The organism is Mesonia ostreae (assembly GCF_031845265.1).
GTDB classification, from domain to species: Bacteria; Bacteroidota; Bacteroidia; order Flavobacteriales; family Flavobacteriaceae; genus Mesonia; species Mesonia ostreae.
Window position 1 is genome coordinate 57,320 of sequence record NZ_JAVRBG010000001.1, and the last position, 115,343, is coordinate 172,662.

102 protein-coding genes, 3 tRNA genes and 2 pseudogenes (2 of these 107 running past the window's edge) are annotated in these 115,343 nt (G+C 34.6%); 57 read left to right on the plus strand and 50 right to left on the minus strand.

All coding sequences use genetic code 11. The features are described 5' to 3' along the window. The 4 genes from RLT85_RS00315 to msrA form a co-directional block, all read right to left on the minus strand. On the minus strand, window positions 1-221 hold the beginning of the coding sequence (locus tag RLT85_RS00315; RefSeq protein ID WP_311400379.1) for a sterol desaturase family protein. Its footprint begins 664 nt before the window's first position; the window shows 221 of its 885 coding nt (coding positions 1-221); the start codon lies at window positions 219-221; its stop codon lies off the left edge, out of view. 128 nt (window positions 222-349) lie between these two features. Further along, window positions 350-1,483 carry a PQQ-dependent sugar dehydrogenase gene (locus tag RLT85_RS00320; protein WP_311400050.1) on the minus strand — a complete coding sequence of 378 codons (1,134 nt, stop codon included), beginning with the start codon at window positions 1,481-1,483 and terminating at the stop codon, window positions 350-352. A gap of 208 nt (window positions 1,484-1,691) precedes the next feature. After that, the gene (locus RLT85_RS00325) at window positions 1,692-2,006 is read right to left on the minus strand and encodes a hypothetical protein (RefSeq protein WP_311400051.1); all 315 of its coding nucleotides are present in this window, start codon (window positions 2,004-2,006) and stop codon (window positions 1,692-1,694) included. A 43-nt stretch (window positions 2,007-2,049) separates the two neighbouring features. Continuing rightward, window positions 2,050-2,577: a peptide-methionine (S)-S-oxide reductase MsrA gene (gene msrA, locus RLT85_RS00330; RefSeq protein WP_311400052.1), complete on the minus strand. Its 528-nt coding sequence runs from the start codon at window positions 2,575-2,577 to the stop codon at window positions 2,050-2,052. Between the two features lie 152 nt (window positions 2,578-2,729). On the opposite strand from msrA, the gene RLT85_RS00335 reads away from it, so the two are divergent. From RLT85_RS00335 to RLT85_RS00370, 8 genes are all read left to right on the plus strand, one after another. After that, complete coding sequence (locus RLT85_RS00335) at window positions 2,730-3,398, plus strand: ABC transporter ATP-binding protein (protein WP_311400053.1); 669 nt, start codon at window positions 2,730-2,732, stop codon at window positions 3,396-3,398. Beyond that, window positions 3,398-5,107, plus strand: coding sequence for an LIC_10190 family membrane protein (locus tag RLT85_RS00340; RefSeq protein ID WP_311400054.1), 1,710 nt, complete (start codon window positions 3,398-3,400; stop codon window positions 5,105-5,107). Before RLT85_RS00335 ends, RLT85_RS00340 begins: the two co-directional genes overlap by 1 nt. Continuing rightward, a complete protein-coding gene (locus tag RLT85_RS00345; protein WP_311400055.1) occupies window positions 5,104-5,868 on the plus strand; it encodes a TIGR02757 family protein in 765 nt (254 codons plus the stop codon). Before RLT85_RS00340 ends, RLT85_RS00345 begins: the two co-directional genes overlap by 4 nt. 73 nt (window positions 5,869-5,941) lie before the next feature. Continuing rightward, window positions 5,942-7,150 (plus strand): sensor histidine kinase, encoded by a 1,209-nt coding sequence (locus tag RLT85_RS00350; protein WP_311400056.1) that lies wholly within the window; start codon window positions 5,942-5,944, stop codon window positions 7,148-7,150. Between the two features lie 10 nt (window positions 7,151-7,160). Then, window positions 7,161-9,095: a BatA domain-containing protein gene (locus tag RLT85_RS00355; RefSeq protein ID WP_311400057.1), complete on the plus strand. Its 1,935-nt coding sequence runs from the start codon at window positions 7,161-7,163 to the stop codon at window positions 9,093-9,095. Between the two features lie 99 nt (window positions 9,096-9,194). Further along, window positions 9,195-10,457, plus strand: coding sequence for a dihydroorotase (locus RLT85_RS00360; protein ID WP_311400058.1), 1,263 nt, complete (start codon window positions 9,195-9,197; stop codon window positions 10,455-10,457). Continuing rightward, entirely contained in the window at window positions 10,441-10,785 is a 345-nt protein-coding gene (locus RLT85_RS00365; RefSeq protein ID WP_311400059.1) for a DUF4870 domain-containing protein, read from the plus strand. The genes RLT85_RS00360 and RLT85_RS00365 overlap by 17 nt, the downstream gene beginning before the upstream one ends. After that, window positions 10,782-11,435, plus strand: coding sequence for an alpha/beta hydrolase (locus tag RLT85_RS00370; protein ID WP_311400060.1), 654 nt, complete (start codon window positions 10,782-10,784; stop codon window positions 11,433-11,435). Before RLT85_RS00365 ends, RLT85_RS00370 begins: the two co-directional genes overlap by 4 nt. Here the strand turns inward: RLT85_RS00370 and RLT85_RS00375 are convergent. Continuing rightward, window positions 11,432-11,926 carry a hydrolase gene (locus RLT85_RS00375; RefSeq protein ID WP_311400061.1) on the minus strand — a complete coding sequence of 165 codons (495 nt, stop codon included), beginning with the start codon at window positions 11,924-11,926 and terminating at the stop codon, window positions 11,432-11,434. The two genes, RLT85_RS00370 and RLT85_RS00375, sit on opposite strands and share 4 nt — an antisense overlap. Next, window positions 11,926-12,687, minus strand: a complete 762-nt coding sequence (locus tag RLT85_RS00380; RefSeq protein WP_311400062.1) for an MBL fold metallo-hydrolase — start codon at window positions 12,685-12,687, stop codon at window positions 11,926-11,928. The genes RLT85_RS00375 and RLT85_RS00380 overlap by 1 nt, the downstream gene beginning before the upstream one ends. A gap of 96 nt (window positions 12,688-12,783) precedes the next feature. Between RLT85_RS00380 and RLT85_RS00385 the strand changes: the two genes are divergently transcribed. After that, the gene (locus RLT85_RS00385) at window positions 12,784-14,238 is read left to right on the plus strand and encodes a TonB-dependent receptor (protein ID WP_311400063.1); all 1,455 of its coding nucleotides are present in this window, start codon (window positions 12,784-12,786) and stop codon (window positions 14,236-14,238) included. Between the two features lie 85 nt (window positions 14,239-14,323). Here the strand turns inward: RLT85_RS00385 and murA are convergent, their stop codons facing one another. The 3 genes from murA to RLT85_RS00400 all read right to left on the minus strand — a co-directional run bounded on the left by murA (window position 14,324) and on the right by RLT85_RS00400 (window position 16,737). Continuing rightward, the gene (gene murA / locus RLT85_RS00390) at window positions 14,324-15,634 is read right to left on the minus strand and encodes a UDP-N-acetylglucosamine 1-carboxyvinyltransferase (protein ID WP_311400064.1); all 1,311 of its coding nucleotides are present in this window, start codon (window positions 15,632-15,634) and stop codon (window positions 14,324-14,326) included. 14 nt (window positions 15,635-15,648) lie between these two features. Next, window positions 15,649-16,308 (minus strand): DUF4290 domain-containing protein, encoded by a 660-nt coding sequence (locus RLT85_RS00395; RefSeq protein WP_311400065.1) that lies wholly within the window; start codon window positions 16,306-16,308, stop codon window positions 15,649-15,651. 135 nt (window positions 16,309-16,443) lie between these two features. After that, window positions 16,444-16,737 (minus strand): DUF493 family protein, encoded by a 294-nt coding sequence (locus RLT85_RS00400; RefSeq protein ID WP_311400066.1) that lies wholly within the window; start codon window positions 16,735-16,737, stop codon window positions 16,444-16,446. A 67-nt stretch (window positions 16,738-16,804) separates the two neighbouring features. Here RLT85_RS00400 and RLT85_RS00405 point away from each other — a divergent pair, with 67 nt between their 5' ends. From RLT85_RS00405 to RLT85_RS00425, 5 genes are all read left to right on the plus strand, one after another. After that, window positions 16,805-17,350 (plus strand): AAA family ATPase, encoded by a 546-nt coding sequence (locus RLT85_RS00405; protein WP_311400067.1) that lies wholly within the window; start codon window positions 16,805-16,807, stop codon window positions 17,348-17,350. 3 nt (window positions 17,351-17,353) lie between these two features. Next, window positions 17,354-19,255 (plus strand): RecQ family ATP-dependent DNA helicase, encoded by a 1,902-nt coding sequence (locus tag RLT85_RS00410; protein WP_311400068.1) that lies wholly within the window; start codon window positions 17,354-17,356, stop codon window positions 19,253-19,255. Next, window positions 19,252-20,199, plus strand: a complete 948-nt coding sequence (gene fmt / locus RLT85_RS00415; RefSeq protein ID WP_311400069.1) for a methionyl-tRNA formyltransferase — start codon at window positions 19,252-19,254, stop codon at window positions 20,197-20,199. Before RLT85_RS00410 ends, fmt begins: the two co-directional genes overlap by 4 nt. Window positions 20,200-20,385: 186 nt before the next feature. Then, window positions 20,386-20,658 (plus strand): HU family DNA-binding protein, encoded by a 273-nt coding sequence (locus tag RLT85_RS00420; RefSeq protein ID WP_311400070.1) that lies wholly within the window; start codon window positions 20,386-20,388, stop codon window positions 20,656-20,658. Between the two features lie 108 nt (window positions 20,659-20,766). Beyond that, window positions 20,767-21,327 carry a YqgE/AlgH family protein gene (locus tag RLT85_RS00425; RefSeq protein ID WP_311400071.1) on the plus strand — a complete coding sequence of 187 codons (561 nt, stop codon included), beginning with the start codon at window positions 20,767-20,769 and terminating at the stop codon, window positions 21,325-21,327. Here RLT85_RS00425 and RLT85_RS00430 read toward each other — a convergent pair. Further along, the gene (locus RLT85_RS00430; RefSeq protein ID WP_311400072.1) at window positions 21,324-22,169 is read right to left on the minus strand and encodes an aminotransferase class IV; all 846 of its coding nucleotides are present in this window, start codon (window positions 22,167-22,169) and stop codon (window positions 21,324-21,326) included. The genes RLT85_RS00425 and RLT85_RS00430 overlap by 4 nt on opposite strands. A 58-nt stretch (window positions 22,170-22,227) precedes the next feature. Next, window positions 22,228-22,626 (minus strand): START-like domain-containing protein, encoded by a 399-nt coding sequence (locus RLT85_RS00435; RefSeq protein WP_311400073.1) that lies wholly within the window; start codon window positions 22,624-22,626, stop codon window positions 22,228-22,230. Window positions 22,627-22,752: 126 nt separating this feature from the next. Here RLT85_RS00435 and RLT85_RS00440 point away from each other — a divergent pair. From RLT85_RS00440 to RLT85_RS15045, 3 genes are all read left to right on the plus strand, one after another. Continuing rightward, window positions 22,753-22,826: transfer RNA gene (locus RLT85_RS00440), tRNA-Met, on the plus strand. A gap of 22 nt (window positions 22,827-22,848) precedes the next feature. Continuing rightward, on the plus strand, window positions 22,849-23,595 hold the full coding sequence (locus RLT85_RS00445; protein WP_311400074.1) for a hypothetical protein: 747 nt from the start codon (window positions 22,849-22,851) through the stop codon (window positions 23,593-23,595). A 781-nt stretch (window positions 23,596-24,376) separates the two neighbouring features. After that, a complete protein-coding gene (locus RLT85_RS15045; protein WP_375712325.1) occupies window positions 24,377-24,586 on the plus strand; it encodes a T9SS type A sorting domain-containing protein in 210 nt (69 codons plus the stop codon). 96 nt (window positions 24,587-24,682) lie between these two features. Here RLT85_RS15045 and hisS read toward each other — a convergent pair whose 3' ends face one another. Continuing rightward, complete coding sequence (gene hisS / locus RLT85_RS00450; RefSeq protein ID WP_311400075.1) at window positions 24,683-26,053, minus strand: histidine--tRNA ligase; 1,371 nt, start codon at window positions 26,051-26,053, stop codon at window positions 24,683-24,685. A gap of 99 nt (window positions 26,054-26,152) precedes the next feature. Here hisS and RLT85_RS00455 point away from each other — a divergent pair, with 99 nt between their 5' ends. After that, window positions 26,153-27,394, plus strand: coding sequence for an ABC transporter permease (locus RLT85_RS00455; RefSeq protein WP_311400076.1), 1,242 nt, complete (start codon window positions 26,153-26,155; stop codon window positions 27,392-27,394). A 199-nt stretch (window positions 27,395-27,593) separates the two neighbouring features. Here RLT85_RS00455 and RLT85_RS00460 read toward each other — a convergent pair whose 3' ends face one another. Both RLT85_RS00460 and RLT85_RS00465 read right to left on the minus strand, forming a co-directional pair. After that, window positions 27,594-28,070, minus strand: coding sequence for a DUF6495 family protein (locus RLT85_RS00460; protein ID WP_311400077.1), 477 nt, complete (start codon window positions 28,068-28,070; stop codon window positions 27,594-27,596). An 85-nt stretch (window positions 28,071-28,155) separates the two neighbouring features. Then, on the minus strand, window positions 28,156-29,556 hold the full coding sequence (locus tag RLT85_RS00465) for a dipeptidase (protein WP_311400078.1): 1,401 nt from the start codon (window positions 29,554-29,556) through the stop codon (window positions 28,156-28,158). A 149-nt stretch (window positions 29,557-29,705) separates the two neighbouring features. On the opposite strand from RLT85_RS00465, the gene RLT85_RS00470 reads away from it, so the two are divergent. The 5 genes from RLT85_RS00470 (at window position 29,706) to RLT85_RS00485 (ending at window position 33,482) form a co-directional block, all read left to right on the plus strand. Then, window positions 29,706-29,787: transfer RNA gene (locus tag RLT85_RS00470), tRNA-Leu, on the plus strand. 415 nt (window positions 29,788-30,202) lie between these two features. Then, window positions 30,203-30,934 carry an SDR family oxidoreductase gene (locus RLT85_RS00475; protein ID WP_311400079.1) on the plus strand — a complete coding sequence of 244 codons (732 nt, stop codon included), beginning with the start codon at window positions 30,203-30,205 and terminating at the stop codon, window positions 30,932-30,934. Window positions 30,935-31,389: 455 nt separating this feature from the next. Next, window positions 31,390-31,554: a transposase gene (locus RLT85_RS15050; protein WP_375712317.1), complete on the plus strand. Its 165-nt coding sequence runs from the start codon at window positions 31,390-31,392 to the stop codon at window positions 31,552-31,554. A 162-nt stretch (window positions 31,555-31,716) separates the two neighbouring features. Then, window positions 31,717-32,529 carry an IS3 family transposase gene (locus RLT85_RS00480; protein ID WP_311400080.1) on the plus strand — a complete coding sequence of 271 codons (813 nt, stop codon included), beginning with the start codon at window positions 31,717-31,719 and terminating at the stop codon, window positions 32,527-32,529. A gap of 329 nt (window positions 32,530-32,858) precedes the next feature. Further along, a complete protein-coding gene (locus RLT85_RS00485; RefSeq protein WP_311400081.1) occupies window positions 32,859-33,482 on the plus strand; it encodes a porin family protein in 624 nt (207 codons plus the stop codon). 112 nt (window positions 33,483-33,594) lie between these two features. Here RLT85_RS00485 and RLT85_RS00490 read toward each other — a convergent pair whose 3' ends face one another. The 3 genes from RLT85_RS00490 to RLT85_RS00500 form a co-directional block, all read right to left on the minus strand. Continuing rightward, window positions 33,595-34,524 carry a leucine-rich repeat domain-containing protein gene (locus tag RLT85_RS00490; RefSeq protein ID WP_311400082.1) on the minus strand — a complete coding sequence of 310 codons (930 nt, stop codon included), beginning with the start codon at window positions 34,522-34,524 and terminating at the stop codon, window positions 33,595-33,597. A gap of 82 nt (window positions 34,525-34,606) precedes the next feature. Then, window positions 34,607-37,084, minus strand: coding sequence for an alkaline phosphatase PhoX (locus tag RLT85_RS00495; RefSeq protein WP_311400083.1), 2,478 nt, complete (start codon window positions 37,082-37,084; stop codon window positions 34,607-34,609). A gap of 193 nt (window positions 37,085-37,277) precedes the next feature. Continuing rightward, the gene (locus tag RLT85_RS00500; RefSeq protein ID WP_311400084.1) at window positions 37,278-39,086 is read right to left on the minus strand and encodes a cytochrome-c peroxidase; all 1,809 of its coding nucleotides are present in this window, start codon (window positions 39,084-39,086) and stop codon (window positions 37,278-37,280) included. Window positions 39,087-39,324: 238 nt separating this feature from the next. Between RLT85_RS00500 and RLT85_RS00505 the strand changes: the two genes are divergently transcribed. The 3 genes from RLT85_RS00505 (at window position 39,325) to RLT85_RS00515 (ending at window position 43,037) form a co-directional block, all read left to right on the plus strand. Continuing rightward, window positions 39,325-40,794, plus strand: coding sequence for a T9SS type A sorting domain-containing protein (locus tag RLT85_RS00505; protein ID WP_311400085.1), 1,470 nt, complete (start codon window positions 39,325-39,327; stop codon window positions 40,792-40,794). A gap of 79 nt (window positions 40,795-40,873) precedes the next feature. Beyond that, complete coding sequence (locus RLT85_RS00510) at window positions 40,874-42,082, plus strand: BaiN/RdsA family NAD(P)/FAD-dependent oxidoreductase (RefSeq protein WP_311400086.1); 1,209 nt, start codon at window positions 40,874-40,876, stop codon at window positions 42,080-42,082. A gap of 4 nt (window positions 42,083-42,086) precedes the next feature. Continuing rightward, a complete protein-coding gene (locus RLT85_RS00515; RefSeq protein ID WP_311400087.1) occupies window positions 42,087-43,037 on the plus strand; it encodes a bile acid:sodium symporter family protein in 951 nt (316 codons plus the stop codon). A 29-nt stretch (window positions 43,038-43,066) separates the two neighbouring features. Here RLT85_RS00515 and RLT85_RS00520 read toward each other — a convergent pair whose 3' ends face one another. Beyond that, the gene (locus tag RLT85_RS00520) at window positions 43,067-43,540 is read right to left on the minus strand and encodes a TspO/MBR family protein (protein WP_311400088.1); all 474 of its coding nucleotides are present in this window, start codon (window positions 43,538-43,540) and stop codon (window positions 43,067-43,069) included. Window positions 43,541-43,636: 96 nt separating this feature from the next. Between RLT85_RS00520 and mvaD the strand changes: the two genes are divergently transcribed. From mvaD to RLT85_RS00565, 9 genes are all read left to right on the plus strand, one after another. Continuing rightward, window positions 43,637-44,713 carry a diphosphomevalonate decarboxylase gene (gene mvaD / locus RLT85_RS00525; protein ID WP_311400089.1) on the plus strand — a complete coding sequence of 359 codons (1,077 nt, stop codon included), beginning with the start codon at window positions 43,637-43,639 and terminating at the stop codon, window positions 44,711-44,713. Window positions 44,714-44,741: 28 nt separating this feature from the next. After that, window positions 44,742-45,680 carry a mevalonate kinase family protein gene (locus RLT85_RS00530; RefSeq protein WP_311400090.1) on the plus strand — a complete coding sequence of 313 codons (939 nt, stop codon included), beginning with the start codon at window positions 44,742-44,744 and terminating at the stop codon, window positions 45,678-45,680. Window positions 45,681-45,689: 9 nt separating this feature from the next. Next, complete coding sequence (locus tag RLT85_RS00535) at window positions 45,690-46,598, plus strand: geranylgeranylglycerol-phosphate geranylgeranyltransferase (protein ID WP_311400091.1); 909 nt, start codon at window positions 45,690-45,692, stop codon at window positions 46,596-46,598. 68 nt (window positions 46,599-46,666) lie between these two features. Beyond that, entirely contained in the window at window positions 46,667-47,500 is an 834-nt protein-coding gene (locus RLT85_RS00540; RefSeq protein ID WP_375712318.1) for a pseudouridine synthase, read from the plus strand. Window positions 47,501-47,730: 230 nt separating this feature from the next. Beyond that, window positions 47,731-49,131, plus strand: a complete 1,401-nt coding sequence (locus tag RLT85_RS00545; RefSeq protein WP_311400092.1) for an arginine decarboxylase — start codon at window positions 47,731-47,733, stop codon at window positions 49,129-49,131. Continuing rightward, window positions 49,121-49,996, plus strand: coding sequence for an agmatinase (gene speB / locus RLT85_RS00550; protein WP_311400093.1), 876 nt, complete (start codon window positions 49,121-49,123; stop codon window positions 49,994-49,996). The genes RLT85_RS00545 and speB overlap by 11 nt, the downstream gene beginning before the upstream one ends. A gap of 170 nt (window positions 49,997-50,166) precedes the next feature. Beyond that, the gene (locus tag RLT85_RS00555) at window positions 50,167-51,138 is read left to right on the plus strand and encodes a deoxyhypusine synthase family protein (RefSeq protein WP_311400094.1); all 972 of its coding nucleotides are present in this window, start codon (window positions 50,167-50,169) and stop codon (window positions 51,136-51,138) included. A gap of 280 nt (window positions 51,139-51,418) precedes the next feature. After that, window positions 51,419-52,951: a bifunctional GNAT family N-acetyltransferase/carbon-nitrogen hydrolase family protein gene (locus RLT85_RS00560; protein WP_311400095.1), complete on the plus strand. Its 1,533-nt coding sequence runs from the start codon at window positions 51,419-51,421 to the stop codon at window positions 52,949-52,951. A gap of 66 nt (window positions 52,952-53,017) precedes the next feature. After that, the gene (locus RLT85_RS00565) at window positions 53,018-53,656 is read left to right on the plus strand and encodes a lipid-A-disaccharide synthase N-terminal domain-containing protein (RefSeq protein ID WP_311400096.1); all 639 of its coding nucleotides are present in this window, start codon (window positions 53,018-53,020) and stop codon (window positions 53,654-53,656) included. Here the strand turns inward: RLT85_RS00565 and RLT85_RS00570 are convergent. The 13 genes from RLT85_RS00570 to purH all read right to left on the minus strand — a co-directional run bounded on the left by RLT85_RS00570 (window position 53,604) and on the right by purH (window position 68,864). Next, a complete protein-coding gene (locus tag RLT85_RS00570) occupies window positions 53,604-54,995 on the minus strand; it encodes an MptA/MptB family glycosyltransferase (protein ID WP_311400097.1) in 1,392 nt (463 codons plus the stop codon). The genes RLT85_RS00565 and RLT85_RS00570 overlap by 53 nt on opposite strands. Before the next feature lie 161 nt (window positions 54,996-55,156). Beyond that, window positions 55,157-56,635, minus strand: coding sequence for a cellulose synthase family protein (locus RLT85_RS00575; RefSeq protein ID WP_311400098.1), 1,479 nt, complete (start codon window positions 56,633-56,635; stop codon window positions 55,157-55,159). Further along, window positions 56,632-57,327 (minus strand): glycosyltransferase family 2 protein, encoded by a 696-nt coding sequence (locus tag RLT85_RS00580; RefSeq protein WP_311400099.1) that lies wholly within the window; start codon window positions 57,325-57,327, stop codon window positions 56,632-56,634. Before RLT85_RS00580 ends, RLT85_RS00575 begins: the two co-directional genes overlap by 4 nt. Then, window positions 57,328-58,917 carry a 4Fe-4S binding protein gene (locus RLT85_RS00585; protein ID WP_311400100.1) on the minus strand — a complete coding sequence of 530 codons (1,590 nt, stop codon included), beginning with the start codon at window positions 58,915-58,917 and terminating at the stop codon, window positions 57,328-57,330. A gap of 6 nt (window positions 58,918-58,923) precedes the next feature. Further along, entirely contained in the window at window positions 58,924-60,222 is a 1,299-nt protein-coding gene (locus RLT85_RS00590; protein ID WP_311400101.1) for an NAD(P)/FAD-dependent oxidoreductase, read from the minus strand. A 34-nt stretch (window positions 60,223-60,256) separates the two neighbouring features. Further along, the gene (gene arsS / locus RLT85_RS00595; RefSeq protein ID WP_311400102.1) at window positions 60,257-61,312 is read right to left on the minus strand and encodes an arsenosugar biosynthesis radical SAM (seleno)protein ArsS; all 1,056 of its coding nucleotides are present in this window, start codon (window positions 61,310-61,312) and stop codon (window positions 60,257-60,259) included. Window positions 61,313-61,356: 44 nt separating this feature from the next. Then, the gene (locus RLT85_RS00600) at window positions 61,357-61,692 is read right to left on the minus strand and encodes an arsenosugar biosynthesis-associated peroxidase-like protein (RefSeq protein WP_311400103.1); all 336 of its coding nucleotides are present in this window, start codon (window positions 61,690-61,692) and stop codon (window positions 61,357-61,359) included. A 117-nt stretch (window positions 61,693-61,809) separates the two neighbouring features. Then, window positions 61,810-63,063, minus strand: coding sequence for a rod shape-determining protein RodA (rodA, locus tag RLT85_RS00605; protein WP_311400104.1), 1,254 nt, complete (start codon window positions 63,061-63,063; stop codon window positions 61,810-61,812). Further along, window positions 63,064-64,926 (minus strand): penicillin-binding protein 2, encoded by a 1,863-nt coding sequence (gene mrdA, locus RLT85_RS00610; RefSeq protein WP_311400105.1) that lies wholly within the window; start codon window positions 64,924-64,926, stop codon window positions 63,064-63,066. It abuts the gene before it with no gap. Further along, complete coding sequence (locus RLT85_RS00615; protein WP_311400106.1) at window positions 64,923-65,429, minus strand: rod shape-determining protein MreD; 507 nt, start codon at window positions 65,427-65,429, stop codon at window positions 64,923-64,925. The genes mrdA and RLT85_RS00615 overlap by 4 nt, the downstream gene beginning before the upstream one ends. Beyond that, window positions 65,422-66,240, minus strand: a complete 819-nt coding sequence (gene mreC / locus RLT85_RS00620) for a rod shape-determining protein MreC (RefSeq protein ID WP_311400107.1) — start codon at window positions 66,238-66,240, stop codon at window positions 65,422-65,424. Before mreC ends, RLT85_RS00615 begins: the two co-directional genes overlap by 8 nt. A gap of 15 nt (window positions 66,241-66,255) precedes the next feature. Then, window positions 66,256-67,284, minus strand: coding sequence for a rod shape-determining protein (locus RLT85_RS00625; RefSeq protein WP_308864807.1), 1,029 nt, complete (start codon window positions 67,282-67,284; stop codon window positions 66,256-66,258). Between the two features lie 47 nt (window positions 67,285-67,331). Continuing rightward, window positions 67,332-68,864, minus strand: coding sequence for a bifunctional phosphoribosylaminoimidazolecarboxamide formyltransferase/IMP cyclohydrolase (gene purH, locus RLT85_RS00630; RefSeq protein WP_311400108.1), 1,533 nt, complete (start codon window positions 68,862-68,864; stop codon window positions 67,332-67,334). Window positions 68,865-69,013: 149 nt separating this feature from the next. On the opposite strand from purH, the gene RLT85_RS00635 reads away from it, so the two are divergent. Both RLT85_RS00635 and RLT85_RS00640 read left to right on the plus strand, forming a co-directional pair. Beyond that, window positions 69,014-70,270: an ABC transporter permease gene (locus RLT85_RS00635; RefSeq protein ID WP_311400109.1), complete on the plus strand. Its 1,257-nt coding sequence runs from the start codon at window positions 69,014-69,016 to the stop codon at window positions 70,268-70,270. 12 nt (window positions 70,271-70,282) lie between these two features. Further along, on the plus strand, window positions 70,283-71,599 hold the full coding sequence (locus RLT85_RS00640; protein ID WP_311400110.1) for a serine hydrolase domain-containing protein: 1,317 nt from the start codon (window positions 70,283-70,285) through the stop codon (window positions 71,597-71,599). Between the two features lie 266 nt (window positions 71,600-71,865). Here RLT85_RS00640 and RLT85_RS00645 read toward each other — a convergent pair whose 3' ends face one another. Then, window positions 71,866-73,911, minus strand: coding sequence for a dipeptidyl-peptidase 3 family protein (locus RLT85_RS00645; RefSeq protein ID WP_311400111.1), 2,046 nt, complete (start codon window positions 73,909-73,911; stop codon window positions 71,866-71,868). 85 nt (window positions 73,912-73,996) lie between these two features. Between RLT85_RS00645 and RLT85_RS00650 the strand changes: the two genes are divergently transcribed. Together RLT85_RS00650 and crcB are read left to right on the plus strand one after the other, a co-directional pair. After that, window positions 73,997-75,097: an SRPBCC family protein gene (locus RLT85_RS00650; protein WP_311400112.1), complete on the plus strand. Its 1,101-nt coding sequence runs from the start codon at window positions 73,997-73,999 to the stop codon at window positions 75,095-75,097. Window positions 75,098-75,104: 7 nt separating this feature from the next. After that, window positions 75,105-75,476, plus strand: coding sequence for a fluoride efflux transporter CrcB (gene crcB / locus RLT85_RS00655; RefSeq protein WP_311400113.1), 372 nt, complete (start codon window positions 75,105-75,107; stop codon window positions 75,474-75,476). Here the strand turns inward: crcB and RLT85_RS00660 are convergent. Both RLT85_RS00660 and RLT85_RS00665 read right to left on the minus strand, forming a co-directional pair. After that, window positions 75,469-76,080 carry a DUF1684 domain-containing protein gene (locus RLT85_RS00660; protein WP_311400114.1) on the minus strand — a complete coding sequence of 204 codons (612 nt, stop codon included), beginning with the start codon at window positions 76,078-76,080 and terminating at the stop codon, window positions 75,469-75,471. The genes crcB and RLT85_RS00660 overlap by 8 nt on opposite strands. 273 nt (window positions 76,081-76,353) lie before the next feature. Continuing rightward, window positions 76,354-79,806, minus strand: a complete 3,453-nt coding sequence (locus tag RLT85_RS00665) for a methylmalonyl-CoA mutase family protein (RefSeq protein ID WP_311400115.1) — start codon at window positions 79,804-79,806, stop codon at window positions 76,354-76,356. Between the two features lie 553 nt (window positions 79,807-80,359). Here RLT85_RS00665 and RLT85_RS00670 point away from each other — a divergent pair. The 3 genes from RLT85_RS00670 to RLT85_RS00680 all read left to right on the plus strand — a co-directional run bounded on the left by RLT85_RS00670 (window position 80,360) and on the right by RLT85_RS00680 (window position 82,365). After that, on the plus strand, window positions 80,360-81,070 hold the full coding sequence (locus RLT85_RS00670) for a DUF4197 domain-containing protein (RefSeq protein ID WP_311400116.1): 711 nt from the start codon (window positions 80,360-80,362) through the stop codon (window positions 81,068-81,070). 168 nt (window positions 81,071-81,238) lie between these two features. Continuing rightward, the gene (locus RLT85_RS00675; protein WP_311400117.1) at window positions 81,239-81,415 is read left to right on the plus strand and encodes a Lacal_2735 family protein; all 177 of its coding nucleotides are present in this window, start codon (window positions 81,239-81,241) and stop codon (window positions 81,413-81,415) included. A gap of 23 nt (window positions 81,416-81,438) precedes the next feature. Further along, the gene (locus RLT85_RS00680; protein ID WP_311400118.1) at window positions 81,439-82,365 is read left to right on the plus strand and encodes a mechanosensitive ion channel family protein; all 927 of its coding nucleotides are present in this window, start codon (window positions 81,439-81,441) and stop codon (window positions 82,363-82,365) included. Here the strand turns inward: RLT85_RS00680 and RLT85_RS00685 are convergent. The 3 genes from RLT85_RS00685 to prfA are packed head-to-tail and all read right to left on the minus strand — an operon-like array spanning window position 82,362 to window position 85,108. Next, the gene (locus RLT85_RS00685; RefSeq protein WP_311400119.1) at window positions 82,362-83,150 is read right to left on the minus strand and encodes an ABC transporter substrate-binding protein; all 789 of its coding nucleotides are present in this window, start codon (window positions 83,148-83,150) and stop codon (window positions 82,362-82,364) included. The two genes, RLT85_RS00680 and RLT85_RS00685, sit on opposite strands and share 4 nt — an antisense overlap. An 11-nt stretch (window positions 83,151-83,161) precedes the next feature. Further along, window positions 83,162-83,989, minus strand: coding sequence for an orotidine-5'-phosphate decarboxylase (gene pyrF / locus RLT85_RS00690; protein ID WP_311400120.1), 828 nt, complete (start codon window positions 83,987-83,989; stop codon window positions 83,162-83,164). Window positions 83,990-84,031: 42 nt separating this feature from the next. Beyond that, window positions 84,032-85,108: a peptide chain release factor 1 gene (gene prfA / locus RLT85_RS00695; protein WP_311400121.1), complete on the minus strand. Its 1,077-nt coding sequence runs from the start codon at window positions 85,106-85,108 to the stop codon at window positions 84,032-84,034. A gap of 376 nt (window positions 85,109-85,484) precedes the next feature. Here prfA and RLT85_RS00700 point away from each other — a divergent pair, with 376 nt between their 5' ends. After that, a complete protein-coding gene (locus RLT85_RS00700) occupies window positions 85,485-86,153 on the plus strand; it encodes an ATP-binding cassette domain-containing protein (RefSeq protein ID WP_311400122.1) in 669 nt (222 codons plus the stop codon). On the opposite strand, the gene RLT85_RS00705 is transcribed toward RLT85_RS00700, so the two are convergent. From RLT85_RS00705 to RLT85_RS00750, 10 genes are all read right to left on the minus strand, one after another. Continuing rightward, entirely contained in the window at window positions 86,137-87,174 is a 1,038-nt protein-coding gene (locus RLT85_RS00705) for a DUF3078 domain-containing protein (protein ID WP_311400123.1), read from the minus strand. The two genes, RLT85_RS00700 and RLT85_RS00705, sit on opposite strands and share 17 nt — an antisense overlap. Before the next feature lie 33 nt (window positions 87,175-87,207). Beyond that, the gene (locus RLT85_RS00710; protein WP_311400124.1) at window positions 87,208-88,386 is read right to left on the minus strand and encodes an AIR synthase related protein; all 1,179 of its coding nucleotides are present in this window, start codon (window positions 88,384-88,386) and stop codon (window positions 87,208-87,210) included. A 176-nt stretch (window positions 88,387-88,562) separates the two neighbouring features. Continuing rightward, window positions 88,563-90,080, minus strand: a complete 1,518-nt coding sequence (locus tag RLT85_RS00715; protein ID WP_311400125.1) for a carboxypeptidase-like regulatory domain-containing protein — start codon at window positions 90,078-90,080, stop codon at window positions 88,563-88,565. A gap of 29 nt (window positions 90,081-90,109) precedes the next feature. After that, complete coding sequence (locus RLT85_RS00720; RefSeq protein ID WP_311400126.1) at window positions 90,110-91,465, minus strand: CsgG/HfaB family protein; 1,356 nt, start codon at window positions 91,463-91,465, stop codon at window positions 90,110-90,112. Between the two features lie 34 nt (window positions 91,466-91,499). After that, complete coding sequence (locus RLT85_RS00725; RefSeq protein WP_311400127.1) at window positions 91,500-91,904, minus strand: curli production assembly/transport component CsgF; 405 nt, start codon at window positions 91,902-91,904, stop codon at window positions 91,500-91,502. 11 nt (window positions 91,905-91,915) lie between these two features. After that, entirely contained in the window at window positions 91,916-92,689 is a 774-nt protein-coding gene (locus RLT85_RS00730) for a CsgE family curli-type amyloid fiber assembly protein (RefSeq protein ID WP_311400128.1), read from the minus strand. Window positions 92,690-92,702: 13 nt separating this feature from the next. Next, window positions 92,703-93,224 (minus strand): hypothetical protein, encoded by a 522-nt coding sequence (locus RLT85_RS00735; protein ID WP_311400129.1) that lies wholly within the window; start codon window positions 93,222-93,224, stop codon window positions 92,703-92,705. Window positions 93,225-93,367: 143 nt separating this feature from the next. Then, entirely contained in the window at window positions 93,368-94,834 is a 1,467-nt protein-coding gene (locus RLT85_RS00740) for a curlin (protein ID WP_311400130.1), read from the minus strand. 516 nt (window positions 94,835-95,350) lie between these two features. Next, entirely contained in the window at window positions 95,351-97,537 is a 2,187-nt protein-coding gene (locus tag RLT85_RS00745) for a glutamine synthetase III family protein (RefSeq protein WP_311400131.1), read from the minus strand. Between the two features lie 116 nt (window positions 97,538-97,653). Continuing rightward, complete coding sequence (locus RLT85_RS00750; RefSeq protein WP_311400132.1) at window positions 97,654-98,601, minus strand: calcium/sodium antiporter; 948 nt, start codon at window positions 98,599-98,601, stop codon at window positions 97,654-97,656. A gap of 364 nt (window positions 98,602-98,965) precedes the next feature. On the opposite strand from RLT85_RS00750, the gene RLT85_RS00755 reads away from it, so the two are divergent. From RLT85_RS00755 to RLT85_RS00765, 3 genes are all read left to right on the plus strand, one after another. Continuing rightward, on the plus strand, window positions 98,966-99,151 hold the full coding sequence (locus RLT85_RS00755) for an SsrA-binding protein (protein ID WP_308865296.1): 186 nt from the start codon (window positions 98,966-98,968) through the stop codon (window positions 99,149-99,151). Window positions 99,152-99,291: 140 nt separating this feature from the next. Further along, a tRNA-Arg gene (locus RLT85_RS00760) sits at window positions 99,292-99,368 on the plus strand. 89 nt (window positions 99,369-99,457) lie between these two features. Then, window positions 99,458-99,925 (plus strand): GNAT family N-acetyltransferase, encoded by a 468-nt coding sequence (locus RLT85_RS00765; protein WP_311400133.1) that lies wholly within the window; start codon window positions 99,458-99,460, stop codon window positions 99,923-99,925. A 265-nt stretch (window positions 99,926-100,190) separates the two neighbouring features. On the opposite strand, the gene RLT85_RS00770 is transcribed toward RLT85_RS00765, so the two are convergent. The 3 genes from RLT85_RS00770 to RLT85_RS00780 are packed head-to-tail and all read right to left on the minus strand — an operon-like array spanning window position 100,191 to window position 102,096. Further along, complete coding sequence (locus RLT85_RS00770; protein ID WP_311400134.1) at window positions 100,191-100,838, minus strand: hypothetical protein; 648 nt, start codon at window positions 100,836-100,838, stop codon at window positions 100,191-100,193. An 11-nt stretch (window positions 100,839-100,849) separates the two neighbouring features. Then, a complete protein-coding gene (locus RLT85_RS00775; RefSeq protein WP_311400135.1) occupies window positions 100,850-101,473 on the minus strand; it encodes a hypothetical protein in 624 nt (207 codons plus the stop codon). A gap of 2 nt (window positions 101,474-101,475) precedes the next feature. Next, window positions 101,476-102,096, minus strand: coding sequence for a hypothetical protein (locus RLT85_RS00780; RefSeq protein ID WP_311400136.1), 621 nt, complete (start codon window positions 102,094-102,096; stop codon window positions 101,476-101,478). 388 nt (window positions 102,097-102,484) lie between these two features. On the opposite strand from RLT85_RS00780, the gene RLT85_RS00785 reads away from it, so the two are divergent. The 11 genes and pseudogenes from RLT85_RS00785 to RLT85_RS00835 form a co-directional block, all read left to right on the plus strand. Further along, a complete protein-coding gene (locus tag RLT85_RS00785) occupies window positions 102,485-102,910 on the plus strand; it encodes an HYC_CC_PP family protein (protein WP_311400137.1) in 426 nt (141 codons plus the stop codon). Between the two features lie 132 nt (window positions 102,911-103,042). Next, a complete protein-coding gene (locus tag RLT85_RS00790; RefSeq protein ID WP_311400138.1) occupies window positions 103,043-106,834 on the plus strand; it encodes an efflux RND transporter permease subunit in 3,792 nt (1,263 codons plus the stop codon). Between the two features lie 136 nt (window positions 106,835-106,970). Then, window positions 106,971-107,336 (plus strand): four helix bundle protein, encoded by a 366-nt coding sequence (locus tag RLT85_RS00795; RefSeq protein ID WP_311400139.1) that lies wholly within the window; start codon window positions 106,971-106,973, stop codon window positions 107,334-107,336. Between the two features lie 118 nt (window positions 107,337-107,454). Beyond that, window positions 107,455-108,636, plus strand: coding sequence for a TolC family protein (locus RLT85_RS00800; RefSeq protein WP_375712326.1), 1,182 nt, complete (start codon window positions 107,455-107,457; stop codon window positions 108,634-108,636). A gap of 2 nt (window positions 108,637-108,638) precedes the next feature. After that, the gene (locus RLT85_RS00805; protein ID WP_311400141.1) at window positions 108,639-109,205 is read left to right on the plus strand and encodes a helix-turn-helix domain-containing protein; all 567 of its coding nucleotides are present in this window, start codon (window positions 108,639-108,641) and stop codon (window positions 109,203-109,205) included. Window positions 109,206-109,283: 78 nt separating this feature from the next. Next, window positions 109,284-109,604 carry a four-helix bundle copper-binding protein gene (locus tag RLT85_RS00810; RefSeq protein WP_311400142.1) on the plus strand — a complete coding sequence of 107 codons (321 nt, stop codon included), beginning with the start codon at window positions 109,284-109,286 and terminating at the stop codon, window positions 109,602-109,604. Between the two features lie 58 nt (window positions 109,605-109,662). Continuing rightward, window positions 109,663-110,252 (plus strand): annotated as a pseudogene (locus RLT85_RS00815) (DUF3347 domain-containing protein). A gap of 149 nt (window positions 110,253-110,401) precedes the next feature. Then, window positions 110,402-110,569: pseudogene (locus tag RLT85_RS00820) on the plus strand (heavy-metal-associated domain-containing protein); the annotation flags it as partial. A gap of 150 nt (window positions 110,570-110,719) precedes the next feature. Beyond that, complete coding sequence (locus tag RLT85_RS00825) at window positions 110,720-113,548, plus strand: heavy metal translocating P-type ATPase (RefSeq protein WP_311400381.1); 2,829 nt, start codon at window positions 110,720-110,722, stop codon at window positions 113,546-113,548. A 22-nt stretch (window positions 113,549-113,570) separates the two neighbouring features. Beyond that, window positions 113,571-114,050 carry a DUF305 domain-containing protein gene (locus RLT85_RS00830; RefSeq protein ID WP_311400143.1) on the plus strand — a complete coding sequence of 160 codons (480 nt, stop codon included), beginning with the start codon at window positions 113,571-113,573 and terminating at the stop codon, window positions 114,048-114,050. A gap of 428 nt (window positions 114,051-114,478) precedes the next feature. Then, window positions 114,479-115,343, plus strand: partial view of an efflux RND transporter periplasmic adaptor subunit gene (locus RLT85_RS00835; protein ID WP_311400144.1) — the 5' portion only. 872 nt of this gene lie beyond the right edge of the window; the window shows 865 of its 1,737 coding nt (coding positions 1-865); its start codon is at window positions 114,479-114,481; its stop codon lies beyond the right edge, outside the window.

Below are 115,343 nucleotides of genomic sequence, written 5' to 3' on the forward strand. Positions count from 1 at the left end.
AAGAAATTAAAGAGAATATAGAAACTGTCTAACCAAAAATCTTTTCTTAAAATACGCTGATTTCTTCTCCACGGAATCACAATTTCTAAAACCCAAACCAAAAGTGATAATCCTATGAGCCAGTAGAAATAATTGTATAAAGAGGGATTAGCTATTTCTTCTACCAAATAATTGAAATAACCCGTAAAAGAATCTTGTATTATTTTAAGATATTTGTTCAAATCTAGCGCTGTTTTTTCTCTGTCTATCTCAGTAAGACTTTTCTTACGTAACACATTCAGTTTATTATCAACTTTCCTAAGCTTTAAAAAAGTCTAGATGAAATTTATGGGTGCAAAAACCATACTTATTATCTCTTTTTAGAAATTAATTTTACAATTCCTAAGTTTTCTACACCTATATAAATAAAGCCGTCATCTGCTTGATGAATACTTCTTACTCTTCCTACATCTTCCAATAATTTTATTCTTTTGGTCACTTTCTCGCCTTCTAAAGCTAAAAATTCTAGGTATTGAAACTTTAAAGAACCCACTAAAAGTCCGCCTTTTAATTTTGGATATTTATTTGAAGTTACAAAAGCCATTCCGCTGGGTGCGATACTGGGTACCCAATAATGTATGGGTTGCGTCATTCCTGGCGCGCTCGTTTTATCTGTGATGCTCGTACCGCTGTAATTTTTACCATAAGTGACGATTGGCCAACCATAATTTGCTCCCTTTTTTACAATATTTATTTCATCGCCGCCTTTTGGACCGTGTTCGTGCAGCCAAATTTCTTTGGTTTGTGGATGCACTTCCATTCCTTGCGGATTTCTATGTCCGTAGCTAAAAATAGCTTTTTTCGCTTCCGCGGAAGTGTAAAAAGGATTGCTTTTGGGAATACTTCCGTCATCGTTTAAACGGTAAATTTTCCCTCCGTCACGAGTAAGATCTTGGGGATTTTCATCTCGATTGCCTCGTTCTCCTATAGAAAAATAAACGTGATTTTCTTTATCAAATACAATTCTGCTTCCAAAATGTTGTCCTCTAGTTGTGTTGGGTGTGGCTTTGTACAAGAGTTCTTTTTGTACTAAACTCGCGTTTTCTAATTTGGCTCTCATCATAGCTGTATTACCGCCTTCCGTATTCCCTTCCGCGGAAGCGTAAGTAATATAAATCCATCCGTTATCACTATAATTAGGATGCAAAGCAATGTCTAAGAGACCGCCTTGTCCTTTTTCATACACCTGAGGAACATTTTTAATACGTGTTTTTTTATTATTTTTTACCAGCAACAAATCGCCTTTCTTTTCGGTAATTAGCATAGATTTATCTGGAAGAAAGACAAAACCCCAAGGATTTTGAAGATCATCTACTATAACTTCGTAGGTGTATGTGGTGCTTGGAGTTTGTACTTTTTTTTCATTCTCCGCTTTTTGTATTTGTCCGCATGCAACAAAACAAATCAGTAAAGCAGGAATAAAAAGAGATTGTATTTTCTTCATTTTTTCTTTTAAAAGTAATGAAAATAAGCAAAACAAAGCCTGAACTTTGTATTTAAATGCAGAATCTCTCACTGAAGAATTAGATTATTTCTTAACTGAATCAGGAGTCTCGCTAACAGTAATTTTCTTGGGCAATTTGATCTTATTATATAAAAAAGCCTTTCCGTTTTTGACGGAAAAGCTTTCATTATATATCAAAAATATAGGTTTAAATTACCTCAGCATCGATTACAGTATCGTGCAAATCTTCTGCGCTAATTCCGTTGAAAACGTAAGCATACACCCACATAATTGTAAAGGAAGGAATAATATCTGTAAATGGTAAAATTTCCTCTATAAATACAAGAATCGAAGCGATTTTACCCTTTTTTCCAGGATACATTTCAGACATTTTTTTGGCAGCGTAAGGTGCCCATAAAATATCTAAAAAAGGTCCTACCACAGGAATTGCCATAGAGAGCATTCCCACGCCATCATAAAGTAAACCTTTAATTAATTGTTGGTATTTTATATGTAAATTCATTTGTTCTTTTCTTATTATATAACAAAAAAAGTGCCGAAATGCTTTATTCGTTCAATAAATAAGCAAATGATTCTCTTAATTTCTTGAGTTTAGGGTTGATAATTATTTGACAATAGGGTTGACGTGGATTGTTATTATAAAAGTTTTGATGCTGAAATTCTGCCTCGTAAAAATTGGTATACGCAGTAACCTCAGTGACAATCTTATTTTCAAATATCTCCCTATTCAATTCTTCTATTACTTTATGGGCAATTTCTTTCTGCTGCTCATCTTCAAAGAAAATAGCACTCCTGTATTGGGTTCCCACGTCATTTCCTTGTCTATTTAAAGTGGTAGGATCATGTGTTGCAAAAAATATATGAAGAATTTCTTCGTAAGAAACCTGCTCTGGATTGTAGGTAAACTGTAAAGCTTCGGCGTGTCCCGTTCTTCCTTCTACCACTTCTCGATACGGAGGATTTTTTATTTTTCCGCCAGAAAAACCAGATTTTATTTCGGAAATTCCTCTTACCCGTTGAAAAACAGCTTCGGTACACCAAAAACATCCATTGGCTAAAGTGACTTGTTTCATTTCTATTTTTTCTTTAAAATTAAAAGAAGTTTTTTAGCATTAAAACCGCTGGCATTAAATTAACGCTGATTTATGATTTATACCACGCATCCTTATGGTTTCAAAAGAAAAACCTATTTTAGCCTAGAAAATCTTGCGCAAATAGAATACCGATGATTCAAGTTAGAAATTTACACAAATATTATGAAGATCTTCACGTACTTAATGATGTCAATCTTGTGATAAAAAAAGGAGAAATCGTTTCTATAGTTGGTGCTTCGGGAGCTGGAAAAACAACTCTTTTACAAATTTTAGGCACCTTAGATTCTCCTAGTAAAAAGCACGATTCTCTGCTAAAACTGCATCAAACTGAGGTAAATAAACTCTCTAAAAAAGACTTGGCTAAATTTAGAAATCAGCATATTGGGTTTATTTTTCAGTTTCATCAATTGCTACCTGAATTTACGGCCTTAGAAAATATTTGCATTCCGGCTTTTATTCATAAAACCCCAAAAGAACAAGCCGAAAAGAGAGCCTTAGAGCTTTTAGATTTCCTAGGTCTTAAAGATCGCAAGGATCATAAACCAGGACAATTAAGTGGTGGTGAGCAACAACGTGTGGCGGTTGCTAGAGCTTTAATTAATAATCCTGAAATTATTCTTGCCGATGAACCTTCAGGGAATTTAGATTCTGAATCTGCGGAAAACCTACATCATTTATTCTTTAAATTGCGAGAAGAATTTGGTCAAACTTTTGTGATCGTTACTCACAATCAAGATTTAGCTAATATGGCCGATAGGAAACTGGTCATGGTAGATGGTAGTATAACTCCGCCCAAATAATGTTTTTTATCGCTGTTTCTTGGCTCTATATTTTTCTAGCTTCTGCGCTAGTAGGCCTTTTTATTCAGCAAAAATTAAAACTTCCTTTTCAAGCCTTAGTTATTCAGTGTTTAGGATGGTTTGGGATTGCTCTTTTAGCCAGTATTTATGCTTTATTTTTTCCGTTAAACGGAATTTTTCATCTTGTCTTATTAAGTTTCGTTTTCGTTTCAGGATTTATTTATAAAAAAGAGTTTTTAAAACTCATTCAGGATCTTTGGAAGCTTTTTAAGCATCTGAAAATTGGCTTTAAAGTATTTATCGGAATTATTTCAGTTCTTATTCTTGCCAAATGCGCTTCGGCTCCTTATATCTTAGACAATGAGTCTTATTATATTCAAACCATTAAATGGCTTAATGAACATGGATTCGTAAAAGGCTTAGCCAATTTACATTTGTTTTTAGGTCAAACCAGTGGTTGGCATATTTTGCAAGCCGCTTTTAATTTCGACTTTCTCTACGCTAATTTCAATGATCTTAGCGGCTATTGTCTGCTATGGGGAAACCTTTATTCCGTAAAGCTTTTAAACGATTATTTTAAAAATCCACGCCAAAAAAGTCTTTTGTTCTTTGCCGCGTTTCCTTTGCTCAATGTTTTCTACTTTAGTTTTATAGCTGCTCCTTCTCCAGATATTCCAGTATATGTCATCAGTTGGTATGTTTTTTATCTCGTTTTTACCCATTTTGAACAGATTAGCCCCAAGTTATTAATTAGTATTTGCCTACTCATTTACTTTTTGATATTTATAAAACTTACCAATGCGTTTTTACTACTTCTTCCATTATTCTTTTTTGTTCAAAATTTTAAAAGACACCAACCTGTAATTCCATTATTTTTAATCTCTGGAGTTTCCACTTTGGTAATAATTTGTTTAAAAAATATTATGGTAACCGGAGTTCCCTTATACCCTATTTCATTATTTGGTTCTCTATTTAGTTTTGATTATGTACTTCCTGCAGAATTACAGAAGTTTTACTACCACACTACCCAAGCATTTGCATACAAGTTATCGCCAAATCAGTATGCAGAATTAAATGCTTGGCAATTGTTTTGGCATTGGCTAAGCTTACCTAAACTACACGGTTTCTTCAATAAATTTGTTATAGTATTGAGTGCCGTAACTCCACTTTTTATAACAAAAATAGCTAAGATTGAGCTCAAAAAAAGTAGTTGGTTCCTTTATATAATTGGTATATTTCAGCTTATTATTTTAGGACTCACTTCTCCCCAATATCGGTTTTTTTTAAGTATTATTTTTTTGTTCATTTCATTAATAAGTCTCTATTTTTTACAACATAAAAAGCTAATTTCCAGTTTAATGGTTCTTTCTCTAATCGGAGTTATGATTCATACCTTTTTTAGCTTTTCTCTGAATTCATTCACCAACAATCCTTTTGCGACGCAAAGTTCTAGCTTTCAGTTGAAGCAAATTGTATTTCCGCATAAAAACTCCCGTTATTCGTTTGACTATGAACACTTATTCTTAGATAATTTAGACTACCATTCTCCCAAGAAAAATGATTTCTTCTGGAATACTGGCGATGGTCCTCTTCCTACCGTAAACAAAGATCAAATTCACTATTTTAAAGATAATTTCCGTTATATTCCGCAGCAACGAGGAAAAGATTTAAAAGAAGGTTTTTACAGCAAAAAATTACCAGTGGAATGAATAAAAAAGAATTAAAAGAGTTTTTAGACCATAAGGTTACGGAATATGAAAAACCACAATTTATATCCACCGATCCTATTCAGATTCCGCATTTATTTTCGCAAAAAGAAGATATAGAAATTGCTGGTTTTCTTACCGCTACCATCGCTTGGGGAAATAGAAAAAGCATTCTTAAAAATGCACATCGGCTTATGGAAAAGATGGACCATTCGCCTTATGACTTTATCAAAAACCATCAAGAAAAAGATTTGGACTCACTTACGGGATTTGTTCATCGTACATTTAATGCAGATGATTTATTCTATTTTATAAAAGCACTTCAAAATATCTATAAAAATCACCAAGGTCTTGAAGGTATTTTTACCAAATTTAGCTCGCCTACTTCTACACAAGAGGCAATTCATGAATTTAAAAAAATATTCTTTGCATTAGAGCACGCAAAAAGAACCGAAAAACATGTAAGCGATCCTGTAAAAAAATCCGCAGCAAAACGTATCAATATGTTTTTAAGATGGATGGTACGTTCATCAAAAAATGAAGTAGATTTTGGACTCTGGAAAGGTATTTCTCCAGCTGCTTTATCTTGTCCCTTAGATGTGCATAGCGGGAATGTCGCTAGAAAATTGGGAATCTTAAAAAGAAAGCAAAATGACGCTAAAGCCTTAGCAGAATTAGATACAAAACTAAGAAAATTGGACCCCAAAGATCCTGTAAAATATGATTTTGCTCTTTTTGGTTTAGGGGTTTTTGAAAAATTCTAAATATAGCTGTAAATCTATACTTACTTTTTTATCTTTACTTAAAATTAACTACCCCCAAAAGGTGTGCGTGTTTATGAGTACTCAAAAAACTTCTCCCCAAGAATTAAAACGATTACAAGCTTTAGAAGAATACCGCATTTTGGATACGCCAAACGAAGCAGAGTATGATGAAATTGCGCAGTTAGCGGCTAAAATTTCTGACAAGCCTATTGCTCTTATTTCGTTTATCGATAAAAATAGGCAATGGTTTAAATCTAAAATAGGTTTTGATGTATGTGAAACCGACAGAAATATTTCTTTTTGTACGCATGCCATCGAGGCCGAAGATGAAATCCTAGAGGTTAAAAACGCACTAGAAGATGAACGCTTTAAAAACAATCCTCTTGTAACTACATCAGATTTACCTGTGATTTACTATTGCGGTTTTAAGCTAACCGATAGTAAAGGAATTACTCTAGGAACACTTTGCGTTATAGATCACATTCCTGGAACTATGGACGAAAGTCAAAAAGCTTCTTTAAAATCTTTATCCAATCAAGTGGTGAAATTACTCGAGCTAAGACGTAGTTTTGAACTGTTGAAGAAAGCAGAAAAATCTTTAAAAGAGAAAAATACCTTACTCAAAGATTTTGCAGGAACCGTTTCGCACGATATAAAAATGCCCTTGGCCAATATGATTTTAACGGTAGATCTTATTAAGAAAAAGTACCTTACGGTTTTAGATGAGGAAGGAGTGCACTACCTAAATTACTTAAAGCAATCTAGTTTTAGATTAAGCGAATACATTACAGGTATTTTAAATTTATATGAAAGTGAAGTCAATACGCTACAAAACGCAAAAGACACATTTGATTTTAAAAAGCTGTTAGAAGAAATAATCGATTTGTTTAATATTCAACACGATTGCGAGATTCAGCTACCAACCAAAAATCTAGATCTTTACTGCAACCGGACAGCTTTAGAGCAAATTTTATTGAACCTTATTGGGAACAGTTTAAAATATAACGATAAAGAAAATATTGTCATTAAAATTAAATGTAAAGAAAAAGACGAGCATTATGTATTCTCTGTGCGGGATAATGGAGTAGGTATTCCAAAAGAGAAACAAAAGGACATTTTTAATCTATTTTCTACCGCCGGCATACAAGATCGCGATGGTAATAAAGGAAATGGGATTGGCCTTTCTACCGTAAAAAAATTGGTAGATAAGTTAGGCGGAGAAATTAAAGTAAAGTCAAAACTAGGAGAGTTTACAAAAGTTTCATTTACCATAAAAAAGTAATTAATCTAAGATGCTATTTAAAAACCCTGCCGTTTTATATGCTTTAGCTCTATTGATTATTCCTATTCTTGTACACCTTTTTCAACTGCGAAGGTTTAAGAAAGAATACTTCACCAATGTCGCTTTTCTTAAAAAAATACAACAGCAGTCTAGAAAAAGCTCTAAGATTAAAAAATGGTTGGTTTTACTTTCTAGATTATTGGCATTTGCCGCTATTATTATTGCCTTTGCCCAGCCTTATTTTCCTGCGGAAGACAGCACTATTAAAAAGGAAGATTTGGTGGTTTATCTAGATAACTCCTTTAGTATGCAGCAAGAAGGAGCTAACGGTACGCTATTAAATGATGCGGTGCAAAGTTTCATCACTTCTATTCCCGCTCAAAAAGAATTTACACTTTTCACCAACGATAAAGTCTATCGAAATACAAGCCTTGATAAAATTAAAAACCAACTGTTAGAGATTGATTTTACCGCAAAACGTCCTAGCTTAAAATCTTCGTATCTAAAAGCTCAAAATCTTTTTTCTTCGGAAAAAAATAGACGTAAAAGTTTTCTAGCACTAACCGATTTTCAAGCCAATGCTATTGATTCTGATGACATTTTTGAGAAAGAAATTCATACTGTTTTGATTCCGCTTCAAGCGAAAGAGCAACAAAATGTAAGTATTGATTCGGCGTATATCGCCAATAAAATCAATCAAGACTATCAAATGCATATTCGGGTTTCTTCCAATAAAAAATCCGAAGATATTTTTCCTATCGCCATATACGGTCAAGAGCAACTACTGGCAAAAAGCAGCATTAGCTTTGCAGATAGTTTGGTAAGAAAAGTGGTTTTTAACTTAAACGAAAAAGAAATTTTTTACGGAAAAATAGCCTTAGAAGATCAATCTTTAGATTATGATAATCGCTTATTTTTTAGCATAAACTCCCAACAAAAGATAAAAGTAGCTGCCATTTCTGCGGAAGAGGATCGCTTTCTTGAGAAAATTTTTAACAACAAAGAAACTTTTGAGTTTTATAGCTTTAAAGAAAATGAAGCCGATTATTCCGTCTTAGAAAACGCCGACTTTATTGTACTTAATGAGCTTTCACAAATTCCTACAAGTTTACAAACCTTGCTTCAACAAAAACTGAAGCAAGAGAAAAACGTACTGATAATTCCCGGAAGTAACATAGATATTTCCAATTACAATAGCTTTTTAGGAACGCTTAATCGCGCTAAAATCATCCAAAAAAAGAATCAGGAGTTAAAACTTACTCAGATTCGGTTTTCGCATCCTTTGTTCCACAATGTTTTCCGTAAAGCAATTTCCAATTTTGATTACCCAACAATTTATGAAAGTTACGAAATCGACGATTATGGTTCTCCTGCCCTACTCACCAGCGATAACGCAGGCTTTTTAACCGAAAAAAACCATCTGTATCTATTTAAGTCGGCTTTAAATCAAAAGATAACCAATTTTAAAAGTTCTCCACTTATTGTTCCTGTCTTATATAATATGGCTAGGCAAAGTGTTTCTATTCCTCAATTGTATTATGAAATTGGAGAAGTAAATGCGATTGATATTCCTACGCCTTTAAATCAAGATAAGGTCTTGCATTTAACGCAAGGAGAAGCAGATTTTATTCCGTTGCAACGAAAATTAAACGAACAAGTAAGAATTACCACAGCTCCAGATCTTCCTATTTTAGCAGGCAATTTTGAAGTAAAAAAACAAAACGAACTCATCACCAGTTTAGGTTTTAATTACAACCGAAAGGAAAGCGACTTAGAGCTATATCCTACTGAAAAGTTTCAAAACGTAGAAATTAAAAATAGCATTACTCACTATTTTTCTAATTTAAGAAACCAGAGTGAAGTAGATGAACTTTGGAAATGGTTTGTTATTTTTGCAATTCTATTTTTAGCGATAGAAATGTTGTTGCTCAAGTTTCTTAAATAAAGAACTTTCAAAAAATATTTGAAATTGAAATTGGGATATGATTGTTAATTTTGGAGGGAAATCTGTACAGCAATAAACTTCCATAAGAGAATAAAGCCTATGAAACTACTTATTAAGTCGGTCAAAGTGATTCAGTCTTCCAGCGAATTTCATCAGCAAAAAGTAGATATACTCGTAAAAGATGGAGTGATTTCTTCCATTAAATCTAAGATTGACGAAGTTGCAGATGAAACCTTAGAAATAGAGAATTTACATCTTTCTGAAGGTTGGTTTGATAGCAGTGTTTCTTTTGGAGAACCTGGTTACGAAGAAAGAGAAACTTTAGAAAACGGTTTATTAACTGCTGCGAAAAGCGGATTTACACAAATAGGTTTAAACTCCAACATCAACCCGATTGCAGATCATGCTTCTGCCCTTAATTTTTTACAAAAAGAAAATGAAAAGCAAGCAGTGCGCGTATATCCCATCGCTGCGTTAACCAAACATAGTGAAGGTAAAGATTTAGCCGAAGTGTATGATATGCATACCGCAGGAGCGGTTTCTTTTTACGATTATAAAAAGCCAGTTTCTAATCCCAACTTGTTGAAAATAGCTTTACAATATGTACAAAATTTTGACCGACTCGTACAATCTTTTCCTTTAGATGAATCCATTGCGCATAAAGGTTACGTACACGAAAATAAGCAAAGCACCATTCTTGGCTTAAAAGGAATTCCTTCTTTTGCCGAAGAATTGCAAATTAGCAGAGATCTCCACATTTTGGAATATACAGGCGGGAAATTACATATTCCTACCATTTCTACCAAAAAAGCCGTAGAGCTTATTCGTGAAGCCAAGAAAAAAGGTTTGGATGTAAGCTGTAGTGTTGCTATACATCAACTTGTTTTTAACAACGATAAGCTAGACACGTTTAATAGTCATTTTAAAGTGATGCCGCCGCTAAGGTCTAAAGAAGATCAAGAAGCCTTAGTAAAAGGTGTGAACGACGGCACAATAGATCTGGTGACTACAGATCATATGCCGATGGATATTGAGCATAAAAAAGTAGAATTTGAAAACGCCCTCTTTGGCACGATTGGGTTAGAATCGGCTTTTGGAGCGCTTAATGCTTTGCTAGGTTTAGAAAAAGCGATTGATTTACTTACTCGCGGAAAAAAACGTTTTCATATTCCTTCTTCTCTTATAAAAGAAGGAGAAGTCGCCAATTTTAGCTTTTTTAATCCAAAAGGCAATTATATATTTGCGCCACAACATATACTTTCCTCTTCAAAAAACGCCATGTTTTTAGATCATTCCTTAACTGGAAAAGCGCTGGGAATTTATGCACAAAAAAATCTTGTTATTCATGAATCAGACTCTTAATTCTTCTGAAGTAGAAAGTGGCAAAACTACCGCCATTATAAGTTACCTTACTTTTGTGGGTTGCATTATCGCCATTTTTATGAATATAGAACCCAAAAACAAATTTGCTTCTTTTCATATTAGGCAAGCCATAGGTATACATTTGCTTCAAATCCTTGTTTTTACAACGATGAGCGGTTTTGACAGCTTTTTAATCTCTTTTCCTTTATGGATTTTCTTCTTTGTTTTATGGTTTTATGCTTTTTTGGGTGTGGTGCAAGGAAAGAGATATTTAGTTCCTATATTGGGCGAACACTTTCAAAATTGGTTTAATAAAATAGCTCCATGATTACAAAAAATTTATCTTTAGAACACGTTTTAAAACCTTCTAAATTAGAAGGAAAAGCACCCTTAATTCTTATGCTTCACGGCTACGGAAGTGATGAAAACGACTTGTTTTCTTTTGCACCAGAATTATCTGATGACTATTTAATCGTTTCCGCGAAAGCGCCATATCAAATGATGCCTTACGGAAATGCTTGGTATGACATTAATTTTGATGCGGATGGGGATAAATTTACTAACGATGAACAAGCCATTGCATCTCGAGATTTGATTGCAACATTTATAGATGAGATTGTAGAACACTACCATGCAGATGCGCAAAATGTAACTCTACTAGGCTTTAGTCAAGGTGCCATTTTAAGTTATGCGGTTGCACTTTCCTATCCTCAAAAAGTACAGAATGTCATCGCTTTAAGCGGATATATTCACGCTTCCATTTACAAGGCAGGATATGAGAAGAATGACTTTTCTAACTTAAGTATTTATGCTTCTCACGGAAATGTAGATCAAGTAATTCCCGTAGAATGGGCTAGAAAGAACAAGCCATTCTTAGATGAATTAGGAATCGAAAATAAATATTCTGAATTTCCAGTAGGTCACGGCGTGAATCCTCAGAATTTTAAAGAATTTAAAGACTGGTTAGCCCAACATTAGTTGGCATAGATAAAGGAATCAGCTACTTCAATATCAATAGATTTATCTTCATTGATAAAGTATTTGAACATGAGCTCTCCCCAGTATTTTCCATCGGTAAATTCCGCAATTCCCCATTTGTGGTTCAATAATTTTATCGCATTAATGGCCATATTTCCTTGCATTCCTTGATAAGGAACTAAAGGATTGTCTTTATCGATGCTATTTTTATCTAAAATTTGCGCCTGAAGTAAACCGTTGAATTCGTTTACTTCAAAGCCTCTATCTTCAATATACATTTTTGCTTTATCACTATCCAGCAACGAAAATCTACCAGTTGCATCTACTAGATTTATTAAAGAATCTTTTTCTCGCTTAAGTTCTTCTTTATCTTCAGAAAGCTTACCTATTTTTTCTTCTTGCATCTCTAAACCCTTTTTAGAATTACTGAATTGAAAAACAATATACAATAAGGCAAATACAAACAAGTACATAAAAATTTTACCGCTCATTACATTTCAATTTTTAAATTATCATACGCCAAAAATACATTTTCTGGCAACTCTGCTTCCACTTCATCATGAAAACCTAATAGATGACTAATATGGGTTAAATACGCTTTTTCTGGCTTTAGCTCTTCAATCATAGCCAATGCTTCCTCCAAATTAAGATGAGAATGGTGTGGCTTTCTTCGCAAGGCATTAATCACTAATACGTTTAACCCTTTAAGCTTTTCTTTCTCTTCGTGTTTAATCGTTTTTGCATCGGTTACGTAAGCAAAATCATTCAGTCTAAACCCAAAAACCTGTAATTGATTGTGCAACACGTTTACAGGGATTACCTCCTCATTTTTTAACTGAAAAGCTTCCCCAGTAAGCTCAATTACATTTACTTCCGGGGCACCGGGATATTTATTTTTTTCTTGAAAAACGTAATCAAACCTTTTCTTTAGCGCTTGCACCACTCTAGAATGGGCAAAAATATCTATTTTTCCTTGACGGAAGTAAAAAGGCCGTACATCATCTAACCCAATAATATGATCATTATGTTCGTGTGTAAAAAGAATACCATCAATATGAGAAACGTGATGGGTAAGCATTTGCTGTCTAAAATCTGGGCCGCAATCTATCACATAGCGATAATCTTCCCATTCTATCATCACTGAAACGCGTAAACGCTTGTCTTTAGGGTTCTCGCTTAAACATACGGGGTGCTGGCTTCCAATAACGGGAATGCCTTGTGAAGTTCCAGTACCTAAAAAAGTAATTTGCACGCATTTATTTTGTCACAAAAGTAGTTATATTTTTTTGTTTAAATGTCAAATCACTACCTTTGATAACGTAATCTTTTATAAAATTTTTAGACAACCATGCCAATTACGATAATGGGTGACAAGGAATTCGAGAGTATTCCTACCATCAACACCAAGGCACTTCGCATTAATCTGAACGAAAATATTTACGGAACATTTTCTGAAATTGGTGCGGGTCAAGAAACCGTTCGGAATTTTTTTAGAGCAGGAGGGGCATCGGGAACCATCGCCAAAACGATGAGTGCCTATGATAAAAATTTTAGCGACGCCATTTATGGCGTGGAAGATGATAAAAGATATGTAACTGAAGCGCGTCTAAAAAGAATGCTCTCTCACGAGATGAAGCTTATAGAAGAGCGTATTGATCGTAAAAAGCACCCCAATAAACTATTCTTTAGTTTTGCCAATACGGTTGCTACCATAGATTTTGCAAAGAAATACAAAGGCCACGGATGGGTAGGAATTAGATATCAAGTAACGCCAGAGGAAGATTACAACGAAATTATTTTGCACGTTAGATTTCATGAAAATGATGCTCGTTTACAACAAAATACTTTAGGTACTCTTGGCGTGAACCTCATTCACGGAGCTTATTACAAATATGATTCTCCCAAAAAACTACTCAGGTATCTTTATGACCATATTGATAATGAGCAAATAGAAATAGACACCATTAACTTTTCTGGACCTCGTTTTAAAGAAGTCGACAACCGATTGATGAGTTTGCAATTGGTTAAAAATGGAATGACCGAAGCGGTAATGTTTGCACCCGATGGAAATAATGTTCTTCCCGCAAAAGTGCTTTATAAGAAAAATGTACTTGCGCTAAGAGGTAGCTTTAGACCAGTTACCAAAGTAAATATGGATATCTATAAAAACTCGATGGAACTTTTTTTAACAGAAAAGCGCGTTAAAGAAGAAAATACCATGTGTATTTTTGAAATCACACTTTCCAACCTAAGGTCTGAAGGCGAAATCGACGAAAAAGACTTTATGGATAGAGCTAAATTACTTTGCTCTTTGGGACATACAGTGATGATTTCTAACTTTCAAGAGTATTATAAATTGGTAGAATATTTTTCTAGATATACCAAACAACGTATGGGATTAGCCATGGGCGTTAGCAACCTAATCGATATTTTTGATGAAAGATATTATCGTCATTTGAGTGGAGGGATTTTGGAAGCCTTTGGGAAACTTTTCTTTAAAGATCTAAAAGTATATTTGTATCCTTGGAGAGATGACAAAACCGATAAAATCATTGATAGTGATAATTTGAAAGTGCACCCAAGAATGAAAGAACTCTATAAGTTCTTTAAATACAATGGCAAGGTAGTAGACATTAAAGATTACGATCCTTCAGTAATGGATATTCACTCCAGAAAAGCCTTGCAAATGATCGCTAATGATACAAAAGGTTGGGAAGAAATGTTACCAGAGAATACAGCAAACTTAGTGCGAGAACAACATTTGTTTGGGTTTAAACCTAAAGAAAAAAAACAAGAGGCTTAAAAACATTTTGTTGATAGAGCTCCATTTATAAATTAAAAAACACCTTATAAGGTGTTTTTTTGTTTCATTTATTCTCCCGTAAAGATTAAATTCTCGTGATTTTAGCGCCTATAGCTCTTAATCTTCCATCTATATCTTCGTATCCACGGTCTATTTGCTCAATGTTATGAATGGTAGAAGTTCCTTTTGCAGAAAGTGCTGCAATTAATAAGGATATTCCTGCTCTAATATCTGGGCTTGTCATAGTGGTGGCTTTTAAATTTGACTTAAAATCGTGTCCAATAATAGTCGCTCTATGTGGATCACATAAAATAATTTTCGCACCCATATCAATTAGTTTATCGACAAAGAAAAGTCGGCTTTCAAACATCTTTTGATGAATAAGCACGCTTCCTCTTGCTTGAGTAGCGACCACCAACATAATACTCAGTAAATCTGGCGTAAAACCAGGCCAAGGAGCATCACTTATATTCATAATAGAACCATCGATAAAGCTTTTTACTTCGTATCCATTTTTATGAGCAGGAATGTATAAATCGTCTCCATTCTTTTCCACCGTAATTCCTAGTTTTCTAAACGTGGTAGGAATTAAGCCCAAGTTATCCCAACTCACATTTTTAATGGTGAGTTCACTTTTGGTCATAGCCGCCAAGCCTATCCAAGAACCAATTTCAATCATATCGGGTAGAACTCTATGCGTGCATCCTGTTAGCTTATCTACACCCTCAATCTTTAAAAGATTAGAGCCTATTCCTTGAATATTAGCTCCCATAGAAACCAACATTTTACAAAGTTGTTGCAAGTAAGGCTCACACGCTGCGTTATAAATGGTAGTTTCTCCTTTCGCTAAAACAGCAGCCATCACGATGTTTGCGGTTCCTGTAACCGAGGCTTCCTCTAAAAGCATATAGGCTCCTTTTAAGCCTTTAGGCGCTTCTACGCCATAAAAACGTTCTTCTTTATTATATCTAAAGGTAGCGCCCAATTTTATAAAACCTTCAAAGTGCGTGTCTAACCTTCTTCGTCCAATTTTATCTCCACCAGGCCTTGGAATGTAACCTTTACCGTACTTGGCAAGCAAAGGTCCCACGATCATAATAGAACCTCTTAAGCTGCTGCCTTCTTCTTTAAATAGCTCGCTTTCTAGATATTCTAAATGAAGTTTATCGCTAACAAAAGAGTATTTTCCTTTCCCTAATTTTTGAATTTTCACCCCCAAATTACCCAAAATGCCAATGAGTTTGTTTACATCCCTAATGTCTGGAATGTTTTCAATAATTACTTGGTCATCGGTTAATAAAACAGCACAAAGTATTTGTAAAGCTTCATTTTTTGCTCCTTGAGGAACTATTTCTCCTTTTAAAGAATGTCCTCCTTCAATTTGAAAAGTAGCCATAAATAATCAGATTGTTAGTAACGTTTGCGAGTGCTACGGTTACGGTGATTTTTTTTGTTGGTAGATTTTGAAGATGTAGTTTTATTGTAACGCTTACTATTACTTCCTTTTATAAGACTGGAAGCTTCCGTAAGATCTTCTTCTTTTTTCTTTAAATTAATTTTACCATCGCTCAATTCATATAAATGCTCAAAAATAGCCTTATCGTCTACCGTATCGCGGTTCCAATTAAGGTAACATTTCTTCATATGATTCGCGATGTTGTAGATAAGCGCATCTTTTAAATCGCCATCTTCCCATTCTAACGCAGCATCAATCATACGCTTGATATTGTTTCCGTAGAAACGATATTTTGGGAAATTTTGAGGATATTCCAAAGGCGAAGGATGTTCCTGTAGCTGCTCTCTTGAAGGTTTGGGATAAGGAGAATCTACGTCTAGTTTAAAATCGCTAATGATAAAAAGTTGATCCCATAATTTATGCTGAAAATCTGGTACATCACGCAAATGCGGATTTAGATTTCCCATAACGGCAATGATAGATTTTGCTACCTTATTCCTCTCTTTATCATCTTCTAAACTAATGGCGTGTTCTACCATTTTCTGAATATGTCTACCATATTCTGGAATAAAAAGTTTACTCCTCTCTGAGTTGTATTCTAAATCGTATATCAAAATTGAAAATTATATAGGTATAAATAGTATTGAAGCTGAAGTCTTTAGCTTATAAGGCTTGCAAAATAATAAATAATTAGCTACCAACTCTAATTAAATTAGAAAAAATCATTCTAATATAGTTAAATATAGGAATTATAGAGATATTACCCCCTCTACTTTCTCTCCTACTTCAATATATTTTTCTATCACCATTTCTGGACTTTCTATTTTAACACTTACAGAAACACTGGTATAGGTTCCTTTAGAAGATTCTTTGGTAGTAATTACAGCTCCCATATTGTCAAAGATATTTTCTACCTCGGCTATTTTTTCATTTTTAGAAGGAACAATAAATTTATATAAATATTCACTTGGCCATTCTGCTGTTTCTGCTAGTTTCACCTTTAAATTCTTATAAAAGTCATCTCTTTCTTTATTTGCACTCATAAATTTAATATCTTTTAAATACAAAGATACTTCATTCCTTTTTTTAAATTGCCAAAAAAAAATTATCATGGCTAAGGCTCAAAAGATATTGCTCATAGGCGGTCCAGGTACTGGAAAATCTACCATCATAAACCGCTTAGAACAAATGGGTTATCACTGTCTCTCCGAGATTTCTAGAGAGATTATTCTTACCGCTCAAAAAGAAGGAACAGAGCAGCTTTTTCTAACCCAACCTTTGCGTTTTAGTGAATTGCTTCTAGAAGGTAGAATAAAACAGCATCAAAAAGCAGATCAATTAGCAGCTAATTATGTTTTTATAGATCGAGGAATTCCCGATATTACGGCTTATTTGGACCTGGCAAGAGACAAATATCCTGTTTTATTTGATGATGCGAATGTAGAATACAAATACGATCAGGTTTTTATATTACCTATATGGGAAGCCATTTACATTTCAGACAACGAACGTTATGAAGATTTAGAAGAGGCAAAAAAAATTCAGCAGCAACTTATAAAGACGTATACCCAATTGGGCTACGACTTAATTGAAGTTCCTAAAAGTTCTGTAGAACAACGTGTAGAATTTATTCTAACAAACACTCAAACCAACTAAACTATGACTACCCCAGAAGAAATATTACGTAAATACTGGGGTTTCTCAACTTTTAAACCTGCGCAAAAAGAGATCATTACTCATCTTATAAAAGGCAATAACGCCTTGGCGCTTCTCCCAACGGGAGGTGGAAAGTCTATTTGCTTTCAGGTTCCTGCGCTGATGCAAAATGGAATATGCATCGTGGTTTCACCGCTTATTGCGCTTATGCAAGACCAAGTGCAAAACCTTAACGCCAAAGGAATTAAATCTTTAATGCTGAAAGGCGGAATCTCACTTGGGGAATTAGACACAACCTTAGACAATTGTATTTACGGAAATTACAAATTTCTCTATCTTTCACCAGAGCGTTTACAGCAAGATTTGGTGCAAGAGAGGATTTCTAAAATGAATGTGAACCTTATTGCTATAGATGAGGCGCATTGTATTTCTGAATGGGGTCACGACTTTAGACCTGCCTATAGAAAGACCAACATTCTACAAGAACTTCATCCTAAAATTCCTGTCATTGCTTTAACTGCTACCGCTACTAAACGCGTACAAAGTGATATTTTAGAAACTTTAGATATTGATGTTTCCAATGTGTTTAAATATAGCTTTAAGCGGAATAATATTCAGTTTTTAATTCAGAAAGAAGAAGATAAAACGCATCATCTTATTGGTTTTCTAAAAAAACATCCAGGATCGAGCATCATCTACGTAAGAAATAGAAAAGCAACCTTAGAATTAAAAGAGGTTTTGCTACAACATAAAATTTCTGCGGATGCATATCACGGCGGATTAGAAACTTCTAAGAAAGATAAATTATTAGTAGGTTGGCTCAAAGAAAGCTTTAAAGTTATGGTTGCTACAACTGCCTTCGGAATGGGAATCGACAAAGATAATGTTCAAAATGTGATTCATTATCATCTGCCAGAAAGTTTAGAGAGTTTCTTTCAGGAAGCAGGAAGAGCTGGTAGAAATGGAGAACAGGCAACTTCCCTCCTGCTCTATAACGATCACGACTTTTTATTGCTCAACAATCAATTTTTAAAAAATATTGCTACCGTAAAAAGCGTTAAACTAATCTATAAAAAGCTGAACGCTTATTTTTCTATTGCGTACGGCGAAGGCCAACAAACCGAACACAACTTTAATTTTAGTGATTTCTGTAGACATTATAAGCTTCCGTTTGCGCTTACGTATAATGGTTTAGAGTTATTAGATCGCGTGGGAGTCATCAAGCTTAGCAAAGAATTTTCACAAAAAACATCCTTACAGTTTTTAATCAGCAGTAAACAAGTTTTTTATTTTCTGGAAGGAAATCCGTCTTACGAACAACTTTTAAAAACTTTATTCCGATTAAAAGGTGGTTTTTTTGAGCATAAAACCAGTTTTTCCATCGAAAGACTCAGCGAGAGATCTGGTCTAGCTTCAGAATTGATTGAAAGCAAATTAGAGTATTTATCTAAAGAAAAAATTATTGATCTAAGCATTGCCAATCAAGATACGAGTTTAGTATTTTTAGTACCTAGAGAAGATGACATCACCATTAATCCTGTCTCTAAATATATAAAACAGCAATATAGTCTCAAAGAAGAAAAGATAAAGGCGGTTACTTTATTTGTTTCTTCCCAAGAATGCTGTAAAGTAAAAGAGCTTTTGGCCTATTTTGGAGAAGATGAAAAAGAAAATTGCGGCAAATGTTCGGTATGTTTAAACCGAAAGAAAACACATACGAGAAAAGTTTACAAGGATGTCTACCAACAAATCTTAATACTTTTAGAGCAGGAAGAAATGTCTTTAAAACAATTGGTTCCCATAATTGAAGCCAAAGAAGAAGACACTTTATACCTATTAAGAGCTATGCTCGATAAAAAATTAATTTCAATTAGCAGTAACAATATTATTCAGTTAAAAAAATGACAGCATTACGTATACTTTTTATGGGAACGCCCGAGTTTGCCGTAACGATTCTAGATAAAATAATTCAGCAAAATTATACGGTGGTTGGCGTAGTAACCGCTCCCGATAGGCCTGCAGGGAGAGGACAAAAGCTTAGAAAATCTGCTGTAAAAGTTTTTGCAGAAGAAAAAGGCATTGAAGTATTGCAACCCACCAACTTAAAGTCTGATGCTTTTCAGGAAGATTTAGAACGTTTACAGCCAAATTTAAATATTGTAGTTGCGTTTAGAATGCTTCCTAAGAAAGTGTGGAACTTCCCTAGGTTAGGAACCTTTAACTTACACGCTTCTTTACTGCCGCAATATAGAGGTGCAGCGCCTATCAACTGGGCAATTATTAATGGAGAAAAGATTACTGGAGTAACAACATTTTTTATAGACGATAAGATTGACACTGGTGCTGTCATTCTAAGTGAGGAAATAGAAATAGAGGCTACAGATAATGCAGGAAGCTTACACGACAAGTTAATGCACAAAGGTGCTAGTTTGGTCATTACAACTTTAGAACAAATAGAAACCGATAAAATTTCTCTTAGAGAGCAAAAAGAAGCCAGAGGTTTAAAAACCGCTTATAAATTGGTGAATGAGAATACAAAAATAGATTGGACCAAAACAACAATGGAAATTTACAATCACATACGAGGTTTGAGCCCATATCCTGTTGCTTGGACTCAGTTAGAAAATGCAGGTGAAGTCTTGCGTTGTAAAATTCAGGAAGCGAGTTATACGTTAAAGGAACACTTCTTGTCTTTTGGTACAGTTTTAATAGAAGAAAAAAACATTTTAGTTGCGACACGAGATGGATTTATTAAAATTGAAGAAATGCAATTGCCAGGAAAAAGAAAAATGATAGCAAAAGATCTTTTAAATGGTTATGCGTTTAAAGAAAATGCAAGGATGCTCTAAAGCCTTGATTATGCTAGCAAGAGAGAAATTATTTGAAAAACAAGTTAGTTTTATTAACAATTAGCTAAAGTTATTAACAATTAGCCGTATTTAGCTTGCTAATCCTTGTATGGCAACGAAAAGCGTATAAATTTGTAGAGAGTATTTGATAAATGTTTAACCAACAATTAGTTTAAAACGAAAATTATGAACAAAACAAATTTAATTGATTCCATGGCAGAAGATGCTGGAATTTCAAAAGCAGCTGCTAAAAAAGCATTAGAATCTTTCTTAGAAAACGTAGAAGGATCATTAAAAAAAGGAGATAGAGTATCACTTGTAGGATTCGGGTCTTGGTCGGTAACTAAAAGAGCTGCTCGTGAGGGAAGAAATCCTCAAACAGGAAAGACAATTAAAATTGCTGCAAAAAATGTAGTTAAATTTAAAGCAGGTTCAGATTTACAGAAGTCTGTTAACTAAGAGATCTTTAAAGAAAATATTAAAAAGACCCTAAAAAAGGGTCTTTTTTTATGAAAATTTTGCTGTTCTAAAATTTTTAATTTAGTTTTAATTAAATAAATATATAGTTTGACAGTATTAAAACCAAAAAAAGGCATTTTAATGGCCGCAGAACCTTCTATTACAGGTGATATTTCCTTTAATCGTTCTGTAATTCTTTTAGCAGACCATAAAGGAGAAGGCTCTATAGGTTTTATCCTAAACAAAGTTTTAGACTATAATCTTAGCGAGCTCATTCCCAGTGTAAACAAAGACTTTCGGGTGTATTACGGGGGTCCCGTAGAGCAAGACAACTTATATTTTATTCATAAAGTTCCCAGTTTAATTCCAGATAGTATAGAAATTGCAGAAGGTATTTATTGGGGAGGAAATTTTGAAGCTGTTAAAAAGCTCATTGAAAATAATTTAATTACCGATAAGGAAATTAAATTTTTTCTAGGGTACTCTGGTTGGGATATGAACCAACTCGAGGAAGAATTATCTGCCAAAGCTTGGATTCTCATCCATGAGTATACACAAGAAGAAATATTAGAGAAAAACTACCATAACTTCTGGAAAGATAAGTTAGAGGAGTTAGGCGGTGAATACCTTATCTGGTCTAACGCACCAGAAAATCCTAGTTATAACTAACCCAAACGCGCTTGCGTATTTAATTTTGCCCGTAGATTATTGGCTGTGGTGAAATCAAACGCCTTCTTTCTATATTTTGAAATCGACTTAATGCCCGTAATACTGTTGGTTACGAATAATTCATCTGCCTTTTGAAGTTCGAATGGAGAAATACTTTCTTCTTTTACATGAAAGTCATCCATCTTACCTATAATTTTTATCAAGTTTTTTCTTACAATTCCGTTGAGGCAACCATCTGATAAAGGCGGAGTTTTAATAGTATTCCCTTTCACCAAGAAAATATTTCCGTTAAGCGCTTCTAGTACCGACTTTTTTTGATTCAGCAATAAGCAATTGTCATAGCCGTTTTCTTCAGCAAAAATACTTCCCAACACATTTATAATCTTATTATTGGTTTTAAGTGTAGAAAGTAAACCGCTCGCCACATAATGATCTTTATAAAGTTCTACTTCGTAAGCAGATTCGTCGTTTATATAAAATGGAGAATCTAACTCAGAAGCAGCAATCATATAACCTATTTCGCGCTGCTGCGGAAGATATAGACCTCCAGAGAGACGATGAATATTAATTTTTACCCGTACCGATTGCTCTTCAAAACCATTTTCTTTTACACAAGAAAGTATTTCTTCTTCAAGAAACTCTGGAGAGAAAGACATAGGAATTTCCATACGCAAAATACGCATGGAAGCCATTAAGCGAAAATAGTGATCTTCCCAAAACATTACTTTGCCGTGAACTACTCTTAAAGTTTCAAAAAGAGAATCTCCATAGTGATATCCTCGGTTGTCTATAGATAAACCTGCATCCTCTTGCGCTATCATTTTTCCGTTGTAATTGATCATAAAAAAGCTCCAATTTTGTTAAAAATTGGAGCAAATATACTTTAAAAAATATGATTTTTTAAACCGAACCTAAGACTTGTTTTAAGTCTGAAACCATATTTTCCCATAACATTTTACCTTCTTTAATATCATCTTCGCTATCCTCTGCAAAGTCTGTAATCATCAAAGAAACATCTTTGGTAATTTCATCTACTTGTATGCGCATTTCAAAGAAGTAAGCATCCCCTTCTTCCTCATCTTCCAACCAGCGTAATTTGATACGCTCTCCGCTTTTCTTACTTACTAATTTAGCACTCTCTTCACTGCCTTCCCAGATAAAATTAAAAACTTCACCTCTTGAGTTAACATTGTCTGCAAACCATTCACTTAATCCGGAAGGGGTAGAAATATATTGGTATAATAATGACGGCGACACCTGTATTGGGAACTCCATCTCGTATTTCACTTTTGTACTCATAACATATAATTTGTTGAAAGGCAATATATATATTCTTTACTGAATAAAAAGCGAAATATTAATTTATTATTTTTTTAAAACTTATTTGCTCGAAAGCCAAATAATACTATATTTGCACCCGCAAACGGCGAGGTAGCTCAGTTGGTTAGAGCGTCGGATTCATAACCCGGAGGTCCCGAGTTCAAATCTCGGTCTCGCTACAAAAAAACCACTCTTTTTAGAGTGGTTTTTTTTATAAACTCAAATTTTGAATTAATGAAAAAAATAATACTCCTATTATTTACGTTTTCAATCTTATCTTGTTCTAAGGATGATAATCCTTACGATGTTAACAGTAATGGAAATATATATAAAATAATTGGCACAGGACAAAATCTTTATTTTGAATATGATACACTGGGAAGAGTATTAAATTCTTATTATAATAGAAAATTAAATTATCCCACCCAATACTTTTATTCTAACCGAAGGTTAGATTCTGTAGTCACTTCCTATTCTACCCATCCTGATTCTAAAATTACTCCTAATTACAATGAGGATGATTGCATATATTCAATATGGATAGATAATGATTTTATTGAAGTTTTTAATGAGTATGATAGCAATGAGAATTTAATTAAAGTAGAGCAATTAGATTGGGTTTATAAATATACATATAATGAAAACGGAAATAGAATTTCTTCTCATAGCTATTACTATAAAGACCCTAATTCTAATGAATTAACTTTATACGAGTACAGACTTTATGAATATGACAATAAGGTTAATCCTACTTATCAATTAACAAAGACCCACTATGACAAGATAGGATTTTATAACAAAAACAATGTAACCAAAATAATAAGCAAAACAGATACTTCATATTTTGATTACATCTATAACGACTATAATTTACCCGTAAAAAAGATAACTGTAGATAAAAATGGTAATGCTCTTGGTGAAACTAAATATTATTATGAATCACTTTAAGTCATTATTTTTATAAATTGTACAATAATATTAGAAAAAAAATGAAAAATTATTACTTCTATTTATTGTATTCTTAAGTACTTGGCAACATTAATCTAAACAAGTTCTAAAAACAAAGACAGAAACAGGTAATTATAATATCATAGAATTATTTGTTTTTAGAAATGGAGCTGATACTTGTATAACAGATGGTAGTAATGATTTTACTTCTATTGTAGGATACCTTAGGTGTTATCTATCTAGAAGATGAAAATGCTAATATAACAGCCTTATCTTACGAGAATACAAATAATTAATTCTTATCTCTTTACAATGAATATTTAAGAAATATTACCTATAATTTTAGTGGTATTTTTTCTAATAACACTTCTGATTTAATTAATATAGGACTCCAATTTATCAAGAAGAAACTGTAATAGATTTTAATATAATTATAAATGCCATTACAACCACAACTCACGGTAGAGCTAAAAATATAAATAATACCTCTACAAGTTTATTATATATTAGTGCACCCATACCCAAGTTAGACAATAATGGCAACCCCTTACTTGATAATTTATGGATTTCTGTAAGTAGTGAATATGGATATTTTACAGAAACACCTCATGATCCAAATGCAGAAGATGAGTTTATTACAGGAGAATGGTGGGCAAAATTTAGCGGAACTCCTTAGATAGAGCAAACAACAGATTGCGATGATAACCACATAGATTATATACCTTATTTATGGAACTCACTAAATGTTGAAGAGTTAGAGTTTATTGAAAAAACTGTTTTTATTACTCCGAATCCAGCTAATCACAAAGTATTTGTAAACAGCGTAGAAGGAGAAAATTCTTATAAAATTTTTGACCCTCGAGGGAGAAGTTTAAAAAAAGGAAAACTTAATACTGATAAAAGCATAAATATAGAAGAACTTTCAAAAGGAGTCTATTTTTTAAAAATTCGAGGTAAACAGCCTATTAAATTTATTAAAGAGCGTATTTAGTAGGTATAAATTTTACAGAAAAGCATTCATATTCTAAACAAAAAAAAGCCAAATAAAATATTTGGCTTTTTTTTGTTTAGAAATTTTACGGCAGAATTAGCCTACCGTCTTTATCATTTCTTGCAAAGAAACGCTAGACTGCTCTCCAGTTTTCATATTTTTTAAAGTGTATTTCTCCTCTTCCATCTCTTTGGTGCCTGCCAATACTACAAACGAGATATCGCGCTTGTTGGCGTGATTCATTTGTTTTTTCATCTTGGCAGCATCGGGATACATTTCGGCTGCGATATGTTGAGCTCTTAATTCTTTTACGGCTTTCATCGCGTACAGCGCTTCTTTCTCTCCAAAATTGATAAATATCACTTGAGTATTCGCTTCCGCGGAAGCAGGAAATAAACCGAGTTCTTCTAACACCAAGTAGATTCTATCCAAACCAAACGAGATCCCAACGCCACTCATATTTTTAAGTCCAAAGATACCGGTAAGATCATCATAGCGACCTCCGCCGCCAATAGAACCCATCTTCACTTTCTCTGGTGCTGCTACTTCAAAAATAGCGCCGGTGTAGTAATTAAGTCCGCGTGCTAATGTCACATCCAAGTCTAATTTAGCGGTGTTTAAAGGCATCGCTTCAAGCGCGTGTTGTATAAATTCTAATTCTTCAATTCCTTTCTTTCCCTCTTCAGAGCTTGCTAAAATCTCTTTTAAACCTTCTATTTTAGTTGAAAAGTCTCCACTAAGCGAAAATATAGGTTGTATGGTTTTTATGGCTTCCGCAGAAATACCTTTTTGCTGCATTTCTTTTACAACGCCTTCCTCCCCTATTTTATCGAGCTTATCTAAAGCCACGGTGAAATCGATAAGCTTATCGCTTTCACCAATCACTTCAGCAAAACCAGAAAGCACTTTTCTATTGTTGATTTTTATGGTCCCCCCTTCCAAACCTAAAGCAGAAAATACAGCATCGTACAACTGAATAAATTCTACTTCTTGCCAAAGGCTATCGCTGCCTACCACATCTGCATCGCATTGATAGAATTCTCTAAACCTTCCTTTTTGTGGCCTATCGGCACGCCAAACCGGCTGAATTTGATAGCGTTTAAACGGAAATTCAATTTCGTTTTGATGTTGCACCACATAACGCGCAAAAGGAACGGTAAGGTCGTAACGCAAAGCTTTTTCTGAAATTTGCGCAGTGATCTTTTGGCTATTTTTTTCCGCGAAAGCGTCATCATCTACTTTCTTTAAAAAATCTCCACTATTCAGAATTTTAAAAATAAGTCGGTCGCCTTCTTCGCCGTACTTCCCCATCAAGGTATCTGAATTTTCAAAACTGGGCGTTTCTATAGGTTGAAAGCCAAATTTTTGAAACTGATGTTTGATGGTAGAAAAAATATAATTTCTTTTACTAACTTCTACAGGAGAAAAATCTCTTGTTCCTTTAGGTATTGTGGGTTTTTGTGCCATATCAAAATTTAAAGTCACAAAGATAATTAAACAAAAGGGAAATTATAAGTAACTTTTGGGGCTTAAGCTCGTCTTATTAACAACGCTCAACACAAACGCATGTTTTCACTCGTCAAAGAAAATATAAGAATTGCTCTAGACAGCATAAGAACTCAGTTGCTTAGAACTATTTTAACGGTATTGATTATCGCTATTGGAATTACCGCTTTGGTAGGAATTTTGAGTGCAGTAAATGCACTAGAAAATACAATTACCAGTGATTTTGCTTCGATGGGCGCTAATACCTTCAATTTGCAGCGATACGATTTTACCGTGCAAACCAGAGGCAGCGGAGAAGTGCAAAAAGTGAATCCTGTAATTACCTATCGCGACGCCAAAGAGTTTAAAGAGAATTTTATCTACCCGAATACCAATACTTCTATTTCTTTTACAGGAACCTCAGCAGCCGAAATTAAATACGGAAAAGAAAAGACAGATCCGGAAGTCAACGTTTTGGGCGTGAACGAATATTTTCTAACCAACTCTGGACTAGAAGTAGAAACGGGAAGGGATTTTTCTTATTTTGATATTGAAAATAACGTGAGCGTTTGCGTGATTGGGTCTGATTTTAAAGACGGAATTTTTAATAATATAGATCCTATAAACAAAACCATTAGCGTTCGTGGCGCTAAATTTAAAGTGATTGGCGTTTTGGAAAGCAAAGGATCAACTTTTGGAAGCAATCAAGATTTACGGGTGTTAATTCCCATTCAAAAAGCACGGACTTTATTTAACCTCGCCAATACCAACTATAATATTAGTGTAAAAGTAGCCGATAAAGAGATGCTGGAAGGGGCGCAAGATGAGGCGATTATTAGTTTTAGAAAGATTCGTAAGTTAAAACCAAAAGAGGAAAATAATTTTGGAATAGAGCGAAGCGATAGTTTACTCAACGAGATTTTTAAAATTATGGGTTACTTAGATGTGGCCGCTTGGATTATTTCTATCATTACTATCTTAGGGTCTTCCATTGCACTAATGAATATTATGCTGGTTTCGGTAACCGAAAGAACCCGAGAGATTGGGGTAAGAAAAGCTTTAGGTGCCAAAAAGAACACGATTGCTTTTCAGTTTTTTAGCGAAACCATTATTATTGGTCAGCTAGGCGGAATTTTAGGAATTCTCTTAGGTATGCTAATAGGTTACATTGTAGCGGTTAGCGCCGATTTTGTTTTTAGCATTCCGTGGGGAGCCATTATTTCTGCTACGGTAATCTCTTTGGTTATCGCAATTCTTTCGGGTAGTTATCCTGCGCTTAAAGCGGCAAAACAAAACCCGATAGAATCTTTACGATATGAGTAATTTATATCTTAGTCGTACCGACTAAGATATAAGACCGCTTTGCTATAAGACATTAGACGTAAGATTTAATCTACGAAGTAGCGATTATCATATTTATCAAACTTATACACCTATGATAAATATTAAAATAAAACTCAATAAGAAAAACAGGAAGGCTGCAACCAAAAAAATATCTTAATCGGACAGTAATTACTATTAACTATTCAACCTCTATAATACGTTCAAAATATTGAAATAATTCTCCTTTGGTAATATTCGCTCCTTGCTGAATGAGGGCAAAGATATCTTTATTTCGATCTTCTGAAATTGCCTTTACAGAATTATAAATCTCTACATCTTCTGTCAATAAATTATCCTGAAGCCAGGCATAGCCTTCTTTAGTAGCTATATTTATAGCTTCATTATTCACTTTTATCCCTATAAGACGCATTTTTGCCTCTTCAATATGAAATAAAAATAATTGCTGCTTAGAAAGATGCTCCAAGTATTTGGCTTGATTAAGCACACCTTCCCAAACCAAATCACTAAATACATCTAATTCATCTTCTGCTAATTGTGGTTTATTTTCTTTTATCTCTGCCCACTCCTCTGCGGTAATAGATTGAGAAGCAAGAAAATTTATAAATTCTGGATGTAACTCATCCAATTGCTCTTTTGTTAACCTTGCGTATTTCATAAACTCTTTTCCTTTTAGGAATTGCAAAAATAAAAAACCGAATGTATTTCTACATTCGGTTATTAAAAATTTTAAGATTAAAATCTTATTTACTTTCTTCTTGTTTTAATTTTGTAAAATGCTTGTAGAAAAAAGGAATAGTTTCAATTCCTTTAAGATAATTCCAAACTCCAAAATTCTCATTAGGAGAGTGAATAGCATCACTATCTAACCCAAATCCCATCAAAATAGTTTTACTTCCTAATTCTTTTTCAAACATAGAAACAATAGGAATACTCCCACCACTTCTTTGCGGAATTGGGTCTTTACCAAAAACTTCCTTATAGGCATCATTAGCAGCTTGATACTCGATTCCTGTAATTGGAGTTACATAACCTTGACCTCCATGGTGAGGTTTTACTTCTACCGTAACTCCGCTTGAAGCGATATTCTCAAAGTGAGTTTTGAACAATTGTGTAATTTCTTTCCAATCTTGGTTGGGAACTAAACGCATAGAAATTTTTGCAAAAGCTTTACTTGGTATTACGGTTTTAGCTCCTTCACCTATATAACCACCCCAAATTCCGTTGACATCTAGGGTAGGACGAATAGAATTTCTTTCATTCGTTACGTATCCTTTTTCTCCGTAAACATCATTTAAATCTAATGCTTCTTTGTATTTCTCTAAATTAAACGGAGCTTCCCCCATTTTAGCGCGCTCTTCCTTAGATAATTCTTCAACCTTATCATAGAATCCTGGAATGGTGATATGGTTATTCTCATCGGTAAGAGAGGCTATCATTTTACTCAACACATTAATAGGGTTAGCTACAGCACCACCGTACAACCCAGAATGTAAATCTCTGTTAGGACCTGTAACTTCTACTTCTACATAACTTAAGCCTCGTAAACCTGTGGTTATAGATGGGACATCTTTAGCGATCATACCTGTGTCAGAAATTAAAATCACATCGTTTTTAAGCTTTTCTTGATTTCTTTCTATAAACCATCCTAAGTTCTCACTCCCTACTTCTTCTTCTCCTTCAATCATAAACTTTACATTACAAGGCAAGTCATCATTTTGCACCATATACTCTAAAGCTTTTACGTGCATATACATTTGTCCCTTGTCATCACATGCTCCACGGGCAAAAATTGCACCTTCAGGGTGAATTTCAGTTTTCTTTATTACCGGCTCAAAAGGAGGGTTATCCCAAAGTTCAATAGGATCAGCAGGTTGAACATCATAATGTCCATATACTAAAATAGTAGGCAAAGATTCGTCTATGATACGTTCTCCATAAACCACAGGGTAACCTGGAGTTTCACAAATTTCAGTAAGTGTACAACCCGCATTCTTTAAACTTTCTTTAATTACTTCTGCCGTTTTTATCACATCATCTTTAAAGGCAGGATCTGCACTCACCGATGGTATTTTAAGAATTTGAACTAATTCTTCTATAAACCTTTGCTTATTTTCTTCTACGTATGCTTTACTCCTATTCATTTTCGCTGTTTTTTTTAAAAGATTGCTCAAGATAAGAACTCCAAGATAAAAAAAGAAATTTTTATAATAATCTTTCTTTGAATATTGTAATCTTTGTTTATATTTGCAACCGCTTAGCAGAGAGTCCTAAGTTCTGTTAAGAAAATAATGCGGGCGTGGTGGAATTGGTAGACACGCTAGACTTAGGATCTAGTGCCGCGAGGTGTGAGAGTTCGAGTCTCTCCGCCCGTACAAAAAAACCTTCTCAATTTGAGAAGGTTTTTTTTATTATTATACTCTCAAGCTTTTTCTCAAAAAAATCCTACCTTTATATTTCTTCTAGATATAATTATTTTTGAAAAAAAAGAATTGATATATCAAAATTACCCCTTTAGTGTTCAATTGTTTGAATGAAAATTTCAATTGGAATTTCAGTATTTACGAAGTATATATTAAACGCTAAGTGTTTTATTGGAATTAATACATCCTATCTCCCTTATTAAAAAAAAGTCATTTATTTATATATTTGAGTAATTTCATTTAAATTCAATACTAATCTTATCAAAATTTTCTATTAATTTTTTTATTTTTAAAATTAGTTGCTAAAACGTGTAATTAATCATAATGAAATAATAGTGTATTTTAAAAATTAATTTAAACATTTTATATGAAAATCAATAATAAAGTTATCGTAATTACAGGAGCAAATGGAGGAATCGGAAGTGCAATAGCTCGTAAACTTGATAGAGAAGGTTGTTTTTTAGTATTGACTGCTAGAAGAAAGGAGTCTTTAACAGAATTAAAAAAAGACCTGAAAAATAATCACCTCGAAGTTGAAATGGATGTGACTAATAACAAAAGCGTTTTAGATGCTTTTACTACAATTTTAAATAATGTCGAGACCATAGATGTTTTAGTGAATGTGGCGGGAGTAATGCCTCTCACGTACTTAAAAAATCTTCACTTAGATGAATGGCTAAATACAATAGAAGTAAATGTGAAAGGTATCTTAAGAACTTTACACGGAGCACTTCCTATCATGAAAAAACAAAAAAAGGGACATATTGTAAATATCGCCTCTGTTGACGGAAAAGAACTTTATAAAGGTGGTGCTGTCTATGGAGCTTCAAAAGCCGCTATCATAGCTCTTTCTCGAGCAATGAGAATGGAACTTTCTCCAAATTTTAATATTAAAGTAACTTCCATTGAGCCTGGAACCGTAGATACAAGCCTGAGAGAGGACATTACAGATACTGAACTTTTAAATGATAAAGACTATGGCGGAGATGAGCCTATGTTAGATCCCGAAGATATAGCTAGAGCCGTTCTATATGTTATTTCCGAACCTCATCAATCCAATATTAATCAACTCACCATAAAGCCTACTGGCAAATCATAAAATGAAATAGTACTATTGATATAAATACAAAATAGTTTCCTGATTGTTTAGCACATTTTAAGTTTAGTTTTAAACACCACACTACTTTATCTACTATAGCTATTTAACTATAATGACAATTCCTATAACTGAATTTACTATTTTTTCTAATTGTCATAATATCTTGATAAAAAATAAGGCCCCTTATCACTGAATATTGATTCAGAATTAAGTTATTTTAAAACAATGATTTATAGCAACATTTCATAATTCTCGATTTTCAGAAAACATTAACATATTATGAAAAAGGGTGTGAACTTCTTGTTATGCTACACTTTTCGATATCACTAACTTTCTCTATCTCAGAAAACTATTATTTTAGATAGTATTGAAGGCTTCCCTGTTTTTGAAGGCTTCCCTGTTTTTGAAGGCTTCCCTGTTTTTCATACAGTTTAAAAATCAACTATTTTTAAGTTATGAAGAAAAGCAGATTTACAGAAGCACAAATAATAGCAATGCTTCAACAGTACGAATCGGGAATGAAGGTTACCGACATTTGCCGAGACAAAGGAATTACCACGGCGGCGTTTTATAGCTGGAAGCGTAAGTATGGTGGTATGGATGCTCAACAACTCAAGTAGCTTAAATCGCTTCAGGAAGAGAATCAGCGTCTAAAGCAGATGTATGCTGATTTGAGCCTTGACCACCGTATCCTTAAAGATATTATTGAAAAAAAGCTTTAAAGCCTTGTGAACGTAAGGAATTGGCCGAGCAAGTAGTTAAGCAGGAGAAGTTGAGTTATTGTGAGAGCTTGCGAGTTGGTTTGCTTAAGTCGCTCTATGTGGTATTATAAGACCAAGAGGGATGATTCTGAAGTAATAGACAAACTTACAGAAATGAGTGAGATCAAACCTAATCGAGGATTTGATTACTATTTCTACAGAATCCGATCACAAGGCTTTAAATGGAATCGGAAACGAGTCCTTCGGGTATACAGGCTTTTAGGCCTGCAATTGAGAAGAAAGATCAAAAAGCGCCTTCCAGCTCGTGTTAAAACTCCTCTAGATCAACCTCAGGCACCAAGACAGGTGTGGAGTGCAGATTTTATTAGTGATGGCCTAATGACAGGAAGAAAGTTTAGGGTATTTAACCTTATTGATGATTATAACAGAGAGGCACTATGTACTACTCCAGCACTATCAATGCCTGGCCTACGTGTGGTGGAATATCTAAGGCAGGCCATAGAGGTTTACGGCAAACCTTTACAAATACGAGTGGATAACGGGCCAGAATTTATTTCAAAAATATGTATGTCCTCCTGCGAAACTGAAGGAATCGAGATCAATTATATCCAACCAGGAAAACCATCACAAAATGGATACATTAAAAGGTTCAATAAAACATTTAGAGAAGACATTTTGGACGCTTACATCTTCCAAAATTTAGAAGAAGTACAACAGATAGCTGAGGGCTTTAGGGAAGATTATAACAAATATCACCCACATAAATCAATGGGCAGAAAAAGCCCTAATCAGATCTATAAAGAATTTTCATTGGGTCTAGACCCAATGAAAAAAGAAAAATTGTGTAATTTAGAGCTGTCCGAAAACGGGTAAGTCTTCAGTTAGTTTGGGAGACTATTCAATATGTAAATGAAAATACGGTGCGAGTTAAATATTGGTATAATTTTATACCACTTGTTCTTTTCTTTATTCCTATTGTTTATATTCTACTTCTCATTACAAATAAAACAAAGTGAGTCTTTCTAAACACAAAGATTAAATTCATAAATTTTTACTTGCCTGCTAAATAGATATCAGTCATATTTGTCTGGTTTGATTTTTAAGAAAATAATTATCTAGATTGTTTTAGTACTTAGTAGTCTACATCGACCCAATTTTGAGAATCTATAAAACAAATACTAACTTTTTTATCCAAATCAATTATGAAAAAACAATTACTAATTATTACTACTTGCTTATTTACATTATTCAGTATAAATGCGCAAGATAAGGGAGATTTTGAATTCGGGGGACATTTAGGGTTAAACCTCGCTAATGTTTCTACCATTTATGGACAAGATAATACAGACGCTAGAGTAGCTTTTAACATTGGGGCTCTAGGGGAATATTATTTTTCTGTCAGATGGGGAGTAAAAATGAAAATTATATACGACAATAAAGGATGGTCTGACGGATTCTTTACTAATGAAGATAATGATGTAACAGTTATTACAGACTTTAAACTTAATTATATTACTGTTCCTGTGATGGCCAATTGGCATTTTGGCTCAAGAAGAAATTGGTATTTAAATTTTGGACCTTACGCAGGTTTTTTAATCAATGCTGAAGACTCTGAATTAGAAATAGACGTTAAAGAAGCTTTTAATACAACTGAATTTGGTCTAGCTTATGGTATTGGTTACAAGTTTAGCTTAAATGAAAAGAGTAAGCTTTTTGTAGAATATGATGGACAATCTGGATTAACTGATATATTCGAAGAGAATGGTGGAGATTCTGTGATAAGTAGTAGAAGTAGTTTCAACCTTGGAATATTATTTATTTTATAAACTAAACAGGTTTAATTAAATCTTTCTTGAATACTGTATGTGAAAGTATAGGTATTCTTAAAAAAGCGCTAGGTTTTTATTTTATTCAAATAAAAACCTAGCCCTTTAAATATTAAAAATAAATTTTACACTCTGGTAACACCTCTTTTACTCTTGCTTTTTCACTATCACTAAAAGAATTTCCCACGGCTATTAATGTTTGAAGATTTTTTAAATCGCTAAGTTTTTCTGGAAATTTCTCTAAATCATTGTTAGAAATTATAAGCATTTCTAACGATTTTAATTCTGAAAAGCCCTTTGGTAATACGGTTAATTCATTATTATTTATGATAAGAATTTTTAAATGACGTAAATTCTTTATCTCTTCTGGCAAATTCCTTAATTTATTATGTTCTAAGTTAAGTTCCTCTAAAGACTTAAGCTTTGCCCATTCTCTATCAAATTCATGAAACTGATTAAAACCAAGTTTTAAAGTTTTCAGGTTTTTTAATCCTCGTATGTTTTGCGGTAAATAACTAAGTTGATTGTGTGCCAATTCTAGCACCTCTAAACTTTTACAATCCCCTATTTCTTCTGGTAAGGCAGTTAATGAATTTGAAGATAAATGTAAAAATTGTAATTCCTTTAATTTTCCAATAGATCTCGGTATTTGTGTAAGAGAATTGTCTGCTATATCTAGTGATTTTAAATTATCTAGTTCGCTTATTTCTTGAGGCAAGTACTGGAAGGAATTTAATTTTAAGTTAAGTGTTTCGAGTTTCTTTAGCTGAAAAAGAGATGACTCCCAATGTGATAAATGATTTCGCATTAAATTTAAAAACGTTAATTCTTGAAATTCTTTTAAATCTTCTGGAATAAAGAATAACTGTTGATCTCTTAAATTGAGACTCTTCACATCATTTTTTTCCGCTACAGCGACATTTAATTTATCGTAAACTTTATTTCTTAACGGATTTGCACTTTGTGCGTAAATAGAATGTGAGCACAAACTATATGCCCAAGAGAATAAACAAATTATCAAAGTATTTTTAAAATATTTCATATATATAATCTTTAAATGAAAAAAAGGACCGATGCTTTGCCCTCGCACCGATCCTTACCATAAACATGGTTGAAAAACGTTTTTAGTTAGATTTTAATACTTTATATCTAGCTGTTTTATTTCCAATTTTTACCTCAACGATATACAATTGATCTGAGCTAGAAAACTCAGAAAAGTTGAGTCTTAATTCTTGCTTGCTTCCTGTTGTTTGCATTCCGTTGATTTCGGTTACTTTTCTTCCTAAAAGATCAAATACCTGAATTTCTATATCCTGACCTGAAACATCTTTTATTCCAACATATACATTTCCCTGAGTTGGATTAGGATAAATACTTACGATATCCTTCAAATTACTTACAGCACTTAGCTCATCCTCTACAACGATATAATCAGTTTTAATCACCTCATTATTTCCTGCAACATTAGTAGTTTTTAATGTTACCGAGTAAATCCCCTCTGTATCATAAGTCACCATTGGGTTTTCATCTGTAGACGTTGCTGGAGTACCTCCTTCAAAAGTCCATTCCCAAGTTGTTGGATTGTTAGAAGTAAGATCTGTAAAAGTAACGACATCACCTTCTTCAACTAGAACTTCATCTACCATAAAATCACTTACTGGTGTTTGAGCTCCTAAATTCTCGTTTAATGCAAATACCACCGTTGCTGAAGCATTAAATGTCACATCATTAAAAGTAGCATCTTGTTGAGCTATATTAGAGCCACTTGGATGTTGTATAGAAAAGAAACCATATTTAAAATCTGGTGTAAAAGTTAATCCTGTTGGCTCCGATCCTGCAGGCATAGAAGCAAACAACTCTACATTAGGCGTCGTTTGTGTATGGTCTGGACGCACTACCCAAATGTAATTATTACCACCATCTTGTAATACCCAAAGATTTCCTTTATCATCAAAGGTAAGATTGTCATTTCCTCCTCCCCAAGGTTCTGTATAACTTCCTTGTGTAGATGAAATTTCGTAACTCATTCCTCCTACAAAAGTTTCAAAATTTGCAACTGTAGATCCGTTGTCTGTAAATCTATAGGTTCTACTTTTTCCTTTAGCAGTGAAGTAAATTTTTCCGTCAAGCGGACTTATTTCACAGTCTTCAACTCCGTTAAAATTGGTTCCGCCAAGAGCAGCTGCAGCCGTGGTTACATTATTTCTTTCTGCAGTGGTTGTATTAGGAACTTGAACCCACTGTGCGGTTGTAGAAGTAGGATCATTATTTACAAGCGGTGCGTCTAAAACTAATACATATAAGATACCTGAAGTTAAATCACCAGGAGTGTCCATTACATATTTGTACACACAATCTGTACCACCATCTTCACCATAATAAGCTGTAGTAGAATCGTCGCTTACTACCACATTCTCATGCTTCATTCTTCCCATAGCCCAAAGTTTCTCTTGACCATTTCCATAATCCATTACTTCTGCAGTTACTGGATCAATTTCTACTAACCATCCCACATCTTCGTACCCATCGTTGTTCACATCTCCTCCATTAGTAGATTCTTCTGCAGTAACCATGGTTCCCCAAGGTGTTACTCCACCAGAACAGTTTCTTACCGTAGTTACCAAAGCGGTATTGTATAAATCTACTGGTCTCGTATTGCTTACTTCCCATAATAATGTTTGATCGTTAAAGTTTACATCTAAAATTGAAACTCCCCCAGGGTTATTTTCATGATTAACCGATACATAACCTAATTCACTACTCCCATTAATTGGCACATATCCTGTAAAGTCATTATTTCCTGGAATGTTACCACTACCATCCATATAAGCATCACCTTGTTTAAAGATCATCTGGAAACGATGTTCTTGAGGAATTATCATATGACTTTGTTGAGCGGTAGGAACTATAGAAGAAAAGCATCCAATATGTGGATTGCTACAGTCAAAATTTGAAACAAATTCTTCTACTAAGTATAAATCAAAACGCAAATCTGAGCTACTAGCCGTGGCTTGATGCAGCTCTACAGCAATTACATTATTACCTTCTTGTAAGTTATTTACTAGGTTAATTGCGGTATATTCACCTTCACTAGAACCTCCCACAGTAGAAGTTGCATAAGTATTATAGGTAACAACTCCTGTAGGCATATTTAACCTAGATACTTCAGTTCCGTTAAGGTAAACCACAACGCCATCATCCTGCATGATATTTAACACTAAGTCTTCATATGAAGCTGCATTAGTTACTTGAAACTCATGACGAAAGTAATACGTAGGATACTTATTATTTGCATCTGGACCATAATTTAAAGCGGTGGTTTCTACTCCATCTCCATATCCTAAAATAGCATTTCCTGTTGCCCAAGCAGACGCGTCATAATTTGCATCTTTCCAAGAAGAACCTAAATCTACTCCTGTATCATTGTAAGACCATAGACTTCCTGTATTTATAAATGTTTCAACACTTGATAGCACTACTGAAGAATTTTCGTTTAATTCTTTTTGAGGTAGCTCTCTACAATTGTCATTAAAATTTTTTGCTTGAATTCCTACAGAAAAAACTGAAAGTGCTACAAGACCTAAAAAGGATTTTTTTTTCATTGTTAAAGTTTTTGAGGTTTTTTATTTCGAGATAAAAATAGAAGTTGAAATTCTTCTAGGATCAAATTCCGTTTTAAGCTTATTTTATATAAAAGTTAGCTAGGTTAAGTTAGCCTTAGATTAAAGTTATGAATGTAAACTCCCTGTTAAGTGGTTTTAATCAAGACTCTAAAGAATAACAGCTTACGTAAAATCATTGATTTAATTTTACTGCTTCTTCTCCATTCAAAGATTTGATAAATGCTATTAAATCTTGTTTTTCTTTATCAGAAAGATTTAAAGGATCTGGAGATAAGGTTTGATTAATCACTTTTAAGCCATTCCCTTCTCCTCCTCCATCATTATAAAAGTCAATAACTTCCTCCAAAGTATTGTAAGCTCCATTATGAAAATATGGCGCTGTTAGTCCAGCGTTTCTTACGGTTGTGGTTTTAAATGATTTTTCATAGACCCAAGCTTTTTCTTCAAAAATTTTATTTTCCCAACGGCCTTCATCACTATCTAATACAACTTCTTGAGTTTGTGGATTTTTTAAAACACCTAAAATTTCACTTTCAGAATCACTATAAAAAGGAGGTACAAGTCCCGAAAAAGTAGGGGGAAAATGACAGGTAGCGCAATTGGCTTTTCCCATAAATAAATTGAAACCATTTTTTACTTCTTGTGGTAATACAGATTTTTCATTTTTTATAAATTCATCAAACTCACTATCAAAACTGGTTAATGAAAGCACATAAGAAGATAGAGCTTTAGAAAAGTTTTCTCTAGTAATTTGATTTTTACCAAAAACCTTTTCAAAACTACTGGCATATGCTCTATTATCTGTCAATTTTTTTAAAATCGCATCGTAGGCAGTATTAAATTCTTCTGGATTAAAAATAACATGCTCTGCTTGCTGCTCTAACGAAAAAGCTCGTAGGTCATAGAAAAACCGTTCGGCATAAACTGCATTAAGCAATGTGGGAGAATTTCTCAACACCGTGCTCCCTTCTATATTACTTAAAGATTTAGGTTGCCCATCGGTAAACGCTAACTTAGGATTATGGCAAGAAGCACAACTTATTTGTTGATTCTCGCTTAACGCGGAATCATAAAAAAGTTTCTCTCCTAGACTATTTAAGGCTTTAGAGTCTTCTTCTTTTTTTAATTCTGTAAAGAAATAAGGGTTGAGAAAATCTTCAGAAAATATAGACTCACTTTTAGGATTCCAAGCAGAAATATAAGAGAGAAAATCTGGAACTTCTTTTTGTTCTAATTTTCCTAATTTTTGATATAAAGGATTGAGATAGGTTTTTAAAAATACCAGTCTATCAAAATCTTCAAAAGAAGTAGGTTGTTTTAAGTAGTGAATAGATTTAGAAAAAAGACTAATTACTTCTTTTAATTCTTTTGACGGAGCATGTTGATAAAAATCTTCTAAAAAGGCATTCATAGCCTCCATCGAGACTCTAGCTTCCTCTATAACGTTGAGTGAACCTGGAGTATCAAAACCTGTAACTCCCAATGTGAAAATTCTAACCAACCCCAATCGCATAGCAGCAATTTCGTTCTCGGGTTCAATTGTTTTTGTTTTTAAGCCTTTATATAATAATTGATAAGAGTTAAAAAGTTTTCTACTATTAGAAGCGATTAGATTAGCGTCTAAATTTTCCTCATCTACGTGAACTAATTCATCTAATACCTGTAAGCCTTCCGGCGGAATAACATCAGGCAGCATACCCGATTTTTTTATATGTAATAAAGGGGCTCCATTAATATGTTCGTTCACATATTCTTGATGGTAAAAAGCTAAGTAGAACTCAATCTTTTTATAAGAAAGTCGAGCCAATTTAACTGCCGCCCTTAGGTTTTCAATCTCTGCTTTATGTAATTTATAAGCATTAGCAGTCGAATCTAAATGTACCAAAGACGTTTGTAGCTCATCTGCATAAGCCCAAAATCTATTGCTTTTATACTGATAATCAGTTTTTTCAGAAAAAGAAGAAAAGACAAAAAATAGCATAACAAGCAAGCAAGACAAAAAAAAACTAAGTGTTTTAAAAGAAAGTCGCATAAGTGATAAAAGTTATGCAGTAAACTTAATAGAGTATTTTTAGGCGTAGATTACCTAAAGATTATCAAAAAATTAAATTGCTTACTTAATTGATTAGAAACCACTTCTCTTTTCTACTTCTTGAGTCAATCCTATTCCTTTTTTTGTTATGCAGAGAAAATCGTAATTTTATCATTAAAACTATATTATGAAAAAAATTACAACACTATTTCTCTTTTTAGCTTGTACGTTGATAGTTTCAGCTCAAAGCTATACTACTCCAAATAATGGAGGGAATTATGATTTAAACGATATCTTAAATTTGAGTCCGAGTACATTAAGCTACAACGGAACGGAGTATACCTTAACGGAAGATTTAATTATAGCTCCTACCGATACTTTTACTATTAGCACTCCCGAAACTTTAAATATCGCTGCTGATATTTTAATTACTATTGAAGGTACCTTTACTTGCGATGCAGGAAATGATCAAATTGTAATCAAAGCAGTTGATAATACCAATCCTTACGAAGGTTTTAGATTTGAACAAAATGCTGATGTTCTTATTAATAACACCTCTATAACCTACGGTGGAGGTTTAAAAGTTATCACACCCAACTTTACATTAACCGAAAGTTTTCTTTCTAATAATGTTTCTGGTGTAGCAACAGGAGCTGTTGTTTCTTTATCTAACGGAGCTCCACTTATAGAAAACAACAATTTCACTTTTAATGATTTACCAGCTATTTCATCGGGAGCTAATCAAACAGTTTCAGCTACGATAAAAGGAAATTACTTAGAAGGGAATAATCAATCAAATCAAAATAGACCACAAATAAATATGGGAGCTACTGGATTAGACACCTTAAGAATAACCAACAACACCATATTAGGCGATGCTTCTTTAGATCAAGTTGGAGGAATTGCAGTAGCCAATCTTTTGGGTGGAGAATTAAGAGCTATACTTGATGATAATACCATTACCGATAATCGCTATGGAATAACAATCGCTGGAGGAAATTCTTTCGCTTACATAAGAAACAATATTATTGAAAATAACAATACTCAAAACATTCCTTTTTCTGGAGGTAGTGGTATTTCTTTAAATTCAAATGCAGAGACTCAAACGATTATTGCTAGAAATAATGAAATTAGAAACAACCTTTGGGGAATTACACTTATAGGAGAAGCTTCTATCGATTTAGGAACTGTTAACGATCCTGGAGACAATATTTTTTCTGAAAACGGTAATAATGGAGTTGTTTACGCGCTTTATAATAATACAGATAACACCATACAGGCTGTTTATAATTGCTGGGAAGAAGATATCACAGCTTCAGATATCCATGAAGTTGAGCCATATATTTTTCATCAAACAGATGATGCATCTTTAGGAGAAGTAATTTTTACTCCTTTTAATTGTGCAGATCTTAGTGCTTCTACTAACCAAAATTTACAAATTAATGTTTACCCCAATCCTTCTTTTGGAAACTTTTCTATAGAAAACACACAGAATTTTCAACAATTAAGGATCTATAACCTTAACGGAAAAAAGATAAAAACATTTTCATTGACAAACAACCTTAATGAGATTAACACAGATTTATCTTCTGGGCTTTACCTATTAGAATTTAAGAAAAATAAGAAAAAAGCTTTTACAAAATTGATTATTAAATAAGCATTAAAATTTAAACTGTCAACAAAAAGAAAAGTGAAAACTTTTCTTTTTGTTTTTAATAGCATTCTATCTTTGTCGTATGCAAAATGTATTTGATGTTATTATTGTGGGTGGTGGTGCAGCTGGCTTTTTTACCGCCATTCAAATTGCCGAACACAATCATAAAAAACGTATTCTTATTTTAGAACGAGGAAAAGAAGTACTTACCAAGGTGAAAATCTCTGGTGGTGGTCGTTGCAATGTAACCCACGCCGAATTTATTCCGCAAGAATTGGTTAAAAACTATCCCAGAGGAGAGCGAGAATTGCTTGGTCCTTTTCACCAATTTATGACTGGCGATACGATTGAATGGTTTGAAAAACAAGGCGTGGAGCTTAAAATTGAAGAAGACGGAAGAATGTTTCCTGTAAGTGATTCTTCCCAAACCATCATCGATTGTTTTCTTAAAAAAACGCAAGATTTAGGGATTGAAATCAGAACTTTAGAATCTGTAAAAGATTTTTTTAAGAAAGAAGGTCTTTGGAATCTCACCACCAAATCTACAACTTACCAAACCGAAAAATTGGTGATTGCAACTGGAAGCAACCCAAAAATATGGAATCACTTACAAGAGTTAAAGCATCACATTGCATCTCCGGTTCCTTCATTGTTTACGTTTAATACCAAAGACGAGCGCGTTCAAGGATTGGCAGGAATTAGCACCTATGCTTCCGTAAAGGTAGTGGGGGAAAAATTAGAAAGTGAAGGGCCGTTATTAATAACGCATTGGGGTTTCAGCGGACCGGGGATTTTAAAACTTTCGGCTTGGGGAGCGCAAAAGCTTTTTGAGAAAGACTATCAGTTTCAATTAGAAATTAACTGGCTTGGTTACGCTTCCGCGGAAGCGGCACTAGAAAAACTATTGAAAGTAAAAAAGCAGCATCCCAAGCAGCAAATCGCCACCTACGCACAATTAAATCTACCCAAACGTTTGTGGCAGCAATTGGTAGCCGCAAGTATTCCTAAAAACAGAATGTGGGCAGAAGTGAGCACCAAAGAATTGAAAAATTTATGTGAAGAACTAACGCAAGGAATTTATCACATACAAGGCAAAAGCACTTTTAAAGAAGAATTTGTGACAGCCGGTGGAGTGGAATTAAAGGAAATTAACTTTAAAACTATGGAAAGTAAATTGCAAGAAAACTTGTTTTTTGCCGGAGAAGTGATCAATATAGACGCTATTACAGGCGGATTTAACTTTCAAAATGCGTGGACAAGTGCGTTTATCGCGGCACGTGCTATAAGTTAAGTGTATGAAAAAGCATTTATTTATTCTGGCTCTGTTATTAGCCATTTTAGCTTCCTATGTAGTTCCGCAACTTTCAGAAATTTTACCCTTAAGAATTATTACTGATGTTGGAATTGCCTTTATTTTCTTCTTTTATGGCTTAAAATTATCACCCACCGAACTTAAATTGGGAATGCGTAATTACAAGTTACATCTGCTAATACAAGCAGCGACTTTTATTGTTTTCCCCGTATTGGTACTGCTATTGTATCCTGTATTTTCTTCTGAAGAATCCTACACGTATTGGCTTGCTTTCTTATTTTTAGCCGCCTTGCCTTCTACCGTTTCTTCTTCTGTAGTGATGGTTTCTTTGGCAAAAGGGAATATCCCCGCAGCCATTTTTAATGCGAGTTTATCTGGAATTATAGGCGTAGTTATTACTCCGCTGTGGCTTAGTTTTTTTCTAGATACTTCAGAAAATGACATCTCTTTCTTGGATGTATTTAGCAAATTAGGAATTCAAATCCTTATTCCGTTGGGGATAGGTTTTTTACTTCATAAATATGTTAAGAATATAGTAGCTAAGTACAAGGGCAAATTAAGCGTTTTCGATAAAAGTGTGATTGTTCTCATCGTTTATAATAGTTTTAGTCACTCTTTTAAGGCTAATATTTTTAGTGATTTATCTATTTTAGACCTAATTACTATTTTAGGTGGCGTTGTAGCATTATTTTTTACTATTTATGCGCTTATGGGATTTTTATCTAAGAAACTTCATTTCTCTAAGGAAGATGAGATTACAGCTAGATTTTGCGGTTCAAAAAAATCGTTGGTTCACGGTTCTGTAATGCTTCAGGTTTTGTTTGGGAATGCTCCCAGTGCAGGAATCTTTTTAATTCCCATTATGCTGTATCATATATTTCAACTGATGGTTGTTGCCGTATTTGCGAATAAATTTCAGCAGAGAAAAAGTTAATAGGTTTAGATAAAGAGGTAAAATAATCCTTAATTAAGTCTCCAAATTTCATAATTAAGTATGGCTGCAAATGCTAGCCAAAGAATATAAGGAATTAATAAATAGCCCGCTAAAGGCGAAACTACTTTAAACCATCTCATCGTAAAAAGCACCAAGATAAATAGAGAAATAACAATGATTAAGCTCAATAAAGGGAGCTTTAAACCAAAGAATACAATCGACCAAGCGGTGTTAAGTAACAGTAAAAATCCGAAATGATAAAGAGCAGTTTTAACCCAAACGTGGTGCAATCCTTTATTCCACACTAAGCCCAAAGCAATTCCCATTAAGATATATAAAGCAGTAGCAATTGGACCAAAAAACCAATTTGGTGGTGTAAATGCTGGTTTTTCTAAGGTTAGATACCAACTATCCAACCCAGATTGAGTGATAATAACGTCTACAAATCCCACCAATAAACAAACCAGAATTGAAATGGAAATATATTTCAGTTTGCTATTCATGACTTTTAAGTTTAGATAGCTGTAATTTATAAATTTATTTTTACAATCTCCATAAAAATGCTTTTATGAAGATTATATTTGCTGAAAATTTTGGTTATGCAAGAACAGCAGTTTATTCCATCAAAGAAATTTCAACTTCCAAAAGAAGGTCGTGTAGCCTGGGAATCGCCCAGTAATATCGCTTTGGTAAAATACTGGGGGAAATACGGAGAACAATTGCCTAAAAATGCTTCGATAAGTTTTACGCTTTCGCATTGTAAAACGACTACACAACTAAGCTTTGAGAAGAAAGATACTATAGAAAATTTTTCTTTTGAAATTTACCTTGACGGAAAACGAACTGAAAGTTTTGAACCAAAAATTAAGAAGTTTTTTGAACGCGTAGAGGTTTATCTTCCGTTCTTAAAACAGTATCACTTTAAGATTGAAACCCAGAATTCTTTTCCGCACAGTAGTGGAATTGCATCTTCAGCAAGCGGAATGAGTGCTTTAGCTTTATGTTTATTGCAATTAGAACGACAAGCAGATTCCGCTATGACGGAAGAATTTTTCAACAAAAAAGCATCGTTTTTAGCTAGATTGGGATCGGGAAGCGCGGCGAGAAGTATTCAAGGAAATCTGGTGGTTTGGGGCAAACATAAATCGGTTAAAAACAGCTCAAATCTTTACGGAGTAGCATATGATGGTCTTCACGATATTTTTAAAGAGTATCAAGACACTATTTTACTCGTAGATCGCGGTGAAAAACAAGTGAGTAGTACTGTGGGTCATGACTTGATGCACAATCACCCTTTTGCAGACCAACGCTTTAAGCAGGCTAACGAGAATTTAGAAAAACTACTACCCGTTTTAGCTTCTGGTAACCTAGAGGAATTTATCCACATCGTTGAGCAAGAAGCTTTGTCGTTACACGCAATGATGATGACGAGCCATCCCTATTTTATCTTAATGAAGCCCAACACACTGCAAATTATCAATAAAATTTGGGAATTTAGAAAATCGCATAACAGTAAGGTGTGTTTCACTTTAGATGCTGGCGCGAATGTACATGTGCTCTATCCTAAGAAAGAAAAAGAACAAGTTTTAGATTTCATTAAGAATCAGTTAGTTGTATATTGTCAAAAAGCGATGTATCTTTGTGATGAGGTAGGCTCTGGAGCAAAATCTATATAATTTTGCTTGAAAGCATTAAAGCGACACTATGAAAGGACCATTATTTTATTCAAAAATCTTATTATTTGGGGAATACGGAATCATAAAAGACTCTAAGGGTCTATCTATCCCATACAATTTTTATAATGGTGCATTAAAATCTAGCGATTCTCTTACCGAAGATCAATTAAAATCCAATCAAAATTTAAAGCGTTTTGCAGAGTACTTGAGAAAGTTAACTCAAGACAAACCAGCATTAATTAATTTTGATTTCGAAGAACTTGAAGAAGACATCCAGAACGGAATGTATTTTGACAGTAGCATTCCACAAGGCTATGGTGTAGGAAGTAGCGGTGCTTTAGTCGCTGCGATATACGAAAAATACGCCTTTCAAAAAATTACCGTTCTTGAAAGTTTAACTCGAGAGAAGTTATTAAATCTTAAAACTATTTTTGGAGAAATGGAATCTTTCTTTCATGGAAAGTCCTCTGGTTTAGACCCTTTAAATAGTTACTTAAGTTTACCTATTCTCATCAATTCTAAAGATCATATAGAAGCTGCAGGTATTCCTTCCCAAGCGATTAATGGAAAAGGTGCAGTATTTTTAATTGATAGTGGTATTGTAGGAGAAACTGCTCCAATGGTAAATATCTTTATGGAAAACATGAAGCAAGAAGGCTTTAGACAAATGCTTAAGAATAAGTTTACTAAACATACCGATGCTTGCGTAGACGATTTTTTAAAAGGTGATGTGAAATCTCTTTTCGGAAATATTAAACAGCTTTCTAATGTGGTTCTTGATAATTTCAAACCAATGATTCCTAAGCAATTCCATCAACTTTGGAAGGAAGGAATTGATACCAATGCGTATTATTTAAAATTATGCGGATCTGGCGGTGGCGGCTACATCTTAGGCTTTACCGAAGATATGGATAAAGCTAAAAAGGCATTGAAAGACTACAACTTAGAAGTAGTTTATAATTTTTAAAATTTTTAGATGTCTTCTAAAAAGAACAGACACCTACTGCTAAAATTAGCAAGTTTGTTCTCTGTCGTAAGAGGCTATAATATCTTGGTGATTATAGCGGCGCAATACCTTACTTCTATCTACATTCTTGCGCCAAACAAACCTTTAGCTGAAGTTTTATTTGACACTAATTTGTTTATTATCGTACTAGCATCTGCGCTAGCGATAGCTTCAGGATATATTATCAATAACTTTTACGATACCGAAAAGGACTTAATCAATAGACCACAAAAAACGTTTTTAGATAATTACATTAGTCAAAAGACAAAACTTTCGATGTATTTTACGCTAAATATAGTGTCGGTCATTCTTGCAAGTTACGTCTCTTTTAAAGCAGTATTATTTTTCTCTGTATATATTTTCTTTTTGTGGTTTTATTCGCATAAACTTAAAAAATATCCATTTATAGGTAATTTAACGGCTTCTGTTCTTGCTGTAATGCCATTTTTTGTAGTATTTGTATTTTATCAAAATTTTGATCTTATTATTTTTATTCATGCCACCTATCTATTTCTCATTATCTCCATTCGAGAATTAGTCAAGGATCTAGAAAACTTAAAAGGAGATTTTACACAAGAATACAATACCATTCCCGTAACTTACGGAGTAGCATTTACTAAAAAGATCGCCACTGTTTTAGTAGCACTAACCGCTATCCCTACCCTACTACTTTTGGTGCGAGATTTTAATATAGGGTATATGTATTACTATTTTCTTATTGCTTTCTTTTTATTGATTGCCTTTTTATATTTTTTATGGAAATCGAAGTCCAAACTTCAATATACCGTTCTACATAACTTATTAAAACTCATTATTGTATTGGGAGTTTTTAGTATTCTACTTATTGATATCGACGTAGTTTTAAACCGTATTTTTTAGATATTTATATTACGTAGCGTGATTAAAAACTATTTATTTATATTGTACCTTTGCGAAAATTTAAAGTTATGGGCAACGCAAGAAACCAAGGAAAAGGAAACATGAAGAAGAAGAAGAATAAGCCTTTTAATAAAGACAGAAAACCTGCCTCTAAAAATAAAGTAAAAGTAGATCAGCAAATTAAAGATCCTGAAGCTGGTATGCGTCTTAACAAGTACATTGCCAATTCTGGCGTTTGCTCTCGTAGAGATGCAGATATTTATATTTCTGCTGGAAACGTTCGCGTAAATGGAGAAGTAGTTACCGAAATGGGTTACAAAGTAAAATTAACCGACGAGGTAAAATTTGACGGAAGAAAAATTACTCCAGATCAAAAAGAATATGTTCTACTAAATAAACCTAGCGGATTTTATGTTACTGGAAGTTTAGAAAGAAACAACCGTACCGTAATGGATTTGGTGGCCAACGCTTCAAAATCTAAACTTAGTCCTGTTGGTAAATTAGATACTAGTACGATGGGATTGTTGCTATTTACCAACGACGGTACTCTAGCTAAAAACTTAGCGACTCCAAAGCAAGGCATCCGACAGTTGTATCACGTAGAACTCAACAAGAATTTAGACCAGATAGATTTAGAAAAAATTAGAGAAGGCGTCACGTTAGAAGATGGAAAGGTAAATATTGATGATGTGAGCTATGTAGACAATCAGCCTAAAAGACAAGTGGGTGTTGAACTTAAGAGTACACGACCACATATTGTACAGCGATTATTTAAAAAATTAGGTTACGAAGTTGTGCGATTAGACCGCGTAGTGTACGGTGGTTTAACCAAGAAAGATTTACCTAGAGGAAATTACAGACACCTCTCTAAACAAGAAGTGATCAACTTAGGTATGATCTAATCATAGTTACATATAGTTTAAAAAAGTGCCTTTATCTAGGCACTTTTTTTGTGCGAAAATTTAACATTTAGAGACTTCCACAGTAAGAAAAAATAGATTTTATTTGTTTCAAATTTAAGGATTCGATGAATCTCTATTTTAAATTTTATTCTAATTTACGCATATTGTTATAATTTTATTTCTATCTTTTACATATACTTATTTTACGCAGAATATTTTAAAAAATCCTAATGAATACAAAATATATTGACCTTATAAGTCAAACCTATCATTTCCCTCAAGAGGAATTTAAGTTAGAAAATAATAGTCTTGAATTTCACGACATCAATTTAATGGAGTTAATACAAGAATACGGCGCTCCCTTAAAGTTCACTTACTTGCCAAAAATTTCAGAAAACATTCAACGCGCAAAAGGATGGTTTAAAAATGCAATCGAAAAAAATAATTACAAAGGTAATTACAACTATTGCTATTGCACCAAGAGCTCCCATTTTCAGCACGTTATAGACGAAGCCTTAAAAAATGATATTCATATCGAAACCTCTTCTGCTTTCGATATTGATATTGTGGAGAAAATGATGAAAAAAGGAAAGATTAATAAAGACACTTTTGTCATCTGCAATGGTTTTAAACGCGCACAATACGTATCTAATATTGCTAGACTTATTAATAATGGGCATTCTAATTGCATTCCAATTATTGATAATTATGAAGAAATAGATTTACTTTCAGAAGAAATAAAAGACGATTTTAAAATAGGAATTCGTATTGCTTCGGAAGAAGAACCAAAATTTGAATTTTACACCTCTAGGTTAGGCATTGGATATCGAAATATTATTCCGTTTTACGAAGATCAAATCAAAAATAATGAAAAAGTAGAACTTAAAATGCTTCATTTTTTCATCAATACGGGAATACGAGATACTGCCTATTATTGGAACGAACTTCTAAAGTGTTTGAAGGTGTATGTGCGTTTAAGAAAAATTTGTCCTACGCTAGACAGTCTAAATATTGGTGGCGGTTTCCCGATCAAAAACTCTCTTCATTTTGAATATGATTATGAATATATGATTGACGAAATTATTAATCAAATCAATCATTTTTGTGAAGAAGCGGAAGTGCCTGTACCAAATATTTTTACCGAATTTGGTAGCTTTACTGTGGGAGAAAGCGGAGGAGCTATATATGAAGTCTTATACCAAAAACAACAAAACGATCGTGAAAAATGGAATATGATCAACTCTTCCTTTATCACTACCCTACCCGATACTTGGGCAATTAATAAGCGCTTTATTATGCTTGCTATTAACCGTTGGGAAGAAGAATATGAGCGCGTTTTACTAGGTGGCTTAACTTGCGATAGTGATGATTATTACAATAGTGAACAACATATGAACGCTATATATTTACCAAAATATAAAAAAGAAAAACCGCTTTATATTGGTTTTTTCAATACAGGTGCTTACCAAGAAAGTATTGGAGGCTTTGGCGGATTACAGCATTGCCTTATCCCTAGCCCCAAACATATTTTGATCGATAAGGATGAAGAAGGCAAGATCACAACAAAACTATTTAGCAACCAACAGAAAAGTGAAGACTTACTTAAAATTTTAGGCTACGATGACAACTAAAAACAATTATGCGGGCATTCTAGACAAATATGCTCGATTAGAAGAAGCAAAAGTGGTATTAATTCCTGTTCCCTACGACGGTACAAGCACTTGGCAAAAAGGAGCCGATAAAGGTCCACAAGCTTTTCTTGAGGCTTCAGAGAATATGGAGTTATTCGATATAGAAACCCGTACTGAAGTGTACAAAAAAGGCGTGTATTTAGCCGCTCCTGTGACCGAAAATTCTTCGCCAGAAAAGATGGTAGAAGCGGTTCATAAAACCACTAAAAACTACATTAAACAAGATAAATTTGTAACCCTTTTTGGAGGCGAACATTCTATCTCTATTGGTAGTATTCGGGCTTTTAATGAGGCTTTCCCAGATTTAACCGTGGTACAAATTGATGCCCATGCAGATCTTCGAAAAGAATATGAGGGTTCTTCTTGCAACCACGCCTGTGCGGTTCATGAAGCTAGTAAAACCACCAATTTAGTTCAGGTGGGGATTCGTTCTATGGATGAAGAAGAATTGGAATATATGGATGAAAATCAAGTGTATTTTGCACACGATTTGTATGAAGACTGGATGGATGACGCCATTGGGCAAATGACTCCGAATGTCTTTTTAACCATAGATTTAGACGCGTTTGATCCTTCGATTCTACCCTCTACAGGAACACCAGAACCTGGCGGACTTTTTTGGTACGAGACCTTAGACTTTTTAAAACTCATCTTTAAAAAGAAGAATGTAGTAGGTTTTGATATTGTAGAACTTTGCCCAAATAAAGAAGAAAAGTCATCGGACTTTCTTGCTGCAAAACTGTATTATAAAATGTTGAGCTATAAGTTTAAGTACGGAAAGCCCATAGTAATAGAAGAGGAATAATATTGAATTATTCGAGGTAATCCCGTGATTAGACTTCGGGCAGATTTTGTATAAATATACCTTACAAAATAATTTAAAATTTATAAATAATAATTTCAGCGTCAGTTATTTAAAACCTCATTAAAGAAGATTTTGAAACGATTACGCTTGAAAAAATCATAATATAACAAATGAATAAAGGAGCAATTTCCCAATTTATAGAAAAATATTATTTACACTTTAATGCTGCAAGCCTTGTAGATGCTGCAAAAGCTTACGAAGATCAACTTAACGGAGGCGCAAAAATGTTAGTTTCTCTTGCGGGAGCGATGAGTACTGCAGAAATAGGTAAAATCTTTGCCGAAATGATTCGGAAAGATAAATTGCAAATTATTTCATGTACGGGCGCCAACTTAGAAGAAGATATTATGAATTTAGTGGCTCACTCCCACTACAAAAGAATTCCTAATTACCGCGACTTAACGCCTAAAGATGAATGGGATTTATTAGAAAAAGGCTTGAATAGAGTTACAGATACGTGTATTCCCGAGGAGGAAGCTTTTAGAAGAATTCAAAAGCATATTGTGAAAATTTGGAAAGATGCAGAAGCGAAAGGAGAACGTTACTTTCCGCACGAATTTATGTATAAATTATTGTTAAGTGGCGTTTTAGAAGAGCATTATGAAATAGATCTTAAAGATTCTTGGATGTACGCTGCCGCGGAAAAAAACTTACCTATTATTGTTCCTGGATGGGAAGACAGTACGATGGGAAATATTTTTGCCAGCTATGTGATGAAAGGAGAATTAAAAGCGAGTACCATGAAATCTGGGATTGAATATATGACTTTCCTAGCCGATTGGTATACCGAAAATTCTAAAAACGGAATTGGATTTTTCCAAATTGGTGGCGGAATCGCTGGAGATTTCCCTATTTGTGTGGTGCCTATGCTGTACCAAGATATGGAAAGACCTGATACTCCTTTTTGGAGCTATTTCTGTCAGATTTCAGATTCTACCACAAGTTATGGATCGTATTCTGGAGCTGTTCCCAACGAAAAAATTACTTGGGGAAAATTAGATTTGGACACGCCTAAGTTTATTATAGAAAGTGACGCTACGATTGTAGCTCCGCTTGTTTTTGCTTATTTGCTAGATATGTAGAAATTGAGACTTAAGACTTAAGACAAAAATTAAAAAATATCTTACTGAAAACTGCTAATTCATAAAGTATATCACTTTTTAATTCTTTAGAGCGCTTATTTTTAATGAATTTGCTATAAGTCGCAGAGTAAACTTTTGCGAAAGCGATAGCAGCGGCATCTTTTTGTGAAGTGAAACGCCACAAAAAATATAGCGGATAGCGCGGTTGCGCTTTTTCTGCGCAATTTGCCCTCATAAAACATGGTATTTAAGAGATGCTATAGATTAATATTATATGTGAATGTTAGACAAAATAGAGAATATTGAATTAAAATACCTTACGATTGAGGATTTTGAGGAGTTAAAAGATGCTACGGTTTCTTCTTACGATTCTATGCCCAACTCGTATTGGAAATTAGATGAAATTGGGAAATTAATTTCTCTTTTTCCTGAAGGACAAATCGTTATTAAAATTAATGGCGATATTGCGGGTTGTGCGCTTTCTATTATTGTGAAGATGAACGATGTAGAAGACCATCACACCTACCAAGATATCGTGGGAGATGATAACTTTAAAGTTCACGATAAAAATGGCGATACGCTTTACGGAATTGATGTGTTTATAAAGCCCGCTTATCGCGGACTGCGTCTAGGTAGACGTTTATACGATTACCGAAAAGAGGTATGTGAAAACTTGAATTTGAAAGGAATTGTTTTTGGCGGAAGAATTCCCAACTATCATAAATTTGCGAAAGAATTTACTCCAAAACAGTATATTGATAAGGTGAAAGCCAAAGAAATTCACGATCCCGTACTTAACTTTCAATTATCTAATGATTTTCATCCTGTTCGGATTTTAAAAGGTTATCTGGAAGGCGACAAGGCTTCTGGAGAATATGCAGTGTTGATGGAATGGGATAATATTTATTACACCAAACCTACCAAAAAACCTTCAGCCAACAAAAGTGTGGTGCGATTGGGATTGATTCAATGGCAAATGCGTTCCTACAACGGAATGGATGATTTGATGCAGCAAGCGGAATATTTTATTGATAGTCTTGCAGGCTATAGATCTGATTTTGCTATGTTTCCTGAATTTTTTAATGCGCCGCTTATGGCGAAATTTAATCACCTTTCTGAATCTGATGCGATTAGAGAGTTGGCAGGATATACCGAAAGGGTGAAAGAAAAACTATCTGAACTTTCTATCTCTTACAACATCAATATTATTTCTGGAAGTATGCCAGAGATTATAGATGGCAGTCTTTACAACGTGGGATACCTCTGCAAAAGAGATGGAAGTATTGAGCGTTACGAAAAAATACACGTAACGCCAGATGAAGCTAAAATTTGGGGAATGCAACGTGGGAGTGAACTAAAAACCTTCGACACCGATTGTGGTAAAATAGGAATTCTTATTTGCTATGATGTGGAATTTCCTGAACTTTCCAGACTACTTTCAGATGAAGGAATGGATATTTTATTTGTTCCGTTTTTAACAGATACGCAAAACGGATATTCTCGAGTTCGGCTTTGTGCCCAAGCGAGAGCTATAGAAAACGAATGTTACGTCGCCATTGCTGGAAGCGTAGGAAACTTACCAAATGTGCACAATATGGATATTCAATATGCGCAATCTGCAGTTTTTACGCCTTGTGATTTTTCTTTTCCGTCTAACGGAGTAAAAGCAGAAACTACGCCCAATACCGAAATGATTTTGGTTGCCGATGTAGATATCGACTTGTTGCGAGAATTACATACGTTTGGAAGCGTTCACAACCTCAAGGATAGAAGACCCGATGTATACCAACTTCAGCGAACGAAAAAATCTTAAGCTTTTTTTAAATCATAAACTTCCCTTATAAAATTTTGCGTTCTTTGCAATCCTATTACTTTACCTATGCAAGATTGGATAATTTATAGTATTGGTTTTGTGGCACAAATTCTTTTTGCGTCTCGCATTATCATACAATGGTTTAAATCTGAAAAAGCGAACAAACTCAAGACGCCAGTTATTTTCTGGAAGCTCAGTTTACTGGCGGCTATTCTGTTCTTTTTTTACGGTTATTTGCGTCGAGATTTTTCTATTATGCTGGGACAAGCAATTATTTATTTTGTTTTCATAAGAAATCTAGCGCTACAAAAACAATGGAAACCATCTTCTTTTATTTTTAAATTTATCGTCATTGGTTTTCCCATTTTTGCGATTTGGTATGGTATTTTTGGAGCAGACATCAACTATAACCTGCTATTTTCACAGCAGGAAGATCAAGGGATTGGTACTTGGTTACTCATTACAGGGATTGTGGGGCAATTGGTCTATGTCTTTAGGTTTATCTACCAATGGATTTATTCTGAACAGAAACAGAAATCAAGTTTACCCTTAGGATTTTGGATTCTAAGCTTGGTAGGTTCTGCCATTGTTTTGGTGTATGCTATCTATAGAGAAGATCCAGTGCTTTTGGCTTCTCACTTTGGCGGTTCTATTATTTATATACGTAATGTTTATATTGGGTTACGATCTTCTGCTTCGTCCTAGGAAAAAATTCCGCGAAAGCGAATAAAAACACGATAAGATATTCTAGCGTTATCAACCAATAATTTTCTTGAAATCCGTCTTTTGCATATGCAGAATAGCTAAAGAACACCACAAAACTCCATATGTAAGCGAATCTATATTCGGTGAAAATACTTAACAGCAAGGGTGTCGCTACATACCAAGGATGAACGGTGGTAGCCAAAGAAAAATAGCAGAAAATACTTAACAACATCGCAGTAAATAAAGTCTTTACGGAATTATTTTTTCTTAGTATACTTAATAGGAGTATGCTTATAAATACTAAAATTGGTAATATTTTTCCTAGCACAGCAATTGTGTTCCAACCTACCAACTGAAAACCTAACCAGCGCAAGAGATAGTAAATACTTGCATTAAATTCAAATTTCTGAAACCAAAGTGCTACCGTAGCACTATAATTTTGAAGAAATTCACCCGATAAAAACGGAAGAAAAGTAACTGCGATGCACAGAAAAACAACTATATAATAGGAGATTAATCTCATCCCTTGTTTAAGCAGATTCCTATTATTCTTCGTGTTCACAAAAAAATTAAAAAGTATGGGAAGAAATAAAAGTGGTAAAAGTTTAATAGAAACCGAGATGCCCATCAAAATAGCAGAAATCCACCACTTATTTTTCATCAAGGCATAAATAGAAGCTAATAAAAAGAACAACATCGCCCCTTCAAAATGGAGATTTCCAGTAAGTTCTATCAAAATAAACGGATTTAAAAAATACCAGAATATGTGTTTGGGATCTTTACCTATTCCTATAAGAAGTTTACGTCCTATAAAGAAAATTCCTACATCGGCGGCTAATATTATGATTCTAAATACAATCACTGAACCCAGAATAGATATTCCCGAAAATAATCCTGCTGCTGCAAAAAACAACTGATTTATGGGCGGATAATTACTAAAGTTCCCTGCGCTTAGCGTTCCCATTCCTTCCACTAAGTCTTCCGCCTGAGAGAGATAAGTAGAACCGTTCAAAAGATATTCGTTGGGAGTAAAAAGATAGGGGTTTACAAAGTTAGCAATCAATCTTCCATCCCAAATAAACCGATAAAAATCTTGAGAAAGGTTGGGCAGAGCGAATAGAAAAATCAGTCTAAAGAGAATTCCTGCAAACAATAAAAATTTAAAATTCCCGTGATTAAATTGAATGAGCTTATAGCTTAGAAAAAATAGAGCAGCGTAGAGAGAAAAAAGTCTTATAAAGTCATAGCGTTCTAAATCATAAGCAAACGCGGCATACATGGCAATTATCGCTATTGAGAAGAATAAAGGAATTTTATATTGGCTGTATAATTCTTTCACACGTGTTTTTTTATTTCTGTCTAATCTATAAATTCAGAAAACTTCCATAATCTTCAGATCTCACAGTCCCGAAGTTTCGGGATGGAAACCTTTGAGGTCGCTCGCATTAAGAGCTTTCTATTTGATAGTCGGAATATATTATTACATTTTGAGAATTCATACTAATTCCTAAATGCCCAAGATTTTACCAACACAAAACCAAAGCCCATAAAAAGCATGAGATGAAAAAGCAGCAAACCAAAATCTTGGATTTTAAAGGCGCTATAAATAGCAAAACCAAAGTAAAGCAGGCATAGCACTTCTAAGATTTGCGCAAAAGAAAACTCTCTTTTCAAATATTTATTAGCTCTCCAAACTTCGTCTTTATTAGAAATATTAAATTTTGGAGTTCGTATAAAGTCCGATTTCTTTCCAAAATGTCCTTCCATCACTGCTATGGAATTGTGTACCGATAATCCTAAAGCTACCGAGAAAAATGCCAGAAATAAACCTATAAATCTAAAGAAGTTTTTAAAACCGCCTCCATGAATTTTGCTATAGGTAAGCCAATAACAAATCAAAAAGATAAAAGTGCTTAGACCAAAAAATGCAATTCCGTAGAAAATAAAATTCCAGTCGGGATGACTGGCTTTAATATATAAAATAGGAACACTTAAAATGGCGATGACCAACACTAACAAGAACATACTGCTGTTAAGCAAGTGAAAAAAACTATGGTATTTGGTTTTCCACGAAACGCTAGAATCTTTCGCCAGTATAAAAAACAGCTTCTGAAAATTCTCTGCCGCGCCTTTATTCCATCGAAATTGTTGAGATTTTGCCGCACTAATCGCCACTGGTAATTCTGCCGGGGTTTCAACTTCTTCCAAATATTTAAATTTCCAGTTCTTTAGTTGTGCCCTATAGCTCAAATCTAAATCTTCGGTTAAAGTGTCGCCTTCCCAATTGCCCGCATCTAGAATACATTCTTTTCGCCAAACCCCCGCAGTACCGTTAAAATTAATGAAGTGGTTGCCAAAATTTCTGCCTACTTGTTCTAAAATAAAATGAAAATCTAGCGCAAAGGCTTGAATTTTGGTAAGAATAGAATAATTTCTATTGATATGACCCCAACGGGTTTGTACCACACCAATTTGAGGATCTTTAAAAAACGGAATGGTTTTATGTAACCAATCTTCATTCGGCATAAAATCGGCGTCAAATATGGCTATAAATTCTCCTTTTGCCGTTTTTAAACCTTCTTTTAAAGCTCCCGCCTTAAACCCTGAACGCTTGGTGCGCGTAATGTGTTTAATATCTAAACCCTGCTTTTTCAAGCCCTGTATTAATTCTTCCGTTTGCTGTAAAGACTCATCGGTAGAGTCATCTAGGACTTGTATTTCTAATTTTTCTCTGGGATAGTTAATTTTAGCAATATTTTTTAATAAACGTTGCAGCACATACATTTCGTTATAAAGAGGCAATTGAATGGTAACTAGAGGGATTTCCTCAGGATTAGAAAAATTAAACTGTAAAGCTTCCGCAGAAAATTTTTTAGATTTTAAATAGTTAAAATAGAGCCCTAGTTGCGCAATGGCGTATAGGAAGACTAGCAGCAAACACCCACTATATATGCTGATAAGAAGTATTTCTATAATCATCTTTTAAAACCATATTTAAAAATCCAGGTCAAGATTTTTATTCCAGCAACAACTGCTCCTTTTAAAGTTCCTGAAACTTTGGAAACTCCTATTCTATTTCTATATTTTACAGGAATTTCTTCATAGGTGTACTTCTTTTTCAACGCTTTTAATTGCATTTCTACCGTCCACCCATAGGTTTTATCTTCCATACCTAAAGCCAATAATTTTTGATATTTGATCGCTCTAAATGGCCCTAAATCTGTAAATCTAGAATTAAACATAACTTTCATTAAAAAAGTGGCTAAACCATTTCCAAAAATCTGCGGGAAGGTCATCGAACCTGGTTCTCGTAGTCGCTTTACCCTCGCCCCGATTACAAAGTCTATGTTCCTTTTAATAATGGGTTCTACCAACTGAGTTAGTTGCTCGGGATAGTCGCTGTAATCTCCGTCTAAAAAAACAATAATTTCTGGTGGCGTTTCTTGCTGGGCGATATAATCCATTCCCTTAAGGCAAGCGTAACCGTAGCCTTTTCTAGCTTCCTTTAAAACGCTAGCACCCGCTTTTGCCGTATTTCTTTCGGTGTTATCGCTAGAGTTATTGCTAACCACAATTACCTCTTCTACACAATCAGGAATATCTTTAATTACTAAACCTATAGATTCTTCCTCGTTAAAAGCAGGAATAATCACTTTAATTCTTGGGGTCATTTACTTTTGATTCACGTAGTTCATCAAATCTACATCGTTGCCCAAAAGTACGTCTTTAGGATTTATTCTTTCGTCAAGGGAATCGTTTTCTAATTTTAAAACTCCGCGCGGACAAACCTCAGCACAAATTCCACAACCTACACAAGATGAACGCACAATATTAGCTCCTTTTTGAGCGTAAGCACGCACATCAATTCCCATTTCGCAATAGGTAGAACAGTTTCCACAAGAGATACACTGTCCGCCATTTACCGTAATTCTAAATTTTGAAAATAAACGTTGCTGAAATCCTAAAATCGCTGCCATAGGGCATCCAAAACGACACCAAACTCGGTTCCCGAAAATGGGATAAAAACCAGTTCCTATCACGCCACTAAAAATACTTCCGATAAGAAAACCATAAGAAGACCTAAGTGTTTCTGCCTGAAATAAAAATAAATTATTGCCACTAAAAAAATGAATCCCTATCAAACTAGTAATAATCACCATATAACCTATGGCTGCATATTGTGCATCTTTCTCTAACTCTTTACGCTTAAAAATCATCGTCCAAGCAAATACCAGACTTAACAAACCACCTACTAACAATAAGAAAGTGTCTTTGGTAAGCCAATATTTTTGAGAATCATAACCTAAATAAGTGTAAACTACAGCCGTAGTCATCAATACCACAAACACCACCACACTATGCACCACCCAGCGTTCTACCTTCCAAGCAAAGGTACTTTTATCACTTAAATGTCTAAATGAATCTCCAGCAGTTTCGGCTAGGCCGCCACAACCGCAAACCCAAGAGCAATACCAGCGTTTTCCATATTTATAGGTTAAAATAGGCGTTATAATAAGTATGGAAGCGATTCCAAAAATGAGCAAAGCAACTCCTACCGTTCCTGCACTTATAAAATCATCTACGCGGTACTGTTCGAAATTATAATAGTTAAGCGGCCAAATATTTTTTAGGTCATAATAAGGAAGCGAAAAACCTTTTCCGTTAAGGCGTGCCATAAATTCTGGAATCAAAAAAGCAAATGCGGTTTGAAAAAACATTACCGAGATGGTTCTTAATTTCTCATAGCGGCTGTGTCTATATTTCCATAGAAATTTAATTCCGAAGGAAAGAATAGCTAGCGTGTACAAAACGCCGTAAACAAACCATTGGCTGGCAGGATTACCGCTTAAAGCTTTACTAAAAGGATCAAAAAGAGCGATTAGACCTACATTGGCGGCATCTTCTCGCAAGCCGATTAAAGCTGGAAAGAAATACAAAATCACGTAGAATCCTGTAAGCACTACACCAAAAACCCAAGCCCAAAGACCTCTACTTGAAATGGATTTAAACCAAACGCCATCATTTTTAATTCCAGCCGATTTATTTTTATACGCTGCTGCGGAAAATAAAATGACTCCGCCTCCTATTCCGCTTAAAGCGAGACTCAGCCACAAGCTTTTTTGAGGCAATTGCACCTGAAATGCTGCAAGAACCAAGATGAGCAATCCTAACATTCCCAAACTCACTGCTATTTTTTGCAAAGAAGAAAGTGCTTTGGGTGGCTGCCCGCCTAACGCCATTGATTTTTGAGATTGATACATAAAACTTTAAGTTACTTTAGAATTAGAATAGGTTTCATTAAAAGAAGTTTGAATCTGATTTTCGTATTTTCTAGAAAATTCTTTATCAAAATTAGCAGTTTTTAAACGAGAGATTACTTCGCTTACTTTGATTTGTCGAGATAAAAATTGATCTATTACTTCGTGACGCATTCTTATTTCGAAGGTATTGATGCCCAGAAAAGTTTCATCTGCTTTAGCGAATTGAATATGAATGGCTTTTTCATGCTTAGGATCTTCCCAGTAGAAATCACCAATATCGTCTTCCGCGTAAGCGAGAACACTACCATAAGTTTGGTATTCTATATCAAAAAACTTAGCCGAATTGAACCAATTTCCTGGTTGGTAAGCCGTTGGATTATCACAAATGCTTTGCGCCAAGGTCTCCCCCATCATTCTACCCACATACCAAACCGCTTCTATACTTCTACGCTGTGAGCTTGGTTCTCTTAATTCGGCGCAATCGCCAATTGCGTAAACGTCTTTAATGTTGGTTTCTAAATATTTATTCACCAAAATCCCTCGATTGGTCTCTATTCCAGAATTTTTTAGAAATTTGATTTTGGGTTGAACACCCGTACAAATGCCTACAAAATCACATTTAATTTGTTTTCCTTCTTTCGTAAGAATTGAAGTAACTTGATTGTTTTTATCTTCTATAATTTTATCTAGTTCAGTTTCTTTTAGAATTTCGATTCCGTGTTTTTCAATGTGCCGCGAGATAAATTGAGCGTCTTGTTTTGGTAAGACATTACCCCAAAATCCAGATTCTCGAATTAACATCGTCACATCAATATTTCGGGTGTGGAGCATTTCAGCCAATTCTACTCCAATCAATCCGCCGCCAATGATGACCGCTTTATGAATATGTTTTGTGTTTTTTTCTAACAGCTCAAGGTCTTGTTTGTTGACCAATCCTTGAACTCCATTTAAATTTTCACCTTCCCATCCTCTAAAAGCCGTTTGAGAACCTGTGGCTAAAATAAGTTGGTCATAAGAAATCTCTTCTCCTGTTTGCGTAGTAAGTTTTTTATTCGAAACATCTACATTTTCGACAAAAGCTTGTAACAATTGGATATTGTTTTTTTTCCAAAAATGATTCTCGTAGGGCTGCGTATGCTCAAACTTCATATGTCCCATATAAATATACATAAGAGCCGTTCTGGAAAAGAAATATTCGCTTTCTGCGGAAATGATTAAAATTTCTTTGTTAGAAAATTTACGAATGTGCCGTGCTGCGGTTACTCCAGCAATTCCATTTCCTATAATGACTACCTTTTGAAACATGCAATGAATTTAAACTGGCGGTAAGATACAAATTTTAGGTGACAGCACCTTGACAACTACTTCCTGCACCAGCAGTACAACCATAGCAATGTTGAGAAGTAATAATATTTCTATCATTTAAAACCTCTTCGTTATAATCTGAAATATGTTTCACTTTACTTGCTACTTTTAAGCCTAACATCTGATTGAAATCGCAGTCATACAGCCATCCATCCCAACTGATAGAAATGGTACTTCTACACATCACATTCTCTACCGCTGCTGGATTGTACGCATCTACCAAATTGTACATATACTCCTCATAATTATCTGAAGCAATAAGGTAATCTAAAAACCGCGAAATAGGAAGGTTGGTGATTACAAACAAACTATGAAAATGAATATTGAAATCTTCTAGCAGGGCTTTTTTAAAATCGCGTTCCATACTGGCTTGATCGCTGGGAAGAAAAGCTCCGCTTGGATTGTATACCAAATCTAAGCGCAAATCGCTATCTGGCATTCCAAAGCCACGCTCATTTAATTCTTGAAGGGCTTTTATGCTTTTATCAAAAACACCGACTCCTCGCTGTTTATCGGTTTTTCCTCGGGTCCAATGCGGCATAGAAGAAACTACGTGTACATTGTATTTTTTGAAGAAATCTGGCAAATCGTGGTATTTTTTATTCGCTCTAATAATGGTAAGGTTAGAACGCACGATAAAATCTTTAATCCCAACTTTTGAAGCTTCTTCTACAAACCATCTAAATAGAGGATTCATCTCTGGCGCTCCTCCAGTTAAATCTAAGGTATGCGCTCCTGTAGTTTGAATAACTTCCAAACATTGCTGCATGGTCTTTTTGGTCATAATCTCTTTACGATCTGGCCCAGCATCTACGTGGCAATGCTCACAAACCTGATTGCACATATAACCCAAGTTAATTTGAAGTATTTCTAATTGCTTGGGCCGTAAGGGAAATTGATATGTTTTGGAAACTTTATCCTTAAATGTTGATAATTCTCCGTTTTCAAAAATACCGCTAGACAAGATTTCCAATTGTCTATTTGCATCTGCTAGTTTGTTTTTTTGTTTTTTAAGAGACTTCATAGTCATAAAAGAAAAATTTTAAATTAAAGAGTAGTTTAGTTTAAGGAGCCTTAGTGAGAGAGTTTATCATATTTTTTCATCATTTGCACACCGTGTACCAAAGTTGCTCCACTCTCTATTGCAGCTCCGGCGTGGACTGCTTCCATCATTTCTTCTTTTGTAATTCCGCGTTTTAAGCCATCTTGGGTGTAAGCGTCTATACAGTACGGACATTTAACCACGTGAGAAACCGCTAATGCAATGAGAGATTTTTCACGAGCGGTTAGCGCTCCTTCTTCAAAAACTTTTCCGTAGTAATCAAAAAATTTATCTCCTAATTCTTCACTCCAATCGGTGATTTTTCCAAATTTTCTTAAATCTGCGGGATCATAATACGTTTTACTCATGAGAATGATTTTTACTTAGTTATATAATGTAGTATTTAAATTTACGATAAAGAGAACAAAATGGATTGCTCTATCCTAAGGTTAATCAATGTACTTTAACCTAGAGAAGTTCATCTTTTAAAACTGATAATTTTTTCTATTGCTATCTAATTTTATAAAAATAAACAATAAGATAGTAAATCCCCATAAAGCAGAACCTCCATAGCTAAAAAATGGTAAAGGAATTCCTACGGTTGGAAAAATACCTATAACCATTCCTATATTTACGAAGAAATGTATGAATAAAATACCAGCAACACTGTAGCCATATATTCTACTGAAGTGAGATTTTTGTCGCTCGGCTAAAAAGAGAATCCGTAAAAGCAGAAAAACAAATAATATCATCACGATACTACTTCCCAAAAAGCCCCACTCTTCTCCTACGGTACTAAAAATATAATCTGTGTGCTGCTCTGGCACAAAGTTTCCTTTAGTTTGGGTTCCTTGCGTCCAGCCTTTTCCTGTCCACCCTCCACTACCAATCGCAATTTCACTTTGACGCGTGTTGTAACCTATCCCACGACTATCTACTTCTTTTCCTAAAACTAGATTAAAACGATCGCGATGATGCTGTTTAAAAACATTTTCAAAAATATAGGTAACAGAAAAAGCAAAACCTATAGATAATAATGTGACTAGAATATAGCGTAGGTAATGCTTCTTTTTTTTCTTCCGATTAATAAATAACATTAATAAAGCCATTAGAATTACTCCTACGGAAACCCAAATACTTCCGAAGAGAAGGGTGAAAACAAAAAGAGTTCCAAACGAAAGAAATACTAACAAATAACCAGCGGAGATACCTTCGCGATACAGAGGAAAAAAGAAAGCGGCATAAACGATTGCACTTCCTGGGTCTGGTTGCAGCAATATTAAAATTACTGGTAGAAGAAGAATACCAAAAGCAGTTATTTGGTGTTTAAAGGTTTTGATGTTGGTTTGAATATCACTTAAGTATTTCGCTAAGGCTAAGGCGGCTGCGATTTTAGCAAATTCTGTAGGTTGAATACTAAAACTCCCAAAAGTATACCAAGATGTTGAGCCCGAGATCGTACGACCAAATACAAAAAGTCCCAGTAAAGAAAGCAAAGCAAGCAGATATATTACGCTAGAAAAGCGCTCATAAAATTTAGCTTCTACAGAAAGAATAAAAACTATGAGTATAAGACTTAACCCAATAAATAAAGCTTGTCTTCCATAGGTTTGACTCATATCTAAAAACCCTGTGGCAGCATCGTTTATCGAAGCTGAATAAATATTCATCCACCCAAACCCCACTAGAATTATAAAAAGAAATACGGTGATCCAATCTATTTCGGTAGATTTCCCCATTTATTGGTTAATTATAAAAGGTTCACCGCTGTAAGGTTTTACATATTCCTCTTCTAGAGAATGCTCCAATACCCATTTTTCTAAATCTTTTCTTGAAATATCTTCCTTTAAATACTTTTCTATCATTAAGCTAGCTATCCTTCCAGCGTAGCGAGAACCCCAATATCCATTCTCTACTACTACAGCTATAGCTATTTTAGGATCATCTTTGGGAGCAAAAGCTATAAAGATAGAATGATCTGTTAGTTGAGTTTTTTTTCCGTCAATTTTAGTAAAGTTTTCGGCAGTTCCTGTTTTTCCGCAGATTTCAACTTCTGGAATTCTTAAAAAACTTGCAGTTCCATATTCATATACGCCAAACATTCCTTCTATAATAGGCTCAAAATGTTCTTTACTAATTGTGGTTTGATTTTTTTGCGTAAATTTTTCATCTTTTATAGGCGTACCGTCAATCTCTTTTAAAATATGTGGCGTATAATACCAACCTCTATTCGCAATAGCGGCTGTATAATTAGCCAACTGAATTGGTGTTGCCAAAACTTCTCCTTGTCCAATAGCATTGGATAGTGTATAGGTAGAAGTCCACCTTCCACTAGGATACCATTTGTCATAATAATCTCCGTCAGGAATTCTTCCAGGCTGGCCTACCGGCAAATCGTTTCCTAAAAAACCTCCTAGCCCAAAGCTTTCTAAATGATTGCTCCAAGCGTCCATTCCATCACTGGCTTTCTCATATTTATCAATCACTCTTCTATAGGTTTTTGCAAAATAGGTATTACAAGATTGTGCTAATGCGGGAGTCATAGAAAGTGGACTCGAATGAGAATGACATCCCATTTTTGCAGATCTACCATATCTAAATCCCATGTTACAGCCTATGGTTTCTTTGGTGCTGATTACATTTTCTTCTAAAGCGATTAAACCCGTTAAAGCTTTAAAAGGGGAGCCCGGCGGATACATTGCTTGCAAACCTCTATTTAGAAGTGGCTTATTAATAGTGTCATACCAAAGCTTTGTAAAGTTTTTTGATCTTTTTCTTCCTACAAGTAAAGCGGGATCATAAGCAGGGGCAGTAATCAAAGAAATAATTTCGCCCGTTGCAGGTTCAATGGCTACAATACCACCATGTTTACCTTGCATTAATTGTTCGCCGTATGCTTGTAGTTTTGCATCTAAGGTGAGAGTAATATCTTTTCCTTTTACAGGAAGTGTATCATAAATCCCCTCCTTATAAGGTCCTATCTCTCTATTAAAACGGTCTTTTTGCGTGTATTTTACTCCTTTAACTCCTCTTAAAATTTCTTCATATTGTTTTTCTACTCCCGATCTTCCAATTAAATCTCCAGATTTATAATAAGGAAGATTATCTACTTCGGCATTTGTAACTTCTGAAATATAACCCAATTCACTAGCAGAATTTTCTGTTTGGTAGTCTCGTAAGGATCTCTTCTGAATATAGAAACCTTCAAATTTTCGCATTTTTTCTTGTAGGAAAGCAAATTCATCTTTCGTAAGCTGAGGCACAATAACCGAAGGCAACCTAGGCGAGTAAATTTTTGCTTTATCCAATTGTTTTTCTAAGCGTTCTATAGAAATATTAAGTAAGCCAGAAAACTCTGTAGTATCAAAAGGTTCAATATCTCTTGGTATAGCCATGACATCATAAGAAGGCTGGTTAGAGACCAAAAGCTCTCCATTTCTATCAAAAATATAACCCCTTTGCGGATAATCATAATCTACACTAATCGCATTATTTTCTGAAAGCCCTACAGACGAAGTATCTACTACTTGCATATAAAATAGCCTCCCGATAAAAATAAAACCAGTAATTAATATAATACTAACTGAAAGTAATTTTCTCATTTTTTATTTTGCTGAAATAGTCCTGTCACAATAAGAATTAATAAAATTGTAAATAGGCTAGAAAATAAGGTTTTTTTAAGTAATAAAACAATAAAATTTACATCAAATATTTCTAAAGAAAATAATACTAAATGATGAATAAAAACTAACAACGAAATGTAAGAGAATCTTTGAGCAAATGGAGTCTGATGAAATTTTACGGTTTGATGTTCGTAACTTATTCCGAAAGAAAATCTTAAAAAACTTGGTCTTAAATAAGCAATGAGAACACTTGCCGCCGCATGTATACCTCCGCTATCCTCAAAAGTATCTATAGTTAATCCTATTAGAAAACTAAAAAATATAACTTTATACTGCGACAAGTTGAGCGGTAGCAATAAAATAAAGAAAACGTATAAATAGGGATTAATATATCCCAGAAAATTTATATTACTAAGAATAAGTACTTGCAACAATACAAGAATCACAAATCGAGCAATATTAGAAATTAAAAATTTATTCATTACTATCTAAATTTTTAATTTCTTCTTGGTTGTTGTTTTTAATTAAATAGACATAGCCAATATTGGTCATATCGTTAAACAATCTCACATCTATCTCATAGTAATTTTGACTGCTTTGCAAATCAAAATTTTCTACAACTCCTACTGGAATTCCCTTTGGGAATATTAAGGATCTACCGTCTGTATGAATCGTATCTCCCTTTTTAACGGGTGCTAAACGCGGAATTTCTTCCACTTGAACTATATTAGGATCTTTTCCGTTCCAGGTAAGTGTTCCAAAATGATCTGATCTTTTGAGCTTTACATTAATGGCAGAATTAGTATTTAAAATAGATATTACCCTTGCATAATTTTTGCTAGTCTCATCGACTATACCCACAATTCCTCTACTGGTTATCACTCCATAATCTGTAGCGACACTATCCAGTTTTCCTTTATTCACCAATAAAAAATTATCTAGTTTAGAATACCTATTGGCAATAACTTTGGCAGTAATAAATTGATAAGGTTCCTCGTAAGAAATGGTATCTGTAAAAACAGAGTCTAATTCTACCTCTTTTAAGGCGGCTAAATTTTCTCTTAGCATTTTATTCTCATCTACTAATCTCTCGTTGTATTCCTTAAGGTTAAAATACATATCAAGATTATTTACCCAAGAGTAAATTCCACCGGTAAAGAAATTGGCTGAACTTATAAACTTACTTTTATGGTATGAGTGGGTTTGAATGGTAAAAAAGATAGACAACAAAAACAAAAATAAAAATAGTATGGTATTCTTATATCTGATAAGAAAATTGATAATCTGTTGCATATTCTAATCTCTTCCCTATTTTATCAAAACGCTTTTAAATTTTGCTAGATTTTTTAAAGTAATTCCTGTACCACGTACCACCGCTCTTAAAGGATCTTCTGCGATGTAAACTGGCAAGTCTGTTTTTTGAGATAAACGCTTGTCTAATCCTCTTAACATAGATCCTCCTCCTGCAAGATATACCCCAGTATTATAAATATCTGCTGCTAACTCTGGTGGAGTTTGTGATAAAGTTTCCATCACAGCATCTTCTATTCGAAGAATTGATTTGTCTAAGGCTTTCGCTATTTCCCGGTAAGAAATTTCTACCTGCTTTGGTTTTCCCGTCAATAAATCACGTCCTTGAACACTCATTTCTTCTGGTGGTACTTCTAGATCTTCTGTAGCTGCACCAATCTGAATTTTAATTTTTTCTGCAGTGCGCTCTCCAACATATAGATTATGCTGCGTTCGCATATAATATACAATATCATTGGTAAAAACGTCTCCTGCTACTTTTACAGATTTATCGCAAACAATTCCGCCAAGGGCAATCACCGCAATCTCTGTGGTTCCTCCTCCTATGTCTACAATCATATTCCCTTTTGGCTGCATAATATCTACTCCAATCCCAATGGCTGCGGCCATGGGTTCATGAATTAAATAAACTTCTTTACCATTTACGCGCTCTGCACTTTCTTTTACCGCTCTCATTTCTACCTCTGTAATTCCAGAAGGAATGCAAATGACCATACGCAAAGCCGGAGTAAAAATCTTCTTTTTTAAAGCGGGTATTTCTTTGATGAACATAGTAAGCATTTGCTCACTTGCATCAAAATCTGCAATTACCCCATCTTTTAAAGGTCGTATGGTTTTAATATTTTCGTGCGTTTTTCCTTGCATCATGGCAGCTTCTTTTCCTGCTGCAATAATTTTTCCGGTTACGCGGTTTCTAGCAACAATAGATGGACTATCTACCACTACTTTGTCATTGTGAATAACAAGTGTATTGGCCGTACCAAGATCTATTGCTATATCTTCTGTAAGAAAATCAAAAAATCCCATAGAATTTTAAAAGGTATTGAATTAGGGTAATTTATAAAGGTATAAAGTTAGTGTTTAAAATGACGTGTACCTGTCATAACCATTGAAATATCATTTTTATTGCAATAGTCTATACTTAATTGATCTTTTATGGATCCTCCAGGTTGAATAACCGACTTGATTCCTGCTTTATCTGCTATTTCTACACAATCTGGAAATGGAAAAAAAGCATCACTCGCCATTACGGCTCCGTTTAAATCAAATTTAAAAGCTTGTGCTTTTTCTATACTTTGTCTTAAGGCATCTACACGAGAAGTTTGCCCCGTTCCGCTGGCACAAAGTTGTTTTCCTTTTACCAAAACGATGGTGTTGGATTTGGTGTGCTTACAAATTTTTGAAGCAAACAATAAATCTTCTATTTGCTGTGCGCTCGGTTTGGCATCTGTAACTTCTTTTAGCACCTCTTTCGTATCGGTTTTTAAGTCTTTATCCTGAACCAAAACTCCGTTTAAGCAAGTTCTCACCGTAGTTGCTGGTTGTTCTACTTCTTTTTGAGTAAGAATAATACGGTTTTTCTTTCCTTTTAAAATTTCTAAAGCTTCCTCTTCGTAGCTTGGTGCAATTACAACTTCACAAAACAATTGATGAATTTCTTCCGCAGTAGCCACATCAATAGTGGTATTAGCGATTAAAACACCTCCAAAAGCAGAAACAGGATCTCCTGCCAACGCATCTTTATAAGCTTCTAAAATAGAATCTCTTTGCGCTAATCCGCAGGCATTGTTGTGTTTTAAGATGGCAAAAGTGGGTGCATCATTTTTAAATTCTCCCATTAAATTTACCGCTGCATCTACATCTAGTAAATTATTATAAGACAATTCTTTACCATGTAATTTATCAAAAAGCGCATCAAAATCTCCAAAGAAATAGCCTTTTTGGTGTGGATTTTCTCCATACCTCAATTGCTTTCCTTGAGTGATGCTCTGCTTATAAACTAGCTCGACTTCATTTTGATTAAAGTAATTAAAAATTGCTGTATCGTAATGCGAAGATTCTTGGAAGGCTTTTCCTGCAAAACGTTTTCTATCTTCTAAAGAGATGGCGCCATTATTAGCAGAAATAAGTTCTAGAAACTCTTCATAATCGTTCATAGAAGAAACACAAAGCACATCTTTAAAGTTTTTTGCAGCAGCTCTAATGAGAGAAATTCCTCCAATATCTATTTTTTCTATAATATCTTGTTCTGAAGCTCCAGAAGCCACCGTTTTTTCAAAAGGATATAAATCTACAATAACAATATCCAATTGCGGAATCTCGTACTGCTCCATCTCTTTCACATCTCCCTCATGATCTTGTCTATTTAAAATACCACCAAATACTTTTGGGTGTAATGTTTTTACTCTTCCGCCAAGAATAGACGGATAAGAGGTTACATCTTCTACAGGAACTACGTCTATTCCTAAGTTTTTAATGAAAGTTTCTGTTCCTCCAGTAGAATAGATCGTTACTCCTTGCTCGTTAAGTTTTTTAACGATTGGCGCTAATCCATCTTTATGAAATACAGAAATTAAGGCTGATTTTGCAATTTTTGAATGACTCATGTCGTGTTGTTGTTTCGTGTTGCGAAAGTAATATTTTAAGCTCAAAAGCTAAACACGAATAGGATTTTATTCTTATAAATTTGTAACAAAAAAATAAGCAAAACGTCCTATCTTTAAAGCTACCTAATAAATTTTAGCCATAAGGCCTTATGCTCATCTATTTACGCATCATCAAAGAGAGTTTTAATTTTGCTATTAATGCGCTCAAAAACAATAAATTAAGAACTTTTTTATCCCTTTTGGGGGTAACAATTGGTATTTTCTCCATTATTGCGGTTTTGGCTGCCGTAGATTCTTTAGAGAAAGAGGTGAAAGGCAGTTTAAGTTCTCTAGATAGCAGCACGATTATCATTATGCGTTTTTCTTTTGGCCCTACAGATATTCCGCAATGGAAAAGAGAACAATTTCCTGATGTGAGTTATACCGAATACCAACATCTTAAGAAAAATATGGCACAAACAGAAGCGGTTACATACTCGCTTAATGTTAAACGAGAAAATATCACTTTTGGTGGTAAACAAGTAGAAGGTGTTCAAATTGAAGCCACGGGGAGTGAATACTATAATATTGAATCTTTACAATTATTAGACGGCAGATTTTACAATGAAGCTGAAGCTAATAGTGGCTCGCCAGTTATAGTCTTAGGCAATGAAATTGCCGAAAATCTTTTCGGACAAGCCATCGCTGCTACAGGAAATAAAGTAAGACTTTACGGAAGAAAATTTACCGTGATTGGCGTTTTAGAAAAAGAAGGTACTAGTATCTTTGGCCCATCTAAAGATGGAGTTGTCTACGTACCAGTAAATGTGGCTAGAAGAATTTATGGAGACAATAACAAAAGTGTTTTTCCACAAATTGTGATTAAGCCTGAGAAAGGTATTGATAATGACGAATATATTGCTAATCTAGAACAAAGTTTACGAATTTTTAGAGGTCTTAAGCCTACAGATGTCAATAATTTTTTCGTGAATCAATTAAAAGGATTAACCGATTTTATAGACAATATTACGGGACAACTCAACTTTATGGGCTTAATCATTAGTGGTTTTTCTCTACTTGTAGGTGGTTTTGGTATTGCCAACATTATGTTTGTATCTGTAAAAGAGCGAACCAATCTTATTGGCATTCAAAAATCTTTGGGGGCTAAAAACAAGTTTATTTTACTTCAATTTCTATTTGAAGCTGTTGTATTGGCAATTATTGGCGGTTTGGTAGGCTTGTTTTTAGTCTGGATCATTTCACTAATTGCTTCTGGTCTTACAGAAGATTTTGATTTTGTTTTATCAACCTTTAATATCATTTTGGGGATGTCTGTTTCTGCACTTATCGGTTTAATTTCGGGTATTATTCCTGCTATTTCTGCCTCTAGATTAGATCCTGTAGAAGCTATTCGTACTGGAATGTAAAACCTTTATCTTATGAAAAATTACATCACCTTATTAGGCATCTTTTTAATTTTCGCTACCACGGAAGCGCAAGATCTAAATACTCAAAAATTAGACAGCTTATTTGATTTGGTAGACCAACATCACAAAATGATGGGAAGTGTTGCGCTTATTAAAAATGGAGAAGAGATTTACACTAGAAGTATAGGATTTGCTGATCTGGAAAAAGAAAAGAAAGCAAATAAAAACACCAAATATAGAATAGGCTCGATCACCAAGAGCTTTACCGCCACAGTAATTTTGCAACTTATAGATGAAGGCAAATTAACGCTAAACACAAACTTGGCAGAATTTTATCCCGATATTGTAAACGCTTCAGAAATCACGATTCAGCAATTATTAAATCACCACAGCGGATTGTTTAATTTTACTAGTGCAGAAGACTATTTGAGTATGAATACTCAAGCCATTTCAAAACAAGAACTTTTGGCTATTATTAAGAAAAATGGAAAAGTTTTTGAACCCGGAGAAAAAGGTGAATACTCTAATACCAATTATTTGCTTCTTACTTTTATAGCAGAAGATCTTGAAAAAGATAGTTTTTCTAATATTTTGGAAGAAAGAATTTTTAAACCGCTAAAATTAAAAAACACAGAGGTAGGTAAGAAAATTAATCCTAATAAAAATGAGGCTTTTTCTTATTCTCGCAAAATGGGCACTTGGAAAAAAGAAGCAGAAACTCATATGAGTGTTCCATTGGGCGCTGGAAATATTATTTCTACACCCATAGATATTGCAAAGTTTTACTCCGCTGTATTAGAAGGGAAGCTACTTTCTGCAGGAAGTTTGCTCAATATGAAAATTTTTGAAGAGCGCTTTGGATTAGGACTTTTTCAATTGCCATATAATGAACATAGAGCTTATGGACACACAGGAGGGATTGATGGTTTTTCTTCTATGGCGGGATATTTTCCCAATGAAAAAATGGCTTTTGTATTAACTGCCAATGCCAACTCTATAAACCTCAACGATATTGCCTTAAGCATATTGGCAGATTACTTTGAGGGTAATTTTGAAATGCCTCAATATTCTAAAGAAATAATTCTTTCTATGGAAACTTTAACTTCTTACGAGGGAGTTTATGGGAGTGAGAGTTTTCCTTTAGACATTAGTATCACTAACGATGAAGGCAATTTAATAGCGCAAGCTACAGGACAATCTTCCTTTAAATTAACTCCTACTTCCAAAAATACTTTTGTCTTTACACCAGCAGGAATTAAAATTACATTTAAAAATAACCAACTTAGTATTGAACAAGGGGGCGGAGTTCACGAGCTTAATAAAAAATAGATTCTTTCTTTTTCTAAGACGAAAAAAGGCTGTCTAAAAACTTAGTTTTTTTCAACCTGAACCTGCCAGAATTGAATTCACTCAGGCGGGCTTGGTTCAGGTTCTCATATTAATCTATTTATCAATATGATGAGATTCTGAAATAAATCCGCCTGAATGGTACGGGCAGTTTCAGAATAACAGTTTTCAAAACTTTTTAAACAGCCTCATTGTTTAAAATTACCAAAAGCTCTTAAAAGAACTTTGAACTCTATTCTCAATGAGAATTAATTCATTGCTGGCAAGAATCCGAATTCTTTTGAATACCTCATCATTTGCTCTTCAAAACTTTCTGGATAGGTTATTTTTATCGTTGTAATTTCTCCAGCGTCGTCCATTTCGGGAACCAGTATAGGATTTACAAAGCCGCTGTAAGGCGCTGCTTTAAACTCTGAGCTTCTTTTTAAAACCTCTTTATGAACGTCTTGATCTACTTTTACACCATAATTTTCCACTAGATTTTTAGCAGCTTCATAATCTCCCTCAGACTTGATGCGTTGAGTTTCTTTTAGCAATTCCCCAAATAACTCTCTAAGCTTTTCGTAATCGTTTATTTTAAAATAAGTTTTTCCATCTTTCTTCACCTTTTCGATCACATTGGCGTTTTTTCCTTTTTCAAAAGCCCAAGCACTCACCCATTGGCGGTTTCTCATATGAGACTCTTCAATATCATCTCCTATGTTAAGGCGCGTAAGCTGAGTCATTAATCCGTTACGGATGTAATCATTATACGCTGCTTTTCCTAATTTATCAATATCATCAGTAAGACCAAGTTCTTCAATTTTGGGATCCATAAGGTAATAAAGACCCACTAAATCTGCTCTACCTTCTTCCATGGTTGAAGCATAACTTTTCAAAGTTTGTTTAGTTTCACCAACGCCAGAGTTAATTTTTCCAGAAGCGTGACCAACTACTTCGTGCAATGCCGTATGCAATTTATCGGCTGTATCTCCGTATTCTTTAGATAGCTCTTTTTCTTCTTCCGTTAAGGCAAATTCATCTAATTTTTCAGACCCACCAGCGTGACTATAAGCATTAATGATATTTCCTAAAGAAACAGATTTACTTCCGTGGGTGGTTCTAATCCAATTAGAGTTTGGTAAATTTACTCCAATTGGTGTACTTGGAGAAGCATCTCCTGCCTCACCTGCTACGATTACCGTTTTGTAAGTTACGCCAACAACAGACTCTTTTTTATGCTCTTTAATAATAGGAGAATTATCTTCAAACCATTGTACGTTGTCTTCTAAAACTTTCATTTTTTTAGACATATCAAAATCTTTAATCTGTACAATAGACTCGTAAGAGCCACGGTATCCTTTTGGGTCGTTATACACTTCAATAAAGCTATTGATGTAGTCTATATTTCCTTTAGTAGCTTCTACCCAGGCTACATTATAATCATCCCAAGTTTGTAAATCTCCTGTTTTATAATACTTAATTAATAAAGCTAGAGCATCTGCTTGCGCTTTATTTTCGGCAACGCCTTCTGCTTTTTCTAGCCAATAGGTAATCTTATCTATGGCCTCACCATACATCCCACCACTTTTCCATACTTTTTCTACTAGTTTTCCATCTTCTTTCACCAATTTAGAATTAAGTCCGTAAGAAAGTGGCTTATCTGGATTGGGAGATTTCTTTTTTGCATAAAAAGCATCCACTTCTGCCGCGGTTACATTGGGTCCATAAAAATTGGTTGCAGAGCCTTTTAATAAGCCTTTCTCTTCCTTAAGATTCACTTTTTTAGCATCTTTATCATTAAAAATGACCTCTAAAGCTTCAGAAGCTAGTTCTGTTTGAGTTTCTTTCATTAATGTTTCTAAGTAAGCTTTATCGAATTCTGGCTTCATTTTATCCATAGAATAATGATGGTGAATCCCTCCAGAGAACCATACTCGTTTTAAATAGGTTTCAAAAGCAATCCAATCTTCTGTATTTTTATCTCCAGAATAGTTTTGATAGATATTTTCTAAAGCTTTTCTTATACTTAAGTTATAGCGATAGTTTTGATCCCAAATAATATCTCTACCCGAAAGTCCGGCTTGCGTTAGATAATAAACTAATTTTTGCTCTTTTAAAGAAAGTTCCTCCCAACCTGGAATTTGATATTTTAATATCTTAATATCTGCAAATTCACCAACAGTATAATCAAAGCTTGTCTCTGCAGTAACCTTCTCTTCCTGAACAGGTTCTTCTTTTACCTTCTTGTTATCCTCGCAAGAGACAAAGCTAAAAGTGACTGCCAAAGCAATAGGAATAATTTTAAATTTCATGCGTTTAATTTTAAATTTTTATTTATGTTAATCCTAACAATTTGTAAATTAACTATATTAGCTAAATATAACCAACAAACCCTCTATGAAAATCTTTAAATATATTTTTTTACTGCTTCTTATCGTCATCATTGGAGGTGCAGTTTATATTGCTACGCTAGACGGAGATTATCAAATGGAAGAAACCAAAACCTTTGATGCCCCGGCTTCTCTATTATTTAATGAAGTAAATAATTATAAAAATTGGGAAACTTGGGGCACTTGGAAAAAAGAAGATCCTAATATGGTGATTACCTACGATGAAAAGACGAGCGGTGAAGGCGCTGGGTATTCTTGGCAAGGTGATACTACCTCTGATGGGGAAATTACAACTACGGAAGTGATTCCCAATAAAAGAATTCACCAAGAAATAATCGTTAAGAATCCTATTGGAGAATCTAAAAGTGACGCTTATTGGATTTTTGAACCTTTAGACAAGGGTAAAACTAAAGTGACTTGGGGCGTAAAAGGAGATAAATCCTTTTGGGAAAAAGCTTACGGACTAACACAAAGTGAAAGCATTACAGAATCTTGGAAGCCTTTTCTTAAAGAAGGTTTGACAGATATTAATCAAATTGTTACCAAGAAAATGGAAGCTTACGACATCCACGTGGATGGCATAACGCAATATAGTGGAGGTTTTTATATGTATAGAACTACAGCGACAAAGAATAACGGTAAAGCACTTTCTAAAAGAAGAGATGAAATATTGCCTTCTGTTACCAATTTTATGAGTGCCAATAATATAAATATTAGTGGCGCTCCTTTAATGATTTACAAAGAGGTAGATGAGCAAAACAATACCGCTATTATTTCATCGGGAGTTCCTACGAACAGCAGAGTGATTACTCCTTTAGATAGCGATATTTTATGTGGATATATGGAATCTCAAATGGTTTTAAAAACTACTCTAAATGGAAATCACACTAATTTAATAGAAGCCTGGGCCGCCGCAGATGAATATATTAGATCGCATAATGTAGAAAAAACGGAAGGTGGAGAGCCGTTTGAAATATATATCACACAGCCCCAAGAGTATCCCAATCCTGCCGATTGGGTTACCGAAGTTTATATTCCCGTTCAGCAAAAAAGTGATGAGGTAGATCCTGAAAGAATTATAAAAGATGAGAACGAGATAAAAATTTAAATCTCTTATGAAGCAACTTCTTATTGTTTTTTTAGGAGGAGGAGCGGGTAGTGTTGCTCGTTTCTTACTTTCTAAATGGTTTAACAATCCTAGTTCTGGCTTGCCTTACGGCACATTTTTGGCTAATGTGTTGGGTAGTTTTCTTATCGGAATTATTTTAGGTTACTTTTATAAAACGAACACAATTTCACAAAACACCATGCTCTTAGTAGCTACAGGATTTTGTGGTGGTTTTACTACCTTTTCTACTTTTGCGTATGAAAGTCATATCTTTTTAAAGAATAATGATTTTTTAAGTTTTGGAATTTATGTCTTAGCCAGTATTATTTTAGGATTTGCAGCTGTATTCTTAGGAATGTGGCTTGTAAAGACTATTTAGAGTTTTTACGAAAACTTTTTACGCCTGCTTCCATTTCTAATTCTATAAAGTTTTGCTCTGGCGGAATAGGACAAGAGTATGTTTCATTGTATGCACAATAAGGATTATAAGCCTGATTAAAATCGAGCATCATTCTATTTCCTTTAGGTATTTTTAAATCTAAATATCTTCCTCCCCCATAGGTTGAAACTCCATTGGTAAGGTCGTTAAAAGGAATAAAAAGATAATCTTCATACTTCTTTTGAGTTTTTAAACGCTGATTTTGATACACCTCTAACACAATTTTCTTCCCTTCTAATGTAAAACTTACTTCACCATACTTTACATACATACTTTTTCTTTCTGTAGTAGTTGGCATAAAGAATGGCTTCTCGTAGGGAGTGCGTTTAAATGCTGCTGAAATAATATAATTGCTATCTACTTCAAAAACTGCTAATTGCTTAAAATTTTTACGGTCTTTTTCCTTTAAAGGAGAAGTTTCTCTATCCTTAAATTCTTTATTTAATTTCTCATGAAAAGCTTTAGCCTCTTGAACAGACTGACTAAAAACCGACTGGAAACTAACTATTAAAAAGAAACTGATAATAAATAAGGGATAGCGCATATTGTGTTTTTTATAAAATTAATGCTTTAAAGAGAGTCTGCTCTTAAAATAGCTTAATTTTTAAGTTTTAAACCTATTTAAGAATGAAATATTAATCTCTTACACACCCCTGCCGCTCTTTTTAGAGGAGAAAAACATATTGAGATTTTAATCTGTAATTTCGTATTTGTTAATATTACCGTATTTAAAAACTTTTAAGCGGGCTGCTTCTATAAAACAAAAAAGCCCCGTGTACACAGGGCTTTTTAAAAATAATTCTATAAATGAAAAGGCTTACATATTTCTTCTATACTGTCCACCGACTTCAAAAAGTGATTCGGTGATTTGTCCTAAAGAACACACTTTTGTCGCTTCCATCAATTCTTCAAATATATTTTTGTTATGAATAGCGGCTTGTTGCACTTTTTCTAATGCTTCATCTGCACTGTCTTCATAGGTTTTATGCAATTTCTTTAACGTATTGATCTGGAATTGCTTTTCTTCTTCGGTAGCTCTAATTACTTCTCCAGGTGTAACGGTTGGAGAGCCTTTACTGCTTAAGAAGGTATTTACTCCAATAATTGGAAAATCTCCATTATGCTTCAAGGTCTCGTAGTACAAACTTTCTTCTTGTATTTTAGAACGTTGGTACATGGTTTCCATCGCACCAAGAACTCCGCCTCTCTCCGTAATTCTATCAAACTCCATTAAAACAGCTTCTTCTACCAATTCTGTTAATTCTTCAATGATAAATGAACCTTGAATTGGGTTTTCATTTTTGGTTAATCCCAATTCTTTATTAATGATTAACTGAATTGCCATCGCTCGTCTTACAGAATCTTCTGTTGGCGTGGTAATCGCCTCATCATACGCATTGGTATGTAGAGAATTACAGTTATCATAAATCGCATAAAGCGCTTGAAGCGTTGTACGAATATCGTTAAAATCAATTTCTTGAGCGTGCAGTGAACGTCCTGAAGTTTGTATGTGATATTTCAACATTTGCGCACGAGAATTGGCTCCGTATTTTTGCTTTAAAGCTTTAGACCAAATTCTTCTCGCCACACGACCAATTACCGCATACTCGGGATCAATTCCGTTAGAGAAGAAAAACGAAAGATTAGGACCAAATTTATTGATGTCCATTCCTCTACTTAAATAGTATTCCACGTAAGTGAAACCATTCGCTAAGGTTAGTGCCAGTTGCGTTACCGGATTTGCTCCTGCTTCGGCAATATGATATCCAGAAATAGAAACCGAATAGAAATTACGTACCTTATTCTCTATAAAATATTCTTGTACATCTCCCATTAATCGCAATGCAAATTCTGTAGAGAAAATACAAGTGTTTTGTGCCTGGTCTTCCTTTAAAATATCTGCCTGCACTGTACCTCTTACCACGGCAATGGTCTCATATTTAATTTTTTCGTAAACATCTTTTGGTAATACACGGTCTCCCGTTACGCCCAATAGCATTAAACCTAAACCGTTATTTCCTTCGGGAAGCTCTCCTCTATATTGTGGTCTTTCCAAACCACTTTCTTTATAAATAGCTTTAATCTTTTCTTCTACTTCCTCTTCTAAGCCATTTTCTTTGATGTATTGCTCACATTTTTGATCTATAGCGGCATTCATAAAGAAACCTAATAACATAGGTGCGGGACCATTAATGGTCATACTTACGGATGTTAAGTGGTGTGCCAAATCAAAACCAGAATATAATTTTTTAGCATCATCTAGGCAGCAAATAGAAACTCCGGCATTTCCAATTTTTCCGTAGATATCTGGACGAGGATCTGGATCATTTCCGTAAAGGGTAACCGAATCAAATGCGGTAGATAAACGCTTTGCTGGCAATCCTAAACTCACATAATGAAAGCGTCTATTGGTACGTTCTGGTCCGCCTTCTCCTGCAAACATACGCGTTGGGTCTTCTCCTTGGCGCTTAAACGGATATAACCCTGCGGTATAAGGAAATTCTCCAGGGACATTTTCTTGCAAAATCCATTGCAATAAATCTCCCCAAGCTTTATACTTTGGCAATGCTACCTTCGGAATTTGTAAATGCGAAAGAGACTCGGAATGCGTTTCAATTTTTAATTCTTTATCCCGAACTTTAAACGTATAAATAGGATCCTGATATTTTTTTACCGTTTGATTCCATTTTAAGATTTCTTCCCAGTTATAAGGATCAAAATCCATTTTAGTTTTATTGAATTGCGCAATTAGCAATTCTACAAATTGTTGATCGTTGTCATCCTGAACTTGTTTCAAGATCTCATCCTCGTCAAGTCCAGTTTTAAGAAGCAAAGACTCCTCGACTCCACTCGGAGTGACATCAGTTACAGAAAGTATGGTTTTATAAATTCCGTAAAGCTTTTGAGCTACTTCTACTTGTGTTGCAACTTTATCATCATAACCACGATTATTTTCGGCTATTTCTGACAGATAACGCACTCGTGCTGGAGGAATTACAAAGATTTTTTCTGACATTTCATCAGAAATATGGTAATCACTTTTCAACGGAGTTTCCGTTTTTTCAGCAAGCGTATCCATTATTTTCTTATACAAGGTATTCATCCCAGGATCGTTAAACTGAGAGGCGATTGTTCCATAAACCGGAAGGGTTTTAGGATCCTCATGCCACAAACCATGGTTGCGCTGGTATTGTTTCTTTACATCACGCAAAGCATCTAAAGCGCCGCGTTTATCAAATTTATTAATCGATACAATATCAGCAAAATCTAGCATGTCAATTTTCTCCAACTGGGTAGCAGCACCAAACTCTGGCGTCATCACGTAGAGAGAAACATCTGAATGGTCTAAAATTTCGGTATCACTTTGTCCAATACCAGAAGTTTCTAAAATAATTAAGTCATATTCCGCAGCTTTTAATACTTCAATCGCTTCTTGTACATATTTAGAAAGTGCCAAGTTAGATTGACGCGTAGCCAAAGAACGCATATAAACTCTAGGAGAATTAATGGCATTCATACGAATACGATCTCCCAATAAAGCACCCCCTGTTTTCTTTTTAGAAGGATCTACAGAAATAATCCCAATGGTTTTATCTTCAAAATCTACCAAGAAACGACGAACCAATTCATCTACCAAAGAAGACTTTCCCGATCCCCCTGTTCCTGTAATTCCTAAAACAGGAGTTTTTACTCCTTTGTTTTTCTGATGAATTTGTTCTAAAGCAGATTTAGCAATTTCTGGAAAATTTTCTGCGGAAGAAATCACTCTAGCGATAGATCTATCGTTTTTTGAAGCTAAATCATCTGCTTCTCCATCTAATTGATCGCCAATCGCATAATCTGACTGTTCTACCAAATCATTAATCATTCCTTGTAAGCCAAGTTCTCTTCCATCATCTGGAGCGTAGATTCGAGTAATCCCGTACGCTTCCAGTTCTTTAATCTCTTCAGGAAGAATCACTCCGCCTCCACCACCAAATATTTTGATGTGCTCTGCGCCTTTTTCCTTCAGCAAATCATACATATATTTAAAATACTCTGTATGACCTCCTTGATATGAAGTCATGGCAATGGCATTTGCATCTTCTTGAATGGCAGTGTTCACCACCTCTTCTACACTTCTATCATGACCTAGGTGAATTACCTCAACCCCGGTAGATTGAATAATACGACGCATAATATTTATGGCGGCATCGTGCCCATCAAATAAAGAAGCTGCGGTTACAATTCTAACTTTATGTTTTGGCTTATAGGGTGCTTGTTCTTGCATAGATTTATTCTGAATTTTTGAAGCGTAAATTTACTAAAAAACGATGACTTTTAGAAAACTATTCCCTGATATTACCTTAACAAGCCATTTATCTTCCCATAAAAAATATACACGTTTAAAAAATACCCAATATTGGGTATTTTTTAAACGACTATCCTGTGTATCTTTACCATATCAAGATTATCTTATAGGGGGTAGATAATTTGACTTTTAAAACAAGTTATATTGTTTGGGCAACGGTTTTTCCATTTGGATAAAATCGTTGTCTTTTTTTATGTTTTTAGGTGTTGATTTATAATATTCGATATTTTTTATATTTAGTATTAATTTTTCTTCCAAAGTCTTTTATACTGCCCTCCATCTCTCGGGTTTGTATTTTTTGAATAATGATAAAAGTAATAAGGAGTTGACCAGTTTATTACAATCAAGTCTTAGTTCTTAGGTCTAAAAGTGAAGCGGTCTTAAGTCTTATTTATATGCCGATACTTTCGTTCAAATTTTAATTTCAGATAAATTAGCTTTATTTTAGAGCCATAATTCAATCCATTAAATAATGATAAAGAAAGTTTTAGTATTTATATGCATCCTAAGCTTAAGTGCCTGTGCCGAATTACAAACCATTGCAGATAATTTACCTCAAGAAGGATATGGCTTAAGCAATGATGATATTGCCAATGGACTTAAACAAGCTCTGGATAAAGGAATTGATCAACAAGTACAAAAACTTACGCAAGAAAATGGTTTTTACGGAAATTCCGCAGTAAAAATTTTACTTCCAGAAGAACTTCGTAAAGTAGAAAAAGGCTTAAGAGATATAGGCTTAAATAGTTTAGCCGATGAAGGTATAAAAGCGCTAAATAGAGCCGCCGAAGATGCCGTAAAGGAAGCTACTCCCATCTTTGTTTCCGCAGTAAGAGAAATGACTTTTGCAGATGCTAAGAATATTCTTATGGGAGACAATCGTGCCGCTACCAATTATCTAGAAAGTAAAACCAACTCTACTTTATATCAAAAGTTTAATCCTGTGATTAAAAACTCTTTTAGTAAAGTTGGAGCAGACCAAATTTGGAGCAATCTTATTCAGAAATACAATTCTATTCCACTTGCGCAAAATGTAAATCCAGACCTTACCGATTATGTGACTAAACAAGCATTAGAAGGCGTATTTACCATGATTGCTAAAGAAGAAGTAGAGATTAGAAATAACTATTCTTCTAGAACTACAGATCTCTTAAGAAGAGTATTTGCTTTACAAGACAGGTAATAAATCAAACTTATAAGTATTTTAAATAAAGGTCAGACAATTTTCTAATTTTATTTTGTTAATTTATTAAGGATAACTCTCAATTATTCGTAAATTTTAAAACGCTATTAACTCTCTTTAATATGATGTAAAGAGATTCGCCAGTATCTTTGTATAAAATTGAAGAAGATGGACTGGATAAAAAGTAAAACGAGATTAGAGCGGTTAAAAGAGAAGTATTGCCAACTTATGAAGCGTGCCTATCGTATTGCTCCAAGAAGTAAATCGAAAAGTGACGCACTCAACGAGAAAGCCAAAATGGTTTTAATTAAAATTAGGATGTTAGACTTCAATCATTTGCACTAAACTAATCCATTTTAAAATACCCTATGAGTATATCTATATCTATTTCTGAAAGAATAACCAATTCACTTCATAATTATTACGATTATTTAATAAGCGTTATTCCCAGAATAGCATTAGGTGTTTTCATTATAATACTTGGCGTTCTCTTAGCCAACTTAATTACCAATTTTTATAGAAAGAGATTCTTAAAAAAAGCAAATGATGCTCTAATGGCTCGTTTTTTAGCGCAAGCCATTAAAATCGTTCTTGTCATTATTGCTATAATGATTGCCCTAGAAGCTGCTGGTCTAAGCAGTATCGCTACAGGTCTTTTAACGGCGGCAGGAGGAGCAGCGATTGTTTTGGGATTTGCCTTTCAAGACATTGGCAAAAATTTTCTTGCAGGAATTATTTTGGCTTTCAACCGTCCTTTCAATATCAACGACACCATTATGATTGGAGAGATCTTCGGAAAAGTAAAAGCTCTCAATTTTCGATATACACATATAAAAACTTCCGATGGAAGAGATATTTATATTCCCAATAGTGACGTTCTTACTAAACCTGTAGAAAATTATACGGCCGATGGTTTTTATAGAAATGAATTTATTGTGGGGATAGGATATGAAGATAATATTGATGCCGCCAAAAAGCTGATTCTAGAAATTATAAATGCTAATGAAGATATAGTTCATGGAGAACCAGACCATGAAAATTTTGTCGTTGAAACCGAATTAGCTGCAAGTACTGTTAATCTAAAAGTATTTTTTTGGGTGCATACGCTAGACTACCGTGTAGCTTCAAGAATTTTAAGAGGACTTGTAATTAAAAAAGTAAAAGAAGCGCTAAGTGATGCTGGCTTTAATCTTCCTGCAGATATTACAGAATTAAAACTGTATGGAAACGAAGAAGATATACCTTTAAGAGTAAGAAAAGACCCTAGAGATATGCTGCCGTCTAGCACAGATTAATTTTCGGTTTCGTGCCATTTAGAGAAGTAAGAAAAAGCTTTTTCTAATCGGGATCCATACCAACTAAAATACTCTCCATCCACAAATTTTATTTTCTCTTTGGGTACAAATTCCTCAAAGTATTTGATGTGTTTTTCACTAAACGGAAAAGGTTCTGACGACAATAAAATGTAATCTAAGTCTGGCAAATTTTGAAGCTCTACTTCTGGATAGCGAGAAATTTCATGAAACACATTTTCAAACTTATTCTCGTGCAATAAATAATCGATAAATGTATTTCCGCCAGCGACCATATAAGGATCTTTCCAAATAAAATACGCTACTTTTTTAATGGGTTTATCTGCAATTATCTTCTGAAAGTTGCGATGCTCCTGCTGAATAGATTTAATTAATTCTGAAGCTTTTTTAGCCACTTGAAACAGTTCTCCATATTGCTCAATTAAAACATAACTGTCTTCTAGAGTATGCATCTTAGAAACATGAACAGGAGCTATTTTCTCCAATTCCTCTACCATTTCTGCCGTATTTTCCTCTTTATTGCATAAAATGATATCGGGATGTATGGCTTTAATTTCATCCAAATGAACCGATTTGGTTCCGCCAACGATTTCTTTTTCATCGCGTAAATGCGCGGGATGCACACAAAATTTAGTAATGCCCAACACATTTTCTTCCAAACCTAAATCTACCAAAAGTTCAGTTTGACTAGGAACTAATGAAACAATGCGCTGCGGAGTTTCCTCTAAGTGTATTTCTCGTAAAAGTTGGTCTTTAAAAAGGGGCATTGTGAATTTCTTTAATATTCCTTTTGGTGATTTAAAATCTCTTCCATTTCTTGTTGTAATTCTTTGGCTTTTAATGCAGCGGCCTCAGCAAAGTTTGCTTCCGCGGAAGCGTAAATAATTCCTCTAGAAGAGTTTATAAGTAAGCCTACGTCATCATTAAGACCATATTTACAAACTTCGGCTAAACTTCCGCCTTGAGCACCAACGCCAGGAACCAAAAGAAAATTATTGGGAGCTATCGCTCTAATTTCTTTAAAATATTCGGCTTTCGTGGCTCCTACAACATACATTAAATTATGATTATTCTTCCAAGTTTGAGAAGTTTGAATCACTTTCTTATACACTTCATCTCCGTCGACCTTTTTAGTTTGAAAGTCAAATGCACCCCGATTAGAGGTTAAGGCCAATAAGATGGTATGTTTATTTTCGAACTCTAAAAATGGCACCACAGAATCTTCTCCCATATAAGGCGCCACCGTAATCGAATCGAAATTTAAATCGCTAAAAAAAGCTTTCGCGTAGCGCGTTGAAGTATTTCCTATATCGCCGCGTTTCGCATCGGCAATCGTATAAATTTCAGGATAATTTTGATTAAGATAATGAATCGTCTTTTCTAAAGCTTTCCATCCTTTAAGTCCGTAAGCTTCATAAAAAGCCATATTAGGTTTATAAGCCACCGCCAAATGATGCGTGGAATCAATTATGGCTTTATTAAAAGCAAAAATAGGATCTTCTTCCTGCAATAGGTGCGAAGGGATTTTGGCTAGATCAATATCTAGACCTATACATAAAAAAGATTTCTTTTTGCGAATCTGCGCTACAAGTTCATTTGTGGTCATAAAGTAAAATTAAAAAGCCCGCAAAAAGCGGGCGTCATGGGATTAAAAAATACCTGAAGATTCTTTAAGTTTTTCTGTATTAGCTACTAATTGCAGCTCATCAATAATTTTTTGAATGTCTCCATTGATGATGTTTTGCAAATCATATAGCGTCAAGTTAATTCTATGATCGGTTACTCTACCCTGTGCGTAGTTATAGGTTCTAATTTTCGCACTACGATCTCCGCTAGTTACCATAGAACCCCGTTTTGCCGCATCTTCTTCCTGCTTCTTGGCCAACTCCATATCGTACAATCGAGAACGCAGTACTTTAAAAGCTTTCTCTTTGTTTTTATGCTGCGACTTTTGATCTTGACATTGAGCTACCAAACCTGTAGGCTCGTGGGTTAAACGAACTGCAGAATATGTGGTATTCACTGATTGACCTCCTGGACCCGAAGAACAGAAATAATCTATTCGCACATCTTTCGCTTCAATATGAACATCAAATTCTTCTGCTTCTGGAAAAACCATCACCGTGGCAGCACTGGTATGCACTCTACCTTGAGTTTCGGTTTGCGGTACTCTTTGTACCCGGTGTACACCAGCTTCATATTTTAAAGTTCCGTAGACATCATCTCCAGAAACCTCAAACTGAATCTCTTTAAAACCACCATTGGTTCCTTCATTAAAATCTACCGTACTTACGTTCCATCCTTTACTTTCACAATATTTAGTAAGCATTTTAAAAATATCTCCCGCAAAAATACTAGCTTCATCTCCTCCCGCTCCCGCACGCACTTCGACAACAGCATTTTTAGCGTCTTCTGGATCTTTTGGCACCAACATCATTCGTATTTTCTCCTCCAAACCAGGCAATTGACCTTTCGCTTCTTCCAACTGCATTTTGGCCATATCTACCATCTCGTCATCACTACCATCTGCAATAATTTCTTCCGCCTCGGCAATATTTTCCGTAAGTTCTACATAGATTTCTCGTTGAACCATAAGGTCTTTAAGATCTTTATATTCTTTGGTAAGCTCTACGTATCTTTTTTGATCTGAAATAATATCGGGTTGAATGATTAAATCATTTATCTCGTCAAATCTATTTTTTACTATATTTAATTTATCTATCATAGTGTTCTCCTATTGGTACAAATTTACGATAATTTTCGTGAATTTTTATAGTAAAATTTACTTCGATAATTTTTCGTACTTTAGAACTTATGCAAAGAAAAATTTTATTGCTGCTTTCTTTTTATCAACAATTTGTATGGTTTTCTATGCTTCTAAATCTTTTCTTTATCCTTTTAAACACATCTATTCACGTTGCTGTGACTTTCAAATTAGTACTTATGGCTTTTCTTATTTTTAGAAAATCCTTCAGTAGAAACAGTTCCTACTTTCTGTTTTATATACAAACGGGGTTGAGTAAAAGAACACTCGTTATTTTTTCGATGCTTCTTGATTTAACTATTCTTTACGGAATTTATTCCGCGAAAGCTGTTTTCTTATGATTCTTGAAGTAGATAATATAGAACTAAGTTATGACGGAAAATTAATCTTAGATGCAGTGTATCTAAAGGCTGAAACCGGTAAAATCACTGGTATTCTTGGTAGAAATGGCAGCGGAAAAACCAGTTTGCTTTCTATTATTTATGGGATCACTTCCCCTAAATATAAACTGATTCGTGTTGACGGTCTACCTATTACCAAAAAAATGTACAAAACAGGACTCATCGCTTACCTGCCGCAATTTTCTTACCTACCTACACATATGACTTTAAAAAAAGCTTTTTATCTTTATGAAATCTCTTGGAAAGATTTTGTTGCCAAGTTTCCTTCATTTGAAGCTTTGAAAAATTATATAAAAGCTGAAATTTCTGGCGGAGAATTAAGATTAGTAGAAACCTATTTAATTCTACTTTCTGAGGCTAAAATTTTATTGCTAGACGAGCCTTTTTCTAATTTATCTCCTCTTTATATAGATCAACTTAAAGCGATTCTCTTTACAGTAAAAAAAGAAAAAGTTATTTTGCTAACAGATCATTTTTATACGGATGTTCTAGATGCGGCGGACGAGATTTATTTATGTAAAAATAGAAAATTAAAGGGGATAAAAAATCAGCAAGAATTAATTGAAAATGGTTATTTGCCTCTAGATGCTAAAGTTCTAAAATAACTCCAATTCCCAACTGCTGCTTCCATTGTACTTTAGGACCTACTTCTACCTGTTCTCCATTTGCATTTTCTTCTTTTGCCTTAATATCATCGTCATATTTTAAATGAGAACCTATTTTAGCCAAGACAAAGTTATTCACTCTAAAATTTAAATTAAGTTCCCAATTGACGTCAATATTTCCGAAATTGTTGAGGTAATCTGTGTAAAATTTTAGCTTATTGGACAGTCCTATATTATCAAACAATTTGGTATTAAACTCACTGGTTATCAAAATCCCAACTTCGGTTCGCGTGTTTTCACCTTTTTGTATCACATTGCCTTCTTCATCTCGAATAGCTGGGGTTACCCCAAAAGAACCTGCGTTTGCCAAGTCTTGATCCCCAACAATCGTAGACTTTACAGTTAATGGTGATGCGTATAAGTTGAGAAAATCTAGATTTCCGCCGTACTCTGATCCAATCCCTACAAAAACATAAGCAGGTGACATAAGTGTAGAGATCTCATTGGAAACATCTGGATAATTATATCCGTTAGAAAACTGGGTTTGAAAGTTTAATTTTGCCGAATAAAACCAATTAGAAAGAGTATCTTTTCGGAAACCAATAGTAGAGTTGATTTCAAAATTATCATCCGTTTTTTGAATAATTTGCTCTTTTTGCTTTACGATACCATATCTCGCAATGAGCTCATTATTCCAACGTATATTTGCCCGCTCGTAAACTCTATTTAACTCTACATTTAATAAACCAGAAACAGAGTTGCTTCCTCCTGCGTTCCAATTGACAAAAGCGACTTCACTAACATCTAAACCAATGGCATTTCTTTGCTTCCAAAAGGTTTTATCTGGATGTCTTTCCCTGATTTTTTTAGATCTTTTAGGTAGAATGTTAAAAAATACAATCTCTTTAGGTTTTAATTTTACAGCATATACAGAATCTCTGGGAAGATTAAGTGTATCTTTTTGCGCAAAGGCATTAAAACCAAATAAAAGGATGCATATGAAGCTAAAAAATTTGCCCATGTCAAAGTTGAATGAAGTTTAGAAGTTAGATTTTTAGTATTCGAAACTTCCTAAATCACTAGTTATGGTAAGTTTCTTTCCATTCTCCATGCCTTCAACTCTTCCTACAATTTTTGCTTCCACTCCAAAAGATTCAGCTATTTTAATCACTTGTTGGGCATAAGCCTCTGGAAGATAAATTTCCATACGATGTCCCATATTAAATACTTGGTACATTTCTTTCCAGTCTGTCTTACTCTCTTCTTGAATCAATTTAAAAAGCGGTGGTACTTCAAACATATTGTCTTTAATAATATGCAAATTGTCTATAAAATGTAAAATTTTGGTTTGCGCTCCTCCGCTACAATGTACCATTCCGTGAATCTCATTGGGCGTTAGTTGTGCTAATATTTCCTTTATAATAGGTGCATATGTACGTGTAGGAGAAAGCACTAGTTTTCCCGCATCTATAGGAGAACCTTCAACCTTATCTTTTAACTGTTTACTTCCAGAATAAATTAATTCTGAAGGAATAGAATTATCAAAACTCTCTGGAAATTTAGCTGCTAAATCTTTATGGAAGACATCGTGGCGTGCAGAAGTTAAACCGTTACTACCCATCCCGCCATTGTATTCTTTCTCGTAGGTTGCCTGTCCCGAGGAAGACAAACCAACAATAACGTCTCCTGCTTTGATATTGGCATTATCAATTATCTTATCTTTTTTAATTCTAGCGGTTACGGTAGAGTCTACGATAATGGTTCTCACTAAATCTCCAACATCTGCGGTTTCACCACCTGTAGAATAAATCTCTACTCCAAAATCTTTTAATTCTTTAATCAATTCTTCTGTACCATTAATGAGAGCAGAAATCACTTCCCCAGGAATTAAGTTTTTATTTCTACCAATGGTAGAAGAAAGCAAAATATTATCTGTTGCGCCCACGCATAGCAAATCATCAATATTCATAATTAATGCGTCTTGAGCAATTCCTTTCCAAACCGAAAGATCTCCAGTTTCTTTCCAATACATATATGCTAAAGAAGATTTAGTACCAGCGCCATCTGCATGCATAATTAAACAATACTCCTCATCTTGGGTAAGATGATCTGGAATAATTTTACAAAATGCCTGAGGAAATAATCCTTTGTCTACATTTTTAATCGCGTTATGCACATCTTCTTTTCCTGCGGAAACTCCACGCTGTGCATATCTTTTACTGACTTTATTCATCGCATCATTGTATTATGAGGCAAAAGTAAGTAATTCTAAAACAAACTTCTCATACTTAAAGTCAAATATTATATTCCGCTAAGAGTAATTACATTTTTTGCATTAATTCTCTTAGGAAATATATACATGGCTTTCTCTCATTCTCTTAATTAGCTTCTAAGAAAAGTAGGCTAAAATTATTGCCATTCTGGCATGGAAGCCTCGGTAAAAAGCTCATTATCTTCTACACCTCCACTAAATAATAAGGAAAATATTACTGGACTAGCTCCAAAGTTATTGTTCACCCTAGTGAATATAACACCGCCTTCTGTTGGAGAAAATCTGCAGTGGTATTCATTCTGCCCTTGGACGGCATCTGTTGGTATTTGGATGGATGTATTGTTGGTTATATCATATACAAACATCCTAGCTTCAAATTGTCTATAAATTTGATTTTGCGATTGAGAAACATCTCGTGAATATAAAACCTTATTGGCATCTGCGGTAATATCTATGGAGCCAGCAGCACCTTGAATATTATCCAGAATTACTGTTTCTTCTGCGTTGGTGGAGAGCCTATAGGTAAAAAGCCGTACATTATATCCTTGATAGTTATTGGTTTTAAGCAACAATAAATCTGTATCAAAATCAGGAATTTCTACTTCAGAAATTAAAGAACCATCTGCGGTTTGATACATTAAAGTACGGTTGCTACCATCATTATTAATACGGTATAATTTGTCAAAATTTGGGTAATATAAGTAAGCTCCATCATCAGACCATGTATACGTTATTTCTTCCAGTCTAAATCCACCTACAGGCACATTGGCTGTAACCTGTGTAATATTTGTACCATTTAAATTGATCGTAAATAGTTGTGCATCTCCTCCTACAGTGCGCAAAAATGCAATTTTACCTACAGTATTGTTTTTTCTTGGTCTAAAGCTATTTGCGTTTTCACTAGTTACTTTAAAGAGATTTTGATCGACAGAAGTAGAAGTAGAGTCTATTGCATCTCCCGAATAAATTACATTATTACCATTTTCTTTTTTTACGAAGAAATACGGATTATCGAGAGCAGTTATTGTTTTAAATTCACTTATAGATGACTCGGTAACTTCACTATCATCGTCTTTAGCAGAAACCTGCCAAAAATATCTTGTACTTAAATTTAAGTTGTTAACGGTAAAGCTGGTATCGTTTACAATTTCGAACTCTTGCATTTCACTAGTAGTACCGTTGCGTAGGTTCAAGGTATAATAAATATCATCTTCTTCCGGATCTGATGCTTGCCAAACAAACTCCACTTGTAGTCCAATATTTTCGGCACCATCTTCTGGATATATAAGTTCTGGCTGCGTGGGAGCTTGATTTTCTGTGTTTTTTCTTTCTAGATTAATTACCACTTCTGCAATACCGTCTTCTACTACATTTACAGGTTCAAAACCAGTTCTATAATCTTCTATTTCAGCTTGTATCGAATAACTATCTACTACTATTTTTAACAAAGAAAACTCTCCACTCTCATTGGTAAAGGTGGTTGTAGATGCAGGATTTGTAGAGATCTTAACATTTTGTATAGGCTCGTTAGTTTCTTTATCTAATACCTTCCCGGTAACAGATCCTATGCGTTCAAGATCGAGTGTATCTTCATTACAACCATAGATTGCAACGATCAAAAATATGGAAAAAATATAATAGTATTTAGTTTTCATCGTATGTATGAGATTGCGTTTATACTTTTCTAAAAATTAAAATAATAATCTAACCCAAGGCCAAAGTTGTAGTAAAAATCATTTCTCTTTCCGTTTACCATGGAATCCAATTGATCACTAAACGAAATATTATGCTCTGCAAAAAGTTTTAGACCTAGACGCTGCGAGAGGTAATATTTTAAACCTGCACCGTATTGCATTTTGAGAAAGGTATCGGTTTTTTGCTCTGTAGAGTTTTCAATATTATACACGACTCCGCCACCAGCATAGATATACGGAGACAGATCATCATCTGGTAAGATATTAAAATAGGCATTTAAACTAGCATCACTAAACATATCAGAAAATTGTTTTCCACTATCTAATTTAAAAACAGACCCTGTAAGACCAAATCCCAAATTATTTGTTATTTTTTGTTGGTATTCTAAACGAGCCAAGTAACCGGGTTGCTTTTCTGTATAATCACCATCAAATAAAGAAGCTCCTCCAGATACACTCAAAATACTCTTTGCAGTTCGCTTCTTTAAAACTCTATTATAAAGCTCTATAGATTCTTCTTCTTCTTTTTCTTTAACATAATTCTCCACTAATTCTTTGTTGGTTTCCTTCCCGGCTTTTGTTGACCAAAACCGATCCTCGATACCCTCTATGATCAGATCATGAACGGCTTTTTCAATGGCATCTTTAACGGCTATTTGTAAAGGCTCGTTTCTTGTAATACCCGTTTCGGCTTCTAACAAACGTTGAAATTTTACAAACCGAAAATAACTAGCATCTAAAGACTGAGAAAGTATGGTTTTTGAAACATAAACAGTTTTCAAAATTTCTCCATTACTAGTAGAGACGGCTCTTAGATAAATTGTAATACGATCTTGTCTATATTTTGTTGCGCCCCCAATTCCAAAATATCGCGCCCCAATTCCACCGGTAACTATATTGGTATCGTAAGAAATTATACCGCCTTCCAATAAAAGACCTGCATAAAGTAAAGGTGGTAATGGAGGCTCATTGGGATTTAAGTTTTTTATATATTCTTGTTTGGTATTCCGTATAATGCTACGCTCTGTAGATAAATTACTAAGATTTTCTCTTTCAATAGGTAAAAAGTACCCCGAATCTTCCAAGGCTTTAATTAAAATTGTGGTTGCACCCTGAGTTACGGCAGTACTAAATGTGCTTCCGTTTTCGACAGGCTTATATTGCCCTGTTTGATCGCTAAAATTATAAACAGCGACTTCTACCCGATCTGCAGCTTCTGGCAAGTCTAATAAACCTTGAGTAGATTTTGAAAATTCTCCAACTCGAGAAGGGGTTTGCTGAAAGGGTTGATTAAAATAAGCCCCACAAGAATTTAAAATGAACATAAGACCGGTTAGTGCAGCCAATTGTATTTTTTTTATCATAAGTAGTTAAGTGTGGTTAATTAGGAACTATTACCTGTGTCTGTTCGCCATTAGAAGTATCGAGAATATTAATTATCAAACCTTCATTAGATTCAAAAACTTCTATTTCTAAACTACCAAAGCTGAAGGTACCTGGCTCCGTCAGCGCTCCAATGCCATCAATTTGTTGTTGTAATAAACGTCTAGATATTTGACTCAAAATTTGACTATTTAAGGTTTCTCCAAAACGATCTAAGTCAGATTTTTCATTCTGCTGTTTTCCTGGAGCAGTAAACCCATTTTGAGCGCTGGCAGAACTTAACATCCATTGATAATTAAATGTCTCCCCTCCAAAAGCGGGATTTATTGGTTTATAGGTTAATTGCTGTGCACTTAGAGAACATCCAAAAAAAATAAGAATTAAAAAAAATGTATATTTCATAGTTGCAGTATTTAATATCTCGTTATCTGTTGATTTTGCTGTTGCAAACGCTGTAAATGTGCAATTGCACGATCTAGAGCTGTTTTAGCCATTTTTTTTAAAAAATCTTTCCTAGGTTGAGAAAAAAATTGCCATACTAAATCATCTCCCACTTTTACACTAATTCTTGTGGTACGACCACGTCCCGGAGCCTCTTCAATAGTAATATTTTTAGCTGATATTATACCTCTATTATAATAATCTGAATAAAAATAACGGTAAAAATCCCTACCAGCTTTTGTTAATGTGTTTTCAATAATTAATCCATTAATTATAAAACCATCCTGAGGTTTAGCTTGGTCTTGCGAGTTGACTGCTATTTTTTCTCGTTTTGGATCAATTTCTGTTCTACCACCATCTTCCAGTACGATACGATCTTTACCAATCGTTTTTCCATCTTTATCGTAAAGAAGTAAGACTAAAATTATTTTTCCCTCTTCATTAAAATTTATATTTGCTTGAGCAAGAAGCACTTTATCGTGACCTTCTATAAAAAAATTGTTGGCTTGACTACTTTTTGACGTATTGCCATTGTCATCGCTACTAAAAACCATGAATTCATATTGTAAAGAATAATCAGACGGGGTTAAGTTTTCTGCGGATGCTTTAAAAGTTGTAAACTCACTACTTCTCTCAATTAATATTTCGGCTTTGATCTCTTTATTATAGTATTGCGCATGCACTACACTAATCGGTGTCAAACCAAAAATTAAAAAAATTAATATGAAGTAGATATATTGTTTCAAAATAAAATCTAGTTTACTTATAACTCCGTATAATAATGTCGGGAGAATTTTCTGTTTGTTTAAACTTTAAAGACTTCGTAATTTCATTGGTACCAAATCGCTCAAAATAATTTCCTCCTTCTTGTGTTAATTCAAGCGATGCATCTACATTACGATCATACACAAAATCTTTTACTAAGTTAAAACTTCCATTTTGAAGTATATTAGTATAGATCGTATTTGCGGTATAATCTAAATTTACGCCGTTTTGATCTCCATTTTGAATTAAATTAACTTCACTAGCATTTGTATCTGTGCTAATTGCAGCCCGATTGCCCTCTCCTATTTGTCTAATAAAAACAGTATTATTTGTCAAAGTACTATTTTTTGGATTTACGCTATTGCTTATACCCAAAGCTTTAAATAACTCTGGTGTAGCCGCTTGGGCCTCTCCTGCTGTCTGCACTTCTGTATTTTCTTTCTTAAAAGTTTGCGAAAAGCCTTGTAGACCAATAAAAATAAAAATCAAGAATGCAATGGGTGTTAAAATTTTCATAATGATAAATATATTAATTATTTATTAATAATGAGTCCTATTTATTAAAATAAAGAGGACATCATTATTATGAGTCCCCCTTATCTATTAAATTACTTGTAATTTCACAATTACTCAGAACTTAATGCTGTGTTAAAAAATTCTTAACATCCTACACAAGGCTGATCGATAGTGAAATCCTGAGGTGTTTGTGGCGTTTCTGGCGTTAGAGCTCCAGGAACTTCACAATTGATAGCATCTGCACTAAAGTCTCCACCTGGTCCTAACTGAAGAATATCAGCTACGTTACCTCCATTAGGCATTCCAACTGGCATACCTCCAGGAAGATTTTGCTCCACACTATAACTATGCCCTCCACGTTGCACCAATAATATTTGGTTACATTCTCCTCTTTGAGCTGTTGTAGCACGGTTACTATCACCATCTTGGTAAGTATTCACAAGATTATCATGCCCTCTCTGCGTAGAAAGAGCTATGTTATCATCACCCATTTGTCTTTGGTAGGCTATGTGATCAAATCCGTTTTGACCAATACCCGCTTCACTGTTTGTTCCGCTTTGGTCTTGACGTGCATAGTTTCCTGCGCCCATTGTTGAACCATATAGATTTTGAACCATAAATGCAGAGTTACCAGAGTTAGATTGATTTTGTTCTGCGTAGTTTGCATTAGAGGGATCATCACCGAATTGACGAATATCTGCTTCGTTTTCGTGTCCGCTTTGATTTTGAAAAGCAATACCTCCAAAAGAACCTAAACTTTGAGAACCATTGGTAATATTATCTACCATTTGTAAGTCTCCCCAAATTGGATCGAACATGATTCCAGTAGTTACATTACCTTGTGCGATAATACCAAAGTTACCAGTGTTACCTGAATTTGCATCTGTAACTTGATCTTGTTGCGCATAGTTATCGTCTCCAGACTGGAACGTACGTGCTATATTTCCCGCACCTGCACCAAGTTCTTGTCTTACAATAGAATTGTTATTATTACCAACTTGCTCTACTTCGGCTTCATGACCATCTGTTCCGTTTGGACCAGCTTTTTGACGAATAAAAGATGTATTCTCGTTACCTAACTGAGTAGTCAAAGCAGCACTATTATCCCAAGTTTGGAAAGTTAACGCATTGTTATCTTCTCCATCTTGATCAATGGCTGCAAAGTTATCCTCTGCATTTTGGTTATTACCTTGCTGAATAAGTGCTTTGTTTCTTGCACTCGCATCATCATTTTGGCCTTGACGGGTAATAGCATTATTTCTATCACCTTGCTGCCAAGTTGTTGATTGGTTTTCTGAACCAGATTGCAATACTTCAGCTAAATTTAATTCACCACTCAATGGATTCACTACTCCAGTTTGCCTAACACGTGCTAAGTTACCTCCCATACCAGAACCATCATTTTGGTTGGTATAAACAGACTGACTTGTCCCCGCTTGACGAACCCATACTCGGTTATCGTTTCCGTTTTGAACAGACTCTCCCGTATTGGCTCCAGCTGCCGCACCTGCTTGTGCTGCAACTTGAGAAGCTTGTGGAGCTCCACTTACTTGAGCGAAACCAATCGCTCCAAACATTAATGCTGTTGCGCATAAAATTACTTTTTTCATAATATAAAGTTTTATAATAAGTTAATGTCTTAGGATTTCCTCTTTGAGAAATCACATAACTTTCTTTGTTTAGATGTTTATAAATAAATCACCTCAACAATAATTTGCTCGTTTATAAGCTTATATTATACTTTTAATCTGATTAGTTTTTAAACTACCCCCAAATTTCAGTATCCTACCAGTAAAAACCTTGTTGCATGCATTACAACAATAAATTTGACATGTCTTAATTACTTAGGACTAAACTACTTGAATAAAACAAGCGTGACAATAAAAATTATGAATTCTCGTTATAAAACACTTTATAATCGTTATAATACATACATTTAACCTTAAACGCTATAATGATTCACTTAAACGTCTGTAATTTTGATACTTTACTAATTTAAACCTAAAAATTAAAGATAAATCAGTGTTTTACACCCATGAGCTCTTCAATTTATGCTTATTTGAGAAGCAGAAACAAAAAAACCTGCACTTAAAAAGTACAGGTTTTAATAAAGTTAGTAATTGCTTCTATTTGGTAAATAATAACTCTCTATACTTGGTTAGAGGCCAAATTTCATCATCTACCAATAATTCTAATTTATCACAATGGTAACGAATAATTTCAAAATAAGGTTTTACCTCCTTGCTATAAGCAAAAGCTTTATCTTCTGAATTCTCTATTTTATTTGCTTTTTTACGCTCCTCAATCATATCGGTAATTCCAGAATTGATTTTCTCAATATGGTTAGAAATATTTTCAATAATCACCAATTGCTCTTTAGCATACTTCTTAAAATCCTCTCCATAAATCTCCTTAAGTCCCTTCACATTTTTAATGAGTACATTTTGGTATTTTATCGCAGTAGGAATAATATGATTTCTAGCAATATCTCCTAATACACGTCCTTCAATTTGAATATGCAAGGCATATTCCTCTACCTCAATTTCGTGTCGAGATTCTACCTCCACTCTATTCATTACCCCCACACTCTCGTATAAATCTATCGTAGATTGCGCTTTTTTAATTTTTAAAGCTTCAGGAGTACTTTTATGGTTGCTTAATCCGCGTTTTTCTGCTTCTATTTCCCATGCTTCTCCGTAACCATCACCTTCAAAACGAATGCGTTTAGAGTCTTTAATGTATTCTCGCAGTACGTTGAAGATAGCATCATCTTTCTTCATCTTGTCTTTCTTAATCAAGACATCTACTTCTTTTTTAAATTCCTGAAGTTGTTTAGCAACAATAGAATTTAATACAGTCATAGGGTTCGCACAATTGGCGGTAGATCCCACTGCTCTAAATTCAAATTTATTTCCAGTAAACGCAAAAGCAGAGGTTCTATTTCTATCTGTATTATCTAAAAGAATTTCGGGTATTTTCCCTACTACATTCAGTTTTAGTTCCGTTTTTTCTTGTGGAGAAAGTTTACCATCGGTTACTTTTTCTAATTCATCTAAGACTTCCGTTAACTGAGATCCAATAAATACCGATATAATTGCTGGAGGCGCTTCATTTGCTCCAAGGCGGTGATCATTAGAAGCCGTAGCAATCGTTCCTCTTAAAAGCTCTTCATTATCATGCACCGCTTTAATGGTATTGACAAAAAACGCTAGAAACTGAAGATTTTTCATAGGCGTAGTTCCCGGACTTAACAAATTAACTCCAGTATTTGTTGCTAAAGACCAATTATTATGCTTTCCACTACCGTTAACTCCTGCAAATGGTTTTTCGTGAAAAAGTACTTTAAAGTGATGTCTTTCTGCTACCTTCTCCATCACATCCATTAATAAGGTATTGTGATCTACTGCTAAATTAGCTTCTTCAAAAATAGGCGCTAATTCAAATTGATTAGGCGCTACTTCGTTGTGACGTGTCTTTACAGGAATTCCCAACAACATGCACTCATTCTCCATTTCTTTCATGTAATTAAGTACACGAGAAGGAATAGCTCCAAAATAGTGATCGTCTAATTGCTGTCCTTTTGCTGGAGAATGTCCTAATAAGGTTCTTCCAGACATCATAATATCTGGTCTTGAGCTCGCTAAAGCGGAATCGATTAAGAAATATTCCTGCTCCCAGCCTAACGTAGCAGTAATTTTAGTCACCTTTTTATCAAAATATTTTGCTACCTGTGTCGCAGCTTGGTCTAAGGAATGTAATGATCTTAACAGCGGCGTCTTATAATCTAAAGCTTCCCCAGTATAAGAAACAAATACGGTAGGAATGCAAAGCGTGGTTCCAAATATAAATGCAGGCGATGTGGGATCCCAAGCGGTGTAACCTCTAGCTTCAAAGGTATTTCTAATTCCGCCGTTAGGGAAACTAGAAGCATCTGGTTCTTGCTGAACCAAAGCACCTCCACCAAATTTCTCTATAGCTGAACCATCTTCTACAGTTTCAAAAAAAGCATCATGCTTTTCTGCGGAAGAACCTGTTAAAGGTTGAAACCAGTGTGTATAATGAGTAGCTCCTTTAGAAATAGACCATTCTTTCATTCCTGTAGAAATATGATCGGCTAAATTTCTATCGATTTTAGAACCATTCTGAATTGCATCCATAACGCTCTTGTAAGAATCTCTCGTAAGAAATTGACGCATGGCTTTTTCTCCAAAAACATTCTTTCCGAAGATTTCTGATCGACGTGCTGGTTCTTGAAAAATAATTGGTTTACGGTGAAAACTTTCTTTTAATGCTTCAAATCTTAATTTTGCCATCTATTTATTTTTAAATTGTATGACAAAAATAATTATTTCTACAAAACACCCTTCCAATTGAATGTTAACATATTATAAAAATATGTTATTTTTAATAACACCCCCCTAAAAAAAGTCTATTCCAAGAAAGTTAATGCAATAAAAATAGCGTAAGCCGAAAATATGATAATCCCTTTATATCTACTAAAAACAAATTTCTTGGGTAAAAATACCAATGGTAACAGTATAAAAGCAAAACCCAACATCCAGAAAATATCATTAGTTAAAATTTCTTCTGATTGCATAAATATGGGCTTTATAATTGCCGTGATTCCTAAAACTGAAGCAATATTAAAAATATTAGATCCAATAAGGTTACCAAGAGATAAGGCTTTCTCCTTTTTTAACGCAGCAATTACAGATGCTGCCAGCTCTGGCACACTTGTACCTACCGCAATCATGGTTACCGAAATAACGCGCTCACTTACTCCAATTTTAGTCGCAATATCTACAGCTCCTTTTACCAAGAAATCTGATCCAAAATAAAGTGCAGCTCCCCCTATAAGCAACCATATAATTATTTTAAAATAAGAAACCACCTGCAAGCTATCATCTACATCTTCTGTAGCCACTTCATCATGTTTTCTTGCCCGTCTAATCAAAACCACCAAGTAAATAATGATGGCGATCACAAAGCCAATTCCTTCAGTTCTAGAAATATTTCCTCCTGTATATAAAAAGAAATACAACATCACCGAAAACAACATCATCACTGGCCAATTGAATTTATAAAAGTCTTTATCTATTTCTAGGCTGCTAATAATAGCGGTAATACCAAGAACCAAACCTATATTTGCGATGTTAGATCCAATGACGTTTCCTAAGCTAATGTCTGAAAATCCGCTGAGAGCCGCTTGCAAACTCACCAATAGCTCCGGCATAGAGGTCGCAAAAGAAACCACTGTAAGTCCAATAACCATTTTAGAAATATTCAGCTTAAAAGATAGCGCTACTGCAGAGCGTACCAAGAACTCCCCTCCTACTACTAGTAAGATTAAACCTAAGAATAGAAATAAAATAGACATATATTATTTTTTTGCGAAGATAAGGGTTTTCTCTTTCTGAGAAATTAAAATATGAACTAATAAAGTAGATACTAAAGTATAGACTATAATGTTAGATTGAGAAATGCAACTTGAAAATAAGTTTTAGAAATTGCCCGCTAAAAATAAACAACTTCAAAAGGTTCACGCTTTCCTTTGGATGTTCTTGCAGTAAAATAGAAGTAATCGGAATAAATTTTTTACAGCAAAAAAATTCCTCTAAAGAAAAAGCCTCAAATGCAACAAAATAAGTGGATGTATAGAAAGCTAAAACCTATAATTTTCTTAAAAACAGAATCCTTAAGCACTTGTGGCCTAAGGATTTTGTATTTTTAAAATAAAAACCATGGGACTTAAAACCACATTTTTTAGAGGACTTTCTAAACTTAACAAAGTTATTTTACCCAATTACACCAAAAAAGGTCTTGATTTGCAAAAAGCTTCAAAATTTCAATTAGCCATTATTGGTTGGAAAGCTTGGGTTACCAAACACGCCTCTACCAACCCCAATCAGAAATTGCTTCAGAATTAATATCAATTTAAAAGATAGTGGTACTTTTTAGCAATTATCTCTACCTAAAATAAAAAAGCAACAGTTCAATTTAAAACCTAAATTTTAAACAAAAACTTTTGCTGTATTGAAGAAAAGAAATATATTTGCATTCTCAAAATGGCCTTGTGGCGCAACTGAATAGCGCACCTGATTACGGCTCAGGAGGTTCCAGGTTTGAATCCTGGCAAGGTCACCATTAAAACCAGTACTTTACAAAGCTTTTGTAAATACTGGTTTTTTTTATTTGCACACTCTTTACGTACTTTTATAACCTATACCGCGAGTATGAGCTTCACAAAAATTAAAATATTAGAATTTTCTGATGACCTACAAGAACCTATTAAAACACTCAATTATGAATGGCTACAAAAATACTTTGAATTAGAAGAGAAGGATATTATTTCTCTTTCCAATCCCAAGAAAGAAATTATAGATAAAGGAGGATTTATTTTTTATGCAAAATTAAACGATGAAATAGTAGGCACCTATGCCTTACTAAAAAGAAAAGAAAATGTTTTTGAAATGAGTAAAATGGCGGTATCCACAATAGCTCAAGGCCGTAAAATTGGAACCACGATGCTGGAACATTGCTTGCGTTTTGCAACTCAAAAAGAAATAAAAACTATAATTCTATATTCCAATACTCAATTAGAATCTGCAATTCATCTATATCGAAAATATGGGTTTATTGAAGTGGACTTAGAAACAGATATGTATGAAAGAGCCAATATTAAAATGGAGAAACATCTCTAATGCTTTTAGTAGTAGAAAACAGGATTTTCTCACAAAGATCGTTAGTTTTTACTAGTCATTTCAATTTGTTATCAATTCATATCATCAATTCTTTATAGTTTTTGATGCAGATTTAAAAGATCAATCTATTTTAAATTCCTTATAAAAAAATAATTGATGAAAATTACAGTTAAAAAAACCGCTAAAGTACTTAGCGGTTTTTACATATATAATCCAATGTTGCAAATGCAATCTAACTGAAGCAGTAGATTACAAAAACACCTTTTTAAAACCCTGCAGGAAGAGGTACTGTCTTCGTAGCTGCTGCCCCCATATCTACCTGTTGCGGTGTATCAAAAACTTTAGTGATAAAATTATTTCTGTAAACTATCACCTCCATATAAATATCTACAGATTGCGCGAGATTCTCCCCTACATAAAATCGGCTATTATTAACAGAAGCATTTAACCACCAAGTGCCATTCTGCTTGTAAGCATAAAATTGTTGCCCTTCCACTGGATTAGTTGTGTTCGTCGACTTAAAAGAGATATTGGTATCACCATTAAGATTAAAATAGTAGCCTTGCACGGCTAGCGTATATTTGTTAACATCTATCTGTGTATTATAACCACCATCTAAACCAAAATTAGATACATCATTAAAAGCAAATTCTACATAGTTTAGAGGCCCAAAGGTACTGTTACTAACATCATATTTAATCTTAGAGCCATCTGCATCACTTATCATAAGCAATTTGGAGTCTGGATCTTCTGTATACTTTCCAGGATTTTCTAAGTATAATTTGTTTTGAACCAAAACTTCTCCTGTAACATCTAATGTAGCAGTGGGAGTAGTATTATTAATACCTACCTGCGCAAATAAGTATATACTTTGGAAAAAAATGAAAATAAAAAAAACGTATTTCTGATTCATAATATTCTTTTTTAAAGTTCTGTAGGTGCAGCAGCAGATCCTGTATTACTACCATTAAGGTTTACCGATATAGGAGAAAGAGATTTAAAGTATTTTCTGTCATATATAATGAGCGATACAGAATACGTAATCGTATTGTTAGCCACAGCATTCAATGTTCTATTTCGCATTTCTATATGCCAAGTATTACCTTCTACAAACACCCTATACACAAAATCACCTATGGCGCCATTACCTCCCTTGGGAATCGATTGACCTTCATATCTAAAGTTGGCAACCCCTACAATGTATTTACTAGCATCAAACTGTAAATCTACGTTAGTCACATTATCTCTTTGCAGGTTGGTAAACTTATAATCTGCAATATTTACAGGAGCCACTGGTATTTGCGTTAAATCTAGCTTTGCTACTTCCCCTGGAGGCACAGAGTTAGACAAACGAACCAAAAATTTATAATCATTTGTTTGCAAAGTTCCATCAGGAAAATTACCGACTTTCAACTCGTCCTGAACCAAAAGCGAACCATTTATATCTAGCTCGTAGCCTGAAGTAGGGCTCGTGGTGCCGATTCCGACTTGCGAAAATCCAAATGTAGTGCAAAACAAAAATAACAAAAGTGTTAAGTTCTTTATCATAATTAATCAATTACAGGGGTTGCGGCAGCGCCAGCTCTTGTGCCGTTCATATTAACAACTTGTTGGGGAAAATCTTTAGAAAAATCCTTAGATAAGATTAATGTTCTAATTACCCACACACCTTGATTAGCGGTAACTGGGTTCGCAGATGGATAATCAGCAATAAGATGCCAAGTTCCACCATCTACATAAGCAGAAATATAAGGAATCGTAAAATTACTTGGATTGGAAGACATCTCTAATCCTTGATTAAAAAAGGCAGAAATGATGGTCACCACATATTCAGAAGAGTTGATATTCGTATTAAAATCCAACACCCAATCCCCATTCATATTACTTAATCTATATTCTTGAAAATATGCAATAGCAGTACCCTCAACTCCAGCATCTAATTCTTTTACGAAACCGTCTCCTTGTTGCCCTAATAAAATAGATTTATCTGTAGCTCCAACGGGATTCAATTCATTAATTTGAATTCCACCATTCACATTCATATCTCCACCAACTTCTAACTTAGTTCGCGGATTTGTGGTATTTATCCCAACATTATCAGTTTGCGCTTGAAGTATCGGAAGAAACCCGAATAAAAAACTCACATAAATTAAAAGACTCCTACACTTCATAATGTATAATTTTATAGTCCGCAAATGTATAAAATAATAATAATATAGCAGTAACTAATTTAAATTATTGAGATATCATTAATAAATTGTCGTTTTAAAACATATTTATCGGTTAAAGTGTGTTTTTTGCTTTAAAAAATTACTAAAAATATAACTACTTCATTTCAAATTTGAAAAATAGATCATTTTATTATAGATATGCTTACCCTACTAATAATAATAATAATAATAGTTGTAAACTAAAGCATATAAATAGCTATTTAACCGTATGCTTCTGCAACTACGCAGTTGTAAATTTAATGTTACTATTTCCATTTATTTTTTCTGTAATAGTAAAAAAGTAAGTTAAAAAAAAAGTAATTGAGGTGGTTTTTCATACTTTTACACTATGAAAAAATTTCTCCACAATGCAATGGCGGTTTTTATGGTAGCTGTAGTTCTTATGACTACCATGTCTTTTACGGTAGATATGCACTATTGCGGAGAAACATTGGTTGATTTTTCATTTACCCAACAGGTAGAAACCTGCAGGATGGAAAATAATAAAAACGAAAGCCTTGGCAGTTGTGAGAGTCCCAAGATGTCTAAAGAATCTTGCTGTTCAGATAAACAATTGGTACAGGAAGGACAAGATAACCTTAAAACTTCATTTGATCAGCTTACTTTAGAGCAACAAATTTTTGTTACCTCTTTTACATATACCTACATCAATCTATTTGAAGGAACAGAATCTAAACAAATTCCTTTTGTAGATTACGCACCTCCCTTTGTCAAACGGGATGTGCAAGTGCTGCACCAAACCTTTTTAATTTAAAATATTAGACACTCCCCGCTTTTACTGGGGAAATAAGCCCAGCAGTATTTCTGTTTTGGGCAAATTTTGTTGTTTCTCGTGGTTAGAAATAACGCTTCAGCTTTCTTATAACTGTCTAATACATTACATCTCATGCTCAATAAAAGCATCAAATTTCTTATAGAAAATAAATTGATTGCTATTTTGCTTTTGGTTTTATTTATAGGATGGGGACTTATACACGCGCCGTTTAATTGGAATATGGGTGGCTTGCCTACCAATCCCGTAGCCGTTGATGCCATTCCTGATATTGGCGAAAACCAGCAAATCGTTTTTACCAAATGGGAAGGTCGCTCGCCGCAAGATATTGAAGACCAAATTACCTACCCCCTAACCACGTCCTTATTGGGTATTCCTGGGGTAAAAACTATTCGTAGTTCTTCTATGTTTGGCTTTTCTAGTATTTACATCATTTTTGAAGAAGATGTAGAATTCTACTGGTCTAGAAGTCGTATTTTAGAAAAACTCAATTCCCTACCGGCTAATTTATTACCTAATGATGCTCAACCCGCTTTGGGCCCAGATGCAACAGGATTAGGACAGGTATTTTGGTACACCTTAGAAGGCAGAGACACCCAAGGCAAGGTTACAGGAGGCTGGGATTTACATGAACTTCGCAGCATACAGGATTACTATGTTAAATATGGTTTGTCATCGGCAAGCGGAGTTGCAGAAGTAGCCTCTATTGGAGGTTATGTACAAGAATACCAAATTGATGTTGACCCAGAAAAAATGCGTCAGTATAATATCGGTTTAACCGAAGTTGTAAATGCTGTGAAAGAATCTAACCAAGATATTGGTGCACAGACTTTAGAAATAAATCAAGCTGAATATTTAGTACGCGGATTAGGTTATGTAAAATCGATCGCCGATATTGAAAATGCAGTAATCACTTCAGAAAACTTTACCTCCATTCGCATAAAAGATCTAGCGCGGGTGCAGTTAGGACCAGAAACAAGGCGTGGTATTCTAGATAAAGAAGGCGCAGAAGTGGTTGGTGGTGTCGTTGTGGCTAGGTATGGCGCCAATCCCTTAGAGGTTATTAATAATGTAAAAGATCAAATTGCCGAAATTTCCTCTGGTCTTCCCACAAAAATTTTAGCCGATGGCCGCACCTCAAAATTAACGATTGTACCTTTTTACGACCGTTCTCAGTTGATTCAAGAAACCCTATTTACGCTTAATGAGGCTCTTACGCTAGAAATTTTAATCACCATTCTTGTGATTATCGTTATGGTTTTTAATTTAAGAGCATCTATTCTTATTTCTGGTCTGCTGCCTGTTGCGGTTCTTATGGTTTTTATTACCATGAAACTTTTTGATGTAGATGCCAATATTGTTGCGCTCTCTGGGATTGCGATTGCCATTGGTACTATGGTAGATGTGGGCGTCATCCTCGCCGAAAATATGATTCGGCATCTAGAAGAAAATGACAATCATACTATTGAGAGTGAAAAACTTGGCATAAATACAGTTATATATAATGCTACCGCAGAGGTTTCGGGAGCTATTCTCACTGCGGTTCTCACCACCATTATTAGTTTTCTACCCGTTTTTACGATGATTGGCGCAGAGGGTAAATTATTTAGACCGCTTGCTTTTACCAAAACGATGGCCATTGCTGCCTCGCTAATTATCGCACTTTTCTTAATTCCACCAATAGCCGCATTTTTGTTTAGAAAAGTGAGCATAAAAAAAACGTTTAGGTATGTAATCTATTCGTTGCTTGTGGTGTTGGGCATTGCAATTATCATTTACGGTAATGCATTGGGTTGCGTACTTATTGCTTACGGCCTTAACGGATTTTGGTTTAGTAAGAATTCAGCAGAGAAACAACTCATCGCTATTTCTAAGTTTCGTTTCTTCGTTTCTCAAAATCTCGTAAACGTCATCATTTCCGCGGCAGCGATTGTATTGTTATTAGCTGAATATTGGCGTCCCTTAGGTTTTGATAGAAGCATCGCTATAAATCTACTTTTTGTAGGAATCATCTGCTTTGGTTTGCTAGGTATCTTCTCTGTATTTCAAAACTATTATCACAAGATTTTGAGTTGGGCACTTCAAAACCGAATCTTATTTTTAATGATTCCCACTACCGTATTGGTTCTAGGGATCCTTATTATGAGAAATACGGGTAAAGAGTTTATGCCCGCGCTTAATGAAGGTTCATTTTTATTAATGCCTACTTCCCTACCCCACGCTGGTGTAGAGGAAAATAAACGTGTTTTGCAACAGCTTGATATGGCGGTTGTCAGTATTCCTGAAATTGAAACCGTAGTAGGAAAAGCAGGTAGAACAGAATCTGCGCTCGATCCCGCACCCATGTCGATGTATGAAAATGTAATTTTGTATAAGTCTGAATATGCCGTAAATGCTGTAGGCGAGAAACAACGTTTTAAAGTGAATGAAGACGGGTTTTTTATGCTGAAGAATGATAAGTTATTCTTTAATACAAATATAGAGGTCAGTTCGAGCGTAGTCAAGAACGCTAGGAATAACGGAAGCATCTCGACTGCACTAAATGTGACCCGCAAGAATCTCATTCCCGATGAAGACGGAGCGTATTTTAGAAACTGGCGACCAGAAATACAATCGCCAGATGATATTTGGAACGAGATTGTAAAAGTCACCAAACTGCCGGGAGTTACTTCTGCTCCAAAATTGCAACCCATAGAAACCCGACTGGTGATGTTGCAAACAGGTATGCGAGCTCCCATGGGTATAAAAGTTATGGGACCCGATTTAAAAACCATAGAAAATTTTGGCTTAGAACTAGAAGAGATTTTAAAGCAAGCTGAAGGGGTTAAAGAACAAGCCGTTTTTGCAGATCGTATTGTAGGAAAACCTTACTTATTAATCGATATAAAAAGAGATCAATTAGCAAGATATGGTATCTCAATTGCAAAAGTGCAACAAGTGCTACAAGTGGCGGTTGGTGGTATGCCGCTTACTCAAACGGTAGAAGGTCGAGAGCGTTATGGGGTACGAGTGCGCTATCCTAGAGAACTACGTTCAAATCCAGATAAAATAAAAGACATCTATGTTCCCGTTGCAAATGGAAGCCAGGTGCCGTTGGGCGATTTGGTAGAAATTAAGTATGAGCAAGGACCTCAAGTTATAAAAAGTGAAGATACCTTCTTAATTGGCTATGTGTTGTTTGATAAATTGGATGGCTTTGCGGAAGTAGATGTGGTAGAAAACGCACAAGCACTCATCAAAGAGAAAATTGAAAATGCTGAGTTGACCATTCCTAAAGGGGTGAGTTACAATTTTACAGGAACCTATGAAAATCAATTACGCGCAGAGAAGACACTGGCGCTCGTGGTTCCCTTATCCTTAATTATCATTTTCATTATTTTATATTTTCAGTTTAAATCGGTTGCTACTTCGCTGATGATTTTTACAGGTATCGCTGTGGCATTTGCTGGTGGCTTTGTGATGATTTGGCTTTACGGACAGGATTGGTTTTTCAATTTTAATTTATTTGGTGAAAATATGCGTGAGCTTTTTAATATGAAAACCATCAATCTAAGTGTAGCGGTTTGGGTTGGTTTTATTGCCTTGTTTGGGATCGCTACAGACGACGGTGTCGTGATGGCCACCTACCTAACACAAACTTTTGATAGAACAAAGCCTACAGATAAAAAAGCAATACGAAGCGCAACTTTAGAAGCCGCAGGAAAAAGAATTAGACCTTGTTTAATGACTACCGTAACGACCGTTCTTGCCCTGCTTCCCGTTTTAACTTCTACAGGTAAAGGAAGTGATATTATGATTCCAATGGCCATTCCCATTTTTGGAGGAATGCTTATTGACGTCACTTCCTATTTTCTTGTGCCCGTGCTGTATAGCTGGAAAGCCGAGTGGAAGGTGAGAAGGTTATAAGCTATAGGTTGGAGGTTGGAGGTTGGAGATTAGAGATTAGAGATTAGAGATTAGAGACTAGAAATTAAAAAGTGAAAAACTTGAGGTTAGAAGTTAGAGGTTAGAGGTTAGAAGTTGGAAATTAATTAAAGAAATTATGATAAAATCGTATAAAAATTTAAAGGTACATCAAGAAGCGTTTTCATTGGCGATGGATATTTTTTGGCGAACCAGAAAATTTCCGAAGGTAGAAATATATTCACTCACTTCACAAATCGTGCGCTCATCGCGTTCGGTTTCTGCAAACATAAGTGAAGGCTGGGGCAAACGAATGTATGAAGCTGTATTTAAACAACAACTTATAAATGCTTTAGGTTCAAATACCGAAACTCAGGATTGGCTTGATTATGCGTTAGAGTGCAAATATTTAAATAAAGAAGAGCATTCGGAGTTTTCTAAGAAAAATAGCCAAATAGGAAAAATGTTGACAAAATTGTATCAAAATTGGAAAAGCTATGAATAATTTAAAAGCCATAAAAAGAATAGAGAAAATACAAATATTAAAATCAATATTTCTACGCTACATTTCCAGCTTCCAGCTTCCAGCTTCCAACTTCCAGATTTCAACACTATTGTTTTGTATGTTGATAGGCAGTTTTTGTTATTCCCAAAATTTGCAATCCTACATTGACGTCGCTATTTCAAACAATCCAGAAATTCAAAAATTTGATTTTCAATATAAGATTGCTTTAGAGAAGATTGAGGAAGTCAACAGCTTGCCCAACACAGAGTTTAGTGCAGGTGTAATGGCGCTAGCGCCCAAGATGGAAATGCCTATGGAGCGTTTTAAAATTTCTGCTATGCAAATGTTGCCTTGGTTTGGCACCTTATCTTCACGAAAAGATTATGCCGCTTCCATGGCAGAAAGTGAATATGCTGAAGTGAATATTGCTAAGCGAAAACTGGCACGCTCCATATCGCAGCTTTATTATTTACTTTATGAAATTAGAGCAAAACAAGAAGTTCTCCTTAAAAACATAAAGCTTTTAGAAACCTATGAACAACTTGCACTTACCTCTATTGAAGTGGGACAGGCTTCTGCTGTAGATGTTTTACGACTACAGATAAGACAAAATGAATTACAACAAAAAATTGACGTTTTAAAAGAAGAAAATAAAGGGATTCAAGCAGCTATGAATAGTCTCCTTAATAGGCCTTTTGATGAAGAAATAACGATATTTTCTACGCTTATCATTCCAGAAAACGATGTTACACTTAATTATGAGCGTCTATCTATTCATCCAGAATTGATTCAATATGAAAAAATCTATAACTCTGTTGAGCAGTTGGAGCTCCTTAATCAAAAGGAAAGAAAGCCCGTTATAGGAATTGGTTTAGAGTATATAAATATGAAAGACAGCCCCATGATCACCAGTTCTTACAAAGATATGTTGATGCCTATGTTTAGCTTATCTGTGCCCATTTTTAATAAAAAATTTTCATCCCAAACCAAACAAAATAAATTAAAATTGAAAGAGATTGAAGCGCAAAAAAAAGAACGTCTTAATTCTTTACAGGCAGATTTATCTAAAGCTATTGCGCTGCGTAATCAAGCAAAAATTAAGTTTGATACTCAAGCGAAAAATTTAAAACAAGCCAAAGATGCCGAAGAAATTCTTATTAAAAATTACGAGACCGGCAGCATCAATTTTAATGATGTACTAGATATTCAAGAGCTACAACTCAAGTTTCAAATGAATCAAATAGAATCGGTGCAAACCTATTATGTGCAACAATCTATTGTTAACTACTTCATACAATAATTATGATTAAGACTATCTACCTCAAAAATATGGTGTGCGAGCGTTGCATCAAAGTGCTTAAAAATGAAATTGAAGCACAGCAAATAGAATTGCAAGAAATTGAACTAGGCCGTTTACAGCTGAATTTTAAAAATGATAAAGAAATAGAACAGGTAGAAGCGATTATTAAAAATAACGGATTTGAACGTATTAATTCTACTGAAGAAAAAGTAACCGAGCAGGTTAAATTACAACTTATTCAAATGTTGCATAGACTTCCGCTTCAAATAGAAGAAAAATTATCAACGTATTTAGCAAAACACATCAATCAAGACTATTCAAAAATCAGTAAAATATTTTCCCATACAGAAGAAATTACGATAGAAAAGTACTTTATAAAACTAAAGATTGAAAAGGTGAAAGAACTCATTCAGGCCAATGAAAAAAATTTCACAGAAATAAGTCAGCTTTTAGATTACAGCCATATCAACCATTTAAGCCGACAGTTTAAAGCAGAAACTGGGTTGAGTTTGTCTCAGTATAAATCTCAACACCAAAATTTTAGGAATCCTCTAGACCAAATTGTATAGATATGAACCAATATTATGACACAAGTTACTGAATTTCAGCAGTAATTTTATAAATTATTAATTATTAAAATATATATCATGAAAAATCAAAAATTAATTGATGCCTTAAACAATTGTATTACACACTGTAATTACTGTGCAGACGCTTGTTTGGATACAGAGAATATTAAAATGATGGTAGATTGTATTCGTACAGATAGAGCTTGCGCTGAAATATGTGCTGCAACGGTAAAACTTTTAGCGATGAATTCTCCATTTGCCAAAGAAATGGTAGAGAAATGTCACAAAATTTGTACACAATGTGCAGATGAATGTGAAAAACATGACCACCAGCATTGTAAAAATTGTGCTGAAGCTTGCAGAACTTGCGCTGAAGCCTGTAAAGCTTATTTGGCTTAACAACTTTTGAGATTCTTGCTCCTTTGGAGCAAGAATCTTTTTATAAAAAAAAGTAGAAATGAAACTAATAAAAAGAAGTTTAGGAACAGTAGCTCTCGCTACAAGCCTCATATTAAGCGTATCTTGCAATGATGCCAACAATAAAGAGACAACAAGTACAACAGAAAGTGAAGTGCAACCAGAAGCTACCAAAAATTCTAGTGCCATTGCGATAAATGATAGTCAGGAGTCAAACTCCGAAATTATTTTAAAAGACTATTTTAATTTAAAAGATGCTTTGGTTAATGATGATTCTAGTAAAGCAAGTGAATTAGGAAAAAATTATCAAACTCTTTAAAGTCATTTAAAGCTTCGAGCTTTTCAGGTAATGAGCAAAAAGAATTAGAATCTATCGCAAGTAAAGCTCAAAAACATGCCGAAGAAATGAGTACAAGTGACATCGCAGCACAACGTGAACACTTTAAGCTTGTGAGTGAGCATATTACAAATATGGTTGCCATTACAGGAACAGAAGAAAAACTATATGAGCAATTTTGCCCTATGTATGACGGTGGTACGGCTTGGCTAAGCACTAAAGAGGAGATAAGAAACCCTTATTTTGGTAGTCAGATGCTAAAATGCGGGAAGGTACAGCGAGAAATTAACTAGTCTTGGGTTGTAGATCTTAGGTTGTAGGTTGTAGGTTGTAGGTTGTAGGAATTATAAATTTTGAATTATGAAATAGTTAAATTTCATATTTGAGATAAGAATTTTGTAGATTGAGAATAGCTGAGGAAGAATTATTGAAAGAAAATATAATGAAACATACGTATCACATATCAGGAATGACCTGCAAAGGCTGTCAAAACCATGTAGAAAAAATACTTTCTTCAATTGTTGGCGTGAGTAAAGCATCTGTAAATCTTGAAAAAGAACAGGCAGAGATAGAAATGGAGAAATATATCCCGCTAGAGAAATTTCAAGAAGCTTTGGAAAAATCTGAAGGAAATTATCAAATTCACTCTGCAAAGGACGACATTACCTCACAGTCCCGAAATTTCGGGATGGAAACCTGTGAGGTCTCCGACGATAAAAATCGTGGCGTCTCTACTGCTCATACTTCCGATAATAAAATAATGAAACACTCCTACTTTGTTAGCGGGATGACCTGTCAAGGTTGCCGAAAGCACGTAGAAGAAACTTTAAGTAACGTAGACGGCGTTTCTAAAGCCGTCGTAAATCTTGAAAACGAGCAGGCAGAAATTGAAATGGAATCGCATATTCCGTTAGAGAAATTTCAAGAAGCTTTGGAAAAATCTGAAGGAAATTATCAAATTCACTCTGCAAAGGACGACCAGACCTCAAAGTCCCGAAATTTCGGGATGGAAACCTGTAAGGTCTCCGACGATAAAAATCGTGACGTCTCTACTGCTCATACTTCCGATAAGAAAATAATGAAACACGCCTACTTTATTAGCGGGATGACATGCCAAGGTTGCCGCAAACACGTAGAAGAAACTTTAAGCAATGTAAACGGCGTTTCTAAGGCTACTGTAAATCTTGAAAAAGAACAGGCAGAGATAGAAATGGAGAAATATATCCCGATAGAGAAATTTCAAGAAGCTTTGGAAAGTGATGGCGGCGGTTACAGCATTTCTAAAAATTCTGAAGAACACGCTAAACGCAAAAAAGATTCAAAAAATAAGAAAAAAACAACTAGCAATGGCAACGGCACATTTTACTGCCCTATGCACTGCGAAGGAGACAAAACTTACGACAAGCCTGGCGATTGTCCCGTCTGCGGAATGGATCTCGTAGAAGAACAAAATTTATCTGCGCCCACAGGAGATCAATGGACGTGCCCCATGCATCCAGAAATTGTAGAAAACGAAGCTGGTTCTTGTCCCAAATGTGGGATGGATCTTGTCCCGAAACAACCCGACCTTTCTTCTGAAGAAAAAACTTATAAAAAATTACTGAAAAAATTTTGGATTGCTCTTGGTTTCACTTTACCCATTTTTCTGATTGCAATGAGTGAGATGATTCCCAATAATCCACTTTATGACGTAATGGAACAAAAATATTGGAACTGGATTCAGTTTGTACTTTCTATTCCCGTAGTTTTTTACGCCACTTGGATGTTTTTTGAGCGCGCTTACCGAAGTATAAAAACTTGGAACCTCAACATGTTTACCCTTATTGGGATTGGTGCTGGAGTAGCGTGGATTTTTAGTGTGTTCGGAATGTTATTTCCAGATTTCTTTCCCGAACAATTTAAAACCGAATCTGGCGCGGTACACGTATATTTTGAAGCTGCTGCCGTTATACTTACCTTAGTTTTAATGGGTCAGGTATTAGAAGCTCGCGCTCATAGCAAAACCAATTCTGCTGTAAAAGAGTTACTAAAATTAGCGCCCAACAAAGCGGTGCGCGTGGTAGATGGGAAAGAAGAAGAAGTTTCTATAGATCAAATTAACAAAGGAGATGTTTTAAGAGTAAAGCCTGGCGATAAGATTCCGGTAGATGGTATCATTACAGAAGGAAATACATCTGTAGATGAATCTATGATTTCTGGAGAACCTATTCCCGTAGAGAAAACCAAAAATGATAAAGTGAATAGCGGTACCATCAACGGAAATCAATCCTTCTTAATGAAAGCAGAAAAAGTAGGCAGCGATACCTTACTTTCTCAGATTATACAAATGGTAAATGATGCGAGCCGCAGTAGAGCGCCTATTCAAAAATTGGCCGATACGGTTTCGGGTTATTTTGTACCCGTGGTGGTAATTATTTCTATCATCACATTTGCAGTTTGGGCAATTTGGGGACCAGAACCGGCTTATGTTTATGCTTTGGTGAATGCTATTGCCGTATTAATTATCGCTTGCCCCTGTGCGTTAGGCTTGGCAACTCCTATGTCGATTATGGTAGGTGTTGGTAAAGGCGCACAAAACGGTGTTCTCATCAAAAATGCCGAAGCGCTAGAGAAAATGGACAAAGTTGACACGCTTATTGTCGATAAAACAGGAACCATTACAGAAGGAAAACCTACCGTAGAGAAAATGGGATCTTTTGATCAATCCCTTTCAGAAAAAGACATCACTCAACTTATCGCTTCGCTTAACAGTTCTAGTGAGCATCCACTAGCAGAAGCGACAGTTAATTATGGAAAAGAACAAAAAGTCGAAATCTCTAAAACCGAAAACTTTAGCGCCGTAACGGGGAAAGGTGTAGAAGGTAATGTGGAAGGTAAAAAACTTGCCTTAGGTAACGCTAAGATGATGGAATATGCCCAAGCAAACCTATCCTCAAAAATGGAAAGTGAAACACAATATTTTCAGAAACAAGGAAAAACTGTTTCTTATTTATCGGTTAACGCAAAAGTTTTGGGTTACGTTGTTATTGAAGATAAGATTAAAGAAACCAGCGCTAAGGCTATAAAAGAGTTACAAGATAAAGGTATTGCCGTCATTATGCTTACTGGCGACAATCATGATACTGCGCAAGCGGTAGCAAGCGAACTTAATTTGGCCGATTTTAAAGCTGGGATGTTACCAGAAGACAAGCTAGACGAAGTCAAAAAACTACAAGAAAAAGGTAAAGTAGTTGCTATGGCGGGAGATGGTATAAATGACGCGCCAGCAATTGCGAAGAGTGATGTAGGTATTGCTATGGGAACAGGAACCGATGTAGCCATAGAAAGCGCTATGATTACGCTTGTTAAAGGAGACTTGCACGGTATTGTAAAAGCCCGTAATTTAAGTGATGCCGTGATGAAAAATATCAAAGAGAACCTATTTTTCGCCCTCATTTATAATACCCTTGGCGTTCCCATCGCTGCAGGAGTTCTATTTCCGTTTTTCGGGATCTTATTATCGCCAATGATTGCGGCCTTAGCGATGAGTTTTAGTTCGGTTTCTGTGATTGCTAATGCATTGAGGTTGCGAACAAAATCAATTGATTAATAAGCCTTAAACTTTAAAAAAGATGGAACAAAATAGCAAAATGAAGAAAAACTCCTACACCAAATTTGTAGGAATGTTGGTAGCGTCTTTCGTGGCTATGTACATCACGATGTATTTAAATACCTATGCCATAGATCACTTTTATTTTAGCTTAACGCGTTTCTATATGACCTGTTTGGGCATCTCGGCAATGGCCATCATTATGTTTGTAGCGATGCGAACTATGTATCAGAATAAAAAGAAGAATATCGCTATAGTCATTGGCAGCATCGCTCTATTTGTTAGCGCTTTAGGATTGGTACGCGCCCAAGCCCCCATCGTTGGAGATATATTGTGGATGAGAGCGATGATCCCCCACCACTCTATCGCGATTTTAACGAGCGAGCGAGCGGATATCCAAGACCCCGAAGTTAAAAAATTAGCCAATGACATCATCAAAGCTCAAAAGAAAGAAATTGAAGAGATGAAGCAAATGATTAAACGATTGGAAGCGGAAAAGTAGATGTGATTTAATTTGAAAATGTGTTAATTTGAGAATGTGTTGATGTGACAATTTGAAAATAACTCTAGGTCGTTGAGTGATTTTCCAAAGAAAATTGTATCGAAGCGCCCGGGTTAATATGATGATGTAATAATTTGAAAATGTGGCAATGCGACAATTTGAAAATAACTCTAGGTCGCTGAGTGATTTTCCAAAGAAAATTGTATCGAAGCGTCCGGCTTAATATGATGATGTAGTAATTTGAAAATGTGACAATGTGATAATTTAAAATTTAAAATTGATTTTAGGTCGCTGAGTGATTTTCCAAAGAAAATTGTATCGAAGCGCCCAGGTTAATGTGCTGATTTAAGAATTCATGAATTAGACGAAAACTAGATTAAAAGTAACGCTACAAAAAAGATCTTTGTACGTGTAAAAAAAAGAATAAAATGAAAAAATTTATCATTTATAGTATCATTCTAATTGCAGGAATCCTTTTAGGCTACTTATTTTTTGGAACTTCGGAAGACAATACCACAATTTCTAAACATGACGAAACTGTTGAAACTGCCGAACAAATGTGGACCTGTTCCATGCATCCTCAAATTATGCAAGAAGAACCAGGCGACTGTCCTATTTGTGGTATGGATTTAATCAAAGCCGAATCTGGAGCAGATGGTCTTGCACTCAACGAAATTAAAATGACAGAGAACGCCATGGCCTTGGCAAATATTCAAACCACAATTGTAGGTTCTTCTTCAAGTTCTAATGAGGATGGCGTTGTCTCACTTTCGGGAAAAATTGCTACCAATGAAGAGAACGTTTCGGTGCAAGCAAGTTATTTTGACGGTCGTATAGAGCGTTTGAATGTAAATTATAAAGGTCAGCAAGTAAAGACGGGTCAATTATTAGCTACAATTTATGCACCAAATTTAGTGGCAGCGCAACAAGAATTGCTAACCGCAGTTTCTTTAAAAGAATCACAACCCGAATTATACAAAGCGGTAAGAAATAAACTAAAAAACTGGAAACTTTCTGAAAGTCAGATTAACGCTATTGAATCTTCTGGTAAAGCACGAGAAAATTTCCCTATTTATGCAACAGTTTCTGGAACGGTTTCAGAAGTAATGGCAAGAGAAGGCGATTACGTAAAACAAGGGCAGCCTATTTTAAAAGTGAGTAATCTCAATTCGGTTTGGGCACAATTTGATGCCTATGAAAATCAGATTTCAGGATTAAAAGAAGAGCAAAATATCAAAATAATAGCCAATGCATATCCCAATAAAGAATTTGATGCGGTGGTTTCCTTTATTG

Bases quoted from the DNA above. Each gene is read 5' to 3' on its own strand.
- RLT85_RS00830 (WP_311400143.1), top strand. From the start codon at position 113,571: ATGGAACAAAATAGCAAAATGAAGAAAAACTCCTACACCAAATTTGTA.
- RLT85_RS00495 (WP_311400083.1), bottom strand. From the start codon at position 37,084: ATGAAAAAAAAATCCTTTTTAGGTCTTGTAGCACTTTCAGTTTTTTCT.
- RLT85_RS00345 (WP_311400055.1), top strand. From the start codon at position 5,104: ATGAATAAAAAAGAATTAAAAGAGTTTTTAGACCATAAGGTTACGGAA.
- rodA (WP_311400104.1), bottom strand. From the start codon at position 63,063: ATGGGGAAATCTACCGAAATAGATTGGATCACCGTATTTCTTTTTATA.
- RLT85_RS00810 (WP_311400142.1), top strand. From the start codon at position 109,284: ATGAAAAATCAAAAATTAATTGATGCCTTAAACAATTGTATTACACAC.
- RLT85_RS00510 (WP_311400086.1), top strand. From the start codon at position 40,874: ATGCAAAATGTATTTGATGTTATTATTGTGGGTGGTGGTGCAGCTGGC.
- RLT85_RS00715 (WP_311400125.1), bottom strand. From the start codon at position 90,080: ATGAAAACTAAATACTATTATATTTTTTCCATATTTTTGATCGTTGCA.
- RLT85_RS00670 (WP_311400116.1), top strand. From the start codon at position 80,360: ATGATAAAGAAAGTTTTAGTATTTATATGCATCCTAAGCTTAAGTGCC.
- RLT85_RS00500 (WP_311400084.1), bottom strand. From the start codon at position 39,086: ATGCTATTTTTTGTCTTTTCTTCTTTTTCTGAAAAAACTGATTATCAG.
- RLT85_RS00675 (WP_311400117.1), top strand. From the start codon at position 81,239: ATGGACTGGATAAAAAGTAAAACGAGATTAGAGCGGTTAAAAGAGAAG.
- RLT85_RS00320 (WP_311400050.1), bottom strand. From the start codon at position 1,483: ATGAAGAAAATACAATCTCTTTTTATTCCTGCTTTACTGATTTGTTTT.
- RLT85_RS00635 (WP_311400109.1), top strand. From the start codon at position 69,014: ATGCTCATCTATTTACGCATCATCAAAGAGAGTTTTAATTTTGCTATT.
- RLT85_RS00335 (WP_311400053.1), top strand. From the start codon at position 2,730: ATGATTCAAGTTAGAAATTTACACAAATATTATGAAGATCTTCACGTA.
- RLT85_RS00735 (WP_311400129.1), bottom strand. From the start codon at position 93,224: ATGAAAATTTTAACACCCATTGCATTCTTGATTTTTATTTTTATTGGT.
- RLT85_RS00340 (WP_311400054.1), top strand. From the start codon at position 3,398: ATGTTTTTTATCGCTGTTTCTTGGCTCTATATTTTTCTAGCTTCTGCG.
- RLT85_RS00545 (WP_311400092.1), top strand. From the start codon at position 47,731: ATGAATACAAAATATATTGACCTTATAAGTCAAACCTATCATTTCCCT.
- RLT85_RS00515 (WP_311400087.1), top strand. From the start codon at position 42,087: ATGAAAAAGCATTTATTTATTCTGGCTCTGTTATTAGCCATTTTAGCT.
- RLT85_RS00575 (WP_311400098.1), bottom strand. From the start codon at position 56,635: ATGATTATAGAAATACTTCTTATCAGCATATATAGTGGGTGTTTGCTG.
- murA (WP_311400064.1), bottom strand. From the start codon at position 15,634: ATGGCTACTTTTCAAATTGAAGGAGGACATTCTTTAAAAGGAGAAATA.
- pyrF (WP_311400120.1), bottom strand. From the start codon at position 83,989: ATGACCACAAATGAACTTGTAGCGCAGATTCGCAAAAAGAAATCTTTT.
- RLT85_RS00770 (WP_311400134.1), bottom strand. From the start codon at position 100,838: ATGAATCAGAAATACGTTTTTTTTATTTTCATTTTTTTCCAAAGTATA.
- RLT85_RS00375 (WP_311400061.1), bottom strand. From the start codon at position 11,926: ATGAGCGGTAAAATTTTTATGTACTTGTTTGTATTTGCCTTATTGTAT.
- RLT85_RS00705 (WP_311400123.1), bottom strand. From the start codon at position 87,174: ATGGGCAAATTTTTTAGCTTCATATGCATCCTTTTATTTGGTTTTAAT.
- RLT85_RS00650 (WP_311400112.1), top strand. From the start codon at position 73,997: ATGAAAATCTTTAAATATATTTTTTTACTGCTTCTTATCGTCATCATT.
- RLT85_RS00740 (WP_311400130.1), bottom strand. From the start codon at position 94,834: ATGAAAAAAGTAATTTTATGCGCAACAGCATTAATGTTTGGAGCGATT.
- RLT85_RS00790 (WP_311400138.1), top strand. From the start codon at position 103,043: ATGCTCAATAAAAGCATCAAATTTCTTATAGAAAATAAATTGATTGCT.
- RLT85_RS00360 (WP_311400058.1), top strand. From the start codon at position 9,195: ATGAAACTACTTATTAAGTCGGTCAAAGTGATTCAGTCTTCCAGCGAA.
- RLT85_RS00325 (WP_311400051.1), bottom strand. From the start codon at position 2,006: ATGAATTTACATATAAAATACCAACAATTAATTAAAGGTTTACTTTAT.
- RLT85_RS00420 (WP_311400070.1), top strand. From the start codon at position 20,386: ATGAACAAAACAAATTTAATTGATTCCATGGCAGAAGATGCTGGAATT.
- RLT85_RS00385 (WP_311400063.1), top strand. From the start codon at position 12,784: ATGCCAATTACGATAATGGGTGACAAGGAATTCGAGAGTATTCCTACC.
- RLT85_RS00725 (WP_311400127.1), bottom strand. From the start codon at position 91,904: ATGAAATATACATTTTTTTTAATTCTTATTTTTTTTGGATGTTCTCTA.
- arsS (WP_311400102.1), bottom strand. From the start codon at position 61,312: ATGACTATGAAGTCTCTTAAAAAACAAAAAAACAAACTAGCAGATGCA.
- RLT85_RS00365 (WP_311400059.1), top strand. From the start codon at position 10,441: ATGAATCAGACTCTTAATTCTTCTGAAGTAGAAAGTGGCAAAACTACC.
- RLT85_RS00530 (WP_311400090.1), top strand. From the start codon at position 44,742: ATGAAAGGACCATTATTTTATTCAAAAATCTTATTATTTGGGGAATAC.
- RLT85_RS00580 (WP_311400099.1), bottom strand. From the start codon at position 57,327: ATGACCCCAAGAATTAAAGTGATTATTCCTGCTTTTAACGAGGAAGAA.
- RLT85_RS00435 (WP_311400073.1), bottom strand. From the start codon at position 22,626: ATGAGTACAAAAGTGAAATACGAGATGGAGTTCCCAATACAGGTGTCG.
- RLT85_RS00745 (WP_311400131.1), bottom strand. From the start codon at position 97,537: ATGGCAAAATTAAGATTTGAAGCATTAAAAGAAAGTTTTCACCGTAAA.
- mvaD (WP_311400089.1), top strand. From the start codon at position 43,637: ATGCAAGAACAGCAGTTTATTCCATCAAAGAAATTTCAACTTCCAAAA.
- RLT85_RS00785 (WP_311400137.1), top strand. From the start codon at position 102,485: ATGAAAAAATTTCTCCACAATGCAATGGCGGTTTTTATGGTAGCTGTA.
- RLT85_RS00775 (WP_311400135.1), bottom strand. From the start codon at position 101,473: ATGATAAAGAACTTAACACTTTTGTTATTTTTGTTTTGCACTACATTT.
- RLT85_RS00660 (WP_311400114.1), bottom strand. From the start codon at position 76,080: ATGCGCTATCCCTTATTTATTATCAGTTTCTTTTTAATAGTTAGTTTC.
- RLT85_RS00750 (WP_311400132.1), bottom strand. From the start codon at position 98,601: ATGTCTATTTTATTTCTATTCTTAGGTTTAATCTTACTAGTAGTAGGA.
- RLT85_RS00825 (WP_311400381.1), top strand. From the start codon at position 110,720: ATGAAACACTCCTACTTTGTTAGCGGGATGACCTGTCAAGGTTGCCGA.
- speB (WP_311400093.1), top strand. From the start codon at position 49,121: ATGACAACTAAAAACAATTATGCGGGCATTCTAGACAAATATGCTCGA.
- RLT85_RS00615 (WP_311400106.1), bottom strand. From the start codon at position 65,429: ATGAATAAATTTTTAATTTCTAATATTGCTCGATTTGTGATTCTTGTA.
- RLT85_RS00755 (WP_308865296.1), top strand. From the start codon at position 98,966: ATGGGACTTAAAACCACATTTTTTAGAGGACTTTCTAAACTTAACAAA.
- RLT85_RS00680 (WP_311400118.1), top strand. From the start codon at position 81,439: ATGAGTATATCTATATCTATTTCTGAAAGAATAACCAATTCACTTCAT.
- RLT85_RS00665 (WP_311400115.1), bottom strand. From the start codon at position 79,806: ATGCAAGAACAAGCACCCTATAAGCCAAAACATAAAGTTAGAATTGTA.
- fmt (WP_311400069.1), top strand. From the start codon at position 19,252: ATGACAGCATTACGTATACTTTTTATGGGAACGCCCGAGTTTGCCGTA.
- RLT85_RS00700 (WP_311400122.1), top strand. From the start codon at position 85,485: ATGATTCTTGAAGTAGATAATATAGAACTAAGTTATGACGGAAAATTA.
- RLT85_RS00370 (WP_311400060.1), top strand. From the start codon at position 10,782: ATGATTACAAAAAATTTATCTTTAGAACACGTTTTAAAACCTTCTAAA.
- RLT85_RS00600 (WP_311400103.1), bottom strand. From the start codon at position 61,692: ATGAGTAAAACGTATTATGATCCCGCAGATTTAAGAAAATTTGGAAAA.
- RLT85_RS00485 (WP_311400081.1), top strand. From the start codon at position 32,859: ATGAAAAAACAATTACTAATTATTACTACTTGCTTATTTACATTATTC.
- RLT85_RS00540 (WP_375712318.1), top strand. From the start codon at position 46,667: ATGGGCAACGCAAGAAACCAAGGAAAAGGAAACATGAAGAAGAAGAAG.
- RLT85_RS00400 (WP_311400066.1), bottom strand. From the start codon at position 16,737: ATGAGTGCAAATAAAGAAAGAGATGACTTTTATAAGAATTTAAAGGTG.
- crcB (WP_311400113.1), top strand. From the start codon at position 75,105: ATGAAGCAACTTCTTATTGTTTTTTTAGGAGGAGGAGCGGGTAGTGTT.
- RLT85_RS00355 (WP_311400057.1), top strand. From the start codon at position 7,161: ATGCTATTTAAAAACCCTGCCGTTTTATATGCTTTAGCTCTATTGATT.
- RLT85_RS00765 (WP_311400133.1), top strand. From the start codon at position 99,458: ATGAGCTTCACAAAAATTAAAATATTAGAATTTTCTGATGACCTACAA.
- RLT85_RS00455 (WP_311400076.1), top strand. From the start codon at position 26,153: ATGTTTTCACTCGTCAAAGAAAATATAAGAATTGCTCTAGACAGCATA.
- RLT85_RS00795 (WP_311400139.1), top strand. From the start codon at position 106,971: ATGATAAAATCGTATAAAAATTTAAAGGTACATCAAGAAGCGTTTTCA.
- RLT85_RS00560 (WP_311400095.1), top strand. From the start codon at position 51,419: ATGTTAGACAAAATAGAGAATATTGAATTAAAATACCTTACGATTGAG.
- RLT85_RS00410 (WP_311400068.1), top strand. From the start codon at position 17,354: ATGACTACCCCAGAAGAAATATTACGTAAATACTGGGGTTTCTCAACT.
- RLT85_RS00640 (WP_311400110.1), top strand. From the start codon at position 70,283: ATGAAAAATTACATCACCTTATTAGGCATCTTTTTAATTTTCGCTACC.
- RLT85_RS00555 (WP_311400094.1), top strand. From the start codon at position 50,167: ATGAATAAAGGAGCAATTTCCCAATTTATAGAAAAATATTATTTACAC.
- RLT85_RS00430 (WP_311400072.1), bottom strand. From the start codon at position 22,169: ATGATCAATTACAACGGAAAAATGATAGCGCAAGAGGATGCAGGTTTA.
- RLT85_RS00710 (WP_311400124.1), bottom strand. From the start codon at position 88,386: ATGAATAAAGTCAGTAAAAGATATGCACAGCGTGGAGTTTCCGCAGGA.
- RLT85_RS00460 (WP_311400077.1), bottom strand. From the start codon at position 28,070: ATGAAATACGCAAGGTTAACAAAAGAGCAATTGGATGAGTTACATCCA.
- RLT85_RS00590 (WP_311400101.1), bottom strand. From the start codon at position 60,222: ATGTTTCAAAAGGTAGTCATTATAGGAAATGGAATTGCTGGAGTAACC.
- RLT85_RS00535 (WP_311400091.1), top strand. From the start codon at position 45,690: ATGTCTTCTAAAAAGAACAGACACCTACTGCTAAAATTAGCAAGTTTG.
- RLT85_RS00585 (WP_311400100.1), bottom strand. From the start codon at position 58,917: ATGTATCAATCTCAAAAATCAATGGCGTTAGGCGGGCAGCCACCCAAA.
- prfA (WP_311400121.1), bottom strand. From the start codon at position 85,108: ATGATAGATAAATTAAATATAGTAAAAAATAGATTTGACGAGATAAAT.
- RLT85_RS00520 (WP_311400088.1), bottom strand. From the start codon at position 43,540: ATGAATAGCAAACTGAAATATATTTCCATTTCAATTCTGGTTTGTTTA.
- RLT85_RS15050 (WP_375712317.1), top strand. From the start codon at position 31,390: ATGAAGAAAAGCAGATTTACAGAAGCACAAATAATAGCAATGCTTCAA.
- RLT85_RS00490 (WP_311400082.1), bottom strand. From the start codon at position 34,524: ATGAAATATTTTAAAAATACTTTGATAATTTGTTTATTCTCTTGGGCA.
- msrA (WP_311400052.1), bottom strand. From the start codon at position 2,577: ATGAAACAAGTCACTTTAGCCAATGGATGTTTTTGGTGTACCGAAGCT.
- RLT85_RS00800 (WP_375712326.1), top strand. From the start codon at position 107,455: ATGTTGATAGGCAGTTTTTGTTATTCCCAAAATTTGCAATCCTACATT.
- RLT85_RS00685 (WP_311400119.1), bottom strand. From the start codon at position 83,150: ATGCCCCTTTTTAAAGACCAACTTTTACGAGAAATACACTTAGAGGAA.
- hisS (WP_311400075.1), bottom strand. From the start codon at position 26,053: ATGGCACAAAAACCCACAATACCTAAAGGAACAAGAGATTTTTCTCCT.
- RLT85_RS00565 (WP_311400096.1), top strand. From the start codon at position 53,018: ATGCAAGATTGGATAATTTATAGTATTGGTTTTGTGGCACAAATTCTT.
- RLT85_RS00805 (WP_311400141.1), top strand. From the start codon at position 108,639: ATGATTAAGACTATCTACCTCAAAAATATGGTGTGCGAGCGTTGCATC.
- RLT85_RS00465 (WP_311400078.1), bottom strand. From the start codon at position 29,556: ATGAATAGGAGTAAAGCATACGTAGAAGAAAATAAGCAAAGGTTTATA.
- RLT85_RS00505 (WP_311400085.1), top strand. From the start codon at position 39,325: ATGAAAAAAATTACAACACTATTTCTCTTTTTAGCTTGTACGTTGATA.
- RLT85_RS00405 (WP_311400067.1), top strand. From the start codon at position 16,805: ATGGCTAAGGCTCAAAAGATATTGCTCATAGGCGGTCCAGGTACTGGA.
- mrdA (WP_311400105.1), bottom strand. From the start codon at position 64,926: ATGAGAAAATTACTTTCAGTTAGTATTATATTAATTACTGGTTTTATT.
- RLT85_RS00625 (WP_308864807.1), bottom strand. From the start codon at position 67,284: ATGGGATTTTTTGATTTTCTTACAGAAGATATAGCAATAGATCTTGGT.
- purH (WP_311400108.1), bottom strand. From the start codon at position 68,864: ATGAGTCATTCAAAAATTGCAAAATCAGCCTTAATTTCTGTATTTCAT.
- mreC (WP_311400107.1), bottom strand. From the start codon at position 66,240: ATGCAACAGATTATCAATTTTCTTATCAGATATAAGAATACCATACTA.
- RLT85_RS00475 (WP_311400079.1), top strand. From the start codon at position 30,203: ATGAAAATCAATAATAAAGTTATCGTAATTACAGGAGCAAATGGAGGA.
- RLT85_RS00350 (WP_311400056.1), top strand. From the start codon at position 5,942: ATGAGTACTCAAAAAACTTCTCCCCAAGAATTAAAACGATTACAAGCT.
- RLT85_RS00780 (WP_311400136.1), bottom strand. From the start codon at position 102,096: ATGAAGTGTAGGAGTCTTTTAATTTATGTGAGTTTTTTATTCGGGTTT.
- RLT85_RS00645 (WP_311400111.1), bottom strand. From the start codon at position 73,911: ATGAAATTTAAAATTATTCCTATTGCTTTGGCAGTCACTTTTAGCTTT.